The organism is Amycolatopsis sp. NPDC051371 (genome assembly GCF_040682155.1).
Taxonomy (GTDB): Bacteria; Actinomycetota; Actinomycetes; order Mycobacteriales; family Pseudonocardiaceae; genus Amycolatopsis.
Window position 1 is genome coordinate 55314 of sequence record NZ_JBFBAG010000030.1, and the last position, 91011, is coordinate 146324.

At 70.7% G+C, this 91011-nt stretch carries 88 protein-coding genes, 4 tRNA genes and 2 pseudogenes (1 of these 94 cut by a window edge); 57 read left to right on the forward strand and 37 right to left on the reverse strand.

The window, feature by feature from the left end; all coding sequences use genetic code 11:
* Positions 1-89 carry the 3' end of a MarR family transcriptional regulator gene (locus AB0M59_RS32060; RefSeq protein ID WP_364622673.1) on the forward strand. The gene continues 400 nt to the left of window position 1, outside the view, so 89 of the gene's 489 nt are visible here — the last part of the coding sequence; the start codon falls outside the window, past its left edge; it ends in the stop codon at positions 87-89.
* On the opposite strand, the gene AB0M59_RS32065 is transcribed toward AB0M59_RS32060, so the two are convergent.
* Positions 86-727: a TetR family transcriptional regulator gene (locus AB0M59_RS32065; RefSeq protein WP_364622903.1), complete on the reverse strand. Its 642-nt coding sequence runs from the start codon at positions 725-727 to the stop codon at positions 86-88. The genes AB0M59_RS32060 and AB0M59_RS32065 overlap by 4 nt on opposite strands.
* A gap of 161 nt (positions 728-888) precedes the next feature.
* Here AB0M59_RS32065 and AB0M59_RS32070 point away from each other — a divergent pair, with 161 nt between their 5' ends.
* From AB0M59_RS32070 to AB0M59_RS32080, 3 genes are all read left to right on the forward strand, one after another.
* Positions 889-1560 (forward strand): SGNH/GDSL hydrolase family protein, encoded by a 672-nt coding sequence (locus tag AB0M59_RS32070; RefSeq protein ID WP_364622676.1) that lies wholly within the window; start codon positions 889-891, stop codon positions 1558-1560.
* Positions 1561-1977: 417 nt separating this feature from the next.
* Positions 1978-2583 (forward strand): sigma-70 family RNA polymerase sigma factor, encoded by a 606-nt coding sequence (locus tag AB0M59_RS32075; RefSeq protein ID WP_364622679.1) that lies wholly within the window; start codon positions 1978-1980, stop codon positions 2581-2583.
* Positions 2580-3053, forward strand: a complete 474-nt coding sequence (locus tag AB0M59_RS32080) for a carboxypeptidase regulatory-like domain-containing protein (RefSeq protein ID WP_364622681.1) — start codon at positions 2580-2582, stop codon at positions 3051-3053. The genes AB0M59_RS32075 and AB0M59_RS32080 overlap by 4 nt, the downstream gene beginning before the upstream one ends.
* On the opposite strand, the gene AB0M59_RS32085 is transcribed toward AB0M59_RS32080, so the two are convergent.
* Together AB0M59_RS32085 and AB0M59_RS32090 are read right to left on the reverse strand one after the other, a co-directional pair.
* Positions 3050-3814 carry a polysaccharide deacetylase family protein gene (locus AB0M59_RS32085; RefSeq protein WP_364622684.1) on the reverse strand — a complete coding sequence of 255 codons (765 nt, stop codon included), beginning with the start codon at positions 3812-3814 and terminating at the stop codon, positions 3050-3052. The genes AB0M59_RS32080 and AB0M59_RS32085 overlap by 4 nt on opposite strands.
* Before the next feature lie 103 nt (positions 3815-3917).
* Positions 3918-4367 (reverse strand): SRPBCC family protein, encoded by a 450-nt coding sequence (locus AB0M59_RS32090; RefSeq protein ID WP_364622687.1) that lies wholly within the window; start codon positions 4365-4367, stop codon positions 3918-3920.
* Positions 4368-4435: 68 nt separating this feature from the next.
* On the opposite strand from AB0M59_RS32090, the gene AB0M59_RS32095 reads away from it, so the two are divergent.
* A complete protein-coding gene (locus AB0M59_RS32095) occupies positions 4436-6403 on the forward strand; it encodes an FUSC family protein (RefSeq protein WP_364622690.1) in 1968 nt (655 codons plus the stop codon).
* Between the two features lie 23 nt (positions 6404-6426).
* Positions 6427-6639: an antitoxin gene (locus tag AB0M59_RS32100; RefSeq protein ID WP_364622693.1), complete on the forward strand. Its 213-nt coding sequence runs from the start codon at positions 6427-6429 to the stop codon at positions 6637-6639.
* Here AB0M59_RS32100 and AB0M59_RS32105 read toward each other — a convergent pair whose 3' ends face one another.
* Genes AB0M59_RS32105 through AB0M59_RS32115 form a run of 3 tightly spaced genes read right to left on the reverse strand, consistent with a single transcriptional unit; the run spans position 6640 to position 10198 of the window.
* Positions 6640-7617, reverse strand: coding sequence for a prephenate dehydrogenase (locus AB0M59_RS32105; RefSeq protein WP_364622695.1), 978 nt, complete (start codon positions 7615-7617; stop codon positions 6640-6642).
* A 26-nt stretch (positions 7618-7643) separates the two neighbouring features.
* On the reverse strand, positions 7644-9656 hold the full coding sequence (locus tag AB0M59_RS32110) for an NADPH-dependent 2,4-dienoyl-CoA reductase (protein ID WP_364622698.1): 2013 nt from the start codon (positions 9654-9656) through the stop codon (positions 7644-7646).
* Positions 9656-10198: a PadR family transcriptional regulator gene (locus tag AB0M59_RS32115; RefSeq protein WP_364622701.1), complete on the reverse strand. Its 543-nt coding sequence runs from the start codon at positions 10196-10198 to the stop codon at positions 9656-9658. The genes AB0M59_RS32110 and AB0M59_RS32115 overlap by 1 nt, the downstream gene beginning before the upstream one ends.
* A gap of 120 nt (positions 10199-10318) precedes the next feature.
* Between AB0M59_RS32115 and AB0M59_RS32120 the strand changes: the two genes are divergently transcribed.
* Complete coding sequence (locus AB0M59_RS32120) at positions 10319-11257, forward strand: patatin family protein (protein WP_364622703.1); 939 nt, start codon at positions 10319-10321, stop codon at positions 11255-11257.
* Positions 11258-11295: 38 nt separating this feature from the next.
* On the opposite strand, the gene AB0M59_RS32125 is transcribed toward AB0M59_RS32120, so the two are convergent.
* The gene (locus AB0M59_RS32125) at positions 11296-11745 is read right to left on the reverse strand and encodes a MarR family transcriptional regulator (RefSeq protein WP_364622706.1); all 450 of its coding nucleotides are present in this window, start codon (positions 11743-11745) and stop codon (positions 11296-11298) included.
* Positions 11746-11894: 149 nt separating this feature from the next.
* Between AB0M59_RS32125 and AB0M59_RS32130 the strand changes: the two genes are divergently transcribed.
* Entirely contained in the window at positions 11895-12857 is a 963-nt protein-coding gene (locus AB0M59_RS32130) for an alpha/beta hydrolase (protein ID WP_364622709.1), read from the forward strand.
* A 144-nt stretch (positions 12858-13001) separates the two neighbouring features.
* Positions 13002-14207, forward strand: coding sequence for an alpha/beta hydrolase-fold protein (locus AB0M59_RS32135; protein ID WP_364622712.1), 1206 nt, complete (start codon positions 13002-13004; stop codon positions 14205-14207).
* Between the two features lie 54 nt (positions 14208-14261).
* On the opposite strand, the gene AB0M59_RS32140 is transcribed toward AB0M59_RS32135, so the two are convergent.
* Positions 14262-15149: a hypothetical protein gene (locus AB0M59_RS32140; RefSeq protein ID WP_364622715.1), complete on the reverse strand. Its 888-nt coding sequence runs from the start codon at positions 15147-15149 to the stop codon at positions 14262-14264.
* A gap of 190 nt (positions 15150-15339) precedes the next feature.
* Here AB0M59_RS32140 and AB0M59_RS32145 point away from each other — a divergent pair, with 190 nt between their 5' ends.
* Entirely contained in the window at positions 15340-15975 is a 636-nt protein-coding gene (locus AB0M59_RS32145) for a DUF4383 domain-containing protein (protein ID WP_364622718.1), read from the forward strand.
* Positions 15976-15990: 15 nt separating this feature from the next.
* Here AB0M59_RS32145 and AB0M59_RS32150 read toward each other — a convergent pair whose 3' ends face one another.
* Positions 15991-16977: an SCO0930 family lipoprotein gene (locus AB0M59_RS32150; RefSeq protein ID WP_364622720.1), complete on the reverse strand. Its 987-nt coding sequence runs from the start codon at positions 16975-16977 to the stop codon at positions 15991-15993.
* A 369-nt stretch (positions 16978-17346) separates the two neighbouring features.
* Positions 17347-18915 carry a lyase family protein gene (locus tag AB0M59_RS32155; protein WP_364622722.1) on the reverse strand — a complete coding sequence of 523 codons (1569 nt, stop codon included), beginning with the start codon at positions 18913-18915 and terminating at the stop codon, positions 17347-17349.
* A 68-nt stretch (positions 18916-18983) separates the two neighbouring features.
* Between AB0M59_RS32155 and AB0M59_RS32160 the strand changes: the two genes are divergently transcribed.
* Entirely contained in the window at positions 18984-19625 is a 642-nt protein-coding gene (locus tag AB0M59_RS32160) for a TMEM175 family protein (RefSeq protein WP_364622724.1), read from the forward strand.
* 4 nt (positions 19626-19629) lie between these two features.
* On the opposite strand, the gene AB0M59_RS32165 is transcribed toward AB0M59_RS32160, so the two are convergent.
* On the reverse strand, positions 19630-20172 hold the full coding sequence (locus AB0M59_RS32165) for a DinB family protein (protein ID WP_364622726.1): 543 nt from the start codon (positions 20170-20172) through the stop codon (positions 19630-19632).
* Positions 20173-20383: 211 nt separating this feature from the next.
* Between AB0M59_RS32165 and AB0M59_RS32170 the strand changes: the two genes are divergently transcribed.
* Positions 20384-21229: a hypothetical protein gene (locus tag AB0M59_RS32170; RefSeq protein WP_364622729.1), complete on the forward strand. Its 846-nt coding sequence runs from the start codon at positions 20384-20386 to the stop codon at positions 21227-21229.
* Between the two features lie 16 nt (positions 21230-21245).
* Here AB0M59_RS32170 and AB0M59_RS32175 read toward each other — a convergent pair whose 3' ends face one another.
* The gene (locus AB0M59_RS32175) at positions 21246-21572 is read right to left on the reverse strand and encodes a hypothetical protein (RefSeq protein ID WP_364622731.1); all 327 of its coding nucleotides are present in this window, start codon (positions 21570-21572) and stop codon (positions 21246-21248) included.
* Between the two features lie 254 nt (positions 21573-21826).
* Between AB0M59_RS32175 and AB0M59_RS32180 the strand changes: the two genes are divergently transcribed.
* The 3 genes from AB0M59_RS32180 (at position 21827) to AB0M59_RS32190 (ending at position 24850) form a co-directional block, all read left to right on the forward strand.
* A tRNA-Lys gene (locus AB0M59_RS32180) sits at positions 21827-21899 on the forward strand.
* Positions 21900-22259: 360 nt separating this feature from the next.
* Positions 22260-22622: a helix-turn-helix domain-containing protein gene (locus tag AB0M59_RS32185; RefSeq protein ID WP_364622734.1), complete on the forward strand. Its 363-nt coding sequence runs from the start codon at positions 22260-22262 to the stop codon at positions 22620-22622.
* 170 nt (positions 22623-22792) lie between these two features.
* Positions 22793-24850 carry a tetratricopeptide repeat protein gene (locus AB0M59_RS32190; RefSeq protein ID WP_364622737.1) on the forward strand — a complete coding sequence of 686 codons (2058 nt, stop codon included), beginning with the start codon at positions 22793-22795 and terminating at the stop codon, positions 24848-24850.
* 203 nt (positions 24851-25053) lie between these two features.
* Here AB0M59_RS32190 and AB0M59_RS32195 read toward each other — a convergent pair whose 3' ends face one another.
* Entirely contained in the window at positions 25054-26268 is a 1215-nt protein-coding gene (locus tag AB0M59_RS32195) for a hypothetical protein (protein ID WP_364622740.1), read from the reverse strand.
* 280 nt (positions 26269-26548) lie between these two features.
* Here AB0M59_RS32195 and AB0M59_RS32200 point away from each other — a divergent pair, with 280 nt between their 5' ends.
* The 3 genes from AB0M59_RS32200 (at position 26549) to AB0M59_RS32210 (ending at position 31732) form a co-directional block, all read left to right on the forward strand.
* Entirely contained in the window at positions 26549-29491 is a 2943-nt protein-coding gene (locus tag AB0M59_RS32200; RefSeq protein ID WP_364622743.1) for a BTAD domain-containing putative transcriptional regulator, read from the forward strand.
* 353 nt (positions 29492-29844) lie between these two features.
* The gene (locus AB0M59_RS32205; RefSeq protein WP_364622746.1) at positions 29845-30345 is read left to right on the forward strand and encodes a histidine phosphatase family protein; all 501 of its coding nucleotides are present in this window, start codon (positions 29845-29847) and stop codon (positions 30343-30345) included.
* A gap of 88 nt (positions 30346-30433) precedes the next feature.
* Positions 30434-31732 (forward strand): alginate lyase family protein, encoded by a 1299-nt coding sequence (locus AB0M59_RS32210; protein WP_364622749.1) that lies wholly within the window; start codon positions 30434-30436, stop codon positions 31730-31732.
* A 46-nt stretch (positions 31733-31778) separates the two neighbouring features.
* Here the strand turns inward: AB0M59_RS32210 and AB0M59_RS32215 are convergent.
* Positions 31779-32494: pseudogene (locus AB0M59_RS32215) on the reverse strand (trypsin-like serine protease).
* Between the two features lie 258 nt (positions 32495-32752).
* On the opposite strand from AB0M59_RS32215, the gene AB0M59_RS32220 reads away from it, so the two are divergent.
* Positions 32753-34624: a glycosyltransferase family 39 protein gene (locus tag AB0M59_RS32220; protein WP_364622751.1), complete on the forward strand. Its 1872-nt coding sequence runs from the start codon at positions 32753-32755 to the stop codon at positions 34622-34624.
* Here the strand turns inward: AB0M59_RS32220 and AB0M59_RS32225 are convergent.
* Together AB0M59_RS32225 and AB0M59_RS32230 are read right to left on the reverse strand one after the other, a co-directional pair.
* The gene (locus AB0M59_RS32225; RefSeq protein WP_364622906.1) at positions 34614-34985 is read right to left on the reverse strand and encodes a hypothetical protein; all 372 of its coding nucleotides are present in this window, start codon (positions 34983-34985) and stop codon (positions 34614-34616) included. The two genes, AB0M59_RS32220 and AB0M59_RS32225, sit on opposite strands and share 11 nt — an antisense overlap.
* Before the next feature lie 22 nt (positions 34986-35007).
* Positions 35008-35373 (reverse strand): hypothetical protein, encoded by a 366-nt coding sequence (locus AB0M59_RS32230; protein ID WP_364622754.1) that lies wholly within the window; start codon positions 35371-35373, stop codon positions 35008-35010.
* Positions 35374-35821: 448 nt separating this feature from the next.
* Between AB0M59_RS32230 and lanKC the strand changes: the two genes are divergently transcribed.
* From lanKC to AB0M59_RS32250, 4 genes are all read left to right on the forward strand, one after another.
* On the forward strand, positions 35822-38386 hold the full coding sequence (gene lanKC / locus AB0M59_RS32235; protein ID WP_364622757.1) for a class III lanthionine synthetase LanKC: 2565 nt from the start codon (positions 35822-35824) through the stop codon (positions 38384-38386).
* A gap of 37 nt (positions 38387-38423) precedes the next feature.
* Positions 38424-38567, forward strand: a complete 144-nt coding sequence (locus tag AB0M59_RS32240) for a SapB/AmfS family lanthipeptide (protein WP_360664135.1) — start codon at positions 38424-38426, stop codon at positions 38565-38567.
* A 128-nt stretch (positions 38568-38695) separates the two neighbouring features.
* Positions 38696-40363: an ABC transporter ATP-binding protein gene (locus AB0M59_RS32245; protein WP_364622760.1), complete on the forward strand. Its 1668-nt coding sequence runs from the start codon at positions 38696-38698 to the stop codon at positions 40361-40363.
* Positions 40360-42408 (forward strand): ABC transporter ATP-binding protein, encoded by a 2049-nt coding sequence (locus AB0M59_RS32250; RefSeq protein ID WP_364622763.1) that lies wholly within the window; start codon positions 40360-40362, stop codon positions 42406-42408. The genes AB0M59_RS32245 and AB0M59_RS32250 overlap by 4 nt, the downstream gene beginning before the upstream one ends.
* 233 nt (positions 42409-42641) lie before the next feature.
* Here the strand turns inward: AB0M59_RS32250 and AB0M59_RS32255 are convergent, their stop codons facing one another.
* Together AB0M59_RS32255 and AB0M59_RS32260 are read right to left on the reverse strand one after the other, a co-directional pair.
* The gene (locus AB0M59_RS32255; RefSeq protein ID WP_364622766.1) at positions 42642-43055 is read right to left on the reverse strand and encodes a thioesterase family protein; all 414 of its coding nucleotides are present in this window, start codon (positions 43053-43055) and stop codon (positions 42642-42644) included.
* Positions 43049-44329, reverse strand: coding sequence for a hydroxyacid-oxoacid transhydrogenase (locus AB0M59_RS32260; protein ID WP_364622769.1), 1281 nt, complete (start codon positions 44327-44329; stop codon positions 43049-43051). The genes AB0M59_RS32255 and AB0M59_RS32260 overlap by 7 nt, the downstream gene beginning before the upstream one ends.
* A 135-nt stretch (positions 44330-44464) precedes the next feature.
* Between AB0M59_RS32260 and AB0M59_RS32265 the strand changes: the two genes are divergently transcribed.
* The 12 genes from AB0M59_RS32265 to AB0M59_RS32320 all read left to right on the forward strand — a co-directional run bounded on the left by AB0M59_RS32265 (position 44465) and on the right by AB0M59_RS32320 (position 58325).
* Complete coding sequence (locus AB0M59_RS32265; protein WP_284744617.1) at positions 44465-46123, forward strand: thiamine pyrophosphate-dependent enzyme; 1659 nt, start codon at positions 44465-44467, stop codon at positions 46121-46123.
* 168 nt (positions 46124-46291) lie between these two features.
* Positions 46292-46507, forward strand: coding sequence for a hypothetical protein (locus AB0M59_RS32270; protein ID WP_364622772.1), 216 nt, complete (start codon positions 46292-46294; stop codon positions 46505-46507).
* Between the two features lie 203 nt (positions 46508-46710).
* Positions 46711-46914: a cold-shock protein gene (locus AB0M59_RS32275; protein WP_013222289.1), complete on the forward strand. Its 204-nt coding sequence runs from the start codon at positions 46711-46713 to the stop codon at positions 46912-46914.
* A 64-nt stretch (positions 46915-46978) separates the two neighbouring features.
* On the forward strand, positions 46979-47203 hold the full coding sequence (locus AB0M59_RS32280; protein WP_364622775.1) for a heavy-metal-associated domain-containing protein: 225 nt from the start codon (positions 46979-46981) through the stop codon (positions 47201-47203).
* 346 nt (positions 47204-47549) lie between these two features.
* On the forward strand, positions 47550-48584 hold the full coding sequence (locus AB0M59_RS32285) for an NAD(+)/NADH kinase (protein ID WP_364622778.1): 1035 nt from the start codon (positions 47550-47552) through the stop codon (positions 48582-48584).
* On the forward strand, positions 48581-49537 hold the full coding sequence (locus AB0M59_RS32290) for a thiamine pyrophosphate-dependent dehydrogenase E1 component subunit alpha (protein WP_364622781.1): 957 nt from the start codon (positions 48581-48583) through the stop codon (positions 49535-49537). The genes AB0M59_RS32285 and AB0M59_RS32290 overlap by 4 nt, the downstream gene beginning before the upstream one ends.
* 13 nt (positions 49538-49550) lie before the next feature.
* On the forward strand, positions 49551-50546 hold the full coding sequence (locus tag AB0M59_RS32295; RefSeq protein WP_364622783.1) for an alpha-ketoacid dehydrogenase subunit beta: 996 nt from the start codon (positions 49551-49553) through the stop codon (positions 50544-50546).
* 163 nt (positions 50547-50709) lie between these two features.
* Complete coding sequence (locus AB0M59_RS32300) at positions 50710-51972, forward strand: GAF domain-containing protein (protein WP_364622786.1); 1263 nt, start codon at positions 50710-50712, stop codon at positions 51970-51972.
* A 14-nt stretch (positions 51973-51986) separates the two neighbouring features.
* On the forward strand, positions 51987-53123 hold the full coding sequence (locus AB0M59_RS32305) for a histidine kinase (protein ID WP_364622789.1): 1137 nt from the start codon (positions 51987-51989) through the stop codon (positions 53121-53123).
* Positions 53124-53231: 108 nt separating this feature from the next.
* Positions 53232-54653, forward strand: coding sequence for a hypothetical protein (locus tag AB0M59_RS32310; protein ID WP_364622791.1), 1422 nt, complete (start codon positions 53232-53234; stop codon positions 54651-54653).
* Entirely contained in the window at positions 54650-55621 is a 972-nt protein-coding gene (locus AB0M59_RS32315) for a glutamate ABC transporter substrate-binding protein (RefSeq protein WP_364622794.1), read from the forward strand. The genes AB0M59_RS32310 and AB0M59_RS32315 overlap by 4 nt, the downstream gene beginning before the upstream one ends.
* 52 nt (positions 55622-55673) lie before the next feature.
* On the forward strand, positions 55674-58325 hold the full coding sequence (locus tag AB0M59_RS32320) for a tetratricopeptide repeat protein (protein ID WP_364622797.1): 2652 nt from the start codon (positions 55674-55676) through the stop codon (positions 58323-58325).
* A gap of 9 nt (positions 58326-58334) precedes the next feature.
* Here the strand turns inward: AB0M59_RS32320 and AB0M59_RS32325 are convergent, their stop codons facing one another.
* The gene (locus tag AB0M59_RS32325; protein ID WP_364622800.1) at positions 58335-58931 is read right to left on the reverse strand and encodes a PaaI family thioesterase; all 597 of its coding nucleotides are present in this window, start codon (positions 58929-58931) and stop codon (positions 58335-58337) included.
* A gap of 201 nt (positions 58932-59132) precedes the next feature.
* Between AB0M59_RS32325 and AB0M59_RS32330 the strand changes: the two genes are divergently transcribed.
* On the forward strand, positions 59133-60503 hold the full coding sequence (locus AB0M59_RS32330; protein ID WP_364622803.1) for an MFS transporter: 1371 nt from the start codon (positions 59133-59135) through the stop codon (positions 60501-60503).
* A gap of 64 nt (positions 60504-60567) precedes the next feature.
* Here the strand turns inward: AB0M59_RS32330 and AB0M59_RS32335 are convergent, their stop codons facing one another.
* The 5 genes from AB0M59_RS32335 to AB0M59_RS32355 all read right to left on the reverse strand — a co-directional run bounded on the left by AB0M59_RS32335 (position 60568) and on the right by AB0M59_RS32355 (position 63604).
* Positions 60568-60822 (reverse strand): hypothetical protein, encoded by a 255-nt coding sequence (locus AB0M59_RS32335; protein WP_364622805.1) that lies wholly within the window; start codon positions 60820-60822, stop codon positions 60568-60570.
* Between the two features lie 21 nt (positions 60823-60843).
* On the reverse strand, positions 60844-61305 hold the full coding sequence (locus AB0M59_RS32340) for a hypothetical protein (RefSeq protein WP_364622808.1): 462 nt from the start codon (positions 61303-61305) through the stop codon (positions 60844-60846).
* Positions 61306-61310: 5 nt separating this feature from the next.
* Entirely contained in the window at positions 61311-61865 is a 555-nt protein-coding gene (locus tag AB0M59_RS32345; RefSeq protein WP_364622811.1) for a SigE family RNA polymerase sigma factor, read from the reverse strand.
* Positions 61866-61869: 4 nt separating this feature from the next.
* A complete protein-coding gene (locus AB0M59_RS32350; protein ID WP_364622814.1) occupies positions 61870-62163 on the reverse strand; it encodes a hypothetical protein in 294 nt (97 codons plus the stop codon).
* Between the two features lie 199 nt (positions 62164-62362).
* Entirely contained in the window at positions 62363-63604 is a 1242-nt protein-coding gene (locus AB0M59_RS32355; protein ID WP_364622817.1) for an Ig-like domain-containing protein, read from the reverse strand.
* Between the two features lie 427 nt (positions 63605-64031).
* On the opposite strand from AB0M59_RS32355, the gene AB0M59_RS32360 reads away from it, so the two are divergent.
* Complete coding sequence (locus AB0M59_RS32360; protein ID WP_003097368.1) at positions 64032-64235, forward strand: cold-shock protein; 204 nt, start codon at positions 64032-64034, stop codon at positions 64233-64235.
* Between the two features lie 94 nt (positions 64236-64329).
* Here AB0M59_RS32360 and AB0M59_RS32365 read toward each other — a convergent pair whose 3' ends face one another.
* A complete protein-coding gene (locus AB0M59_RS32365; RefSeq protein ID WP_364622820.1) occupies positions 64330-64782 on the reverse strand; it encodes a hypothetical protein in 453 nt (150 codons plus the stop codon).
* A gap of 636 nt (positions 64783-65418) precedes the next feature.
* On the opposite strand from AB0M59_RS32365, the gene AB0M59_RS32370 reads away from it, so the two are divergent.
* From AB0M59_RS32370 to AB0M59_RS32400, 7 genes are all read left to right on the forward strand, one after another.
* Entirely contained in the window at positions 65419-65673 is a 255-nt protein-coding gene (locus AB0M59_RS32370; protein WP_364622823.1) for a hypothetical protein, read from the forward strand.
* A gap of 169 nt (positions 65674-65842) precedes the next feature.
* Positions 65843-66631, forward strand: a complete 789-nt coding sequence (locus AB0M59_RS32375) for a hypothetical protein (RefSeq protein WP_364622826.1) — start codon at positions 65843-65845, stop codon at positions 66629-66631.
* A 99-nt stretch (positions 66632-66730) separates the two neighbouring features.
* Positions 66731-66803, forward strand: a tRNA-Glu gene (locus AB0M59_RS32380).
* 38 nt (positions 66804-66841) lie between these two features.
* A tRNA-Asp gene (locus AB0M59_RS32385) sits at positions 66842-66915 on the forward strand.
* Positions 66916-66946: 31 nt separating this feature from the next.
* Positions 66947-67020: transfer RNA gene (locus tag AB0M59_RS32390), tRNA-Phe, on the forward strand.
* A gap of 70 nt (positions 67021-67090) precedes the next feature.
* Positions 67091-67666: a class I SAM-dependent methyltransferase gene (locus tag AB0M59_RS32395; RefSeq protein WP_364622829.1), complete on the forward strand. Its 576-nt coding sequence runs from the start codon at positions 67091-67093 to the stop codon at positions 67664-67666.
* A gap of 131 nt (positions 67667-67797) precedes the next feature.
* Positions 67798-68124: a YciI family protein gene (locus AB0M59_RS32400; RefSeq protein ID WP_364622832.1), complete on the forward strand. Its 327-nt coding sequence runs from the start codon at positions 67798-67800 to the stop codon at positions 68122-68124.
* 29 nt (positions 68125-68153) lie between these two features.
* Here AB0M59_RS32400 and AB0M59_RS32405 read toward each other — a convergent pair whose 3' ends face one another.
* Together AB0M59_RS32405 and AB0M59_RS32410 are read right to left on the reverse strand one after the other, a co-directional pair.
* Positions 68154-70466 carry an EAL domain-containing protein gene (locus AB0M59_RS32405; RefSeq protein WP_364622835.1) on the reverse strand — a complete coding sequence of 771 codons (2313 nt, stop codon included), beginning with the start codon at positions 70464-70466 and terminating at the stop codon, positions 68154-68156.
* A 40-nt stretch (positions 70467-70506) separates the two neighbouring features.
* Positions 70507-71256 carry a rhomboid-like protein gene (locus tag AB0M59_RS32410; protein WP_364622837.1) on the reverse strand — a complete coding sequence of 250 codons (750 nt, stop codon included), beginning with the start codon at positions 71254-71256 and terminating at the stop codon, positions 70507-70509.
* 170 nt (positions 71257-71426) lie between these two features.
* On the opposite strand from AB0M59_RS32410, the gene AB0M59_RS32415 reads away from it, so the two are divergent.
* Entirely contained in the window at positions 71427-71930 is a 504-nt protein-coding gene (locus AB0M59_RS32415; RefSeq protein WP_364622840.1) for a hypothetical protein, read from the forward strand.
* Here the strand turns inward: AB0M59_RS32415 and AB0M59_RS32420 are convergent, their stop codons facing one another.
* The gene (locus AB0M59_RS32420; protein ID WP_364622843.1) at positions 71931-72377 is read right to left on the reverse strand and encodes a pyridoxamine 5'-phosphate oxidase family protein; all 447 of its coding nucleotides are present in this window, start codon (positions 72375-72377) and stop codon (positions 71931-71933) included.
* 87 nt (positions 72378-72464) lie between these two features.
* Between AB0M59_RS32420 and AB0M59_RS32425 the strand changes: the two genes are divergently transcribed.
* Entirely contained in the window at positions 72465-73040 is a 576-nt protein-coding gene (locus AB0M59_RS32425; protein ID WP_364622846.1) for a TetR/AcrR family transcriptional regulator, read from the forward strand.
* On the opposite strand, the gene AB0M59_RS32430 is transcribed toward AB0M59_RS32425, so the two are convergent.
* Complete coding sequence (locus tag AB0M59_RS32430; protein ID WP_364622849.1) at positions 72991-74322, reverse strand: nucleobase:cation symporter-2 family protein; 1332 nt, start codon at positions 74320-74322, stop codon at positions 72991-72993. The genes AB0M59_RS32425 and AB0M59_RS32430 overlap by 50 nt on opposite strands.
* A gap of 118 nt (positions 74323-74440) precedes the next feature.
* Between AB0M59_RS32430 and AB0M59_RS32435 the strand changes: the two genes are divergently transcribed.
* The 5 genes from AB0M59_RS32435 to AB0M59_RS32455 are packed head-to-tail and all read left to right on the forward strand — an operon-like array spanning position 74441 to position 78714.
* Positions 74441-75580 carry a 5-methyltetrahydropteroyltriglutamate--homocysteine S-methyltransferase gene (locus AB0M59_RS32435; RefSeq protein ID WP_364622852.1) on the forward strand — a complete coding sequence of 380 codons (1140 nt, stop codon included), beginning with the start codon at positions 74441-74443 and terminating at the stop codon, positions 75578-75580.
* A complete protein-coding gene (locus AB0M59_RS32440; RefSeq protein ID WP_364622855.1) occupies positions 75580-75897 on the forward strand; it encodes an NIPSNAP family protein in 318 nt (105 codons plus the stop codon). The genes AB0M59_RS32435 and AB0M59_RS32440 overlap by 1 nt, the downstream gene beginning before the upstream one ends.
* A gap of 1 nt (position 75898) precedes the next feature.
* A complete protein-coding gene (locus AB0M59_RS32445) occupies positions 75899-76690 on the forward strand; it encodes an IclR family transcriptional regulator (RefSeq protein ID WP_364622858.1) in 792 nt (263 codons plus the stop codon).
* A 24-nt stretch (positions 76691-76714) separates the two neighbouring features.
* Positions 76715-77944 carry an FAD-dependent oxidoreductase gene (locus AB0M59_RS32450; RefSeq protein WP_364622861.1) on the forward strand — a complete coding sequence of 410 codons (1230 nt, stop codon included), beginning with the start codon at positions 76715-76717 and terminating at the stop codon, positions 77942-77944.
* Between the two features lie 32 nt (positions 77945-77976).
* Positions 77977-78714: a Clp protease N-terminal domain-containing protein gene (locus tag AB0M59_RS32455; protein ID WP_364622863.1), complete on the forward strand. Its 738-nt coding sequence runs from the start codon at positions 77977-77979 to the stop codon at positions 78712-78714.
* 95 nt (positions 78715-78809) lie between these two features.
* On the opposite strand, the gene gndA is transcribed toward AB0M59_RS32455, so the two are convergent.
* On the reverse strand, positions 78810-80249 hold the full coding sequence (gene gndA / locus AB0M59_RS32460) for an NADP-dependent phosphogluconate dehydrogenase (protein WP_364622865.1): 1440 nt from the start codon (positions 80247-80249) through the stop codon (positions 78810-78812).
* Positions 80250-80334: 85 nt separating this feature from the next.
* A complete protein-coding gene (locus AB0M59_RS32465) occupies positions 80335-81255 on the reverse strand; it encodes an MBL fold metallo-hydrolase (RefSeq protein ID WP_364622868.1) in 921 nt (306 codons plus the stop codon).
* Positions 81256-81490: 235 nt separating this feature from the next.
* Between AB0M59_RS32465 and AB0M59_RS32470 the strand changes: the two genes are divergently transcribed.
* From AB0M59_RS32470 to AB0M59_RS32485, 4 genes are all read left to right on the forward strand, one after another.
* Positions 81491-82354 carry a helix-turn-helix transcriptional regulator gene (locus AB0M59_RS32470; RefSeq protein WP_285482102.1) on the forward strand — a complete coding sequence of 288 codons (864 nt, stop codon included), beginning with the start codon at positions 81491-81493 and terminating at the stop codon, positions 82352-82354.
* 100 nt (positions 82355-82454) lie between these two features.
* Entirely contained in the window at positions 82455-83282 is an 828-nt protein-coding gene (locus AB0M59_RS32475; RefSeq protein WP_364622871.1) for an SAM-dependent methyltransferase, read from the forward strand.
* Positions 83279-84127, forward strand: a complete 849-nt coding sequence (locus AB0M59_RS32480) for an SAM-dependent methyltransferase (RefSeq protein WP_364622874.1) — start codon at positions 83279-83281, stop codon at positions 84125-84127. Before AB0M59_RS32475 ends, AB0M59_RS32480 begins: the two co-directional genes overlap by 4 nt.
* The gene (locus AB0M59_RS32485) at positions 84124-84729 is read left to right on the forward strand and encodes a class I SAM-dependent methyltransferase (RefSeq protein WP_364622877.1); all 606 of its coding nucleotides are present in this window, start codon (positions 84124-84126) and stop codon (positions 84727-84729) included. The genes AB0M59_RS32480 and AB0M59_RS32485 overlap by 4 nt, the downstream gene beginning before the upstream one ends.
* 65 nt (positions 84730-84794) lie before the next feature.
* On the opposite strand, the gene AB0M59_RS32490 is transcribed toward AB0M59_RS32485, so the two are convergent.
* On the reverse strand, positions 84795-85049 hold the full coding sequence (locus tag AB0M59_RS32490) for a hypothetical protein (RefSeq protein ID WP_364622880.1): 255 nt from the start codon (positions 85047-85049) through the stop codon (positions 84795-84797).
* 461 nt (positions 85050-85510) lie between these two features.
* Here AB0M59_RS32490 and AB0M59_RS32495 point away from each other — a divergent pair, with 461 nt between their 5' ends.
* Positions 85511-85765 (forward strand): DUF397 domain-containing protein, encoded by a 255-nt coding sequence (locus AB0M59_RS32495; RefSeq protein WP_364622883.1) that lies wholly within the window; start codon positions 85511-85513, stop codon positions 85763-85765.
* Between the two features lie 131 nt (positions 85766-85896).
* Here the strand turns inward: AB0M59_RS32495 and AB0M59_RS32500 are convergent, their stop codons facing one another.
* The 5 genes from AB0M59_RS32500 to AB0M59_RS32520 form a co-directional block, all read right to left on the reverse strand.
* Complete coding sequence (locus AB0M59_RS32500) at positions 85897-86442, reverse strand: hypothetical protein (RefSeq protein WP_364622886.1); 546 nt, start codon at positions 86440-86442, stop codon at positions 85897-85899.
* The gene (locus tag AB0M59_RS32505; RefSeq protein WP_364622889.1) at positions 86435-87577 is read right to left on the reverse strand and encodes a hypothetical protein; all 1143 of its coding nucleotides are present in this window, start codon (positions 87575-87577) and stop codon (positions 86435-86437) included. The genes AB0M59_RS32500 and AB0M59_RS32505 overlap by 8 nt, the downstream gene beginning before the upstream one ends.
* 22 nt (positions 87578-87599) lie before the next feature.
* Complete coding sequence (locus AB0M59_RS32510) at positions 87600-87992, reverse strand: FixH family protein (protein ID WP_364622891.1); 393 nt, start codon at positions 87990-87992, stop codon at positions 87600-87602.
* Positions 87989-89389, reverse strand: coding sequence for a hypothetical protein (locus AB0M59_RS32515; protein ID WP_364622894.1), 1401 nt, complete (start codon positions 89387-89389; stop codon positions 87989-87991). Before AB0M59_RS32515 ends, AB0M59_RS32510 begins: the two co-directional genes overlap by 4 nt.
* A gap of 95 nt (positions 89390-89484) precedes the next feature.
* Complete coding sequence (locus AB0M59_RS32520; RefSeq protein WP_364622896.1) at positions 89485-90339, reverse strand: alpha/beta hydrolase; 855 nt, start codon at positions 90337-90339, stop codon at positions 89485-89487.
* Between the two features lie 53 nt (positions 90340-90392).
* Here AB0M59_RS32520 and AB0M59_RS32525 point away from each other — a divergent pair.
* Positions 90393-90926 (forward strand): annotated as a pseudogene (locus tag AB0M59_RS32525) (CGNR zinc finger domain-containing protein); the annotation flags it as partial.
* Positions 90927-91011 lie beyond the last annotated feature (85 nt).

The following is a 91011-nucleotide window of genomic DNA, read 5'->3' on the forward strand; positions in this document are numbered from 1 at the left end:
AGATGCGGGACTTCCTGTCCTTCATGATGGAAGAGCTCAACGGCATGTACGAGCGCTGGCACAAGCTCCGCGAGGAGAAGAACGCCTAGAGCCCGGCGAGCAGGGTGTCCGCGAGCCGGCCGGCGAGGTCCGCCGGCTCGCGCTCTTCGAACGTCGCCAGGAACGCCTGCTGGAAGCACGCGCCGAGCAGCAGGGACGCGGCCGCCTCGACGTCGGTGCCTGCCTTGAGCCGGCCCAGTTCCACCTCGGCTCGCAGGTAGTCCTCGACGCCCTTCAGCGGAATGCGCGGTCCGGCGCCACCACCTCGTTCCCGGTGCGAGCGCAGCAGCTCCCGTGAGGAGAACATCGAGATGGCGATCGGGAAGCTGTCGAGGTAGAAGGCCAGGCCGAGCCGCGCGACCCGGACGAGGTTGTCCCGCAGCGGCGCCTGCCCGGGGTCCGCGGTCAGCTCGGCCAGGGTGGCGCCCAGCGCGGGCAGCTCGTCGGAGAGCACGCTGAGGAACAGATCGGTCTTGTCGCGGAAGTGCTCGTAGAGCATCGCTTCCGAGTACCCCGCGGTCCGCGCGATGACCTTGGTCGTCGCGGCGCTGACGACGAGCAGGCGCTTCGCCCCGGCCTCGATCGCGGCTCGGGCGCCGTCGACGCAGACCGTCGTCGGCCCGCGGTCGCGGGAACCGAGCGCCGACACCACGGCGTCGCGCCCCTCGATCGCGGCCGGCAGCTTCAGCCGACGGGCCGCGCACGGGCAAGGTCGCGAGCCGGCTCGACGGGAACGTCCGCACGTTCACCATCCGGCGTGCCGACGTCGCCGCCTTCCTGCTCGACGCCGTGGCGGAGCCCACGCTGATCAGGACGAAGGTTTCGATCGCGCACGGCTAGCTTCGAAGGATGGTGATCCTGGCTCAAGCCTTGTACGTCAAGCGGACGACCCCGCGGCTCCCCGGCGCGTCCGGTCCGACCGAAGGGCTCGTCCCAGGACACGGCGAGCCCTTCCGCCTGGCCGTCCTCGGCGAGTCCACAGTGGACGGCGTCGGCGCACGGGACCACGAGGAAGCTCTCACCGGCTGCCTCGCCCGCGAGCTCGCGCGTGACGGCCGGGCGGTCCGCTGGCAGGCCGTCGGCCGGACCGGCGCCAACGCCCGGACCGTCCGCGCCGAGCTGGTCCCGCTGGTCCGCCCGGCCGACCTGGTCGTGGTCGCCCTCGGCGTCAACGACACCATCGAGCTCCGGACCGCCGCGGCTTACCGCCGTGACCTGCTGGAGCTGGTCGTCGAGCTGCGGCGGCACCTCGGTCCGGTCGACGTCCTGCTGGCCGGCGTGCCGCCGATGTCCCGCTTCCCCGCGCTGCCGCGGCCGCTGCGGGACGTCCTCTCGGCGCGCTCGGCCGCCCTCGACACGGCGGCCGCGGCACTCAAGGCGATCCCCGGCGTCACGCACCTCCCGATGGACCCGCGGCTGCTCGACCCGGCCGCGTTCGCGTCCGATCGCTTCCACCCCGGGCCGGCGGGCTACGCGCGGTGGGCGCAAACGCTTGCGGAAGCACGTTCGGTGATCGCTTAGCAGCACTGCGTCGATCTTCAAAAAAAGTTCGCGATTCCGGTATCTGGCCGCCCCGCCATTGCGTCCTGTGGAGCAGCCAAGCACGAATGGGAACACGGCAGGGGGTGCCGAGTTCGAAATGCGCGGTGGCCGGGAGCCGAGGGGGCTTCCGGACACCGTCGGCCGGGTGCCCTTCGGGGGAGGGGACATCCGGCGGGGCCCGTTGGGGAGCGGGCCCTTGAGGGAGGGGAGTATCGGTCGGCGCGGGTCAGCCCCGCGTCGGCCGGTGCCTCCCCCAGTCGTCATTGACCAGAAGCGCGACCGACGAAGTAAGTGACCTTGATGTATCCGAGATCCACCTGCACGCTCCTTCCCCCCGAAGGACCCGCGATACTGCCGAAGCCGACTCGAAGACTTTTCCGAAGAGGGGCAGATACGGTGACCGACGTGCAAACCACAGAGGTAGACCCGCCTTGGGAGGGCTTGACCGGCGCCGAGCTGCACGCCGCGTGCATGCAGGCCGCCCGGGACGGGGACCGCCGCGCGATGGACCGCCTCGTCGCCGAGCTGACCCCGCTCGTCTGGCACGTCGCCCGGGCCAACGGCCTCGACCGCTCGGTCGCCGAGGACGTCGTCCAGACCGTGTGGCTCGCCCTCTTCAGCCAGCTCGGGAAGCTCAGAGACCCCAAAGCCCTCGCCGCGTGGCTGATCACGACCACCCGGCGCGAGGCCACGCACCCCTTCGGCCGTCGCACGCAGCCCGTGCCGCTGAGCGACGAAGTCGCCGAAGCCATGCCGAGCACCCAGCCGGCACCCGAAGACGAAGCCGTCCGCGCCGACCGCGACCGCCGGGTCTGGCGCGCCTTCGTCCGGCTGCCCCACCGCTGTCAGGACCTGCTCCGGCTGACCGTGCTCGCGGGTCGCGCGGAGTACCAGCTCGTCGCCGAGGCGCTGCGCATGCCCCGCGGCAGCGTCGGCCCGACCAGGGGGCGCTGCCTCGACCAGATGCGCGAACTGCTCGTCAGTGAAGGGGGAAGCCGATGAACGACCTCGGAACGCCGGGCGAGGCCTTTTCCGACGAATTGATCCTGGCCGGCATCGGCCGCTTCCTCGACGAGCTCGACCCGCCGCCGGGCGACCTGGTCCAGCGGGTGCAGTTCGCGCTGGCCCTCGAAGACCTCGACGTCGAGGTCGCCCGCTGGGAGCGGCTGGACAACCTGGCCGGCGTCCGCGGCGGCGGCACCGGCACGATCACCTTCACCGTCAGCGACCTGACCGTGATGATCAACCTGACCAAGATCGGCAAGCTGCACCGCATCGACGGCTGGCTGGTGCCCGCCGGCCAGTACGGCGTCGAGGTGCGGGTCGCCGAGCACGGGACGTCGTCCACGACCGCCGATGAAGGCGGCCGGTTCGTGCTCGACAACGTGCCGCGCGGGACCACGCAGATCCTCGTGCACCTCGGTGACGTGTCGTGCCGCCGGACCGTCGTGACGCCGACGGTCGTGCTTTAACCCAGGAAGTCGGCCAGGGGGACGGGCGTCAGTCCGTCCTTCTTCGCCTGCTCGACGAACGCCGTGTAGTCCTCTTTGAAGGTCTTCCGGAAGTGCATCAGCACGATGTCGCCCGGCTTGAGCTTGTCCCCGGCCTGGAACTGGACGTGCCCGTCGTTGACCGCGGCCGTCCACAGCACCGCGGCGCGCATCCCGCACGCGGCCGCCGCGCGCAGCGTGTTCTGGTCGTAGTTGCCGAACGGCGGCCGGAACAGCGACGGCCGCACGCCGAGCCCGCGCTGGAAGTCGTCCGCGTCGTCGCAGATCTCCTTGCGCTGGAACTCGTACGGCTTGCCCTTGAGGTTCGGGTGGTCGACCGTGTGGTCGCCGAGCGTCGCGCCGGTCGCGTCGAGGATCTGCTTGAAGTAGGCCTCGTGGCCCTTCACGTACTTCTGGTTCAGGAACAGCACCGGGTGGGTGCCGTTCTGCTGCATCAGCTTCAGCGCGTCGGGATCTTTGACCGCGCCGTCGTCCATGGTGAGGAAGACGTACGGCTTGTCGGTGGTGATCCGGCGGACGACCGGGACCTGGCCGTTCGCGATCGCCGGGGCCTTCTGCTGGACCGTGCCGAACGGGTACGGCGCCGACGTCGTCGACCCGGGCCCGCCGCCCGGTGCCGGGTTGGGCTGGCTGGTGCCGAACTCCCGCCGCGCCGGCTCGTTCGCCGAACAGGCCGTCAGTGCCAGTGCGGCCGCGACGACCACCGCTGCGACGCGCTTCATCCCGCGTCCCCCTTCCGCGTAGCGAAGAACTACCCGAACGGGTGACGCGGGGGTGAGGGGTGAAGTTGCGTCGGCTGATCTTGTGTGGCCGGGGCCACCCAGCTCAAAGCCGGGTTTCGGCCGCCTTGACCAGCTTGCCGGAGAAGAGCCGGATCACACGTTCGAGCCCGGCCGCCAGGATCGGGCCGCTGCCCTTGACCGGCTCGGTGAACGATCCGGTCCACCGCAGGTGCGTGCCGCCGCCGTCGGTCGGCGTGAACAGCACCTCGGCGCGGTAGTCCTTGATCGGGTTGGCGCCGAAGAACGTGTAGACGTGCTTGTGGCCGGGCTCGTACTCGAGCGTCTCCTCGCGGATCAGCACCGGCCAGAGGCCGACCTCGCGGACGGCGCCGACGCCGGCCGGGTCATCCGTGCCCTGGCGGCACCAGCGGGCCTGCACGATGAGTGGCTTTCCCCACTTCGCCCAGCTCGGCCCGTCGGCTTCGAGCGCGAACAGCGCCGCCGGCGACGCGCTGCTCGTGCGGTTGACCTCGAAGGAGAACTTGCGGCCCACCGGAACCTCCCACGTTGTTGACAGACTGATAATTAAGCGTTCCGCGCAGCGTAGGTCAAGATGGGGGCGTGAGCACGCCGCGCCCCGACATCGCCGCGCCGCACTGGCTGACCCAGCTCCTGCGCAGCAAGCCGGTCCCGGTGCCGTGGAACATGGTCGCCCGCGCCGTCATCGCGCTGGCCGTGCCGCTCGCGGCCGCGTACGCGGCGGGGGACATCGCCGTCGGCGCGCTGATCTCGACCGGCGCGCTGCCCGCCGTGCTGTCCGAGTCCGCCGGGCCGTACCGCTACCGGGCGCGACGGCTCGGCGGCGCGACGCTGGCGGCGACCGCGGGGTACGTCGTCGGGCTGCTCACCGGCGGCACGCCCGCGCTGTCCGTACCCGCGGTGATCCTGGTCGCGGCGGTGTCCGCGCTGATCAGCGCGGCCGGCAGCAACGCCTCGGTCGCCGGGCTGCAGATGTTCGTGTTCTGCGTCCTCGGCACCGGCCAGCACGCGACCGGCGTGCGCGTCGAGATCCTGCTGGGCTTCTTCTGCCTCGGCGCCGTCTGGAGCCTCTCGGTCGCGCTCGCCAGCTGGACGTTCCGGGCGACCAGCCCCGAACGTTCCGCCGTCGCGCACGTCTACGTCGAGCTGGCCGCGATGCTCTCGGCGACCGACCCAGCCGTCTCGCGCGTCGCCCGCCACCGGCTGACCACGGCCATGAACACCGCGTACGACCAGCTGCTGACCGCGCGCTCGTGGCTGTCCGGCCGCGACGCCGCCTACCGGCACCTGCTCAACCTGCTCTCGGCGACGACCCCCGCGGTCGAGGCGTCGGTGGCGATGGTCAACGCCGGCCGCCGCACGCCCGCCGACGTCATCGACCACTTCGTCGCGTTGTCGGCGACGGTGCTGGCCAGCCAGCCGCTGCCCGAGCCGCCCCCGATGCCGGACGACGACGCCGACCCGGTGCTCGCCGCGTTGTACGCCGGCCTGGTCCGGATCGGCAAGGGCGACGACCGGAAGCGCCGGGAGCCGACGCCCTGGTACCGGCGCCTGCGGGACTGGGTGCGCTCGCTGGCGTCCGGCCCGCTGACGTGGATCGCCGCGCTGCGGCTGACGCTGTGCGTGGCGATCGCCGAGGTCGTCGGCCTGCTCGTGCCGTTCGAGCGGTCCTACTGGATCACCCTGACCGTAGGGATCGTGCTCAAGCCCGACTTCGGCTCGGTGTTCGGCCGCGCGGTGCTGCGCGGGATCGGCACGGTCGTCGGCGTCGGGGTGGGTGCCGTCGTGCTCGGCGTCGGCGGGCACGGCTGGGTGCTGGTCGCGCTCATCGCGATCTTCGCCGGCGGCGTCGCGGTCGGGAAGGTGCGCAACTACGGCATCCTCAGCGCGTTCGTGACGCCGTTGATCATCTTGCAGATGGACCTGGCGAACACCGGCAGCTGGAACGTCGTGGTGGCGCGGCTGGTCGACACCGTGCTGGGCTGCGTGATCGTCCTCGCCTTCGGCTACCTGCTCTGGCCGGGAAGCCGTCGTCCGCAGGTCGGCGGCCGGCTGGCCGACGGGCTGGACGCCGTCGCGAAGTACGTCTCGAGCGCGCTGGTCGAGGCCTCGGAAGGGGACGCACGGCTCGCGCGGTCGCGGGCTCGCCGCGGCGCGTACCGGGCGCTCGCCGACCTGCGGACGGCGTTCCAGCAGGTCGTCGTCGAGCCGTCCGCGAACGGCCGACAGGCGGTGGCGTGGTGGCCGGTCATCGCCGCCCAGGAACGCGTCGCGGACGCCGTCACCGAGGTCGGCGTGACGATCGGACGCGGGGTGGCGCCGCCGGATCCGGGGGACATCGAGCTGATCACCGCCGCGCTGGACGAACTGGCGTCGGCGATCCGCGAGCAGCGCGAGCCGCGGTCGATGCCGCTGCCGGACAGCGCGCAGCTGGCCGGAGTGGTCGACCAGCTGGAGTCGGCGTTCGATGCCGTCCGCGGGCCCGACCTGGTGGAACGCACGCCGTTGCGGCTGGTCCGGCGGTTCCTGCCCTACCACCGGCGCACCTGACGTCCGTGCTGTTCAATTGCGCCATGGGAATCGACTTCGATGCGTTGAAGGGCAAGGCCGAAGAGGCCCTGCGGGAGCACGGCGACAAGATCGAGGGCGGCCTCGACAAGGCGGGTGACTTCGCGAAGTCGAAGTTCGCCGGGCACGACGAGCAGATCGACAGCGGCATCGAGAAGGCGAAGAGCTTCCTCGACAAGTTCGACGACAAGCCGGACACCCCGCCGGCCGCCCAGTAACTACTGGACTTCGCCGGTCGCGATCCCGTCCGCCAGGCCGGTGATCCGGCCGCCGCGTTCGCCGAGCGCGATCAGGCCCTGCCGCGCGTCCGGGGCCGAAAGACTGATCCGGACGCCGGCGCGTTCGACGTCCAGGCTGGCGGCCAGCGCTTGCGCGCCTTCGTACCCCGCGTTGATCGTGGCCGCCAGCCCGCCGGTCGACGCGAGCGAACCGCGCGCGGCGCCGAGCCGGCCGAGGGCTTCGTCGACGATCGGCAGCAGCGCGTCCCGGTTGCCTTCGGTCATGGCGCGCACGAGCTGCGGGTTCGAGCTCGCGACGCGCGTGCCGTCGCGGTAGGACCCGGCGGCCAGCGACATGGCCAGCGGCCCGCCCTCGGCGCCGATCGTGGCGAGGACCGCCGCGAGCAGGTGCGGCAGGTGCGAGATCCGCGCGACGGCTTCGTCGTGCGATTCGGCGGGCAGCGGGACGACGTGCGCCCCGACGTCCAGCACGAACCCCGCGACCTCGGCCCACGCGTCGAGGTCGGTGTCCTCCTCGACGGTGACGACCCAGGCCGCGCCCTGGAACAGCGCGGCGTCCCCGGCCAGCCAGCCCGAGTTCGACGTCCCGGCCATCGGGTGCCCGCCGACGTACCGCGTGTACGGCACGCGGCGGCGGACGGCGTCCAGGACCGGCGCTTTCACGCTGGTCACATCGGTGAGCAGGCAGTGCGACGCGTGCTGGGAGACCAGGCGCAGCAGGTCTTCGACGGCCGGCAGCGGCACGGCCAGCACGACCATCGCTTCCTCGGCGGCGGCCCGGTGCAGCGCGGCTTCGACGTCCGTCGTGACGTCGTAACCCGCTCTGCTGGCCGCGTCGGCGTCCACTTCGGAAACCGCGGCGCCGAACGCCGTGCGGCCGCTGGCGGCCGCCGCGCGCAGCAGCGAACCGCCGATCAGCCCGAGCCCGATCACGCATACGTCTCGCACGAGGTTCATCCTGCCAGTGCCGGACGCTTCCCGGGCTACAGCGCGGCCGCGAGCCGCGTTCCCTGGTCGATCGCCCGTTTCGCGTCGAGTTCGGCGGCGACGTCGGCCCCGCCGATCAGGTGGACCGGGAGCCCCGCGGCACGCAGCTCGTCGGCGAGATCCCGCACGGGTTCCTGACCGGCGCAGACGACGACCGTGTCGACTTCCAGGAGCCGCGGCGCGCCGTCCACGGTGAGGTGCAGGCCGGCGTCGTCGATCCGCTCGTACGTCACGCCGGTGATCTGCTCGACGCGCTTCGCCTTGAGCGCGGCCCGGTGCACCCAGCCCGACGTCTTGCCGAGCCCGGAACCGATCCCGGACTTCTTGCGCTGCAGCAGGTACACCTGCCGCGGCGACGGCTCGGGCTTCGGCTTCCCGAGCCCGCCCGCCGCCTGCTCCGGGTCGGTGACACCCCACTCGGCCATCCACGCGTCGAGGTCGAGCGCGGGTGAATCGGTGTGCGTGAGGAATTCGCTGACGTCGACGCCGATCCCGCCCGCCCCGATCACGGCGACCCGCTCGCCGACCGGCTTCCCGTGCCGCACGACGTCGACGTAGGAGAGCACCTTGGGGTGGTCGATCCCGGGCAGCGACGGTACGCGCGGCGCGACGCCGGTGGCCAGCACGACTTCGTCGAAGCCGGTGAGGTCCTCGGCGGTCACGCGGGTGCCGAGGTGCAGCTTCACACCGGTCACCTCGACGCGCCGCTGGTAGTAGCGGATGGTCTCGGCGAACTCCTCCTTGCCGGGGATCTTCCGCGCGATGCCGAACTGGCCGCCGATCTCGTCGTCGGCTTCGAACAGTTCGACGCTGTGGCCGCGTTCGGCCAGCGCGGTCGCGGTCGACAGGCCGGCGGGCCCGGCGCCGACGACGGCGACGTGCTTCGACCGCCTGGTGGGTGTCAGCGTCAGCGTGGTTTCGTGGCCGGCGCGCGGGTTGACCATGCAGGACACGAGCTTGCGCTTGAAGGCGTGGTCGAGGCAGGCCTGGTTGCACGCGATGCACGTGTTGATCTCGTCCTCGCGGCCGGTTTCGGCCTTGCGGATCCACTCGGGGTCGGCGAGGAACGGCCGGGCCATCGACACGAGATCGGCGTCACCGCTGCTCAGCGCTTCCTCGGCGACTTGCGGCATGTTGATCCGGTTCGAGGTGACCACCGGGATGCCGACGTGCGGCTTGAGCTTCCCGGTCACCCAGGTGAACGCGGCGCGCGGCACCGACGTCACGATCGTCGGCACGCGGGCCTCGTGCCAGCCGATGCCGGTGTTGATGATCGTCGCGCCGGCGGCTTCGACGTCCTTCGCGAGCGCGACGACGTCCTCCCAGCGCTGGCCGCCCGGCACGAGGTCGAGCATCGAAAGCCGGTAGATGATGATGAAGTCGTCGCCGGCCTTTTCCCTGGTGCGCTTGACGATCTCGACGGCGAACCGGCGGCGCTTTTCGGGTGTGCCGCCCCAGGCGTCGGTGCGCTTGTTGGTGCGCTCGGCCAGGAACTGGTTGATCAGGTAGCCCTCGGAGCCCATGATCTCGACGCCGTCGTAGCCCGCTTCGCGCGCGAGAGCGGCGCAGTCGGCGAAGGCGTCGATCTGCTTGCGGACGCCGTAGCCGGTCAGCGCGCGCGGCCGGAACGGGTTGATCGGCGCCTTGATGCTCGACGCGGACACGCTCAGCGGGTGGTAGGCGTACCGGCCCGCGTGCAGGACCTGCAGCGCGATCTTGCCGCCGGCTTCGTGGACGGGCGCGTTGAGCTGCCGGTGTTCCTTGGCCTCGGCGGACGTCGTCAGCTTGGAGGCGAGCGGCAGCAGCCAGCCGGTCTTGTTCGGCGCGAAGCCGCCGGTGACGATCAGCCCGACGCCGCCGCGGGCACGTTCGGCGTAGTACTCGGCGAGCTCGGGGAAGTGCGCGGCCTTGTCTTCGAGGCCGGTATGCATCGAGCCCATGAGGACGCGGTTGCGCAGCGTCGTGAAGCCGAGGTCGAGCGGCGACAGCAAATTCGGGTACGGGGTCATCAGGCGTCCTTCTCGTGGTGGAGGGCGGTAAAGACTTCGTCGAACCACTCGACCTGGCCTTCCTCGACGCGGATGCCGCCGCGCAGGACCAGGTACTGGTGCAGGTGCCAGCCTTGGAGGGCCGAGGGCGAGGGGAAGTCGCGCTTCTCGATCTGGCGGTAGACGTCGAGGCGTTCGGCGTGGGCCGAGCGGTGCCGGACGATCTCTTCGGCCACCTTCGACGGGTCTCCGAAGCTCGCGCCGCGGATCTTCACGGCCAGTTCGACCGGCCCGGCGCCTGGGTCGGGCTCGGCGAGCCAGCGGACCAGTTCGGTGCGCCCGCCGTCGCTTACCGTGTAGACCTTCTTGTCCGGCCGGCCCGACTGCGCGACGACGTCGACGGCGACCCAACCGGCCTCTTCCATCCGCTTCAGCACGCGGTAGATCTGCTGGTGGGTGGCGCTCCAGAACAATCCGATCGACTTCTCGAACCGGCGCGTGAGCTCGTAGCCCGAGCCGGCGCGCTCGGACAGCGAGACGAGGATCGCGTGCTCCAGTGCCATGTGCATCAGGATGCATATGCAACTAGGTGCAGTGCAACGAGGCACGCATCACTTCACCCCCCTGGGTGGGATACAGCGTTGTTCACAAAACGGGTCGACGAATCGATCGAAAAGACCAGGATGGGAGGAGTGCACCCGGTACTCGAACTGATCTCCGAACGGATGGCGGCGGGCAGTGTCCCGGGAGAGCGCACCGACGGCAGGCGCCTCGCGCTCGCCATCGAAGGCGGCAGCAGCCGCGGCACGTACTCGAGCGGCATGGCCCTGGCACTCGACGAACTCGGCGTCGTCCCGGCGTTCGACGCGGTCTACGGCTCCTCGGCCGGCGCGCTCAACGGTGCCTGGCTGCTCAGCGGGTGCTCGTCGACCGGCGTGCGGACCTGGTGGAACCCGGTCGTCATGCGCCGGATCATCAACCCGCTGCACACCCTGCGCGGCCGCGCGGTGATCGACCTCGAATACCTCGTCCACCAGGTCTATTCGGTGCTGGAGCCGATGGACTTCACGGCGATCCTGGCCAACCCGGTGACGTTCCATCCGCTGGCCACCGACGCCGACACGGGGGAGTCGACCGACCTGCACCCCTTTCTCGACGACGTCGACGCGGTCAAGGTCGCGCTGGCGGCGACGTCCTGCATGCCAGTGCTGGCCGGCCCGCCGATCCCGATGGCCGGCCGCCGGTTCGTCGACGCGGGGGTCGCGGAGCCGATCCCGTACCGCACGGCGCTGGCCCAGGACGCGACCGACGTCCTCGTGCTGCGCACCCGCCGCGCGGACGAGCTGCCGCTGCCGCCGCCGAGGGCGTACGACGTCGTGGTCCCGCGGTTCCTGCGCAGGCAGGCCCCGGGCGCGATTCCCGCGTGGCGTGACACCTTCCGCCGCGACGTCGAGGACGAGGAGATCCTGGCGTCCGACCCGCGGATCCTGAGCATCCGCCCGCCCGCCGGCTCGCCGGACGTGGCGGTGCTGGAGCGCGACCCCGAGGTGCTGCGCAAGGCCGTGGAGCTCGGCAAGGACGCGGTCCTCGACGTGCTGGAAGGGTTACGCGAAGCTTCTTAGCCGAGCGAGACGGCGAACCGGGCTCGCGATGCCGCGGATCACGCCGGGGCCAGCGCCTCCCGGTAGGCGTTCACCGACTCGGTCAGGCGGTCCAGCTCGGCACGCATCCGGGCGACCCCGGCTTCGTCCAGGCTCATCGCCGCGCCGATCACGTCGGGAATGCCCTGCGCCTTTTCGCGCAACGCCTGCCCGGTCTCGCTCAGGCTGACGCGGACCGACCGCTCGTCGTCGGCCTGCCGGTTCCGAACCACCAAGCCTGCGGTCTGCAGTCGTTTGAGCAGCGGCGAAAGCGTGCCCGAATCGAGGTTCAGCTCGGCGCCGAGCTCCTTCACCAGCCGATGGTCCTGCTCCCAGAGCGCCAGCATGACCAGGTACTGGGGGTAGGTCAGGTCGAGGTCTTCCAGGACGACCCGGTACAGCGACGTCACCGCGCGCGACGCCGAGTACAGCCCGAAGCAGAGCTGGTCGTCCAGCCGCAGCGATGCCATGGCGCCTCCTCTCTCGTAACTCTCCATGGTCCCCGACATCGCGCTGCGCGGCAACTTAAGTGCCTCGCATCTCATTGGACTCAAATTAGTTGTGCACAACTCAGTTGAGAGCTACTTTGGTGAAACCAGCTCGAACCGAGGAGGACGACATGACCGCCAACCCGCACAACCTCGCCCTGGAACCGGCCGCACAGGCGTTCGCCGAGGCCACCGACCAGCCGCCGTACCTGTTCCAGCTGCCGCCGGAGGAAGGGCGCAAGGCCGTCGACGGCGTCCAGGACGGCGAGGTCGCCATGGCCGACGCTTCGGTCGAGCTGCTGAACGTCCCGGGCGGGCCGACCGGCGAGGTCGAGACCCGGATCGTGCGCCCGGCCGGTGTCGAGGGCCCGCTGCCGGTGATCGTCTACATCCACGGCGCCGGCTGGGTCTTCGGCGACTTCCACACCCACCAGCGACTGGTGCGCGAACTGGCCGCCGGCGTCGGCGCGGCCGTCGTGTTCCCCGAGTACGACCGCTCGCCGGAGGCGCGTTACCCGGTCGCCATCGAGCAGAGCTACGCCGTGGCGAAGTGGGTCGCCGAGCACGGCGCCGAGAAGGGCCTGGACACCTCGCGCATCGCGATCGCGGGCGACTCCGTCGGCGGGAACATGACGGCGGCGCTGACCCTGCTCGCGAAGCAGCGCGGCGACGTCACCTTCCGCCAGCAGGTGCTCTTCTACCCGGTGACCGACGCGAACTTCGACACCGAGTCGTACACGAAGTTCGCCGAGGGCTACTTCCTCGGCCGCGAGGGCATGAAGTGGTTCTGGGACCAGTACACGACGGACCCCGCGCAGCGAGCGGAGATCACCGCGTCCCCGCTGCGCGCGTCCCTCGACGAGCTGGCCGGGCTGCCGCCGGCGCTGGTGATCACCGGCGAGGCGGACGTGCTCCGCGACGAAGGTGAGGCGTACGCGGCGAAGCTGCGTCAGGCCGGCGTGCCCGTCACGGCCGTGCGCTACCAGGGGATCATCCACGACTTCGTGATGGTCAACGCGCTCCGCGAGACCCACGCCGCCGAGGCCGCGATCACCCAGGCCATCACCGTGCTGACGCGGGCTTTGGCGGAATAACTGAGAAAACGCTGAGTCCGCACCACGTTGCGGCTCTATGACGCAACTCACAGGGCCGCAACGTGCATGCCTGCTCAAACGTGATATATACGCGACTCCCGATCGATCCGGGCGCGCATTTCTGCCCGCCCGGAAGGACCGAACATGCACGTGAGCAGCATCCGGCTGGATTCGCCGGTCAACATGATCGTGGTGGTCGTGCTGACGGTGCTCGCGATCATCGCGGTCCCGTTCTTCTGGGACCGCTGGAAGCGCAAGCGGCTGTGGCGCAGCGCCACGGTGCTGCTCGCGGTCGTGTTCCTGGTGGTCACGACCGGCATGGCGGGCAACATGATCGGCGGGTTCTTCCCGACGGTCGGCTCGCTGCTCGGCACGGGCGTGTACGCCGGCCAGGGCACCGACGCGGAGGCGGCGCCGAACGGCGAGGACCTCGAGAAGCTGCGCGACACGGGGGTGGCGCACGCGCGCGAGGGCAAGGGGACGGTCGTCCACATGAAGGTGACGGGCCGGCGCACCAAGCTGACCCGTGACGTCACGGTCTACCTGCCCCCGCAGTACTTCGACGCGGCGTACAAGGAACTGCGGTTCCCGGCGATCGAGTGGATCCCGAACTACCCGTCCGGCCCCGAGGTGTTCGCCATCTACGGCATGCCGCAGCAGCTCGACACGGCGATCGCGAAGCGCGCCCTGCCGCCGACCGTGGTGATCGTCCCCGACCCGACGGGCGTCCCGAAGGTCGGCCACGACACCGAATGCGTCGACGAGGTCAACGGAACGGCGAACGACACGTACCTGACGGCCGACCTGCGCGATTGGGCCCAGCAGAAGCTCGGCATCTCGCCGAACCGCCGGGCGTGGACGATGGCGGGCTGGTCGTCCGGCGGCTACTGCGCGATGAACCTGGTGACGCGCCACCCCCAGTGGTACGGCCAGGCGGTCAGCGTGAGCGGCTACGACAAGGCCCAGATCGACGCGGAGACGGAAGACCTGTTCCACGGCCGCCAGGACATCAACGACGCGAACAACGTCCGCGTGAACGTGCGGCTGCACCCGTCGCCGGTCGACATCCTGGCGGTCTCGGGGGAGAAGGAAAGCTACGAGAGCTTCGCGATCGACCAGATCCGCGCGGCGGCGCGGCCCCCGCTGCAGTTCTCGTCGTGGCGGATCCCGGACGCGGGACACAACATGAACACGTTCAAGTCGCAGATCCCGGACCTGCTGTCGTGGATCGGGGCCCACTCACTGGCCCCGGCTCCCGCCGGACGACAGGTCGAGACCAGTGGTGGGGTGCTGCCGTGGCCGCTGCCGCGGTCCGGAGCGCACGGCGCGTTGGCGGACACGGATCAGTAGGCACGGCGCGGTAAACGGTCGCGCGCCGCTCTTGCCCGGGCCGTTCCGCCGCGCTCAGCCCAGCAAGGCCGCGACCACCGCCGTCACCCGCTTCGAGGCGGTCGCGTAGTCGACCGAAGCCGGGTGCTCGCTCAGCACCGCCACGACGTACCGGCCGTCTTCGCCGACCAGGCCCGAGGTGTGCAGCATCCGCGTCGGCCGGCAGCAGGACCAGCCCTGCTTCACCGCCCACGGCCGGTCGCCGGCGGCGTCCGGGATGCCGAAGTACTGGCGGAAACCGTCCGAACCCCGTTCGGTCGCGGCCCGCAGCGCGGCGAGGATCGCGCCGGGCGCGTGCGCCACCACGTACTGGTAGATCCGCACGACGTCCTTCGCCGTGATCCGCGTGTCACCCCAGCGTCCCGGGTCCGCGGGCGGCCGGGTGCCGGTCAAGCCGATCTTCTTGGCCCAGCCCGTCACGATCGCCGGCCCGCCGTAAGTCGACCAGAACTGGCTCGCGAGGTCGTCGTCGCTGCGGGACAACATCTTCTGCACTTGCTGGGTGGGGCCGCCCCGCTCGAGCACGGCCAAGGCGATCAGCAGCTTCACGAGCGACGCCGAGGTGTACGCGCGATCCGCGTGCACCGACACGGTCGTCTTCCCGGCCTGCCGGTCGAACACGACGACGCTGACATCGCCCCCAGCCACCAGCCGGTCCAGCTCGGCGGCGTCCGCCTTGACTTCCCCCTGGGACTCGGGCTTCGCCGACGGTTTGGAGGACGGGGACGGCGTCGGCGTCGAGCTGAGGCTGGGCGTATCGGGTGATTCAGACATCGTTGTCACCGCTTCTGTGACAGCGATCTCCCGTGGTGCCTCAGCCACCCCGTGACCGATCGTGACGGCCACCGCGCCGATCGCCCCCACGCACAGTCCCACCAGGAAGATGCCGCTCAGCTTGCGCATGATCCGGATTGCCTGGAGCGAGGCCTGGCGTTCCCCGGATCGGGTGACTTTGTGGGATAGCTCTCGGATCGGCCCGGATCCGGGAACGCGCCGCCGGCCTGCGGGCAAGCACTGTCGTTTCGCGCCCTGTGTTCGCGGGGTACCTGTGTGCGGTGACGGTCGTCACCACACGCTGGGAAGGACTGGAGTCATGACTCACGCGAAAGGCGCACGCATCCGGGTTCGGGGCCTGCAGCCGGCGCAGGTGCTGGCCGGACTGGCCGGGATCGCGTTCCTCATCGTCGGCATCATCGGATTCGCCCGGACCGGCGTGGGGAACTTCGCCGGCCACCACGACGCCGGGTTGTGGCGGTTCTCGGGCAACCCGCTCATGAGCTTGGTCCGCGTCGTGACCGGCGTCGTCGGCCTGCTGCTGGCCTTCGGCTCGGGCCGCGCCCGCACGTTCGGCTGGCTGCTCTTCATCTTCTACGGCGCCCTCTTCGTGTGGGGCCTGATGATCGACGGTCTCATTTCGTCCAACCCGTTCGCCAACGCCGGCAACCCGCTGGACATGGGCCGCGCCGACACCTGGCTGCACCTCGGCGTCGCCGCGCTCGGTCTGCTGATCGCCGTGCTGCCCGCCCGCCGCACCATCCACGTCCCCGAGGACGAGGTGGCCGACGAGCCGACCGTCGTCGAGCAGCGCACCGACCGCGTCACGGACACCGACCGCACGGACACCATCCCGGCCGAGGAGCCGCGTCGCCGCTCGTTCCTGCGTCGCCACCACGACGAGCGAGGCCCGGAGGCCGCTCGTGAAGAGCGTCCGCCGGGCCTCGCCCACTAAGAAGATCTGGGTGGCTCAGTAGGTGGTGCCACCCGCGCCGGAGTTGCTGCTCCCAGCGCCACTGTCAGCCGGAGCCTGGTTGGCGGTGGAGCTGGGGGTGGTGCCGACCTTGCAGCCGTTGGGCTCGATGACGAACCAGGTGCCGTTGACGCCCATGCCGTTCGCGTCGCCCGGCTTCAGGTCCTTCGAGAAGGTGTAGACGGGCCAGCCGCCGATGGTGACCTGCTCGGTGCCGTCGGAACGCTTGATGCTGCCGAGGAGCTTCGAGTCGATGCCCTGCAGCTCGACCTTGCCGTTGGAGAGAACCGGCGGCCAGGTCTTGGCGCAGTCGCCGTTGCAGGCGGAAGTCTTGGCCTTCTTGGTGTCCTTCTGGAACAGGTAGAGGGTCATGCCGTTCTGGTCGACGATCGCCTCGCCGAGGCCGTCGATGTTGCTGGCGCTCAGCTTGACGACGCCGGCCTCACTCGCGGCCTGCCCGGCCTTGCCACCCTTGGCGTTGGAGGCGTACCAGGCGCCACCGACGCCCTGGCCGGTCGCGTCGCCGGCCTTGGTGTCCTTGGCGTAGCGGTAGAGCGCCCACCCGCCGACGGTGATCTGCTCGGTGCCGTCGGAGCGCGTCACCTTCCCGACGAGGTTCTTGTCGACCCCTTGAACCTGCACGTCCCCGGTGGCCAGCATCGGCGGCCAGGCCTTGGCGCAGTCACCGTCGCAATTGGACTTCGGCGGCTTGGCCGTGTCCTTGTCGAACCGGTAGAGGGTCATGCCGTTCTGGTCGGTGAGCACCTGCCCGACACTGGCGACGTCCGCGACGACCAGTTTCGACTCGTTCGACGCGGGGGCGGCGTTGCCGACCTGCCCGTTGGCGATCTGGCCGCCACCCGTGCCACCCGCCGCCGCAGGGGCGATGACCGGCTGAGCAGTTTCGGCACCCGAGCAAGCGGTGAGCACTGCCAGCCCGGCTGCCGCAGCGGCGACGGAGACGGCGATGCGCGTGCGAAGCATGGAAGTTCTCCTTGTGTCCGTTGGGATTCCCGCCGCTCGGTGCGGCTGCCTGATACCCACTACACGGACACCCGCCGGAGGCGGTTCAAAGAATTTTCCGGCGCAGCTCACGCCTGGTCAGGAGGGTGCGGTGGCTGGGTGGTTGCTTCGGTGGCTGGTCGGGGTCGCCGTGGGCAGGGCTGTACTTACCGCTTCGCGCAGCCGCGGTCCGGGGCTGAGCAGGCTGAGGGGTCGTCCTAGCCGCCACGGCTTGCCGGGGCTGCAGCCTGCCGAGGCCCGCAGGCCAGACCGCTGCGGCATGGACCCGTTTGGTTGCCACGCGCCCGCGCCGGCCAGGGGGTCCTGCCGCAGCCGGACTGCCCATGGCCGTTACTCCGAAGCGCCGCCCGGCCGCGGCTCGCCGAGGGCGCGGTCGACCAGCGTCGCCGCAGCGCCGGTGTACGCGGACGGGTCGAGGAGAGCGTCCAGCGCCGCCGGCGTGAGGACCTCGGTGATCGCGGGCAGCTCGTCCAGCACCTCCCGCAACGGCCGGTCTTCCCGCACCGCCCGCTGGGACGCCTCCCCGAGCAGCTCCTTGGCCTTCGCCTTGCCGAGCAACGGCGCGAGCACGGCCGAGAGCCGCTCGGACACGATCAGCCCGTGCGTCGACGCCACGTTCGCCTTCATCCGCCCGGGCTGCGCGGTGAGCCCGCGCGCCAGCTCGGCAGCTGTGTGGGCGGCGCCGCCGGTCAGCCGGAGGCATTCGCGGATCAGCTGCCACTCGGCGTGCCAGACCCCGGCCGAACGCTCGTCTTCGGTCAGCATCGACTGCGTGACGCCCGCGGCCAGCACCGGCATCTGCAGCGCGGCCGAACGGATCAGCGTCGCGAGCACCGGGTTCCGCTTGTGCGGCATCGCCGTCGAGCCGCCCCGTCCCTCGGCGGCCGGCTCGACGACCTCGCCGACCTCGGTCCGGGTGAGCGTCGCGACGTCGACGGCCAGCTTTCCCAGCGCGCCCGCGGTGAAAGCGAGCGCGTTCGCGAGGTCCACGACGGGCGTCCGCAGCGAGTGCCACGGCAGCACCGGCGCGGTCAGGCCGGTCTCCTCGGCGAACGCGGCGGTCAGGCGTTCCGCGTAGTCGTCGAGGGCACCGCGACCACCGCCGGAGTGTCCGGCCACCGAGGACGCATCGGCGAGATCCTGGCCCCCGCCCCCGCCCCCGCCCCCGCCCCCGCCCCCGCCCCCGCCCTCCCGCTCGCCGGCACCCTCCTGCCCGCTCGCGCCGGTCTGCCCGGTGCGCCCCGCTGCCTGGGCGTCGTCGGCCAGGCGTGCGTACTCGAGGTACGCCGCCAGCGTTCCGGCCGCGCCGCCCAGCGAGACCGGCAGCCCGCCGTCCAGCACGCGCCGGACCCGGACGGCCGCGTCCAGCACCAGCTGCCGCCAGCCCGCGGCCTTGAGCCCGAACGTCGTCGGCACCGCGTGCGCCGTCAGCGTCCGGCCGGGCATCGTCGTGTCCCGGTGCTCGCGCGCCAGCTCGGCCAGCGCCTCGGCCGTCGCGTCGAGGTCGGCGGCGAGTGGCCGCAGCGTCCGGTCCGCGACCAGCATCATCGCCGTGTCGAAGATGTCCTGGCTGGTCGAACCGCGGTGCACGTACTCGGCAGCCTCTGGCGCGATCGCGCCGACAGCCGACGTCAGCGCCTTGACCAGCCCGACGACCGGGTTCGCCGTCGCCCGCGACCCACGCGCCAGCTCGACGACGTCGATCCGCACGCTGCTCGCGGCCTCGGTGATCGCGTCCGCGGCTTCGGCCGGTACCGTCCCCAGCCGCGCCTGCGCTCTGGCGAGCGCCGCCTCGGCGTCGAGCATGGCGCGCAACCAGGCCTCGTCGCCGGTCGACGCTTCGGCCGGCGTACCGGCCCGGACCGGGGACAGGAGTCCGGAATCGGGGTCGACGGTCATGGCGTCAGCATCGCACGCGGCCCGCCTCGGCTGCGTTCCCTCAGCCGGGTCTGGCAGGCTCACCCGCCATGAGTTGCGCCACGTCCGATCGGGACACCGCCGGCCCCGAGGCCCGGAGCCTCGCCGCCGAGCGCCTCACCTTCTTCTCGGACGCCGTCGTCGCCATCGCGATCACCCTGCTCGCGCTCGAGCTGCCGCTGCCGGAGGGCGCCACCAACGCCGAACTGCTGCGCTCACTCGGGCATCATCAATCCGAATACATCTCCTTCCTGATCAGCTTCGTCGTCATCGCCGTGCACTGGCGCGCCCACCACCGCCTGTTCCACTACGTCACCACCGTGCGCGGCGGGCTCCTACAGCTCACCTTCGGCTGGCTGCTGACGATGGTGCTCATGCCCTTCGCCACGAAGGTGATCGCCGATGACGGCGGGTTCGAGTTCCGCTTCGTCCTGTACGCACTCGTGCAGGTCGTCGCATTGGCCCTGTACCTCGTGATGACCAGGCAGATCCAGCGGCACGACCTCCACCGCGCGGACACCCCGCCGGAGCTCTTCGGCGAGTTCTACCGCGGCCTCGGCACGATGATCGCTGCCTTCGCCGTCTCGATCCCGGTCGCTTTCGTCACGCACTGGGCCTACGCGTGCTGGCTCGTCATTCCGTTCGTGGGCAACCTCCTCTTCCGGCTTCGCCGACCGGCGGCGCGAGCCTGAGCCGTCACTCGCCGGTGGCGCCGTCGATCCGTTCACGGACCAGGTCGGCCTGGCCGATGTGGCGCGCGTACTCGCCGATCATCCGCAGCATCAGCCAGCGCAGCGTGAACGGTTCGCCGGTACTTATCCGCGTTCCCGTCTGCTCCAGCGAGCTCGCCGAGACGATCTCCCGGGAACGCGCGCATTCGCTGTGCCACAACGAAAACGCCTCGCCGACGTCACCGTCCAGCGCGGTGAAGTCCTGTTCCGGGTCGTCGTCGGAGTAGTACAGGTTCGGAACGTCCTCGCCCGCGAACTGGATCCGGAACCACCAGCGTTCGACGCCGGTGAGGTGCCGCAGCAGGCCGTGCAGCGTCAACGTCGACGGCGGTACCGAGCGCTCGGACAGCCGGGCCGGGTCCAGGCCTTCGCATTTCAGCTCGAAGGTGCGCCGGAAGTAGTCGAGGCTCTCGGTCAGCGCTTGGCGCTCGTCCGCGACCGGCGTCGGGTCGATCCGGGTGCCGGTCAGGCGGCTCGGGGCGGCCACCGGGGTGGTGTGTTCGGTCATGTGCGGAGCGTGCCACAGGGGTCCGACAATTTCGGTTCGCGAGGGCGGCCGGTGACCGGGCAACGGTGCGAAACCCCAGTTCAGACACGGTTTTGCGAAGCCGGTAACGAAAGCCGGGGTGCGGCGATCTGATCTTCGTCAGCTGCTGCGATCACCCGTCCCCACCTGGTTGGAGCGGCACCCCCTCGTCCGGAATCAGGAGATCACGACCATGGAGCGAACCGGTCGAAGAACCGCCGTGCTGGCCGCGCTGACCGCAGCGGCCCTCTTCGCGGCCCCCGCCGTCGCGTCCGCCGCGCCCGCGCCCAGCACGATCGCCGTCAGCGACACGTCGCTGCACGCCGGCGACACGTTCACGGTCACCGAGCAGCTGTACAACCCGACGGACTTCACCGTTACCGGCGCGAAGGCGGCGGTCTACGCCAAGGAAAAGTCGATCACCGAGCTGGTGGACCTGGTCTCCTGCGCCGGAACGCTCGGCTGCGACCAGTACCTCAGCAGCTACCGCGGCGGCGTCGGAGACCTCGGCGCGGGCGAGAGCCGCACCGTGACCTTCACCCTCCGCGTGAAGCAAGACGTCGCCGGCGGCCAGTTCACGCTGCAGCACCAGTTCGCCGGCGACAACTACGCGTTCGCCGTCGAAGACGGCCCCGCCATCACGATCACGGCGGCCCCCAAGGCCGACGTCAAGGTCGCGCTGACCGCCACCTCGCGCGTCGGCCTGGTCGCCCGCGTCGACTACGTGATCACGGTGTCGAACAGCGGCCCGGCCACCGCGACCGGAGTCCGCGTGACGGCCAACGCCGGCTCGGGCCGCTCGGTCACGTCGGCGACCGGCTGCACCCGCTCGGGCGCGAACGTGAGCTGCGCGATCGGCACCCTGGCGCCGGGCGCCTCGGCCACGGCGAAGTTCACGTCGGAAGGCGGCGTCTTCGCATGGGGCGCGTTCACGGCGACGGCCCAGCGGGCGGCCAGCGCTCCGGCCGACCCGGTCGCGGCGAACGACACGGCGTCGAAGAAGTGCACGGCCTACACCGGGCTGTTCGTGACCTGCTGACGACTGTCTGTCCACATCAGAGCAAGTACGGCGCCGAGCGTGCTCGGCGCCGTACTGCGTCCGCGGTCTCCCCGATGGTCTGGTCCGTGGTGTCGATGACGTTCTTCTCGAGTTCGCCGAGGCCGGCGAACGCCCCGTGCATCCCGGTGATGGGCTCGACCTCGGTGAGTTCCCGGCCTTCACGCGCGGTCCCGCGAGCGAGGGTGACCTCGAGACTCGGCCGCAGCACGACGTAGAAGAGGTCCAGACCGTCCCGCTTCGCGGCGTCGCGGAAGGGCTGTAGTGCCCAGGGCCCGATGACGCCGTCGTTCTGCCGCGCGGCCTCGGGCAGGTACGGCGGCACGAACCCGGTCCGGATCCAGACGTAGAAGCTGTCGGTGTGCAGGTGCGCGGTCGGCCGAGGCGCGCGTTCGGTGACCAGCTGCGCGACGGTGGACTTCCCGGCACCGGGCGGCCCCGGTGAGGATCAGCAGCGAACCCGGCATGCAGGCATCATGCGGGCCGGGGTCCACCGAGAACCAGTCTTGACCTTCACGGCGGCCTCAGCCGGACCCGGTGTGCAGGTGGGTGACAGGGCCCTGGCTAAACTTGGGGCGCGGGCCGTTAGCTCAATTGGTAGAGCTGCGGACTTTTAATCCGTAGGTTCTGGGTTCGAGCCCCAGGCGGCCCACTTAAAAGCCCAGGTCAGCGGCCTGGTGGTCGAGATCGGCTCCAGCGTCGCCCGGGAGCCCTCAGCAGGGTCGGGGCGGCCGAGCGCGGTCCTGAACCGAGGCGTGACCACTGGCCGGTTCGACCACCACCACAGCCCGCCCAAGCGGCGGGCACGCACGTGGAATCCCACCCCGACCTTCGCGGGTCATGCGGGTGCACAGCGAAATTCGCGATCACCATCCACCCCATCCAGATTCCGATTTCGTACAGTTTTTCCGGCAATTCACCGGAACGCGTCGTAACCAAAGCTGTCGTCAACACGATGAGACACAGAGACTGTTGCGATCCGCTTCACCGACCAGGATGCGACGGGGGCATCATGGACGAAAGGACACCGCGCTACCGAACGTTCGCCGATCTCACCCGCGATCAACAGGACGACCTGCTCGCCGAGGTCTACGCACGCGGTGCTTCGCTCGCCGAACTGGCTCGTCTGAGCGGTCTCAGCTACTCCTGGCTGCGTCGGCGGCTGCTCAACGCGGGGGTCGAGCTGCGGTCACGGCCGGCGCCGCGGGAATCTCCGGTACCGGCGGAAATTCTCGTCGAAGAGTACCGGGCCGGGGCGAGCATCCTCACCTTGGCCGAGAAACACGGGCTGTACTACAAGCGTGTCCGGGAACTGTTGCTGCGCGAAGGTGTCGAGCTGCGACCGTCGACCCGCGCCAAGTCTGAAGACGGCTGAAATGTGCACCGGGTCACAAAACGGACGGTATTGAATTTCGCCGTTTCGATACTGTGCGCAAAGTCGGCGTGCACGTGCACGCGCGTTCGAGTGGAAAAGCAGGTGAACCGCCGTCGAGTGCACGGTCTGGCGGTAGAACGGAGAGTTCGAGACCTACGGGGAGATCTCGGATGGACGACACACAGGGGCGGACGCCGCCGGTTCAGATCCCGGCTCCGGTGGAGGGCTTCGTCAGCCGGGAGGCCGTGCTGGACCTGCTGGATCGGACGTGGCGGCGCCGGGTGGACCGGCCGCCCATCGTGGTGCTGAGCGGCATCGGCGGGGTCGGCAAGACGACAGTCGCCGTCCGCTGGCTGAGTGATCGCCGCGACCGGTTTCCCGGTGGCCTCCTCTACGCCCGCCTGTCCGAACCCGGCGGTGACCCGGTGCCCATCAGCGAGATCCTGTTCGGCTTTCTCGTCGCGATCGGCGTCCCCGCGGACACGATTCCGCCGCAATCCGGACAGCGTTCGGCCGTCTTCCGGGCGGCCGTCGAGGGCCGGTTCGTCGGCATCCTGCTCGATGACGCCGTCTCCGCCGGGCAGGTGCGTGCGCTGCTGCCCGCGACCGCGTCGGCGATGGTCGTGGTGACGAGCCGGCGGCAGCTCGGCGGTCTCGCGATGGACGGCGCGGAACTGCTCGACCTCGCTCCGCTGACTCCTGACGCCTCACGCCGGTTGCTCGGCGAGGCGGCCGGACCCGAGCGGGTCGCCGCGGAGCCGGACGCGGCCGGGACGATCGTCGAGATCTGCGGTGGCCTGCCGCTCGCACTCGGGATCATCGGCGCCCGGTTGCGTGCGCGTCCGTTGCGGAGCCTGGCCAGGGAAGCGAGCGCCTATGCGCGTCACCTCGGCGCGGGCTCCGCCGCACCCGACGACGTGCGTGAGGTGCAGGCGGTCTTCGACACGTCGTACGCCGCACTGCCCGACGGAGCCGCCCGGGTGTACCGCGCCTGCGGCTTGCATCCCGGCCCGGACGTTTCGCTCGACGCGCTCGCCGACGTTCTCGGCGAGCCCTCCGCCCACGTCGAAGACGCCGTCGACACGCTCGTGTCGGCGAACCTCCTCGCCGACGCCGCGAATGACCGCGTGGCCCAGCACGACCTGCTGCGCCGCGATGCGCGCCTGCGTGCCGAGCGGGAACTCGAATCCGCCGACCAGGCCGCCGTGGTCCGCGGGTTCACCCGGTGGTACCTCGCTCGCGCCCAAGCCGCGGACGATCTGATCCACCCACAGCGTCCCCGGCTCGGCGTCACCCCACCCGGCAGGCACCGAAAAGCGTTCCCGGACCGCGCCGCCGCGGTGGCGTGGTGGCGGCGTGACCTCCGGTCGATCCACGCGGTGGTCACCGAGGCCGACCGGCGGCACTGGGACGAAGAACTTTGGCAGTTCTGCGAAGCGTCGTGGGGTTTCTTCCTGCACCACCGTGACTACGAGCCTTGGGTGGCGATGCACACCGCCGGGGTGGCCGCGGCCCAGCGGTGCGGCGTCCCGCTGGTGGAGGCGAGACTGCGTTCGCAGCTCGGTTTCGCGTACGCGAAATTGCGCCGGTTCGACGAAGCCGTCACGCAGAATTCGATCGCGTTGCGCCTCGGCGAGCAGCAGGCGCACGGCCCCACCCGGGCGACAGCCCTCTCCCAGCTCGGGCGCGCCGCCCGCGGCCAGGGCGACTTCTTCGCCGCGCTCGGCTACTACCGGCGGGCCGCCCAGCTGCAGGAGGACCTCGGCATCCCCCGTGGAGTCGCGTTGTGCCGGCGCCGGTGCGGCGAGGTCTTGGCGAAGCTCGGCCACGACGAGGAGGCGATCACCGAGCTGACCGCGGCGGCGAAGGCCATGGCCGAGCTGGGGGATCCGATCCAGCACGTCAGAGCCGCCACGGCCGCCGCAAGGCTGCGTTCGAGGCAAGGCCGGCACGACGAAGCCCGGCTGGTCCTCGTGGACGCGTTACGGGTCGTGCGTGATCTCGACTCTCCTTACTACACGGCCGAAGTACTGGCGGTCCTCGGGCAGGTCGAGCTGGAAGCCGGACACGGCGACGACGGCCGCCGCCACCGCGCCGAGGCGCGCGAGCTCTACGCCCGCCTCGGAGACCCACGCGACGGCGAAATCGCCGAACCCGCCGCGGCCCCGGATGACCCAGGCGCAGCCGCCGGGAAACGCGACGATCGCGGCCCCGGCTCCGGCAGCTGACGACAACGCCCGTGACGCCGCCAGGCCCGCCGCCGCGCCATCCCCGGCGTCCCGGCACAGCACCAGGTCGCCGGCCTCCCACCAGCCGCGCGGCGCGCCTTCCGCGACGACCAGCACGTCGGCGTCGCGGCCCGGCCCGGAAAGACGCACCTGCCAGACGCCGGGCGCCCGCTGCTGCACGACCGTGAGCGTGCTCCGGCCGGTCACGCGATGTCCCGAAGCGGGTTCGGTGACGGCAAGAACCGGGCGCCCGCCGCACCGTCCGGCTCGGGCAACGCGAGGAGTTCGTACATCGCGCGCCGGAGGACGGCCGCGGCCTGTCCGGGCCGGGACGTGATCGCCGCCCGTACCATCCGGGCGAGACGGTCACTCGCTCGCGAAGCGGTTTCCTCCTGCGCCGCCAAGTCCACGTCGTACCGCAGTGCAGGAGCGTTGCGACGCACCAGGTCCGCGACGCTGCCGGGGCGGATCGCCGAGCCGCCGTCCGCCGCGACGGTGACCGGGCGGCCGAGTGCCGCCGCGTAGGCGGTGGTCGAGCCGTAGTCGCCGATCACCCAGTCGGAGGCCACCATGGTCGCCTGCCAGCCCTGGTCGGGCGGGATGAGCAGCAGGCCTTCGCGAAGGCAGTCGGCGAACCACGCGGTGACCTGGCGCCGTCCGTGGACGGTCCAGACGTTCGGGTGCAGCACGGCCGCGACGGCGTAGCGGCCGGCCGGCAACGCGGTCCGCAACGCGTGGCAGAGCCGCGGAAGCCGGCCGAACACCGAGTCGGCCGACCAGGTCGAGCTCACGGTGACCAACCGGTGCCCGGGCTTGAGGCCCAGCCGGTGCCGGTAGGTCTCCCGCAACGCGACGCTCTCCAGCATCTCGTCCAGGCAGATGTCCCCGACCACCAGCGCGCGCGGCAGCGCCTCGGGACAGGTCCGCCGCAGCGCGACGACTTCCGCGTCCGTCGCCAGCCCGAGGACGGCCGGCAGGATCCGCCCGCGGTGGGTGAGCAGTTCCCGGTCGAGCCCGGTCGCCGGGAGCGTCGCCGCGCCGGCCTTGCGGCTGAACCGCCGTGACTTGACCGTCCCCGCCCCGTGCGCGAGCAGCAGGATCGGGCCGTGTAATTCGTCGAGGTGCCGGTGGCTGGCGGCGAGCACCAGGTCGAAGCGGTGGTGCACGGCCTGGTGCCAGGGCAGTACCAGGCCGTGCTGGGCCCGGACGAAGTCCTCGACGCCGTGCCAGCCGTCGCCGGTGTGCGGCACGGTGAACACCGTCTGCACGCGGTGATCCGCCTCCAACAGCGGCAGCACGTCGAGCAACCGGGTGCCCGCGGTCATGGTGGGCACGACCACCACCGCGTTCCGGCATCCGGATCTGGTGACCCGCCGATCGGCGTCCAGGCCGATCGGTCCACGAATCCACTTGTCCATGTTCGCGCACCCTCCCGTATTCGTCGCGACCATGCGGCCAGCGTGCAACGGCCGTTCGACAAGGCGCTTGCGCACGTTGGACAAAAAACTGACAACCGATCGACAGGTCGTTTCCGGTGCTCGTCGTTACCCGGTTGTCATAGCGTTTCCGCTCGGTGGATGCAAAACTCGTCAGGAGGAGCGGGCGACCGTGCCACCTCTGCGGGGGAGGGGACGCAGAATGGAGATCACGTTCGGAATTCTCGGGCAGACAACTATGCGTGTGCACGGGAATCTGAGCGTGCGGTGGACCCACCGGCGCGAACGCAACGTCGTCGCGGCGCTGCTGACCCAGCCGGGGCGGTGGATGTCGATCGACACCCTGGTGAACTGGGCCTGGAACGAAGAAGAAGTACGGCCGCGCGCACCGAGAGGCGCGCTCTACAAGTGCGTCGCCCGGATCCGTCAAGCGCTCGACCAAGCCGGGGCGTCCGCGAAGATCGTCGCGATCAGCGGCGGGTACCAGCTCGAAATCGATCCCGAATTGATCGATTTTCACGCATTTCGCGTGGCGATGCGGCGTGCTCACGCGTTGAGCGATCAGGACGAGCACCGGGAAGCGTGCGAGGCGGCACGCGCCGCGCTGGCGTTGTGGCGCGACGAACCGCTCGCCGGTATCACATCGGAACCGGCGCGGAATTGGCGGAAGTCCGTCACCGCGAATCACTGGATCCCGGCCAACACGTTCCTGCTTTCGGAATTGCTCACCGTCGGGCGGCCGGACGAGGCACTGCTCCTGCTCGACGAGTTGAGCCGCGAGTGCGCCAACGAACTCTGGTTCGCCAAGCTGCGTTTGCAGGCGCTGACCGCCGTCGGCCGTTACGCGGCACGCAACGAGTACTACCTCGACGTGTACCGGTACTTCCGCAAGAGCGGGGACGACCAAGCCGCCGAAGACCTCCGTGCGCTCCAGGACCACCTGCGTGCGCCGGAACCCCTTCCCGCGGACCCGCGCCCGGCGGAGCGGCCCTACGCGCCACCGGCGCCGCTGCGCGAACTGCCGCGCGACGTGGCCGGTTTCACCGGTCGCGCGGACATCCTCGCGGACCTCGACGCCGCGTTGACGCCGCCCGGCGAAGCCTTCGTTCCGACCGTCGTGGCGGTGACGGGCCCGCCGGGCGTCGGCAAGACCAGCACGGTCGTGCATTGGGCCAGTAAGGCGGCATCGCGCTTTCCCGGTGGGGTGATGCTGATCGACCTGCACGGAGTCGGCTCCGCGCCACGGGTCGAACCCGCCGACGTGGTCGGTGTGCTGCTGTCCGCGGTGAACTACCCCGTCGACCAGATCGTCGGCGCGGCCGGGCGGGCCGCGCGGTTGCGCAGTCTCCTGAGCGATCGGCCGATGCTGGTCGTCCTGGACAACGCCGAGGACACCGCGCACATCGAACCCCTGGTCGGCGTCCTGTCCGACTGCGCCGTGATCGTCACCGCGCGCCGGCGGCTCAAAGCCCTGGTCCGGCGCCACCAGTGCCCGACGCTCACCCTCGACCCGCTTTCCGGCGAGATGTCGGCCGAGTTGCTCCGCCGGCGGCTGGGTGACCGTTCGGTGCGGGAACCGGAGGCGATCGCGAGCCTCGCGGCGCTGTGCAACGGGCTGCCGCTGGCCTTGACCATCGTCGCCGAACGGGCCGCCAGCCGGGCGGGCAGCCGGTTGCAGACCATCGTCGAGCAGCTTCGTGACCCGGCCACGTTGCTGACGATCAGCGACGACGGCGACGGCGAAGAGACGAACCTGTACTTGGCGTTCTCCTGGTCCTACCACTGCCTCGAACCTTCCGCGCAGCAGGTTTTCCGGGTGTTCGGCCTGCATCCGGGGCCGGAGGCCGGCGTCGAGGTGCTGGCTTCGGCGGCCGGTGTGCCGGTGGCCGAGGGCCGGCGGGCACTGGACCTGCTCGTCGCGGCCCATCTCGTCCAGCAGCCGGGCGACGGTGACCGGTACCGCATCCACGACTTGTTCCACCACTTCGCCCGTGCGCTGAACACGCCGGGCACGCCGGTCGACGGGCCGCGCCGGCGGCTGGTCGCCTACTACCTGCACACCGCCCACAACGCACACCGGATCGTGCACCCGCGCGGCTCGGGACCGAAGATGCCGCCCGTCGAACCGGGGTGCCGGCCGGACCGGTTCACCGATCCATTGGCCGCGATGCGCTGGTGCCTGCGCGAGCGGGCGAACCTCACCGCGATGGTCCGCTACGCGGCCGACCACGGACTCCACGAGTTCGCCTGGCGGTTCCCGCACGTCACCGGGGGGATCCTGAACCGGTTCGGGTACTTCGACGACATCATCGCCGGCCTGACCGTCGCCGTCCGCTCCGCCGCCGCGTCGGGAAACGACCTCGCTCGCATGGCCTGCCTCAACGACCTCGGCTACATCCACCTGCTCGCCGGGCACGACGCGGTCGCGGACACCCACCTGCGGCAGGCTCTCGACCTCGCCACGGCGCGGGATGTCCCGCTCGCCGTGCTCACCGTGAAGCTCAACATGGCGCACCGGCACCGGCACGCGGGGCGGCTCGGTCAAGCCGCGGCGTTGTACGAAGAATGCGCGGCCGCCGCGCGCGAAATCGGAGACGAGGAGCGGCAGGCGAAAGCCGCGCACAATTTGGCCAAGACCCTGGCCGAGCTCGACCAGCCGCATCGCGCGCTCGAACAGCTGCGGCTGGCTCTGCTACTGCGGCGCGGAATGGACGACGCGCCGGCACTGGTCGAAACGCACACCGAACTCGTCGGCGTCCATACCCACCTCGGTCAGTTCGATGCGGCGCACGAGCACTGCCGTGAGGCGATTCCGCTGCTGGAAAAGGTGCGTGATCTGTCGGCGGTCATGCGGCTGCACACCGCACGGGCCGACCTGGCGCTCGCCGAAGGCCGCCTCGACGACGCCTGGCAGTTCGCCAGGGAAGCGGTGGTCTTCGCCGAGCGGTCGCACGCCGCTACCGGAGAAGCCCGGGCGCTGACCGCTCTTGGAGCGGTCCTGGCGCGGCGCGGTGAGCAGGGACCGGCGCGGATCGCCTGGGAGCGGGCCGCCGGGTTGTACCGTGACCGGGAACGCCACCGTCGCGCCGAGCGGGTCGAACGGCACCTGGCCGAGCTCGGGGTCGCACCCGACGTCCCGGACGCCCGGATGAGTGATGAGGACACGGTTTCCCTGCCTTCGCCGCCCCGGCCTCACTCTTCATAGCCCATTGAAGAGTTGACCACAGAACGTTCGTCCACTCTCACTATGTGTGTTTGCGGGCGGTCCACCTCTTCGAATGCTTTACGGACACAACTGTAGGTAACTGGACGTCGACAAAAGGCTTGCGCCTGGGCGTCTTCCTGCTCTAATGTCCGCCCTAACGCGTGGACGACACTCGGGATTTCTCTTTGAGTTGCGTCCCGATTTATTTTTGCTGCTTGGAGTTCGAAAGGAATTGGATGTTTTACTGGCTTTGGTTCTGGTGTTAGCGCGCTCGAGGCGCCCGGCCTGGCCGGGCGCCTCGAGGTTTCGGTTACGGTGACCGAAGCATCGACCCCAGGCCACAGGCGGTGAACATGGAAGCGACCCGGCGGCTCATCGTCCTCCGGCACGCCAAGTCGGACTGGTCGGACAACCTGCCCGACCACGAACGTCCGCTGGCTCCTCGCGGAATCCGGGACGCACCCAACCTCGGCCGTTGGCTCGGCGACAACGGCTACGTCCCCGATCACGTCGTCTGCTCCACCGCCCGCCGCACCAGGGAAACCTGGGCTCTGGTGAGCGAAGCGCTCCCGATGAAGCCGCCGGTCGAGTACGACGAAGACCTCTACGGTGCCGGTCCCGAGGAGTTCCTGGAAGCCGCGCGGTGGATCCCCGGCGACGTCACCACCCTCGCCCTCGTCGGGCACGAGCCCGGGGTCAGCGAACTGACGCTGCACCTCGCCGGCCACGGGGAGGACACCCGGCTGGTCCAGGCCAAGTTCCCCACCGGCGCCGCGGCCGTGCTCGTCACCGCCGACAGTTGGGCGGACCTCGCCGCCGCGCGACTCGACGCCTTCTTCCGGCCGCGGGACTGAACTCAGCAGGCATTGCTCAACTGATGTTCACATGCGTACCCTCCATTCACTCACAGGGTTGACGTTCATATTCGTGAATGGAGCGGACATGATCTTCCGCCACACCGTTGTGGCCGCGCTAGCCGCGGTCGGGCTCCTTGCCGGCTCTGTAGCCGCGCCCGCTGAGGCAGCGGAAGCGGCGAATGGCTGCACCGTCCCGGTCATCGGGCCGATCTGTGCGCCGCAAACCGCTGTTCTCGACGGCAGCCGGCTGCTGCGGACCAAGTTCGCCGCACTCGTCGGAGAGAAGACCTCCAAGACCGCCCTCGGCAACTTGCTCAAGCAGGCCAAGACCGACCTCACGACCGGCCCCTGGAGCGTCACCACCAAGAAGCAGGTCCCGCCCAGTGGGGACAAGCACGACTACCTCAGCCTCGCGCCCTACTGGTGGCCCACCACCGAACCGACCGCCGAGAACCCCTGGGGCTGCCCGTTCGTGCAGAAGGACGGCCAGCGCAACCCGATCGTCGACGAGATCACCGACCACGCCTACCGCGGCGACGCCTTCGCCGCGATCTACCGGCTCGCCCTCGCCTGGTACTACACCGGCGACAAGCGATACGCCCAGCGCGCGGCCCTGGACCTGCGCACGTGGTTCCTCGACGCGGCCACGAAGATGAACCCGAACATGAACTACGCGCAGGGCATCCCGTGCAAGGTGGACGGCCGCGGCATCGGCATCATCGAGTTCTCCTACACGTTGAGCCAGGTCGTCGACGCCACCGCGATCCTCGCCACCGGCGCACCCGGCTGGACGAAGACCGACCAGGCCGGCATGACCGGCTGGTACACGCAGTTCCTGGACTGGTTGCGCACCAGCAAGAACGGCACCGACGAGGCCAAGGCGCAGAACAACCACGGCAGCTTCTACGACATGCTGGCCGCCGCACTCGCCCTCGGTACCGGGCAGCGTGACCTGGCGAAGACCATCGCGCAGGACGCCGGGCCGAACCGCATCGCGCCGCAGATCAACGCCGACGGCTACCAGCCGGCGGAAGCGAGCCGGACGCGCAGCTGGCACTACTCCAACTTCAACCTCGTCGCGCTGACGCGGCTCGCGCAGATCGGCAAGCACGTCGGCGTCGACCTGTGGCACTACACCGCACCCAGCGGCGCGACGCTCTTCAAGGCCGTCGACTTCCTGATCCCGGGTGCGACGACGGGACAGTGGCCTTACCCCGAGCTGGACTTCCGGCAGTACGCCGCGCTGGACGTGCTGCACGCGGCGGCCGACGCGGGTGACAAAGCGGCGCGGACGGCGTTGCCGCGCGTGCCCGTCGAACCGGGTGGTGACCTCTACCCGGTCCGGCCCGCCGCGGAACAGCTCGACGACATTTCGACGTCCTGACGGCAAAGGGCCCGGCCGGAAACGGCCGGGCCCTTTCCCCAACGGATCAGACTCCCGCGACCTGGGAAATCCAGCTGCGATAACGCGTGATGTTCGTGTACGCCGTGTTGTTCGACCGGTCACTGGTCGACGCGACGCCGACCTGGCGGCCGGATGCGAACATCGGGCCGCCCGAGTCGCCGCCGGCGGTGATGCCGTGACGCGGTTCGCGCACACCGCGACGCCGCCGGTGTAGTCGCTGCAGCCGATCGAGTTCACTCGCACCGTCGCGACCTTCAGGTACCGCGACTGGCAGTTGATCTCGGAGCCGCATTGGCTGGTCGCGCCCCAGCCGTAGACCGAGACGTTCTGGCCGACCGCGACGTCACCGACACTGCCGAGCGGCGAGTAGGTGGCGCTCACCGAGGTCGTGAGCCGGACGATCGCCAGGTCGGCGCTGCCGTTGTAGCGGGTGATCGTCGACCCGGTGGCCATCGTCCCGCCGCTGGACTGGTCGAGGCTGCCGATGCGGAACGTGTACGTCCCGGAGCTGCTGACGCAGTGCTTCGCGGTCAGGATGTACTGCGGCGCGATGATCGTCGCGGTGCAGTTCTGCTGGCCGTTCACGAACAGCCGGGCCGCCCAAGGGCCGCTCGAGGCGGTGCTGCCACCGATGATCGACGGCTGGGCCTGCGGGGTGCTCTGGGCCGCCGCGGGACCGCCGAGGCCGACCACGGCCAGCGCGGTACTCGCGGCCAGCAGGACGAACTTGCCGAATTTCACGCTCACTCCTTTTCGTGCGGAGAACCCGCACGGGAAAGCCGGTGGGGACCGAACGAGAAGAGTGTCCGAGTTTCGGGGGAATGTCCGGAACCGACGAAAGTCCGGTCGCATCCGTATTTATTTCGCCGAATGGACTACGTGCAGTTCCCGTACTGTTCCGCGCTCAACCCACGGGTGGAGGCCACTTCAATCCGGAGCTTGAGGACGCCGGCGTCGCGCCGTCCTAGCGTTCCCCGAGGGGGAACCGGAGGGGGAGAGATGGCGGCGAAGTCCGAGCGGATCGCGTTGGGGACGGTGCTGGGGATCGCGGCGGTGCTGTGGGGGTGGGCGCTGGGCAACCGGCCGTTGCAGCCGTATTACGCCGCCGCGGTGCACTCGATGTCCCACGACGTCGCAGCGTTCTTCTTCGCGGGCTTCGACCCGGCGGGGGTCGTCACGGTCGACAAACCGCCGCTGGCGTTCTGGACCCAGACGCTCGGCGTGGCCGTGTTCGGCTTCCACACCTGGGCGATCGCGCTGGTCCAGGTCGTCGAAGGCGTCGCCGCCGTGTTCGTGCTGCACCGGGTGGTGCGCCGCTGGGCCGGCCCCCGGACCGCCCTGCTCGCCGCGGCGCTGTTCGCGCTGACGCCGATCACCGCGGCGATCAACCGCGACAACCTGCCGGACACCCTCCTGGTGCTCCTGCTGCTGCTCGCCGCCTACTGCGTGACCCGCGCGATCGAGGACGCGCGGTGGCTGGTGTGGGCCGGCGTGTTCGTCGGACTGGGCTTCCTGACGAAGATGCTCGCCGCCTGGATCGTGCTACCCGGCCTGGCGCTGGCGTACTTCATCGCGGCGCCCGGCTCGCGCGGCCGGCGTCTCGCCTGGGTCGGCTTGGCCAGCGGGGTGACGCTTGTCGTGTCGTTGGCCTGGCCCGTCGTCGTCACCCTGTGGCCGGGCGCGAAGCCGTTCGTCGGCAGCACCACGGACGGTTCGGTCTGGCAGCTGGCCTTCGGCTACAACGGCGTGACGCGGCTGGTCGGCGGGTCGACCGGGATCGGCGGCGGTTACGGCGCCACGGTCGGCGCGGCGCTCGGTGGCGGCGCGGGTCCGCTGCGGTTGTTCGACGCCGAGGTCGGCGGGCAGATCGCGTGGCTGCTGCCGCTCGCGCTGGTGTCCCTGGTCGTCGCCGCTTGTCGCGCTCGGGGGGCCGAGCCGCGCACGAAGGCGGGCTGGGCATTGTGGGGCGGCTGGCTCGTCGCCGGCGCCGCGGTCTTCTCGTTCACCGGCGGCATCTTCCACGCGTACTACACCGCCGAGCTCGCCCCGGCGATCGCGGCACTTTCCGCGGCCGGCCTGGCCACGGCTTGGCGGTGGCAGCGCTCGCCGGGACCGGCCCGCTTCGTGCTGCCGGGCGCGGTGACGGGGACGGCGCTGCTCGCGTACGTCCTCCTCGACCGGACGCCGGAGTGGCTGCCGTGGCTGCGGTACACCGTGCTCGCGCTGGCGGTGCTCGCCGTCGTCGCGGCGCTCCTGCGGGCTCCGCGCGCCGTGGTCGTCATCGGGCTGGCCGCCGTCGTGGCCGGTCCCGCCGCCTTCGTCGTCGACACCGCGGTGCGGCCGGTCAGCGTGCTGGAGACCGCCGATCCCGGTGCCGGGCCGCCGTCGACGGACGCGGTGCGCACCGTGGTCGGCATCAACACCGGCCAGGGCGCCGAGGCCGGGTACGTCCGGTTCATCGATGACGCGTACCGGCTCAGCCCGGGTCAGCGTGAGGTGCTCACGTATGCGCAGACCCAGGCGGCGGGGACCGTCCTCGCCGTCGAGGGCGGCACGTACGGCGCGGATCCGTTCCTGCTGAACACCGACGCGCGCGTGGCGCCGCTCGGTGGCTACATCGGCTTCGACCCGGCGCCGTCCGCGGCCGACCTGCCGCAGTGGGTGTCGGCCGGGAAACTGCGGTTCGTGCTGTTGCCGCAGGTGTTCCTCGAGATCGGCCGCGGCACGTCGAAGTCCGTGGTGGGGGACGCGGGCGAGCTGACCCGGCGCATCGGGTGGGAGGCGAAGCACTGCCGTCCGGTGCCGCCCGCGCGGATCGGCCCGGACGCCGCCGGTGCCGGGGTGCTGTTCGACTGCGGCGTCAGGCGGTGACCTTCGCGGGGGCGGTGCGGCGGAGCCAGTACAGGCCGATGACCGGCAGCACCAGCGGGATGAACAGGTAGCCCTCGCCGTAGACCGACCAGACGGTCGGGTGCCGGAACGCGGCCGCGTCGACCAGGCTCAGCGTGCCGATGGTCAGCACGCCCAGCAGCTCGATCGAGCAGGCCGTCAGTGCCACGCGCCACCAGCCGTCACCGCGGCGGGCCAGCGCGATCGTCGCGACGATGTACACGACCGCGGCGAACGCCGAGAGCAGGTAGGCGAGCGGTGCTTCGTGGAACTTCGTGCTGATCTGGACGCCGGCCCGCGACGTCGCGGCCAGCGCGAAGATCGCGTACACGGCGACGAGCACGCGTCCGGGGCCGGAGGCCGTCCTAGGCTGTTGCTCCACTCCACACCTCGTTCAGTCGCAGCACCATCACCGGGATGGCTATGCAGGCGATGCCGAGCACCGCCGTGCTCGACCGGCTCCGCTCGGCCAGTGCCCAGGCGGCGCCGACGGGCAGCACGACCAGGGAGCCGATCAGGTAGGCCAGGTAGGTCGCCAGGCTGCCCGGCCGGTAGCCGCCGGCGAGCAGCACGATCCCGATCACCAGCTGGACGACCAGCAGCACCTCGACGACCGCGATCCCGATCAGGAGCGGGTTGTCCGGCAGCCGGTTGCGGGCCGACTGGACGAAGCTCCAGAGCGCGACGAGCGTGGCCGCCGCAGCGACCGTCACGGCGAATCCGAAGATCACCCGTTCCTCCTTCCGGTCCGCCGGCCGCCAACGTACTCCGTAGTACCGGTGGGTCCGTCCGCCGAGGTGCCGCGGGCGTGGCGTGGACCACCCAGGCCGCTCCACAGTGGACTGGCTCGATCAACCAGGTGTGCTCCCACCGGGTGAATTGATCACGAGAAGGTCTTGATGGCATTCTGCCAATTCGGTGGTTTATTCCGTGTTATCCTGGTGTGGACCTGCGGGAATGGTGGAAAAGCTTCGTGTTACACCCCGACAGGGTGGTTGGCAATCGGCCAAGAATTACTGTGGGTTCGACTACCGACTGGTAAGTGCCCTTTTTGCCTACCTCGGATAGCCCAGTTGAACCCCCGGGTTGGCGGATAGGCGTGGGGCCGTCCGGCATGGGGGAATATTCCTCGTCCCCGGAGCCGAGGTGCCCGGGGGAACACACGGAGGGGTATCTTCGATGGACCTGCGCTACGAAGCATTTTGCTTCGCCGACCCGTTGTTCTACGACGAACAACAGGAAATCGGCGCGCCGGTCGACGATTTTGCCCAGGCGCTGCCGATGCCGGCCACCGGCTGGGTCACCGCCGACCGCGGGGTCTGGCGGGCGCTGAGCCCCGAAGGTCGTCAACTTCCCGGCCAGGGTTGGAAAATCCACGTTTCCGCTGGCCTGGACAATGCGCGGCGCGTGCTCGTGCAGGTGCACGAGTACTGTATCGAGCGCCGGATCGCCTACAAGCACCTCCGCTCGCTGATGATCCTGCTCGCCCGGAATTCGAAATACGCCCCCCGTGACGGCAGCGCCAAGCTCATCACCATTTACCCGGCTGACGAAGACGAGCTGGGGCGTGTTCTCGAAGATCTGGCGGTCCGGCTCGAAGGCGAGCACGGTGCCTATATCTTGAGCGACCTGAGATACGGCGCCGGACCACTCTACGTCCGTTACGGCGGATTCGCCGAACAGTGGGTCGAACACGACGGCAACCGCGTCCTGGCGATCCGCAAGCCGGATGGCCGGCTCGTGCCCGACAAGCGGGAACCGACGTTCTCCGTCCCCGACTGGGTGAAGATTCCGGCCTGTCTGCAGAGCAGCATCGCCGCGCGCAAGGCCGGCGACCCGAGCCAGTTCCCCTATCAGGTCACGAGCTCGCTGCACTTCTCCAACGGCGGCGGCGTCTACCTGGCCGACCCCAAAGCGGGCGGTGACCAGGTCGTGCTCAAGGAGGCCCGGCCCCACGCCGGCCTGGACCGCGCCCAGATCGACGCCGTCGCCCGGCTGCGCCGCGAGCACGAGGTGCTCGACGCGCTGGCCGGCATCCCCGGCGTGCCCCGTGCCTTCGAGCACTTCACCGTCTGGGAACACCACTACCTCGCCATGGAGTACATGCCCGGCACGTCGCTCGGCAACTGGCTGGCCCGCAACTACCCGCTGACCAGGCGTGACACGACCGAAGCCGACCTCACCGCCTACGCCGCCCGCGCCCTGGCCGTGCTCGCGAAGGTCGAGGAGACGATCGAGGAGATCCACGCTCGCGGTTTCGTCTTCGGGGACCTGCACGCGCTGAACATCCTGATCGACGAGGACGACGAGAGCCGGGTCTCGCTGATCGACTTCGAGATGGCGGCGACCATCGAGTCCGGCGAACGCCCCGCGCTCGGCGCGCCGGGTTTCCGCGCACCGGCCGACCGGACCGGCTTCGAGATCGACGAGCACGCCCTCGCGGCGCTGCGGCTGTGGATCTTCCTGCCGCTGTCCGCGTTGCTGGAGCTCGCGCCGGCGAAGCTGCGCGGCATCGCCGACTTCGTCGAGCGCCGGTTCGCCCTGCCCGAGGGCTACGCCGACTCCGCAGTCGCGGTGCTGGCTTCGCGTGAGAAGACCGCGGAGCCGGCACCGGTTCACACGGAACTCGACCAGGAGAAGCCGGACTGGCCGCTGGTCCGCAAGCAGATCGCCGAGGCGATCCTGGCCAGCGCGACTCCCGAGCGCCAGGACCGGCTGTTCCCGGGCGACATCGAGCAGTTCCGGGTCGGCGGCGCCTGTTTCGGTGTCGGTGCCGCGGGCGTGCTGCACGCCCTCGACGTCGCCGGCGCCGGCCGGTTCCCCGAGCACGAGCGCTGGCTGATCGACTCGGTCCGCCGTGACCCGCCGACCCGGCCCGGGTTCTACGACGGCACTTACGGCATCGCGTACGTGCTGGAGAACCTCGGCCACCACGACGAGGCGAGCCGGCTGCTGGCATCGTCGGCGCGCCTCGTCGAGCAGACCACCGACCACGCGCTCGAGGGCGGACTGGCCGGCATCGGACTGACGCAGCTGCACTTCGCCGCGGCCCGGCAGGACAACGAGTTCGGCCGGCAGGCACTCTCCACCGCCGTCCGGCTGGCCGAGGCGCTCGAAACCGCCGCGCCGCCCGGGAAGTTCGCCCGCGCGGGCCTGCTGTCCGGCTGGTCCGGTCCGGCGCTGCTGTTCATCCGGCTCTTCGAAAGCACCGGCGAGCCCGCGTGGCTGGCGTTCGCCGACCAGGCGTTGTGCCGTGACCTCGAAGAATGCGTGCTCGCCGACGACGCGTCACTGCAGGTCCGCGACGGTGCCACGCGCACCCTCCCGTACGCCGCCATCGGCAGCGCGGGAATCCTCGTGGTCGCCGAGCAGCTGGCCCGGCACCGCCCGGACGCTGTCGCCTGCGAAAGCCTGCCCGAGCTGCGTCAATCGTGCCGCGGCGAGTTCGTGATCCACCCCGGCCTGCTCTACGGCCGGCTCGGGCTCGCGGTCGCCCTCGGCATGGGCGCCGAACCCGACCAGCGCGTCCGCGACGCGATCGACCTGCACCTGGCCCGGCTGGCCTGGTACGCGGTCCCGTTCCGCGGCGGCCTCGCCTTCCCCGGCAACCAGCTGCTGCGGTTGTCGATGGACGTCAACACCGGCGGCGCGGGGATCCTCCTCGCGCTCGCCGCCCTCCTGGACGGCAAGGAGGTGCTGCCCTTCCTGGGCAGCACGCCGTCCCCACACACCTCCGGTCGCTGACGACCGGCGGGCACGAAAAACCGAGGAAAGGAACACCATGGAACTCGTTCTGGAGCTGCAGGCCCTGGAGACCCCCGAGGTGCTCAACGGTGGGCACGGCGGCGGGGGCGGCGCGCCGTCGAACCTGAGCCTGCTGGCCTCCTGCACCAACAGCACGATCTCGCTGCTGACCTGCCACTGACCTGGCAGTCCGCCGGCAAGTAGTGCCTAGGTGAACGGTGCGGGAGCGGCACAGGCCAAGTGCGCCGCTCCCGCACGTTCATTGTGGCCCCGGTACCGCCCCGGCGGTACCTCGTCCGAAGGAGTGAGATGCGCGGCTCCGCCGATCGGCTGCTGGTCCGGGTAGCCGGCCTCGACCGATCGCGACTCGCCGCCGTAATCGTCACCGCCCTGGTCGCCACCGCGGCGGGGCTGCTCCTTCCCGGCGCGCTCGCGGCCGCGGTCGACGCCGTGGTCGCGGGCCGCCCGAGCCGGCCCGAAGTCTCGTGGCTGTTGCTCGTCGGCGGCGCGGAGATCGCGGCCGACGTCGTCGGCGGGATCCTGACCACCCGCGTGACGGCGACCGCGTCCGCGTGGTTGCGCCGCACGCTCTCCGACAAGCTCTTCGCGCTCGGCGCCCGTTCACGCTTTGCCGAGGGCGACGCGATCAGCAGGCTCACCGGCGACTGCGTCGGTGCCGGCGGCATCGTGACGATCGTCGTCCAGTGCGGCTCGATGCTGGTCATCTCCTCCGGCGCAGTGGTGCTGCTCGCCCTGCTCGACTGGCGGCTGGCGCTCGTCTTCCTCGGCAGCATCCCGTTCGCGCTGCTGCTCGCTCGCAGTCACCTCAAGCACACCGCCGACGACGTCCTCGCCTACCAGCAGGTTTCCGGCGAACTCGCAGCCCGGATGGTCGACGCCGTCGCCGGCCTCCGCACGATCGCGGCGTCCGGCACAGCCGACCGCGAAGCCGAGCGCGTGCTGCGGCCCCTGCCGAAGCTGGGCATGGCCGGGCTCGGCATCTGGCGCACGCAGGCCCGCATGGTCTGGCGCGCCGGACTCCTGACACCAGCGGTCGAGCTGAGCGTGCTGGCCGCGGCCGGCTTCGGCGTGCTCGCCGGCCGGCTCAGCGTCGGCGACGTCGTCGCGACGCTCGGCTACGTGACCCTCGCGCTCGGCCTGGTCACCCAGATCCCGTTGCTCACCGCGCTGTCCCGGGCACGCGGCTGCGCCGAACGGCTCGTCGAGGTCCTCGACGAGCCCGAACCCGTGTCCGGCAAGCTCCCGCTCCTGCCCGGCGACGGCACCGTCGACCTCCGTCACATCGGCGTCACGGGCGCGCTGGCGGAAATCGACCTGCGCATCGACGGCGGCACCTACCTCGCGGTCGTCGGCCGGTCGGGCGCGGGCAAGTCCGCGCTGGCCGGCGTGCTCGGCGGCCTGATCACGCCTGACGAAGGCCAGGTCCTGCTCGACGGTCGTCCGCTCGAGCGCCTCCGTCGTGAGGAGCTGCGCGCGGTCGTCGGCTACGCCTTCGAACGGCCCGCGCTGCTCGGCGCCACGGTCGCTGACGCGGTCGGCTACGGCACGTGGGCCGGCGAGTCCGCCGTCCGCAACGCGTGCCGGACCGCGCAGGTCGACGAGGTCGTCGTCCGCCTGCCCGATGGCTACCGCACGCCTTTGGCCGAGACGCCGCTCTCGGGCGGCGAGGCCCAGCGGCTCGGTCTGGCCCGCGCGATCGTGCACAACCCGCGCGTCCTGATCTTCGACGACGCCACGGCCAGCCTCGACACGGTCACCGAGGCCGCGGTCGAGCGCGCCTTGGCCGGGGCGTTGCCTGGCCGTACCCGCGTCGTCGTGACCCATCGCGCGGGCACCGCCGCCCGCGCCGACCTGGTGGTCTGGCTCGAGGAGGGCCGGATCCGCGCGGTGGCCCCCCACGCCGCCCTCTGGCAGGAGCCGGGCTACCGGGGTGTCTTCACGGAGGACGACGAGTGAGCCTGCGCCGGTTGTACTGGTCCGCTCTCGCCGGGCAGTGGCGTGGCGGTGTGGTGTTGCTCGTCTGTTCGCTGCTCGAAGGCGTACCTGCTTTCTTCTCGGGACGGCTCGTCGAGCTGTCCGTGGATCGTGGCTTCTCGGTCGGCGACCCGGCGGCCGGCCTCGGCTGGCTGACGTTGTTCGGGCTCGCCGCCGTGCTCGGCGCGTTCGGCTCGCGGATGGTGTGGCACCAGCTCGGCAAGGTGGTCGAGCCGCTGCGCGACGCACTGGTGACCGCGGTCGTCCGTGGCGTGCTGCACGACGAGTCCCCGCCGCGCAACCAGCCGGACTCCAGCGGCGTCGCCCGGATCACCCAGCACGTCGAGGTGGTCCGCGACGCGACCGCCGGTCTGCTGGTGCAGGCCCGCGGCATGCTGGTGACGACGGCGTCCGCGCTCGCCGGCCTCGTGACGGTCGCCGGCGCGCTGGTGATTCCGGTCGCGGTGCCGGTGGTCGTCTCGTTGGTCGTCTTCGTCTGCCTCCTTCCTTCTCTCGCCCGTCGCCAGCGCGCGCTGGCCCTGGCCGACGAGCACACGGCCGCGACGGCGGGTGCATCGCTGGCCGGGATGCGCGACATCGTGGCCTGCGGTGCCGAGCCGATCGCCGCGCTCGCGATGTACGACGCGGTCGACGAGCAGGCGACGGCCGCGATCCGTGTGGCGCGGTCGAGTGCCCTCCGGGCCCTGGTGATCTCGCTCGGCGGGTTCGTCCCGTTGCTGCTCGCGCTGGCGTTGGCGCCGGGCCTGGTGGCACGTGGCGAACTGACCGCCGGTGCGGCGCTCGGCGCGCTGGTCTACCTGGCCACGACGATGCAACCGGCCCTGCGTGGCCTGGCGGCCACGGCCGGCACCGTCGTCCTGCGCCTGCTGGTCGCGCTCCGCAGGCTGGCGGAGACGGCCGAGCTACCCGTCGTGCCCGACGGCACGGCGACCCCGCGCGGCAGCGACGTCCAGGTCCGCGGCCTGACGTTCGGCTGGGGCGCGACGGCCGAGCCCGTGGTCCGTGGGCTGGACCTGGGCCTGCGACCGGGGGAGCACCTCGCCGTCGTCGGGCCGAGTGGCATCGGCAAGTCGACATTGGCCGGCTTGCTGACCGGGATGTTGACGCCGCAGGAAGGCCGCGTGCTGCTGGGCGGCGTCCCGGTCCGGGACGTGCCCGCGGCGCTCCGCCACGAGCTCGTGGCGCTGATCCCGCAGGAGGCGTACGTCTTCGCGGGAACAGTGCGGGACAACGTCGGCCTCTTCGCGTCGTCAGCTTCGGACGATGCGCTGTCGGCCGCCGTGGACGCGGTGGGCGCGGGCGCGCTGCTTCGACGCCTTGGCGGTCTAGACGCCGAAATCGGTCACGGCGGCGAAGGTATCTCCGCGGGCGAAGCGCAGTTGCTCGCGCTGGCCAGGGTGTATGCCAGCTCGGCTGAATTCGTGATCCTCGATGAAGCTACCTCCCATCTCGACCCGGTGTCGGAGGCCCGCGCGGAGCGGGCCTTCGCCGCGCGGGGTGGTGTCCTGGTGGTGATCGCGCACCGGCTTTCCTCGGCGTTGCGCGCGGATCGCGTCCTCGTCATGGACGGCCGCGAGACCGCACTGGGCCGCCACACCGACCTGTTGGCCAGGTCGGCGCGGTACGCCGAACTCATGCAGGCCTGGGCGACACCGGTGGCTGGGGAACCAGCCACCGGTGCCGAGCCGACCGCGGGTGCAGGCAGCCAACCGGCCGGTACCGGGGGCTTGCCGCCTGCGAGCAGTGGCGCGACCGTTGGCGGGGCGCCTGCCGGCAACGGGTGCGCGACCACTGCGAATCCGTCAGTGGGCACAGGGTCTGCGGTCGTCTCCGGGGCGCCTGCCGGCGACGGAGCCGCAGCTACTGCTGATCCATCTGTGGACGTGGGGACCGCCGCCGGCATGCCTGCGGGCAACGGAGCCACGAGCGGGCCGCCTTCTCACAACGGTGCCACCGGATCGACGCCTAGGCCGCCATCCGTGTCGCGAGCCGCTCGAGTGAGCTGACTGCCCGTCCACTGTGGACGTATCTCATCGGGCTTCCAGATTATCGCCATCGAGCGGTCGGGAAACCCCTCGTCGCGAATCTGTGGACAACTCGCCGATCTTTTCCACGCCTGTGGACAACTTGCGCCGTCCGACCGGTTCTGTCGGTGCCGTCGTGCATGATCGGAAGCGCGGGAAGAACCCGGCCCGGAACCGGCACCGTCAGAGAGGAGGTGAACCGCAGGCGGTCGACGTCATCCGGGTCGCAGTGCTTCCAGCGCCTCACGCAGTTTGCCGGCGAGTGGTGTCGGCCGGCGGGACTCGCGGTCCACGAAGACGTGCACGAAGTGCCCTTCGGCGACCAGGGACTCGTCGGCGGCGTACATGCCGATCTCGTAGCGCACGCTGGACTTCCCGAGGTGTGCCACGCGCAAGCCCACCCGCAACGCTCCAGGAAAGGAAACCGATGAGTGATAGCCGCAGTGCGACTCGACGCACAGCCCGATCTCCTCCCCGGCTTCGATGTCGAGGCCGCCCTGCTCGATCAGCCACGTGTTGATCACGGTGTCCATCAGCGAGTAGTGCACCACGTTGTTGACGTGCCCGTAGACGTCGTTGTCCTTCCAGCGCAACGGAATCGTCTGCCAGTGCGGGTAGCCGTTCACCACAGTGAAACCGACTCGCGCAGGATGCCGGCAAGGTCCTCTTCGGACGCCTCGCGCGGTGCGGTGGCCAGCAACCGCTGCTGCTTCAGCGTTCCCTCGACCAGCGAGTCCACATCGGACTCCGCGTAACCGACGGCACCGATGCCGTCCGGGATGCCGATCCGCCGCATCAGGTCGATCAGCACCGCGGGCAGGTGGTCGGCGAAGTCGCCGGGCCACTCGAAGTCGGGCGCCAGCAGGCGCGCGACGCGCAGGTGGCGGTCCGGCGCCGCGTCGAAGGTGAAGCGGAACGCCGCGGGCGCGGTCAGCGACACGGCCATGCCGTGCGGCACCATGGGTTCTTCGCCCGGGTAGCCGTCCGGGTGGAAATCCCGGACCTGGCCGGCGATCGGGTACGCGTTGGCGTGCGGGATGTGGACGCCGGCGTTGCCGAACCCGAGCCCGGCGAACGTCGCGGCCAGGGCCATGGCTTCGCGCGCCTTGAGGTCGTCGCCGTCGCGCACGGCGGCCGGGAGGGCCCACGACAGGAGCCGCAGCGACTGCTCGGCGAACATGTCGGCCAGCGGGTTCGAGCCGCAGTACGGCACGCGCTGCTCCGGGCGCTTGCGTTCGAACTCGGTGTACGGCTTCGCGGTGTAGCTCTCCGCGGCGTGGCAGAGGATGTCCATGCCGCTGGCAGCGGTCACGCCGGCCGGCTGGCTGACGGTGAGCCGGGGGTCGACGACGGCGAGGGTCGGGCGCAGCCGCAGGTGGCTGATCCCGCTCTTGACGCGCAGGGACAGCACGTCGAGCACGCAGACCGTGGTGCTCTCCGAACCGGTGCCGGTGGTTGTGGGAACGGCGACCAGCGGCTTCAGCGGGCGGTCCGGCGCGCGGCCGCCGCCGACCGGTGCGTTGACGTAGTCCATGAGCTCACCGTCGTTGCTGGTGAGCAGGTTCGCCGCCTTGGCGGTGTCGATGGCCGACCCGCCGCCGACGGCGACGAAGGCGTCGTACGGACCGGTTCCGCGGGCGAAGTCAACCGTCTTCTGCATGCTGACATCGGTGGGTTCGACGTGTACACCGTCGAAGATCTCGGCTTCGATGCCGTAGCCCGCGATCCCGTCGGCGATGCGGCGCGGCCAGCCGGTCGCGGCGACCTGCGGATCCGTGACGACGAGCACGCGGTGCACGCCGTACTGGGTGAGGTCGTAGCCGATCTCGTCGCTGGCGCCGGTGCCGTACTTCAACGCCGGTGCACCGTAAGTAAAAACGGTTTCATGTTCGGTCGCGGTCAAGACTACGGCCCTCGCTCCCTTGATCGGCTACCAGTCGGTCAAAGCGGACATTCAGCCCATCCTTACCGGGTTTCGGCGAAGATCACTTGACTGCACTGAACGGTGCCCGCCTAAGCTCTCCTCATTAGATACCAACTGGGAGCGACCGTCGCCCAGACGGCCGTGCGGATCCTGACCGAGGCGCGGGTCCGCCGCGTGTACGCGGTGGTCGGCGAGTCTTTCCTGGAACTGCTCGACGCCCTGCAACGGGAGCGGGAGATCACGCTGGTCTCGGCGCGCCACGACGCGGGCGCGGCGTTCATGGCGGAGGCAGAGGGCAAGCTGACCGAACGGCCCGCCGTGCTGCTCGCCAGCCGGGGGCCGAGCGCGGCGAGCCTGGCGATCGGCGTCCAGACGGCGTACCAGGACGAAACCCCGATGGTCGTGCTGCTGGAGACGCCGGCGACCGAGCCGGTGCCGTCGTCGTCCGGGGAGCTGCCCACGTCGGACCTGACGGCGATGTTCGAGTCGATCGCCAAGTCGACGTTGCGGGTGACCGACCCGGACAGCCTGCCCAGCCTGCTCGCGCACGCGCTGACCACGTCGCAGGAGGGACGGCCGGGGCCGGTCGTGCTCGGCGTGCCCTGCGACGTCTGGGGGATGCCCTACGACGCGGCGAAGCCGATGGCGCGGGTCCGGCCGCCGGCTTCCGGCACGCTGGGCCGTTCGGCGGACGCCGTCGCGCAACTGGTGGACGAGGCGAAGTACCCCGTGGTCATCGTCGGCGGCCGGGCGCGGTCCGCGCGCGACGAGCTGATCGCGGTCGCCGACGAGCTCGCGCTGCCCGTCTACAACGCCTTCCGGCGGCAGGACGCCTTCCCGGAGAACCACGCCCGCTACGCCGGCCACCTCGGGCTCGGCATCCCGGCGCGGCAGCTGGACGCCTTGGAACGGGCCGATCTGGTCCTCGCCCTCGGCACCCAGCTCGACGAGGTCACCACCCAGGCTTACCGCTACCCGACGGCCCAGCAGACGCTGATCCTGGTCGGCACCGGCATCGACGTCAGCTCGCGGCGGCGCGGACTGACCTTCCGCGTCGACTCCGAGGTCGAGCCGTTCCTGAGGGAGCTGCGCGAGGTGGCGTCGCCGCGGACGCGGCGGGCTTCGGCGGCGAACGCGGCCGTCCACACCTTCATGACCCCGCCCGACACGAGCGGCAACACCCGGGTGCACCCGGTCGACGTCGTCCGCGCGCTGCGGAAGCTGGCGCCCGAGGACACCATCGTGACCAGCGACGCCGGCAACTTCGCGCAGTTCATGCACCGGTACTGGTGCTTCACCGCGCCGCGCAGCCAGCTCGGCCCGAGCAACGCCGCGATGGGCTACGCCGTGCCGGCCGCGGTGGCGGCGAAGCTGGCCGAGCCGCGGCGCACCGTCGTGGCCATGGTCGGCGACGCGGGGACGCTGATGACCGGTCAGGAGATCGAAACGGCCGTGCGGTACCGGGCGCCGGTGATGGTCGTCGTCTTCCAGAACGGCGTGCACGGCGCGCTCGCCATGCACCAGGCCCGCACGCACGGCAGGCTGTCCGGGGTGTCCATCCCGCTGACGGATTTCGCCTCGTGGGCGCGTGGACTCGGCGCGGCCGGGTACACGGTGGACGATCGTGAGGAGCTCGAGCCCATCATCGCCAGCGCGCTGGTGCGGCAGCGCCCGTGCGTCATCGACGTGCGGACCGACCCGGACGTGGTGACCCCCGACGTGCGGCTTTCGGCCCTGCTCGGGCAAGCGCGTCCGCAACCGCCCGCCCAGTAAGGGTTTGCTCGGTTTCGCTTCGGAAAACGCCGGGAAGTTGTGTGGTAGCACGGCGGCGGCTCAGGTAATCTGGCGTTGTTCCGGTGGTGGTTCGCGCTGAACCTTCCCGGCCGGGTCCCGGCGGGAAACAACCGGTTTCTGTCGGTGCCGCATGGCACCATCACGGTCATGACCCGCGAGAAGCGGGCAGGGAACGAGGGGAGTTTCGACGTGACCGATCACCAGCACGCATCCGAACCAGCGCGGAAGTCCTCCGGCGTCGTACCGGTGCTGTTCAGCGCCAGCGCCGAGGCCCACGACGACGCCGTGGTCGCCGCCGAGCGCGACACCACCTGGCGGTCGCCCTTCAGCGGGGAGGGGCTGCGCCCGGCGAGTGGTGAATAGCTCACCCTGTTCGGTGACGACGGCTTGTCCGCCCTACTCAAGGTGTGCTTTACTGTCGTTGGTCTAGATTTTTGTGTTCGTGTTGAGTCACGCTCGCAGAATCAGCGGGCGTAGTGTCTCCTCGCCGAGGAAGCAAACCGCTCGGGTGTTGACCCGGGGCGCCGAAGTGGCTTCCTGTTTTGTGGTTGCATATGGAGATTTTGATGACTCAGGGCACTGTGAAGTGGTTCAACTCCGAGAAGGGGTTCGGCTTCATCACCCCCGACAACGGTGGCGGCGACGTCTTCGTTCACTACAGCGAGATCCAGGGTAACGGCTTCAAGAGCCTGGAAGAGAACGCTCGCGTCGAGTTCGAGATCGGCCAGGGCCAGAAGGGCCCGCAGGCCACGTCGGTCACCGTGATCTGACTTTGATCTTGGGGAAGGGCCGTCACCCGTTCGGGGTGGCGGCCCTTTTCGTATGCTGCACACCATGATCGAGCACGGGTACACCGTCTCCGGGATGAGCTGCGGACACTGCGCGCAGTCGGTCACCGAAGAACTCACCGGTCTGCGGGGAGTGACCGAAGTGGAGGTCGACGTCGCGACCGGCCGGGTGGTCGTTCGCGCCGACAGCCCGTTGGCCGAGGTAGACGTGCGCGCCGCGGTCGAGGAGGCCGGCTTCTCCTACGAGGGCACGGCGAGCCTGGTCTCGTAGCTCCTTCGTCGACGGTCGACCTCGGTTTGTTTCCGCCTTGGACAGTCCACTGGAGATCCAGCGTCAGTGTGATCTCCGGCTCAGTCGAGCGGTCGTCCGCGGCACCTGCACCGCAGGGTGAGCGGAGCGCGGCCGCGCCGGCGACATCGGCGCGCAGGTGCACAGGCAGGGGCGATGGCGCGACACGGCGCGCGGTGAGCAGCCGTGACCGGGTCATGCGTCGGCCTGGCTCGCGGCACCGTTGAGCGAGCCGCAGCCCCCTGTGCACACTGCAACGCCCTGCAACCCTTCCCTTTCAGCCCGCGACGGAGTCTTCTGTTCTCCGGTGCGCTGACAGGAGGTCAGGTTGGGCGAGACGGTGGCGGGGATCGTCGCGAATCCCGCTTCGGGGCGGGACATCCGCCGGCTGGTCGCACAGGCTTCGGTGTTCCCCACCGCGGAAAAGGCGAACATGGTCCAGCGGTTGCTGGCCGCCTTCGCGGTGACCGGCCTTGACCGGGCCCTGGTCTCCACCGATCTCGGGGGCATCTCCGCCGCGGTTCTCAAGGCTCTCGGACGAGGCGGGAGCTGGCCCACGGTCGACTTCTGCGACGACGATCCCCTCACCGGCACCGCCGCCGATACGACCAATGCCGTGCGCCGGATGGTCGAAGCCGGGGCCGGGGTCATCGTCGTGCTCGGCGGGGACGGCACCGCCCGCGTCGCCGCCGCGGCCTGCGAAGACGTTCCGATCCTCGCCCTCTCCACCGGGACCAACAACGCGTTCCCGCAGATGCGGGAGGCGACCGTCGCCGGGCTGGCGGCCGGGCTGATCGCCTCCGGGCAGGTCGATCCCGATCTCGTCACGCATCGCGTCAGCGTTCTCGAAGTCGTCACGAAGGCGCGTCGTGAGATCGCGCTCGTGGATGTCTGCGTCTCGTCGAGCCGGCACATCGGGGCGAGGGTGCTGTGGGATCCCGCCTCGCTCACTGAGCTCTACTGCACCTTCGCCGAACCCGACGGCATCGGTTTGTCCAGCGTGCCCGGACAGTTGTGTCCCAGCCCTCGGTCGAGCCCGGACGGTGTCGCGCTGCAGCTCGGGCCCGTCGACGAAACGCCGTACGTCGTGCACGCGCCCATCGCGCCCGGGCTCGTGCGGCCCGTCGGGGTGCGCGGGTGGGGTGTGCTCACACCCGGGATGCGCGTCGAGCTCGCCGCGTCGGGCGGTGTCATCGCGCTGGACGGCGAGCGCGAACTCGAACTGAAGACCGGCGAAAGCGCCTTCGTCGAGCTCAAGCCGGATGGTCCGTGGGTCGTGGACGTCCGGGCGGCGATGGCGGAAGCGGCACGGAAAGGGCTGTTGCGCACCGAAACCGAACAAGGGAAGGAGCGTCGAAGATGACGGACACCCTGCGGGAGGCGTATCGCGTGATGCGCACGATCCGAGCGTTCGAAGAGCGGGTGCACGACGAGTTCGCGACCGGCGAAATCCCCGGGTTCCTGCACCTCTACGCCGGTGAGGAAGCCTCCGCCGCCGGTGTCTGTGCCCATCTCGACGACCGCGACGCCGTCGCCAGCACCCGCCGCGGTCACGGCCACTGCATCGCCAAGGGTGTCGACGTCAAGGCCATGATGGCCGAGATCTACGGTCGCAAGACAGGATCCTGTCACGGCAAGGGCGGCTCGATGCACATCGCCGACCTCTCGAAGGGCATGCTCGGCGCGAACGGCATCATCGGCGGCGGCCCGCCGCTCATCTGCGGCACCGCCCTCGCCGCGAAACAGCAGAACACCGGCGGCGTCGGCGTCGCCTTCTTCGGCGACGGCGCCGGCAACCGGGGGACGACCCTGGAAGCGCTGAACCTCGCGGCGGTCTGGGACCTCCCCGCCCTCTTCATCGCCGAGAACAACGGCTACGCCGAAGCGACGTCGAGCACCTGGTCCGTCGCCTCGGACAACATCGCCGACCGCGCCGCCGGGTTCGGCGTGCCGGGCGTGATCGTCGACGGATTCGACTTCTTCGCCGTCCACGAAGCCGCGGGGGAGGCCGTCGAACGCGCTCGCGACGGCGGTGGCCCGACGCTCATCGAGATCAAGTTCACTCGCCACTACGGGCATTTCGCAGGCGACCGGCAGACCTACCGGGCCGGCGAAACCGCCGACACCCGCGAGAACATCGACTGCCTCACCCGGTTCCGGGAACGCGTCACCGACAGCGGTGAGCTGCCCGGACAGGTCTTCGACGACATCGACGCCGAGATCGCGAAGCTCATCGAGGACGCCGTCTCCGAGGCCAAGGCCGCGCCGAAACCCACGAAGGAAGACCTCGAGACCGACGTCTACGTGTCGTACTGAGGAGGGCCCGGTCATGGCCAGGACGATCAGCTACCGCGAGGCGATCAGCGAGGCGCTCACCCAGGAGATGGAGCGCGACGAGTTGGTCATCGTCATGGGTGAGGACGACGCGGGCGGCGGCGACGCCTGGGGCGAAGTCCGCGGCGGCACGAAAGACCTGGTTCACAAGTTCCCCGGCCGCGTGCTCGACACGCCGACCTCCGAGTCCGCCTTCGTCGGCGCGGCGATCGGCGCCGCGACCCGTGGGCAACGGCCGGTCGCGGAACTGACGTTCATCGACTCCATGGGCGTCTGCTTCGACCAGATCTTCAACCAGGCGGCCAAGTTCCGGTACATGTTCGGCGGCCACGCGCGGACGCCGGTGGTGATCCGGACGAGGTACGGCGCCGGGCTGCGGGCCGCCGCGCAGCATTCGCAGTGCCTGTACCCGATCTTCACGCACATCCCGGGACTAAAGGTCGTCGTGCCGTCGAGCCCGTACGAGGCGAAAGGCCTGCTCATCCAGGCCATCCGCGACGACGACCCGGTGATCTTCTGCGAGCACAAGGCCCTCTACGACGCCAGCGGCGACGTCCCGGAGGAGAGCTACACGATCCCGTTCGGCGAGGCCAACGTCGTGCGCGACGGCGGTGACGTCACGATCGTCGCGATCGGCCGCATGGTCGCCGTCGCCGAGGAAGCGGCGAGGGAGCTGGCGAGCACCGGCATCGAAGCCGAGGTCATCGACCCGCGCACCACCAGCCCGCTCGACACCGGCACGATCCTCGGAAGCGTCGAAAACACCGGACGCCTGGTCGTCGTCGACGAGGCCTCGCCGCGCTGCAACCTCGCCACGGACATCTCCGCGCTCGTCGCGAAGGACGCCTTCGGTTCGCTGCGGGCCCCGATCGAGATGGTGACGCCGCCGCACACGCCCGTCCCGTTCTCCGACGCGCTCGAGGACCTCTACATCCCGGACGCGCAGAAGGTCCTCAACGCGGCGAAGGCGGTCGTGGAGTACCGGCGGTGATCCGGCCGGCCCGGCTACTGTCCACAGTGGACGAACCGGGCGCCTGGTGCACCTGGAAGCTCCGAACCCCGTGATCGCCGCGCTCACGGCCTGAGATCGTCGCCACCTTCCGATCAGCGGACCGAAAAGGCAGACTGAGGAGGCGGAGCGCAAGGAGCGGCGGTTGGGGCAGCGAGACCTCGAGGCAGCGTTGCCTGCCGGGGTGGACCCCCGGCGGCACGCGCGTGCCCTCGCGCGGGTGCACGAAGCGGCCCTGACCGGCAAGGACCTGCCCAGTCGGCCACGGCCGGTCATCGACGCGTCCTGGCAGCGGATGCGCCGCCTCGGCATGGATCCCGACAGCCGGTCCGCCGCGCCCGTCCTGACCGTCGGAGAGCTGGAAGCGCGCCGCCGCACGAGCGGGGTGGCCGAGGCGCTGCCGACGCTGCGCGGCGGCCTGATCAGCCTCGCCGAGCAGGCCGCGCACATCATGGTGATCGCCGACGCGGGTGGCCACGTGCTCTGGCGCGACGGCAGCGCCGCGGTCCGCCGCCGCGCCGATCGGCTCGGGTTCGTCGAAGGCGTCGACTGGCAGGAGGAAGCCGTCGGCACCAACGCGATCGGCACCGCGCTGGTCACCCGTCGCCCTGTCCAGATGTACGCCGCCGAGCACTACGTCCGCTCGCACCACTCCTGGACGTGCGCCGCCGCGCCGCTGCACGACCCGCGCGACGGCAGGCTGCTCGGCGTCGTCGACCTCTCCGGCCCGGCCTCGACCGTCCACGCGACGACGTTGGCGCTGGTCGACGCCGTGACGCGGCTCGCGGAGTCCCAGCTGCGCACCACCCACCTCACCGAGCTGGAACGGCTGCGGGGCTTCGCCGTCCCGGTGCTCGCGAAGGTCGGCGGCCAGGCCGTCGTCGCCGACGAACACGGCTGGGTCGCCGCGGCCGCCGGGCTCGCGCCGGTCGACCGGATCGCGCTGCCCGCGAACCTCGCCCCGGGCGGGGTCTGGCTGCCGGCGTACGGCCACTGCGCGGTCGAGCCCGTGCCCGGCGGCTGGCTGATCCGCCCGGCCGAGAACGACGCCGCGCCGCCGACCCGCGTCGTCCTCGACGTCCGGTCGCCGCGCGAACCCGAGCTGACCGTGGCCGGCGCGGCCGGGACCTGGACGCACCGGCTCAGCCCGCGCCACGCCGAGATGCTGTACGTGCTGGCCAGCCACCCCGCCGGCCGCTCGGCGTCCGAGCTGTCGTCCGACCTGTTCGGCGACGCGGGCCGCACGGTCACCGTCCGCGCCGAGATGTCCCGGCTGCGGCGCCACTTCGGCGGCATCCTCGGCGCGAAGCCGTACCGCTTCGCCGACGACGTCGAAGTGCTGGTCCGGCGCCCGCCGAGCCCCGAAGAGGTGCTGCCGCACTCGCTCGCCCCCGCCATCCGCGGCTGATCTCGGCGGGGAAGATGGGGGACGTGCCGAAACGCCCCCTGCTGCCGGACACCATCGCGCCGAGCTGGCTCGTGGTGCAGGTCCTCGGCACCCTGTTCGTCGCGGGGACGCTGGTGACCGCGCGCGAGCCGGACCCGCGGATCTGGACGGCCTACGGCGTCGCGAGCGCCTGCTGGCTCGGCTTCGTCGTGCTCGCGTCCCGGCGGCCGAAGACGGCGGCCGCCCTGCTCGCCGTGGCCAGCGCGCTGCCGGCGGCGCTCGTCGGCCGGGCCGGGGACTCCTCGGCGATCCTCCTGTCCGTCATCGCGCTCGGCCGGCTCGCGGCGCTGACCACGGTGAGCGTCGGCGTGATCCTCGGGATCGGCCTGCTCGACATCGCGCTCGCGGTCACAGCGCACCTGGTCGCCGGGCATTCGGCAGGCGCCGCGCTGGCCGACGCCGCCGTGATGCTGCTGCTCGTCCTGGTCGGGCTCAACCGCCGCCAGTACGAGGTCCAGGCCAACCAGGCGGAGGCGCTGCTCGAACAGACGCGGCTCGCGCAGGCCGAACACGCGCGCGCCGCCGCCCTCGACGAACGCACGCGTATCGCCCGCGAGATCCACGACGTCCTGGCGCATTCCCTGGGCGCGCTGGGGGTCCAGCTCGAGCTCGCCGAGGCGCTGCTCACCGAGCGGTCCGATGTGGACGGTGCACTGCGGTCGGTCCGGCGGTCGCGGCGCCTGGCCGCCGACGGGCTGGCCGAAGCGCGCAACGCCGTCGCCGCGCTACGCCGGGACGTCCCGCCGCTGGCCGAGGCGCTCGCCGCGCTGGCCGCCGAGCACGCCGGCAACCACGGCGTCGACGTCGGCTTCGACGCGAACGGCGAGGCCCGGCCGCTGCCGTCCGCGGCGGTCGTCGCGCTGGTGAGCGTCGCGCGGGAAGCCCTGACGAACGCGGGCAAGCACGCGCCCGGCGAGGACGTCCGGATGCGGCTGGGGTACACGCCGGCGGAAGTCCGGCTCGAGGTCCGCAACACGCTCGGCGAATTCACTCGGACGAGTGAAGGTTTCGGCTTGGCCGGCATGCGCGAGCGCCTGGCCCTCGCCGGTGGCACGCTGGAATCGGGCCAAGACGACGGCTACTGGTGCGTACACGCCGAAATCCGGAGCTGACCGGTCGGTGCCGAGATCACGTGCTGGTGACAGCGGGCGGTGCCCGTGCCCGCGCGGCTGGTGACTCGGCTACCTTCTGCGGGTACGGCTTTCGGGGAGGAATCGGGGATGACCAGCACTGCGACGGCCCCGGGTCCCACGGCGCCCGCGCCGGGACCCCCACCGCCGTCGCCACCGGACGGCCGCGACCGCGGCGGAAGCCGCAGTGGCCTCCTCGGCCTGCTGGACCTGCCGGGCCAGGGGGTGCGCGCGATCATCCAATCCGCCGCGACCACCCCGGGCCGGCTCACCGTGATCGCCGTCGGACTGGTGCTGCTGGCCCTCGTCGCCGGCCTGGTCGCGACGCTGTCGGTGCAGGACCGCGACGACACGATCAGCGGCGTCATCGACCACCGCGAGCCGCTCGCCGCCGCGGCGCAGCAGGTCTACAAGTCGCTCTCGGACGCCGACGCCACCGCGGCGAGCGCGTTCCTCTCCATCGGCACCGAGCCGCCCGAGCTCCGCTCGCGCTACGAGCGTGACATCGCCGAGGCCGGTGCCGCGCTCGCGAAGGCCGCTTCCGACTCCTCCGACGTCGCGGACGCGGCCGGTCCGGTCGACGTCCTCAACCAGTCGCTGCCGGTCTACTCCGGGCTCGTCGAAACGGCCCGTGCGAACAACCGCCTCGGCTACCCGGTCGGCGCCTCCTACCTCCGCGAAGCGTCCGAGCTGATGCGCGCGAAGATCCTGCCCGCCGCGCAGGACCTCTACCGCGTCGACACTGAGCGGCTGATCGAGGAGCAGGACAGCGCCACCGGGTTCCCGTGGCTCGCCACGATCCTCGTGGTCGCGTTGCTCGCCGCGCTGATCGCGGCCCAGGTCTACCTGACGCGGCGCACCAACCGGCTGCTCAACGTCGGGCTCGTCGTCGCGACGGCCGCCGTCGTGGTGTCGCTGCTGTGGGGCGCGGTCGCGCTGGTCGTGCAGGGCAGCCTGGTCGGCAGCGGGCAGGACGACGGTTCGCACCGCGTCGACGTCCTCGTCCGCGCGCGGATCGCCGCGCTGCAGGCCCGTGCCGACGAGACGCTGACGCTGGTCGCCCGCGGCGACGGCGCGGCGTACGAGAAGGACTTCGGCACCAACGCGGCCCAGCTGGTCGGCCCGGACGGCCAGGGCGGCCTGCTCGCGGAAGCCCGCGGCCTGATCCAGGACGGCGACGGCGCCGCGAAGGTCGCCGACGCGACGAAGGCCGCGAACGACTGGATGAAGGCGCACAAGCAGGTGCGCGACCAGGACAACGCCGGCGCGTACCAGGAAGCCGTCGACGCCGCGGTCCTCGAAGACAAGACCGACGGCTCGGCACCGGCCTTTCGGCACCTCGACGACAGCCTCCAGGCGGCGATCGACGTCGGCAGGCAGGAGTTCCTCGACGACACCCACGGTGGCGAGGCCGCGCTGACGCTGCTCGCGCCCGGCTTGGCCGTGCTGGCCGTCGTCGCCGCGGCGGGTGTCAGCATGGGGATCCGGGAGCGACTGAGGGAGTACCGGTGAGCAGGCGGGGGAACACGGTCCGGGCGGGCGCGCTGGCGGTCGTCGCACTGCTGCTGGCGGCCTGCGGCAGCCCCGGGCAGCCGGTCGACCCGGCCCCGGTGAGCAACGCGGCCTGGCCGCAGCCCGCGCACGTCGGCGGCCCCGACTCGACCGCCGGCGGCGCCACCGACACCAGCTGCAACCCCCTGGTCAGCCTCGCGCCGAACGGGACCGGCACCCCCGACGGCTCGACCATGGCGAAGATCAAGGAACGCGGCAAGCTGATCGCCGGCGTCGACCAGACGACCTACCTGTTCGGGTTCCGCAACCCCACGACGGGCAACCTCGAGGGCTTCGACATCGACATGGTCAACGAGATCGCCCGGTCGATCTTCGGCTCGCCGGAGGGACGCGTGCAGTTCCGCGCGATCCCGTCGTTGCAGCGTGAAGACGTCCTGATGCAGCACCAGGTCGACATCGTGGTCCGGACCTACAGCATCACCTGCAAGCGCCGGGAGTCGGTGCAGTTCTCGTCGGTGTACTACGTGGCCGGGCAACGGATCCTGGTCACGAAGGAGTCGAAGGTGGCCAAGCTGGCCGACCTGAGCGGCAAGCGGGTGTGCGCGGCGAAGAAGTCGACCTCGCTGGCCAAGATCGCCACGGACCCGGCCAAGCTGGTGCCGGTCTCGGTGGACAACTGGTCGGACTGCCTGGTGATGCTCCAGCAGGGGCAGGTCGACGCCGTCTCGACCGACGACACGATCCTCGCCGGGATGGCCGCGCAGGATCCGACGTTGAAGGTGGTCGGCGACCCGTTCACCGAGGAGAACTACGGCATCGGCGTGCCGAAGGACAACGAGGACATGGTCAGGTACGTCAACGCCGTGCTGGACAAGATCCGCGGCAGCGACGCGTGGCAGAACAGCTACCGCCGCTGGGTGGAGCCTTCGCTGGGGCCGGCTTCGCCGCCGTCGCCGCAGTACCGGTGAGCTCGTCGCGACTAAGATCGGTCTCCGCACGCCGGGGATCTGGGAGGTAGCAGTGTCGGAGGAGCCGCGCCGTCCTCGGCACGCCGCGCCGGACGAGGAGCCGCAGGTGGCGACGCCGAGCTGGCAGCCGCCGCCACCGGTGCGGTGGGAGACGCCGGAGCCGTCGATCTCGGGCCGCCTCGACGACGGTGAGCCGCCCCGCGGCGAGGAGACCGTCTTCCACGCGCCCGTCCGCCGCCCGCCGACGCCGCCGCGCGGCCAGCCGTCGGCCGTGCGCGGGACGATCCCGGGTGCCGAGGATCCGACCCGCCCGCCGGGCAGCATGAACCCCGTCGTGCCGCCGGTCCAGGCGACCCACGCGGTGCAGCCCGCGACGCAGGCGATCCGCCCCGACCCGAACGCGCCGCAGCCGACGAGCGTGCTCGCCGCGCCGGCGCCGGAGACCCAGAGCATCATGCCGCCGGCGCCGCGGCCGGACACCGGCCCGGGCGCCCCGCTGCCGGACCCGGGCACCGAAAGCGTCCTGCCCGAACGCACCAGCGAAGGCCGGCACACCGGCACGGGAACCGGCAGCGGCTCGGGCTCCGGCTCGTTCCCGGGGACGGGCCGGCGGACGTCGTCCCGGACGTCCCGCTCGCGCCGCGGCCGGCTCGGTGCCGGGCTCGTCGAGGTCCCGGCGGTCCCCTCGCGTGATCCGGCGTCGGCGGTGCTGACGAACCCGATGGTGTCGGAGGAGAAGCGGTTCTGCAGCAGCTGCAGCGCGAAGGTCGGCCGCGGCAAGGACGGCAAACCCGGTTCGCCGGAAGGAAAGTGCGAGAACTGCGGGACGGCGTTCTCGTTCGTGCCGAAGCTGCAGCCGAACGAGCTCGTCGGCGGCCAGTACGAAGTGCTGGGCGCGCTCGCCTACGGCGGCCTGGGCTGGATCTACCTGGCGCAGGACCACAACGTCAGCGACCGCTGGGTCGTCCTCAAAGGACTGATCGACACCGGTGACCAGACGGCGATGGCGGCCGCGGCCAACGAGCAGCGGTTCCTCGCCGAGGTCGAGCATCCGAACATCGTCAAGATCCACAACTTCGTGCAGCACCCGGACGCCCACAGCGGGACGACCGTCGGCTACATCGTCATGGAGTACGTCGGCGGCCAGTCGCTGCGGCAGCTCGCGCTCGCGCACCACCGCGAGAGCCGCCGCCCGGAACCGCTGCCGATCGGCCAGGTCATCGCGTACGGGCTGGAGATCCTGCCCGCGCTCGGGTACCTGCACAGCCAGAACCTGCTCTACTGCGACCTCAAGCCGGACAACGTGATCCAGACCAACGAGCAGCTGAAGCTGATCGACCTGGGCGCGGTCCGGCGGATGGACGACTACGAGAGCCCGCTGTTCTTCACCACCGGCTACAGCGCGCCGGAGCTGGCGAAGCAGGGCGCGTCGATCGCGTCGGACCTGTTCACCGTCGGGCGCACGCTCGCGGTGCTGAGCTTCGAGTTCACCGGCTACACCAGCAAGTTCAAGACGACGCTGCCCGGCCCGGACGCCGTCCCGCTGTTCGCGCTCTTCGGTTCGTACTACCGGTTCCTGCGACGCGCGACGCACGCCGACCCGGACCGGCGGTTCCTCTCCGCCGAGGAGATGGGCGACCAGCTGACCGGCGTGCTGCGCGAGATCATGGCGCTCGGCACCGGCAAGCCGCGGCCCGGCGCGTCGACGGTGTTCGGCCCGGAGAGCCGCACGTTCGGCGTGCAGCTGGTGGTGCCGGAGACCGGCCGGAGCGTGCCGCTGCCCGGCGCGGACGAGGTCGTCGCCGGCCTGCCGATCCCGCAGGTCGACACGGACGACCCGGCGGCGGGCGTGCTCGCCACGACGACCGCGCTCGACCCGCGCGGCGCCATCGAGGCGCTGGCCGGCGCGCCGCGCGAGTCGATCGAGGTGCGGCTGCGGATCGTGCGCGCCCGGATCGAGCTGGGCGAGCTGGCCGAGGCGCAGCGGCAGCTGCAGGCCGGGCAGTACCTGGCGATCAAGAACGGCTTCCCGCACGACTGGCGGATCGACTGGCACCGCGGCCTGATCGAACTGGCGGGCGGGCGGTCACGGGTCGCGCAGGTCGCGTTCGAGTCCGTGTACGACGACCTGCCGGGCGAGATCGCGCCGAAGCTCGCGCTGGGGATCAGCGCCGAGGGCGTCGGCGACTACTTCGCCGCCGCGCGGTTCTACGAGCTGGTCTGGCGGACCGACCGCACGTACGTCAGCGCGGCGTTCGGCCTCGCGCGGGTGTACCTCGCGCAGGGCGCGCGCAACAGCGCCGTGGAGGTGCTGGAGACGGTCCCGCCGTCGTCGACGCACTACGTCGACGCGCAGGTCGCGGCGATCAAGATCAAGACCACGGCGACCAAGGCGAACGGCCGCGAGACGCCGGTGACCGAGCACGACCTGCTGGACGCGTCGTCCCGGTTGGAGCGGCTCCGGCTGGACCTCGAGCGCCAGACGCGGCTGTCCGCGGGGGTGCTCGAAGCCGCGCACGACTGGCTCAGGCAGGGCAAACCCACGCCGGGCGCGCGGGTGCTGGGGTGTTCGCTGGACGAGCGGGAGCTGCGGCTCGGGCTCGAGCGGTGCTACCGCGCGCTGGCGCGGCTGGCGAGCACGGTCGACGAGCGCGTGAAGCTCGTGGACCGGGCTAACGCCATCCGCCCCCGGACGCTGACCTGAGCGACCACGTCAGGGGTTGATCTCCCAGTCGCGCTCTTCGCGCTGGCGCTGCTGGTTCTTCTCGTGCTGCGCCGCCAGCTTCTCCAGCGCTTCGGAGTCGCCGTGGGTGCTGAAGTGCTCGAAGCCCACGACGATGAACAGCGCCCGCGCGCTCACCGCGATCGGGCCGTCCTCCGCGTCGAGGCGGCCGTCGGCGCTGACGTAGATCTTGCGGCCCGCGATGCCGTCCAGCCGGGCCGCGATGAACAGCGTCGAGCCGACCGGGACCGGACGGCGGAAGTCCGTCTCGAGCTTGCCCGTCACCGCCGGGCGGCGCATCAGGTTGCCGACCGTCGACCCGAGGGCCTCGTCGAACGCGCAGGCGAGCAGGCCGCCGTGGGCGAGGCCGGGGGCGCCCTGGTGCGCCGCGGTCACGGTGAACCGCGAGTGGATGACCTGGCCCTCGCCGACCGTCGAGCGCAGGTGCAGCCCGGCGTCGGCCTCGTCGCCGCAGCCGAAGCACTCGCTGAAGTGGACGCCGAGCTCGGTGCCCGGCGCCGGCGCCTTCGGGTGCGGGACGGCCGGCTCGACCTGCACCGGCGGCCAGGGTTGAGAAACACGACTCATGCGCTGACGTTAACTCGCGGGTAGCCGCCCGGCGCGTCCGACCCGTGCCGTAAGCAGGCAACGTATACCTCTCAGTAGCCGGAAAGTTCCCCACCGTAGAAGATCTCCGGCTCAGGCTGCCGACCCCGGCCGACCGGGCAAGACTGAGCGGATGAGCTCGAACGGCCCAATGGGCACTGCACGGAGGAGGTTGTCGCCGGCATGAGCGAACCAGCAGCAACGACGGGCAAACCCCAGGCGGACGAGAGAACCGTCAAACGCGCCGTGTGGGCGTCCGCGATGGGCAACGCGACCGAGTGGTACGACTACGGCGTCTTCACCTCGGGTGCGATCGCCGTCAGCATCGGCTCGGAGTTCTTCCCCGGCGAGGGCAACGCCGTGCTCAAGTCACTGGCGCTGCTCGCGGTCGGGTTCATCGTGCGGCCGTTCGGCGGGGCGTTCTTCGGGCCGCTCGGCGACAAGATCGGCCGCAAGAGGGTCCTGGCCATCACGATCCTGCTGATGTCCGGCTGCACCTTCCTGGTCGGCGTCCTGCCGACGTACTCCGGCGGCTACAGCATGGGCATCGCGGCCCCGATCGCGATCCTGCTGCTGCGGATCATCCAGGGCTTCTCCACCGGTGGTGAATACGGCGGAGCGGCGACGTTCATCGCCGAGTACTCGCCGACGAAGCGCCGAGGGTTCTTCGGCAGCTTCCTCGAGCTCGGCACGCTGGCCGGCTACGTGCTCGGCAACCTCGTGGTGCTCTCCGTGACGCTCTCCCTGTCGGCCGACCAGGTCGACGCCTGGGGCTGGCGGATCCCGTTCTTCGTCGCACTGCCGCTGGGCCTGGTCGGGCTCTACCTGCGGAACAAGCTCGAGGACACCCCCGAGTTCCGCCGGATGGAGGCCGCGGGCGGCAAGCCGCACAAGGCGCCGCTCAAGGAGATCTTCACCCGCAACTGGCGGATGATCCTCAACCTGATCGGCATCGTGCTGCTGCTGAACGTCGCGGACTACCTGCTGCTGACGACGATGCCGACGTACTTCACGGAAACGCTGAAGATCAACGACAACACGTCGACGCTGATCATCATCGCGGTCGAGGTCCTCCAGATGGCGATCATCGTCCCGCTCGGCGCGCTGTCCGACCGGATCGGCCGGAAACCCCTGCTGCTCACCGCGGCCATCGGGTTCCTGGTGCTGAGCTGGCCGTCCCTGAAGCTGATGCAGTCCGGCAGCATCCTGTGGCTCTTCGTCGGGTTCCTGATCGTGGCGATCCTGCTGGTGCTCATGCTCGCCGTGATCGGCTCGACGTTCCCGGCGATGTTCCCGACCCGCGTCCGATACGGCTCGTTCGCGATCGGCTACAACATCTCGACGTCGCTGTTCGGCGGTACCTGCGGTGTCATCGTGACGGCGTTGATCCAGAGCACCGGAAATCCGGACTGGCCGGCGTACTACCTGATGGCCGCGGCGGTGATCGCGATCCTGCCCATCATCAAGATCCCGGAGACGTCGCAGGTCCCGATGGACCAGATCGACACCGAGGACAGCGGCGGCAAGCTGACCTCCGCGTCCGCTCAGCGCTGAGCGGCCACCGGAAACACGTGTGCCCCGTCCGGATCACCGGGCGGGGCACACGTGCGCTACAGGGTCAGTTGGCTTCGCTCCGAGGAGTGAAGCGCTTGCGAGACCAAGCGGCGAGCGCGCCCGCTACTACAACAGCGATTCCGGTTTCGACGACGAGTGCGACGAACACCATGTGCTTCCTCCTCGGGTTCTCGGGCCGGCGGCGGAGCGTCCGGCTGAGCAGTTGTCCGGCGTCCGAACGGAACACCACAAGGCATATCGCCACGGGACGCCCGGGTATTTCGTCGGAAACCCACATCGAGGCGGTGATCTGCGCCACGTCGCTGACCTGCGGAAACGTCTAGCGGGTCGTGGTCGCCGTGGGCGCTTCCGGGATCGTGCCGGTCGGGTTCGCCGACGGTGGTGACGTCCGCTCCACCTTCCGGCCCGTGGCCGGGGTCGGCATCGTCGTCTTCGACGCGCGTGGCTGGGTCCGGCCCGGCTCGGCCGCGGGCGGTGCGATCGAGGTCGCCGGGACCTCGGTGGGCGGCGGCGTGCTGGGGGCGGTGGTGCCGATCGTGGACAGCCCCGGGTCGGCGGGTTGCACGGGGTCCGGCGGGCCGGCGCGGTGACCGGCCAGGAAACCGGCCACCGCGAGGATCACCGCCGTCGCCGTCGAGGTGCCGGCGACGGCCCAGCGCTTGCGTCGTCGCCGGACCCGGCCGCCGCGCTCGATGAGGTCGGTGGCTTCGAGGCGCATCGGCGGCTGCGGGCCGCCGGCCGCGCCGGTCAGGAACGCGCGGACGTCGTCTTCGGGGTCCATGTTCGTCACCTCCCCTCGTTGGTGGCGCTGAAGCTCAGCGCGCCGTGGTGCGGGCCGAGCCGGTTGCGCAGCGTCGCGAGGCCCCGGGAGGCCTGGCTCTTCACCGTGCCGGTGCTGCAGCCGAGCGCCTGAGCCGTCTCCTCGACGCTCAGGTCCTCGAAGTACCGCAGCACCAGCACCGCACGCTGCTTGGGCGCCAGTACGGCCAGCGCCTGCCGGACCAGCATGTCCTGCTCGCTCCCGGCTTTCTCCGCCGGGAGCTCCGGTGGTGCGTCGGTGAGCCGCTCCCGTTTCCACCTGCTGCGCCGGTGCTCGGCGAGGAACGTGCGCAGCACGACCTTCCGGGCGTAGGCGTCCAAGGCGTCGTGGCGCGACAGCCTCGGCCAGGCGAGGTACAGCTTGAGCAGCGCGGCCTGCGTGAGGTCCTCGGCCTGGTGCCAGTCGCCGCAGAGCAGGAAGGCCGTGGACCGCAGGCTGTGCGCGCGCTCGCCGAAGTACCGGGCGAACTCGCCGTCCCACGGCGAGCCCGGCCCGGTCGACGGACGGGAGCGGGAGATCACCGAGTTACCGGGTCGCCCCGATGGCCGGCAGGTGCAGGTCACCGGTCGGGCCGGCGGGCACGGCGCGGGGAACGCGCACCGCGCTGGGAGCCTTCGTCGCCTCGCGCGGCGGCGCGGGCACGGCGGTCGGCGCCTTGGTTGCCCGGCTGGTGGCCGGCATCGCGGACGGCGGCTCGGTGGGCCGGGTGGTCGCGGTCGGTGCCGGCGGTTGCGCCTCCGAAGCCAGCGCGATGCCACCGGTCAGGGCACCACCGGCGAGCACGAGAGCGCCGAGGGAAAGGGCGATACGGATACGCAAGACAGCTCCTCTTCTCGCGGGCGCGGCCGTCGATCGCCGCGCCTCTGCCCTTAGTCATGCGGTGGGTGATCACCGGGGTTGCATCGAATTTCCCGCTGATCCCCAAGACGTTCGCCGAGGAGTTCGGTGGCCCGCGAAACGCGAACGGCCGGGAAGCCCGCGAGGGACTTCCCGGCCGCCCGGTGTTCCGTGAAAGGTCTCAGCCGGCCAGCGCCGACAGCTTCTGCCAGCCCGCCCAGTCGTACGTCCAGTCGCTGTAGTCGCCGTCCTTGGCGCTCAACGTCTGCGTGCTGCCGGTGATCTCGACGGGGTCACCCGTGAGCACACCGTCGTAGTACTCCTTGGCCCGCGCCGGTGAAAGGTTCAGGCAGCCGTGCGAGATGTTCTTCTTGCCCTGCGCCCAGACCGACGCCGCCAGGCCGTGGATGAACTCGCCGTTGTTGGAGATCCGGACCGCCCACGGCACCACGACGTTCTCGTAGTGGTACTTCGGGTTGCTCATCGCGTACGAGGCCTGCTTGCCCATCACGACGTGCACGCCGCTGTGGGTCACGCGGCCCGGGTCGGAGTCGAGGCCGTAGCTCACCGGGTAGTCGGCGATCTGCTGGCCGTCGCGGATGACCTGCATCGTGTGCTGCGTGGTGTTGCCCTTGACGATCTGCGAGCGGCCGATGGTGAAGCTGGCCGACACGTCCTGCTTGCCGTACACGCCTTCGCCGATCTTGACGCCGTAGATCTTGGCGTTGACCTTCACCGTGGTGCCCGGCTTGTAGTACTCCTTGGGCCGCCAGTGCGCCGAGGTGTCGCCGTCCGTCCAGCCCCACGAGCCCTCGGTCTTCGGCGTGGTCTCCACTGAAAGCGCCTTCTCGACCGAAGCCTTGTCGGTGACGCGGCTCGGGAAGGACAGCGCGATCGGCATCGCGATGCCGTACGTCTGCCCGTCGCCCACGTTCAGGCTGGCCGACATCTGGCGCTTCGGCTTCACCGTGGTGAAAGCGCCGCCGATCGGCACGTTCTTGCCGTCGGCGCCCTGCGCCTGGCCGGACCAGGTGTAGGTCTTGCCGTAGCCGAGCTGCTCGGTGGTGTTCCAGCTCTTCTTGTCCGCCGACGTCTGGCCCTGGACCTGCTTGCCGTCCGGGTTGGTCAGCGTGACCGAGACGATCGTGCCGCTGTCGACCTTGACCTCGACCGGTTCGCCGGGCGGCACGTCCTGCGCGCCGCCGGCCGGCGTCACCGTCAGCTTCGCCGGCTGCGCGGTGGGCGCGGGCGACTGCGTCGGGCCCCCGCCCGACGTCCCGCTCGCCGACACCGTCGGTTCACTGCTGCACGCCCCCAGCGTGAGCACGGCGACCAAGCCCAGTGCCACAGCCGCGCCCCGGCGCCGCGTGGAAGTCCTCACCGTCAACCCATTCCCCTTTGCCCCTTTAGTGCTTCCCCTCATCGAGACGTCCCGCGGACCTGCGACGTTGAGCAAGAGTGGCGTGACGAAGGTCACAGCTGCCTGCCGACGCTGGTTCACAGAGGGGGCACGGGTGACTCCGAGCCGTATCCGGTGATCACGGTGTCGCCGCGCCGCGCAAGACTAACCGGTGGGTCCGACAGAACGCGGTGGGAGCCCTACGACGTTCCGGTGACCTTGGCCCGGACAGGCGGTTTTCGCCTCGATCACGGGGTTCAACTTTGGCCAGATCCCGGTAGTCTGCTCTCAGGCCGTCGTTTTGCGTGTTCGTGGCTTCACACTCGCGGAACTTCTGACGCGAGCCATGGAGCCGACACGCTCTTGACTCGTCTCGTTGGAACCGCCCGGGACGGTCGGGGTGCCGCTTCGGTGGCATTCGAAGCGGATCTGTGTAACGAGGAGTACAGCGGTGGCGCAAGGCACTGTGAAGTGGTTCAACGCGGAGAAGGGCTTCGGCTTCATCGCGCAGGACGGCGGCGAAGGCGACGTTTTCGTTCACTACTCGGAGATCGAGGGCCGCGGCTTCCGCACCCTCGAGGAGAACCAGCGAGTGGAGTTCGAGGTCGGCCAGGGACAGAAGGGCCCGCAGGCCCAGAAGGTCCGCGCGATCTGAGAGACAGGCCCTTTAGCGTTGTCTTAAGGCCTGAGCGAAGGGCCCCCGGCGAGCACGTCGGGGGCCCTTTCTCGTGAGAACGAGAAGGACCGGTTCAGCGTCGCCCGACAGCCGGCGCGTCGAAGGCGTCGGCGGGGAAGTGGAACTCATCGGTGAGATCGGTCAGCTCGCCGAAATCGCCGAGGTCCCCGGCCTGCTGCCGCTGGTCCTGCAGCGACGAGGCCTGACCTTCCCAGTTGAGCCGCTCGAGGATCCATTCCTGAGCGAGCGCCTGGGGCGAAATCTCGCGATCGGCAGCGATGTCCTTCAGCTGCTGGTTGGCGATGAGGCTCATCCGAAGCTGAATGACCTGAGCCTCACCGAACCGCTTACCGGTCCCGGTGCTCTCGTTGTCGGCGTCCGGGGCCAGGGCGGCAAGGTAGGAGGTGAGTTCCTTGTCCTCGACAACGCCATCATCCGCAGGCTTCGCGGCACCACGATGGCGTCCGGAGGACGCGGCTTTGAGGTTCGTCCGGCTGCTCAAGCGGCCAAGGGAGGGAAGAGGCACGCCAGCCACGATAACGGTTAGGTCTCACCCCGCAAACCACTGTGAGCCACGACACGCCAAACGGTCGCCCCGATCAGCCCAGCGGTTACCCATTCAGCCCAACCCCCAACAACACAAAGCAACCCCCCACTAACCCAACGAGTCGATCAACAGGCACGGACTAAGCCGTGGCAGCCGCCAGGGCGCCCAGCGCCCGAAGCGAAAACCGGCACCGGCTGGAAGCCGCACCAGAGGCACCGTGGGGGGTCCGGGGGGCTCGGCCCCCCGGGCGATGACCCGAAATGAAGTGGGCAAGCGAAGGGCGAAGCCCGAGCGCCCAAGAAATGGAGGACCCCCGCGCCAGGGGGAGGAACGCGGGGGTCGGAGGGGATCTCCACAGGCGCTGACCGGGGGTGTGTCAGCACTTCGATTGTTGCACGAGTTCCTCCTCCGGGCGAGTGGAGAGCGGGAAATTTCCGCGTGCGGTGTCACTTCCGGCCCAGGTGACCGTCGTTCGGGTGGTCCCCTTCTCTCTCCGTGCCGATTGCTCTGCGTTGAGCGGAGCGTGGCCTCAGGTTCACTCTCCGGGGGGCTGTGTGTGGCGGCTGGTGCTGGCTAGCCTCGCGGCCAAGCTGTTGTGAGCCGTATGGAGGGGCTATGAGCGGGTCTGTTGAAGTGCGGCAGTTCCTCCTTCGGTACGAAGGTGCCGATGGGGGGAGTGCTCCGTTCGCCGGGGGGTTGCCGGCGCAGCGGAGCGGGGCCGCGGATACGCAGCGGGTGTCGGATGATCAGGTCCGGCGGGCTCGGCTGGCGGTGGCGAACGGTGCGCTGGGGGTCGAGGACTGCGTGCAGCTGCTGGAGATGCTGGGTCTGGACTTGGACGAGGGCGGGCAGGCGCCGGTTCAGCGCTGAGCGGGTGTGGGCCGCTGGGTCCGGTGGGCGGGGGTGGGTGCCGCCGGGCCTGTCCGGTGATGTTCATGCTGGTTGTCGCCATTTTCGGTGAGTGATTCGCGAGGTCGTCCGGCTTTCTTGACGCAGGTTTCGTAACAGTGTTACGTTTGCCGGGTCGAAAGGGGCGATCATGACGGCGATCGAAATTGAGGCTGGCCCGGCGAACCGGATTCGCCCGGTGGTCCAGGTGCTGGGCGGCAGGTTCATGACGTCGCCGGAGCTGGCGGCGGTCGAAGCGGAGGTGGGGTTGCCGCCGCGTTCGCTGTACGTGCGGGGGCGCTCGGCGGTGCTCGGTGACGTCCCGCCGAAGGTGGCCGCGGAGCTGTTCGGGATCTTCCCGCACTGGCTGTTCGACTTCGTCCTGCCGACGGCGACGGCGGCCTTGGACGCACCCGCGTCCGTCCGCGCCTACGCGGAGTCATCGGCGCGGTGGTCGCGCGTCAACCTTTCGGCCGTATCGGAGCCCGGCCGTCTGGCGGAGCTGCTGTTCCGCGTCGTCGACACCGCGGACGCGAGCGGGCTGGCGCTGTTCGCCGGCTGGAAGAACGCCGCGCGTCCCACTGAGGACGTCGAACGGCTCGGGTTCGCGCTGATGGTGTTCCGCGAGCTGCGCGGCGGCCTGCACTTCGCGGCGCTGCGGGCGCTGGGGCTGTCGGTGCCGGAGGCGGTGATCGCGGACCCGGAGGGCGGCCGCGAGCGGCTGCTGCGCACGGCGTGGCCGGCGGAGGCGGCCGACGAGCTCGTGGCGGCGGCTTCGCGGAAGCCGGATCTGCACGCGCGGTGGCAGCGAGCGGAGTCCTTGACGGACGATCGGATCGACGAGCTGCTGGCGTCGGCGCTGACGTCGCCGGAGCTGGCAGAGCTCGAAAACTGCCTGGCCGAACTGTTTGCGCAGGTCGTGGCCGCGCCGGGGGCTTAAGGGAACCCCCGTGCAAAGCGGTGGTGGCGTGCCCTATGCTTGTAATCGCTCCCGGGGGGACCTGAGAGCGCGGTCGGTCGGTCACCCGAAACCGACCGGGCTCCCATCGTCCAGCGGCCTAGGACTCCGCCCTTTCAAGGCGGCAACGCGGGTTCGAATCCCGTTGGGAGTACGCAGTACAGTAGGAAAGCAAGACAGTAGTACACGCAAGGCCCTGTGGCGCAGTTGGTTAGCGCGTCGCCCTGTCACGGCGAAGGTCGCGGGTTCGAGTCCCGTCAGGGTCGCAAGATCGTTCGGCTCCAGGCCGGCGTTCCCGGCCAGGTAGCTCAGTTGGTACGAGCGTCCGCCTGAAAAGCGGAAGGTCGCCGGTTCGACCCCGGCCCTGGCCACCGCTCACGAGAACCGCCCCGAAGTTTCGGGGCGGTTTTTTCGTCGGTGGGCCCGGGCAAGATCTCCTGCGTGACCCCGAACCCCTGGGACGCGGAAGCGGCGACCTTCGACGACGAGCCCGACCACGGCCTCAAGGCCCCTGACGTACGTGCGGCCTGGGCGAGGCTCCTCCTCCCGCTGATGCCGGCCGCGAAAACGAAAGTCATCGACCTCGGGTGCGGGACCGGCAGCCTCGCCGTCCTCCTCGCCGAAGCCGGCCATGACGTCTGCGGGATCGACCTGTCGAGCCGCATGCTCGACGTAGCAAGGAAGAAAGCCGGCGGCCTGGACATCGACTTCCGGCACGGCGACGCCGCCGACCCGCCCACCGGCGAGACCTACGACGTCGTCCTCGTGCGGCACGTCCTCTGGGCCATGCCCGATCCGGACGCGGCCCTGGCGAAGTGGGTTCGGCTGCTCAATCCGCACGGACGGCTCATCCTCATCGAGGGACGGTGGTTCACCGGCGCCGGACTCACCGCGGACGAATGCCGGACGCTCGTCGGAGCGCACCGGCGCGAGGCGGAAGTCCGCAAGCTCGAAGATCCCGCCTTGTGGGGCAAGGAAATCGACGACGAGCGGTACCTCCTCCTCAGCCGGCACTAGGCCGAACGAGTGAACCGCGCCGGTGCGTGTCCGGACCGGACGACCGGCGCCGACCACCCGGCGAAAGGCAGCCCACCCGGGGCCGCCGCCCACACCGGGGAGCCGACGTGCGATACCTCCTTACCCTCCACATGAACCCGACCCTCTGGGCCACCCTCACCGACGACCAGAAGAACGGCGTCTACGAAGGCCACGGCACCTTCATCGAGCTCATCACCGGCACCGGTGAGATGGTCGAGACCAAGGCGCTCGCCGAGCCGTCCGAAACCAAGACCGTCCGCGTCGAGGGCGGCGAGACCCAGGTCCAGAAGAGCGCCTTCGTCGAGTCGGAAGCTTTCCTCTGCGGCTACTACGTCGTCGACGTCGAAACCGAAGAACGCGCCGTCGAGCTCGCCGCGATGATCCCCGATGCCCGGTACACCGCCGTCGAGGTGCGGAAGATCGTCCACGAAGGCTGACCTCGAGCGGCTCGCCGAACCGAAAAGGGCTACTGACCGAACAGCTCGGCCGCCGCGACCGGGCGGCCGAGGTGGTAGCCCTGGGCCTGGTCGCAGTCGAGCGAGCGGAGCAGGTCCAGCTGCTCCGCGGTCTCGACGCCTTCGGCGATCACCGTCAGGTCGACGGCGTGGGCCATCGCGATGATGCTCGTGACGATCGCCACCGCGTCGCGGGACTCGGCGATGCCGGTGATGAACGAGCGGTCGATCTTGAGCGTGTCCAGCGTCAGCCGGCGCAGCTGCGCGAGCGACGAATACCCGGTGCCGAAGTCGTCGATCGCCAGCAGGACACCCAGTGACCGCAGGGAAGCCAGCACTTCGGCGGCCGCTTCCTGGTCGCGCATCAACGCGCTTTCGGTGACCTCCAGGCAGAGCGCGCCGGCCGGCAGCCCGGTGTTGGCCAGCGCGTCCTGCACCGCGGGCACCAGGTGCGGGTCGTCGAGCTGGCGGGTCGACAGGTTGACCTTCAGCGTGAGGTCCAGACCTTGGTCACGGCGTCGCGCGGCCAGCTCGCGCGTCGTCGCGCGGAGCATCTCCTTGCCGATGACGTTGATCAGGTCGCTCTCTTCGGCGAGCGGGATGAACTCCACGGGCGGGATCGCGCCGTGGCGGGGGTGCGTCCAGCGCAGCAGCGCCTCGACCGCGACCATCTCTCCGGTCCGCAGGTCGACGACCGGCTGGTAGGCGGGCCAGAGCTGGCCGTCGTGCACCGCGTCGCGCAGGTCCTGCTCCATCCGCAGCCGCCGCTGCATCCGCTCGCGCAGGCCGACGTCGAAGAAGTGGTGGCGGCCCCGGCCGAGCGTCTTGGCCTGGTACATCGCGACATCCGCGTCGCGCAGCAGGTCCTCGGCGCTGCGGCGGTCGGCGCTGCCGACGAGCACGACACCGATGCTGGCGTCGAGGTGCAGCTGCCGGCCGAGCACGCCGATCGGCTCGGCCAGCGCGGCCCGCAGGTGCTCGGCCAGCGCCCGGACCTCGCCGGGTTCGGTGACTTCGCCGGTGACGACGACGAACTCGTCGCCGCCGAGCCGCCCGACCAGGTCGTCCCGGCCGGAGCAGCGGCGCAGGCGCTCGCCGACGATCCGCAGCACCTGGTCGCCGACCGAATGCCCGAGCGAATCGTTGATGACCTTGAACTTGTCCAGATCGAGGAACAGCACGGTGACCGCGCCCCGGCCGGTGCCGTCGAGCCGCCCGAGCACCAGCGTCCGGTTGGCCAGCCGGGTGAGCGGGTCGTGGGTCGCGTCGTGCGCGAGCTGCGCGCTGATCGCGCGGGTCTCGGTGATGTCGGTGAACGACGTGACGACGGCCAGCGCCGCCGGGTCGTCGGGGTTGAGCAGCCGCGAGGTCAGCGACACCCAGACGTCGCGGCCGTCGGGCCGGCGCAGGCGCACGACCAGGCCGTTGTGCGTGACGCCGGTCCGCCGCGTCCGCACCGACGGCGTCTCGTCCGGCGGGATCCAGTGCCCGGACTCGGTGAACAGCACCAGCGTGTGGCACGGGACGCCGATCAGCTCGGCTTCGGCGACGCCGAGGATCCGGCACGCCGCCGGGTTCGCCGCTTCGATGAGCCCGCCCGGGCCCATCACCAGCACGCCTTCGTCGAGGGACGCGACGACCGTGCGGTAGTTCTGCTCGGCCCGCCGCCGCGCGGTTTCGTCCGCGCAGACGAGCACGTACCCGTCGTTCATCTCAGCTGCCGAAACGCGGACCGCCAGGGGAGCGCGGTCCCGCCGCCGGTGCACCGCCTCGGTGACCCCGCCGCCGCGCAGGTCCAGCGGCGCGCCGACCAGCTCGCTCGCCCGCCGTCCGACGGCTTCGGCTGCGGTCCAGCCGTACACCGCTTCGGCGGCCGGGTTCCAGCTGGTCACGACGCCTTCGCCGGTGGTCGCGATCAATGCGTCGCTGACGTGCGACACCAGCGCGGCCTGATAGCGGAGGGCGTCCGCGGCCGCCTTCTTCGCCGTGATGTCCCGCATTACGACCTGGTAGGCGAGCCGTCCGGCGAGTCGCACCGAAACCGTCTCGACGGCGAACTTGCTGCCGTCCAGCCGGGACATCAGGGCTTCGACCGGCTCGCTGGCCTGACCGGGCTCGGTCAGCAGCGCGAGCTTCTCCACCAGCGCGGCGCGCGAGTCCTCGGTGACGAAGTCGGTGAACCGGCGGCCGACGACCTCGGCCGCGGACCGCGCGGCGAACGTCTCGAGGGCCGCGCGGTTGGCATAGGTCAGGACGCCGTGCTCGTGGACGCAGATCGCGTCCGGACTCAGCTCGACCAGTTCGGCGAGGGAGCCTGCCTCCATGAGCGTCGTCCCCCTGGCAGTCGGCGTGTGGCTCGGTCGATTACACCACCGACTCCGGCCCCTGCCTACCCGCCGGAATCCGGGTCCGGCCTGCGGCTGCGCCGCGCAGCCGCGGTCCCCAGAACAGCAGCCCGAAGTGCGCGGCGACCGCGTGGCCGAGCAGCGTGACGACCGAGTCGAGGCTCGCCGGGTCATCGCTGAGCCAGATCACCGCGATGAACGCCTCCATGGCGGCCAGCGCGACCAGCCGGGACCGGCCGCGCAGCAGGAAGACGAGCGCGCCGGCGGTGGTGAAGAAGCCGTAGCTGACGCCGATGTCGAGCCAGTGCCCGGCCGAGTTCGGCAGGACGTGGGCGCTGATCAGGGCCATCACCGGCAGTTCGGTGACGAGCGTGGCCAGCACGTGGCCGGAGAAGAACACGGTCGCCGCGCGGCGGGCGCCGAACCGGCGTTCCAGCGGTGCGACGGCGATCGCGAAGATCACGACGTAAACGAGCCAGCCTTCGTCGGACAGCCAGATCGCGCTGGTCAGCAGCGAGGTCAGCGGCCGCCGCCACAGGTTGTGGGCGTCGGTGCTGGACAGCTGGAGCAGCCGGTCGCTCAACGCCGGGTCGGCGAACTTGAGCAGCAGTGTCGTGCCGAGCAGGAGGACCAGGTAGCCGAAGGTGAACGGCGTCGACTTCGGGTTCGGGACGACCTTGGCGAACGTCGCCAGGCTGCGGCGCGACACGGCGATCCGGGGGACCGGCCGGTCGGCTTTCAGCAGCATGGTTCGAGCTTCGCCCGTCATGCTGGGAGTCTCCCGAACCGCAGCTGTGAATCCGCTGTGGAATGTCACCCACCGTCAACCGGGACGTTACGTGACGAATTTTTGCCGAAAACTCACCCTTTTGGGGGTCTTGTGCGGTAAAAATACGATCACGACACCGGCCGAAAGGCCTCTCGGGAAGGTCTGTCGGGGTGAACGACGAGGTATCGGTCGCCGAGCTGCTCGTGCGCGAGGGCTGGGGCGACCGTTCGGGACCGGGGCAGTCGCGCTGGCGCGTGCTCGCGGTGATGCTCGCCGTCGTCATCGGCTGCGGAGCCGCCGCCGTCCTGGTCGGCCTCAGCGGCAAAGGCACCGAGAACGCCTCCCCGGTCGACCAGATCCAGGTCATCCCCTTCCCCGGGCGCACCACCGGGCTCGGCGGCGCCGACCAGGCCACCGACTCCCCGCCGGAGGGCGGCACCGGCGGCGGCGACGTCGTCCCCGGCGTCGGCGTGCCCCGCGAGACCGTCACCGAGGTCCCGGGCACCGACCCGACCACCGAGAGCAGCACGGATTCCCCGACGCCGACCACCACGTCGACCAGCGGCGAACCGGGCAGCTCGGTCACCCCGACCACGACCCCGCCTCGTGGTCACGCACCCGCATCGACGCCGACGCCGACCAAGTCGATCTGCGTGCTCGTCATCTGTTTCTGATCAGGCGAGCTTCTCCGCGAGGTCACTGAAGTCCGACGTGTTCCAGCGCTCCGGGCGCATCACGATCGCGATGTTGTTCCCGTGGGCGTCGTCGGTCGCGTCGGTGTAGGCCTCGCTGATGCCCGGGGGCAGGTAGCGGGCCGCCATCTCGTGCCGCTGCGCCTTCGTCATCGGCCACGACTCCACGACCGGGCCCTCGACCGAGACGTACTTGTAGACGCCGTCCTGCTGCTGGACGCACAGCGCGAAGCGGCCGGCCGCCTCGATCAGCCGGGTCTTGCGCAGGCCGGGTGAGGTCATCACGACGATGTCGCCGCCCGGCTCGTAGCGGTACCAGATCGGCGTGGTCAGCGGCGCGCGTCCGGGCTCGGCCGCCACGCTGAGGACGCCGACCTGCGGCTGGGCGAGGAACGCTTCGCGCTCTTCTTTGGTCATTTTCCGGGCCATCACCGTCTCCTTAAAGCCATCTTGATTGCTTTAAAGCTAGCGGTACCTCGACAACAAAAGCAAGCACGTTTGCTTTAAGCTGAGGCCATGACCCGACCCGGCGGCCGCAGCGCCCGTGTGCGTGACGCGGTGCACGACGCCGTCGTCGAGCTGCTCGCCGCCGGGGAGATCGACGCCGCGATCCCGAAGATCGCCGAGCGCGCGGGCGTGAACCCGACGAGCATCTACCGGCGCTGGGGCAGCCGCGACCACCTGCTGCTGGACGCCGCCGTGACGCGCCTGCGCGCGACGTCGCCGATCCCGGACACGGGCTCGCTGCACGGTGACCTGCTCGGCTGGGCCGAGGGTGTCGAACGCGCGATGCGCGACCGCCGCGGCCAGATCCTGCTCCGCGCGCTCGTCGCGACCATGGCCCCGGACCAGGAGCCGGTCGAGTACCTCAAGGCTCGCGGGGACGACCTGCAGGCCGCGCTCGACAAGGCCGCGGCGCGCGGCGAGCCCGTGCCGACGGTCGACGAGGTGCTGGACTTCGTCCTGGCCCCGCTCTACCTGCGGGTGCTGTTCCGGCGCCCGGTCGAGCCGGGCACCGCGGCCCGGCTCGTCGGACGGCTGCTCACGGCGCTTCCAGCAGATCCGGCTCCGCCTGCCGGCCGAGGTGGTTGAACAGCAGGTTCAGCGCGAACGCCAGCACCGACGCCACCGTGATCGAGCTGCCGCAGATCGTCTGCAGCCAGGCCGGGAAGTGCTGGAAGATCTTCGGCGCGAACGCCGGCAGCAGACCCACGCCGAGCGCGACCGCGACGATGAACGTGTTGTGGTTGCCCGAAAACTCGACCTTCTTGAGGTTTTGCGCGCCGACCGCGGCGACCATCGCGAACATGACGACCGCGACCCCGCCGACCACCGGCTGCGGGATCGCCGCGATGAACGCGCCGATCTTCGGCACCAGGCCCATCAGCACCAGGATCCCGCCGGTCACCGCGACCACCCAGCGGCTGCGCACGCCGGTCATCCGCACCAGCCCGACGTTCTGCGCGAACGCCGTGTCGGGAAAGGAGTTCATCACGCCGCCGAGCACGGCCGAGAAGCCGTCGGTGGCCAGGCCGCGCGCGAGGTCGGAGTCGGTCGGCGGGCGTCCGGTGATCTCGCCGACGGCGATCATGTCGGCGGTCGACTCGGTGAACGTCACGAGCATGACCACGCACATCGACAGGATCGCGGCGACCGGGAACGTCGGCGCGCCGAAGTGGAACGGTGACGCCAGCCCGAACCAGCCGGCCGAGTCGACGCCGTCCCAGTGCACGAGCCCCATCGGGATCGCCACCACCAGGCCGATCGCCAGCGCGAGCAGTGGCCCGATCTGGTTGGCGAACCCGCGCAGCACCCGCGTGAACAGCACGAGCAGCGCGAGCACGCCGAACGCGAGCAGGAGGTGCGAGAGGGCCGCGTAATCCGGGGCTTCCGGGTCGTTGCCCGCGATCAGCCCCGCGCCCGGGCCGAGCAGCGAGACGCCGATGACGAGCAGCAGCGTCCCGGTGACCAGCGGCGGGAAGAACCGGATCAGCCGCGCAAAGGGTCTGGCGATGAGCAGCCCGAAAACGCCGGATGCCATCATCGCGCCGTAGACCGCGGGCAGGCCGTACTGGGACGCGATCAGGATCATCGGGTTGACGACGCTGAACGTCGCGCCCGCGACCACCGGCAGCCGGATGCCGAGGATCTTCCCGATGCCGACCGCCTGGATCAGCGTGGCGATGCCCGCGACGAGCAGGTCGGCGTTGACCAGCAGCCCGACCGTCGCCGGGTCGAGCTTGAGCGCGCTGCCGACGATCAGCGGCACCGCGACCGCGCCGGCGTACATGATCGACATGTGCTGCAGGCCGAGCAGCACCAGGCGCCCGGCGGGCAGGCCCTGATCGACCGGGTGAACGTCGGGTTTCGTCATGAGCAAGCCCCTTCCCGGCACGCAGCCAACGCTCCGCGCGTGACGGTAGCAAGTCCCGGGCGTCATGATCTTGTTTCAGGGGGCGGCGCGACGGCCGCGGATGTGTGACCATCGGTGCATGAATTCGGGCGGTATTTCCCAGGTGGGCCCGCCGTTTCGCGCCGATCACGTCGGGAGCCTCCTGCGGCCCCCGGTGCTGCGTGACGCGCGACGGCGGCGTGAAAGCGGCGAGATCGGCGTGGAGCAGCTCCGCGCGGTCGAGGACGACGCGATCCGCGACGTCATCAAGATGCAGCGTGTGGCCGGGCTGAGCTCGGCGACCGACGGCGAGTTCCGGCGCGCCTCGTGGCACATGGACTTCATCTACGCGCTCGGCGGCATCTCCAAGAGCGACGAGCGGCTGCACGTCAAGTTCCACAACCTGGCGGGCGACCTCGAGTTCAGCCCGCCGGGCCTGCAGGTCGACGGCAAGGTGCGGCTCGACGAGCCGATCTTCGCCGACCACTTCCGGTTCCTGAAGTCCCATGTGGACGAAGGCGTGACGCCGAAGCTGACCATCCCGTCGCCGAGCATGGTCTACTACCGCGGCGGCCGGGCGGCGGTCAGCGAGACCGTTTACCCGGACCTCGAGGAGTTCTTCGCCGATCTGAGCGCGGCGTATGCGGCGCAGGTCTCCGCGGTGCACGAGCTCGGCTGCCGGTACCTGCAGCTGGACGACACCAGCCTGGCGTACCTCAACGACCCGGCGCAGCGGGAGCTCGTCGCGCGGATGGGCGGCGACCCGGACACCCAGCACGTGCGCAACATCGCGACGATGAACGCGGCGCTGGCCGGCCGGCCCGAGGACCTCAGGGTGACTACCCACCTGTGCCGCGGCAACTTCCGGTCGTCGTGGGTCGCGTCCGGGAGCTACGAGTTCGTCGCGGAAGCACTGTTCGGTGAGCTGGCCGTCGACGGGTTCTTCCTGGAGTTCGACGACGAACGCTCCGGCGGCTTCGAGCCGCTGCGGTTCGTGCCGAAGGACAAGAAGGTCGTCCTCGGCCTGGTCACGACGAAACGGCCGGAGCTGGAGGATCCCGACGTCCTCGTGCGGCGGATCGAGGAGGCTTCGCGCTACGTCGACGTCGACCAGCTCTGCCTTTCGCCGCAGTGCGGGTTCTCCTCGACCGAGGAGGGCAACGACCTCACACCGGACGACCAGCTGCGGAAGCTGGAGCTGATCGTGGCGACGGCTGACCGCGTCTGGGGCGGCCGGTAATGATCACGTGCGTCGTCGACTACGTCATCGATCCCGCGAAGCTCGCCGACTTCGAACGCTTCGCCGCCGCGTGGATGCGGTTGGTGCAGCGCGAAGGCGGGATCCACCACGGCTACTTCCTGCCGTCGGAGGGCGCGAGCGACGAAGCCCGGGCGTTGTTCAGCTTCGAGAGCTTCGCCGCGTACGAGCGCTACCGGACGTTGTTCGGCGTCGACCCGGACTTCATCGAGGCCGACAAGATCCGGGAGGAGAGCGGGTGCGTGGTGCGGTACCGGCGGTCGTTCATGCGCCCGCTCCTGCCGGACGACGACCTCTGACGTGCGGCACAGCGCGCGGCGGCCGCCTTCGGTCGTGGATCGCGTCCTGGATCTACTGGGCGCCTTCACGGCCGAGCGGCCGCGGCTGACGCTGTCCGAGCTCAGCCGCCGCGTCGGGCTGCCGCTGTCGACCACGCACCGGCTGGCCGGCGAGCTGACCCGGCGCGGCGCGCTCATGCGCGACGAAGCGGGCGTCTACCGCGTCGGGCTGTGGTTGTGGGAAGTCGCTTCGCTCGCTCCGCACGGCGCGGAGCTGCGGGAGAGCGCGATGCCGTTCCTGGAGGACCTTTACGAGGCCACGCACCAGAACGTGCAGCTCGCGGTGCTCGACGGGCCGGAGGTCGTCTACGTCGAGCGCATCTCGGGCCGCGGCGCGGTCAACGTCCTGACGCGCGTCGGCGGCCGGCTGCCCGCGCACGCGACCGGCGTCGGCCAGGTCCTGCTCGCGCACGCGCCGGCCGAGGTCCAGGAGGAAGTCCTCGACGGCCCGCTCAAGACGTTCACGCCGAAGACGATCGGCTCCGCCGGGCAGCTGCGGCGCGTGCTGGCCGACGTCCGCCGCGAGGGCTACGCGATCAGCGACGGCCAGATCGAGCTCGTCTCCCTGTCGGTGGCGGCCCCGGTCCACGACTCGACGGACGAGGTGGTGGCGGCGATTTCGGTGGTCGTCCCGGCCGAAGGGACGGACCCGCGGACGCTCGTCCCGGCGGTCCGGGCCGCGGCGCGGGGCATCTCGCGGGTGCTGGGGGCACCGCGGGCGCTGCGGTCGCCTGGCGGTTCCTCGACGGCTTAAGCCTCTTGTGATCGGATGGCGGGCATGGGTGCGAAGAACACAGTGGTCGTCGTCGGGGCGGGTCAGAGCGGGTTCCAGGCCGTGGCGTCGCTGCGGGATCGCGGCTTCGCCGGCCGGGTCGTGCTGGTCGGGGACGAGCCGGGGGTGCCGTACCAGCGGCCGCCGCTGTCGAAGGCCTACCTGGCCGGGACCGCCGGACTGGAGCAGCTGCACCTGCGCGGTGAGGACTTCTTCGTCGACAAGGACATCGAACTGGTCGCCGGCCGGGTCGCTTCGCTCGATCGCGAGGCTTCGCTGGTCCGTCTCGAAGACGGCACCGAACTGGCGTACGACCACCTCGTCCTGGCCACCGGCTCGCGCAACCGGACGCTGCCCGTGCCCGGCGCGGACCTGCCGGGTGTGTTGATGCTGCGCACCCGCGACGACGCCGACCGGCTGCGTGCTTCGCTCACCGCGGCCGGAAACGTCGTCGTGGTCGGCGGGGGGTTCATCGGGCTGGAGTTCGCCTCGCACGCCGGCCGCCCGGTGACGATCGTCGAGGCCCAGGACCGGCTCCTCAACCGCGTCGCGACGCCGGAGATCTCCGCCTACTTCGCCGCGCTGCACCGCGAAGCCGGGCACACCGTGCTGCTCGGCCAGGGCGTCTCGGCGCTGCACGGGGACACGCGGGTGCGCGAGGTCGAGCTGTCCGACGGCCGCCGGCTGCCCGCCGACCTGGTCGTCGTCGCCGTCGGCGTCGTGCCGGAGACGACACTCGCCGCGGGGGCCGGGCTTTCGGTGGACAACGGCGTGGTCGTCGACGCACACCTGCGGACCGCCGACGAAAAGATCTTCGCGATCGGCGACTGCGCGAACTTCCCGTGCGTGCAGGCCGGCGCCGCGACCCGGCTTGAGTCCGTGCAGAACGCCGTCGACCAGGCCCGGTGCGTGGCCGCGGCGATCACCGGCGCGCCCGAGCCGTACGCGAGCCTGCCGTGGTTCTGGACCGACCAGTCCGGCGCGAAGCTGCAGATCGCCGGGATCCTGTCGGGCGCCGACCGGACGGTGGTCGCCGGTGACCAGGCGGCGGGCAAGTTCTCGGTGCTGTCCTTCCGCGACGACGTCCTCATCGCGGTCGAGTCGGTGAACCGGCCGGCGGACCACATCGCCGCGAGGCGCCTGTTCACCGCGGACCCGCACCCGCGGTACGCGGATTTGGAAGTGAGCGAGTTCAACCTGAAGGAGCATCTGAAGTCTGCGTCAACTCGCGGTTGACGATGCGCCTGCGTCAACCTACAGTTGACGGCATGGACCTTCCTGCCAACGTCAAACTCGACGACCTCATCAGCGCGATCAAGAGCAACAACGACAAGGACGCCCTCGCCCAGCTGTCCGACGCCGTCTACGTGGGCGAGCACCTCGGCGAAGTGGCCGACCACCTCATCGGCCACTTCGTCGACCAGGCCCGGCGCTCCGGGGCGTCGTGGACCGAGATCGGCAAGAGCATGGGCGTCACCAAGCAGGCCGCCCAGAAGCGGTTCGTGACCAAGGTGGACCCGGGCGGGGACCCGTCCGGATCGATCGAACGCGTCTACGGCCGCTACACCGACCGGGCGCGGCACGTCGTGGTCGAGGCGCAGAAGGCGGCCGTCGACCACGCCAGCCCGGAGATCGACACCGTGCACATCGTGCTGGGCCTGCTCACCGAACCCGCCGCGCTCGCCGCCGGGGCGATCCTCGCCCAGGGCGTGCAGCTCGACGCCGTTCGCGAAGCCGCCGAAGCGCGGCTGCCCGAGGCGGTGGACCCGGCCCCCAGCGTGGTGCCCTTCTCCGGAGCCGCCAAGAAGGCGCTCGAGCTGACCATGCGGGAGGGACTGCGGCTCGGGCACAACTACATCGGCACCGAGCACATGCTCCTGGCGCTGCTGGAACAGCGCGAAGGAACCGGGTTCGAGGTGCTCGACGGCCTCGGCGTCAAGAAGGACAAGGCCGAGGCGAAGATCCAGGAGGTGCTGGCGGAGATCCTCGCCGCCCGCGGCCAGTGAGACCGCTCTTGGCTGCCGCGCTCCTCGCGTTGCTCCTGGTGACGCTGCTCTGATCGGGATGAACCAGGGGTTTTCCCGATCAGAGCAGCACCGGCTCAGGCGGAGGCTTCCGGGCGGCCGTCGGCAGCCCAGGACGTGTGGAACGAGCCGTCGCGGTCAACGCGGCGGTACGTGTGCGCCCCGAAGAAGTCACGCTGACCTTGGACCAGCGCCGCCGGCAGCCGGTCCGCGCGGAGGCCGTCGTAGTACGCCAGCGCCGTCGAGAAGCCCGGCGTCGGGATGCCCAGCTGGACCGCCGTCGAGATCACCGAGCGCCACGAGTCCTGCGCGTCCTCGACCGCCTTGCGGAAGCCGCCCGACGTCAGCAACGTCGGCAGGCCCGGCTCCTCGGCGTACGCCGAGGTGATGTCGTTGAGGAACTTCGCGCGGATGATGCAGCCGCCGCGCCAGATCGAGGCGACCTTGCCGAGGTCGATGTCCCAGCCGTACTCGGTCGCGCCGGCCTGGATCTGGTTGAAGCCCTGCGCGTACGCGACGACCTTCGACGCGTACAGCGCCTGCTCGACGTCGTCCGCGAAGCGCTCCAGCGAAGAACCCGTCAGCGGCGACCGCGAAGGACCGCCGAGCCCGCGGGCCGCCGCGCGCAGCGAAGTCGAGCCGGACAGCGAACGCGCGAAGACGGCTTCGGCGATGCCCGAGATCGGGACGCCCAGGTCGAGACCGATCTGCACGGTCCAGCGGCCGGTGCCCTTCTGCTCGGCGGCGTCCGCGACGACGTCGACGAACGGCTTGCCGGACGCCTTGTCGACGTGCGCCAGCACTTCGGCCGTGATTTCGATCAGGTACGAGTCGAGCCGCCCGGTGTTCCAGGTCCGGAAGACGTCGGCGATCTCGGCGGGGGAGTAGCCGCCCGCGCCGCGCAGCAGGTCGAACGACTCCGCGATCAGCTGCATGTCGGCGTACTCGATGCCGTTGTGCACCATCTTGACGAAGTGGCCGGCGCCGTCCGCGCCGATGTGCGTGCAGCACGGCTCGCCGTCGACCTTCGCCGAGATGTCCTCGAACAGCGGGCCGAGGGACTCGTACGACTCCTTCGAGCCGCCGGGCATGATGCTCGGCCCGTGCAGCGCGCCTTCCTCGCCGCCGGAGACGCCGCTGCCGACGAAGTGCAGCCCGCGCTCGCGCAGCGCCTTCTCACGGCGGCGCGTGTCGGCGAAGTGCGCGTTGCCGGCGTCGATGATGACGTCGCCCTCTTCGAGCAGCGGCGCGAACTCGTCGATGACGGCGTCGGTCGGGCCGCCCGCCTTGACCATGATCACGACCTGCCGCGGCCGCTCCAGCGCGTTGACGAACTCCTGCGCCGAGTACGCCGGGATGAAGTCGCCCTCGTCGCCGAACTGCTCCACCAGCGCGCGGGTCCGCTCCTCGGACCGGTTGTGCAGGGCCACCGTGTGGCCGTGCCGCGCGAGGTTGCGCGCCAGGTTGCGGCCCATGACCGCCAGGCCGGTGACCCCGATGCTCGCCTTCTTGCTCATCCGCATCCTCTCGAAGACTCTCTCGATTCAGACAGTAGTCCGATCGAGGCCTCAAGGAAGGGCACGGAGGAGCAGCTCACCTAGTTCAGGAGAAGCAGCGGATCGGGCCGCGGTTGATCGCGACCATGTCCGTCACCGCCGCGACCAGGTCGATCTGCGCACCCCACTCGGCGCCGTCCAGCTCGGCGTACGCGCGATGCAGGTTGCCGGGCAGCCGCTCCTGCTCGCTCAGCGCGGCGAACTCGCCGAGGTCCGTCTCCTTCGCGGCCTCCAGCGGCGAGAGCCCAAGAGCCTTCCCGCGCTCGGCCGTCTCCTGGACGAACTTCAGGTAGCGGTCGACGCTCTCGACCACCGAGAGGTCGCAAGGGCCGCCATGGCCGGGCAGGATCACCTCCGGCTCGAGTTCGCGGATCACGTCGAGCCCGGCGCGCCAGCCGGCCACCGAGCCCATCAGCGCGAACGGGCTGCCGCCGTTGAACACCAGGTCACCGGCGTAGAGCACGCGCTGCTCCGGCAGCCAGACCAGGACGTCGTTGGTGGTGTGGGCCGCGTGGCCGGGGTGGATCAGCTCGAGGGTGACGTCGCCGGCGTGCACGGTCAGCCGGTCGTCGAACACGACCTCCGGCGGCCGCGACCGCAGCTCGCCCCAGTCGCTGCCGACGAAGATGCCCTCGAACGTCTGGATGCCCTCGGCGACCATCAGCTCGCGCGTCTTGCGGTGCCCGATGATCGTCGCGGCCCCGACCAGGTAGTTGCCGTTGGTGTGGTCGCCGTGGTGGTGGGTGTTCACCAGGGTCGTCACCGGGCTGCCCGTGGCGGCTTCGACGGTCTCGAGCAGCGCGCGCGTGCGGCGCTCGGTCGAGCACGTGTCGATCAGCACGGTGTGGTCGCCGGCGTCGACGAACCCGCAGTTGTTGATGTACCAGGAGCCGTCCGGCTGGACGTAGCCGTGGACCCGGTCGGTCAGGCGGGTGACGGTGGCGGCGGCGGGCGAGCGATCGGTCACCGGCTCACTATGCCCGAGGCCGGGCTCCGCCGGTTGGCGGAATAATTCGGAATTTCGCTGGTCCAGGAGAGTGATAGCGCAGGTGACTGGCATTCTGCGGCGTTTCCTGGAACGCTGCGCGATGTCATCATCGAGATCCGCAAGGTCAAGCACTAGCCTGGGTGGGTTCGATAGTTCGCGCGCGACGGCGGCCGATGGCCGTCGTCGCTTGGTAGTGGTCCGGGAGAGCAGGGCGATGGCCAGCACCGTCACCTCGCGCCGGAAGCAGCTCGGAAACGAGCTCCGGCATGCCCGCACCGCGGCGCGGATGACACAGCAGCAGGTCGCCGAGGTCCTCGGCTGCACCCAGGGCAAGGTCAACAAGATCGAGTCCGGTGCCGTCGGGGTGAAGCTCGGGGATGTGCGATCGATGCTGAACGCGTTCGGGATCAACGGCGAAGAGGCCGACACGCTGATGAACCTGGCGCGGGCCGCCGCCGGGCAGCGCGGCCACTGGTCGGGCTACCGCTCCGTGGTGCCCCACTGGTTCCGCACGTTCACCGACCTGGAGCCCGCGGCCGCGGAGATCCTCACCTGGCACGGCGAGCGCATCCCGGGGCCGTTGCAGTCCGAGCACTACATGCTCAAGCAGTTCACCGAGTTCGGCGCGACGGACGTGACGTCCCTGGTGCGCAACCGGCTCGACCGCAAGGCCGTGTTCGAGCAGCAGCAGCCGCCGTACTACCGGTTCATCATCAGCGAGGGCGCGCTGCGCCGGGCACCCGGTGGGTACGCGCCCGCGGTGATGCTGGACCAGGTCGAGCACCTGCTCTCGCTCGAACGCCACCCGCGGGTCTACGTCCACGTGCTGCCGTTCGGGGCCCGGCTGGCCGCGGTGCCCAACGACTTCACGATCATGCGCTTCCCGGACCGCACCCGGGACTTCGTCTACATCGAGCACTCCGCCGGCGGGCTGTACCTCGACGACGTCAAGGACTTCAACATCTTCGTCGACTCGTGGGACAGGCTGCGTGGAGCGGCGCTGGAGCGGCAGGAGACCCGGCAGTTCCTCAAGGAGCTCGCGGAGGGTTACCGCGGCCAGATGCAGCAGCTCCAATAGGGCGAACGGCCGCGCGAAGGGTCCCGAGCGGTGAACAACTGTCGGTAGAGTGGCTCTGTTGTGCGCTAATCCACCGGCTGTGCCGCCCGAAGGGGACATCGTGGACCCCGACTTCCTCCCCGACGCCGTCGACCTCGACCGGCCGAACGTGGCGAGGATCTACGACTGGGCGCTCGGCGGCACCGCGAACTGGGCGATCGACCGGCAGTACGGCGAGCTGGCCGTGAAAGCGTTTCCGCTGGCGAAGGCCCTGGCGCGCGGCAACCGCGACTTCCTCGGCCGGGCGGTCCGCTACTGCGTCGCCCTGGGCATCACGCAGTTCCTCGACCTCGGGTCCGGCATCCCGACCGCCGGCAACGTCCACGAGGTGGCCGACGAGTGCGCCGACGACAGCCGCTGCGTCTACGTCGACAACGAGCCGGTGGCCGTCGCGCACGGGCGGATCCTGCTCGACGAAGAGGGCGATCCGGAGCGGCACGCCGTGCTGCACGCCGACCTGCGGGACGCCGTGGAGGTCTGGGAGGCCGCGCTGGCCACCGGGGTGCTCGACCCCGAGCGGCCGATCTGCCTGCTCAGCGTGGCCGTGCTGCACTTCCTGCCGGACGTCACCGGCGTGCGCGAAGCCATCCGCGACTACCGGACGCTGCTGGCGCCGGGGTCGGCGTACGTCCTCTCGCACGCGACCGAGTCCGGCGTCGAGGGCGACGAGCTGGCGCAGATCCGGCGGCTCGTGAAGCTGTCCGAGCGGTCGAGCTCGCCCGCGGTTTCCCGGTCGCTCGACGAGATCGCCGCGTTCTTCGGTAACTTCGACGTCGTCGACCCCGGCATCGTGCCTGTGGGAGAGTGGCGCCCCGAGCCCGGCGCCGCCCCGGTCCCCCTCGCGAGCGTGGTCGGCGGTGTCGGCCGCAAGCCTGGAGGACGGAAATGACGACGCAGGACCCCGAGGCCCCCGAAGGCGTCGACCTCGACCGGCCGAACGCGGCCCGGATCTACGACTGGTTCCTCGGCGGCGACGCCAACTGGGCCATCGACCGCCAGTTCGGCGAGCAGGCGGTCAAGACGTTCCCGATGATCAAGACGGTCGCCCGCGTCGGCCGCGACTTCCTCGGCCGCGGCGTCCGGTACCTGGCGCGCAACGGCATCGACCAGTTCCTCGACCTCGGGTCGGGCGTGCCGACGGTCGGGAACGTCCACGAGGTCGCGGGCGAGGTGAACCCGAACGCGCGGTGCGTGTACGTCGACAACGAGCCCGTCGCGGTGGCGCACTCCCAGGTCCTGCTGGAGAAGGAGGGCGTCGCGGACCGGCACGCGGTGCTGCAGGGCGACCTGCGCGACCCGGCCGACATCTGGAAGCGCGCGCTCGACACCGGCGTCCTCGACCCGAACCGGCCGATCGGCCTGATCATCGTCGGTGTCCTGTACTTCCTCGGCAAGGACGAGCCGGTGGCCCAGACCATCCAGAAGTACCTGTCGCTGCTGCCGTCGGGCTCGTACTTCCTGTCCTCGCACCTGACCACCGAAGGCCTCGACGCGCTGGCCGACTCCGACAGCCGGGCGTCGATCGTGGAGCAGTACAACAGGTCCAGCACCCCGCTGTACCTGCGCAGCAAGGCGGAGTTCACGTCGTTCTTCGACGGCTTGGAGCTCGTGGAGCCGGGCATCGTCTACCTGCCGGAGTGGCACCCGGAGGAGATCGAGTCCCGGGCGACGAAGAAGCTCGCGAACGACCCGGCGTTCAGCGGCCACATCTGCGGCCTCGGCCGCAAACCGTGACAGCGGCTTACGACGCGGTCGCCGACCGGTACGCGGAGTTCGTCCGCGACATCTGGGACGGCGACCCGCTGGACCGGGCCGCGTGGGCCGCGTTCGCGGATTTCGCGCGCGGCCGCGGCCCGGTCGCCGACCTCGGGTGCGGACCCGGCCACCTGACGGCTCATCTGTCGGGGCTGGGACTCGACGCGTTCGGCGTCGACGTGTCGCCCGCGATGGTTTCGCTGGCGCGGGCGGCCGAGCCGTCGTTGCGGTTCGAGGTGGGTTCCATGGCGGCGCTGGACCTGCCTGACGAGTCGCTCGCGGGGATCCTGTCGTGGTACTCGATGATCCACACGCCGCCGGCGGAGGTGCCGGGGTACTTCGCCGAATTCACCCGGACGTTGGCGCCGGGCGGTCACGTTCTGTTGGGGTTCTTCGAGTCCGGCGACGGCCCGGTGTCGGAGTTCGACCACAAGGTGACGACGGCGTACCGGTGGCCCCTGGACGAACTGATGGCGCTGGCGGCCGCGGCGGGTCTCGTCGAGGTGGGACGGATGTTCCGCGAGCCCGTGGACGGCGAACGTCCGTTCCGCCAAGGACGGCTGCTGCTGCGGAAACCGTAGCCACGAACAGCGAGAGCCCCGGTCCCATCAGGGAACCGGGGCTCTTTTCGTGGTGGGACAGCAGTTCAGGCGCGTGAACCGATCCGCCCGCGCAGCAGCGGGGTCAGGTCGATCGACGCCTCCAGCGGCCGGGTCGTCCGGATGCCGTCGGAGTACCGCTGCAGCGGGAGATCCTGGTCCGTCGCCCACGTCGTGGTCTTGCGCAGGGGCGCCTGGATCAGGCTGAAACCGAAGCGGTTCCTCAGTTCGTTGCCGATTCCGCGGCGGCCACGGGGCTCTTCGTCCTCGCGGCGGAAGAGCGAGTTCAGCCGGACGGCCATCGTCTACACCCCCAGCTCTCGTCGCGGCGGCCGTACGACGGCCAGTCCGGGACAGAGTTCGGTCGCGGTGCGGGAAAACGCTTCCCCGCCTGTGGTTCGGACCAGCTCGGTCGCACCGCGGGCGGGCCTGCCCACGACGAGCACGCTCGGTGGCGCGCTGTCCTTGACGATCACGCTGATCCTCCCCCATGAGGTCCTGCTGTGGTGGTTGGTCGGTCGTCAGCCAGAGGTCTGCGGCATCCGCGGACCGCCCGTCGCAGAGAGGCAGTCATTCACCGACACCAGCGCCCCGGCCGATGCGATTAATCCTACTCCTGGAATAATCTTCATGTCGAGGCCGGACCTAGTTGATCACCCGCTTGGCCGTGCGGCGTACTCCATTGAGACACTGAGTAGCCGGACGCGGGTACTTTTGACCTGGTCGCGGCCGCGCCCCCCATCGATCCACGGAGGTACGACCCATGGCGGATTATCCGTCGTTCGCGGATTACGATCCGAACACGGCCGTGTCCCTGTTCCAAGAGGCTGCCTGGGAGAAGTCGTTCGCCAGCGAGCCCAACGGTGGGAGCTGCGTCGAGGTCAACCTCGGTCGCGAAGGCCTGATCGGGGTCCGCGACACCAAGCTCGCGAGCAGCCCCGTCTTCGTGTTCGACACCGCCGAATGGGAAGCGTTCCTGGTCGCCGTGAAGGCCGGGCAGTTCGACCTGCCCGCCTGAACCATCCCCCGTGGCGGTGATCGTGATCACCCACCTGTGTCCAAGAATCGCGAAGGCCCCCTTCCCGTCTCTGGTGAAGGAGGCCTTCGCGACGACGCGGATACGCCCGAGCGCTGATTGTGAGCGGAATCTCACCCGATCGCCGGAAGCTCACCTCCGCGCAACCGGCCCCGGGTCCGGCGCCAGGCCACCACGACCAGCACCACGAGCCCGATCAACGGCAACGTGCTGATGGCCCAGCTCAAGCCCATCGGCGGCCCCGGCTGCTCGAGCACCGGCAGCGCTTTCAGGTCGCCGGTGCCGGACCCGGCCGGGCCGTTGACCGTGAAGCGGAACGTCCACTCACCCGGCCGTGGCATCGAACGGACGTCGAGCCCCCACACGTCGAGCTTGCGCGGGTGGCGGACCAGCGGCTGCGTGCGGTTTTTGCCGCCCTCCGGGTTGATCATCGTGAGCGTGCCGGACTTGTCCTCGATCCCGCCGTCGGGGATGAACGTGAAGTCCAGCGACTGCATGGCTTTCAGCGGCCAGGTGCTGAACCCGATCGTCATCCCGTACGGCCCGGCCTGCACGTGCTCGGTGTGCACGATGTTGACCGGCTCGTAGGCGTTGGCCGGCGCCGCGGTGGCGAACAGCAGCCCAGCGACGGCCGCCATGGCCAGAAGTGCCTTACGCATCAGCGGTTTCCCCCTTCTTCGCGGGCGCCAGCAGGCAGAGCATCCCGCCGAACCGCCACCCGGCGAACCCGCCGAGCAGCCCGAGCAGGCCGCTGAGCACGGCCGTCGTCGTCAGGTACCAGGCCGGCGGCAGGTGCGCGCCGGTGTAGAGCAGGACGCGCTGGACCGGCAGGCTCAGCCCGATCAGCAGCCCGGCGATGCCGCCCGCGAGCACGGACACGCGGCCCGCGGACCACCCCCGGCGTCGGCCGGCGAAGTACGCCAGCTCCATCAGCGCGGCCACCGGCAGCAGCGCCATCGGCGTCAGCGACGGCATTTCCGGCACGCCGGAGATCGCGTCGCGCATCGGCAGGCCGACGAGGTCCGCGTAGGCCTGGGCCGCCCACGGCGAGAACCACCAGAAGACCGCCTGCACGGCCGCGACCATCGCCGCGGTGCCGACCGCCCCGCCCGGACGGCGCAGGAACCCGGCGCCGACCGCGACGAGCAGCACCGCCATCATCGAGCAGCCGATCGAGACGGCGTCGGCGTAGTCGTCCGGCACCTGCTGCAGCCCGAGCGCGAGCACCGGCCCGAACGTGAGCAGCACGGTCAGCGAGGCCAACGTGCCGAGCCGGCCCCAGCGGTGCTCCCGCGCCGCGGCGAACACCGCGGTCGTGCCGATCAGCGACACCGTGATCGACAGCAGCAACCCGATGTGCGGCGGCGAGTCGATGACCGCGTCGAAGCCGTAGAGCCCGTGCCACCACTGGTCCCACAGGCCGTACAGCAGGAACGTCGCCGCCCCCACCCCGGAGACGAGGTAGCCCAGTGGCGCCGCGAACGTCCGGCCGAACACGTTGACGACGCGCCCGCCGATCCGCGGGTCGACCGGACGGCCCGCGCGGCGCGCCGCCGTCGTCAGCAGCACGACGGCGAGACTCGCCAGGCCGACGACCGCGCTGCCCGCGTACAGGAACAGGTGCGGCAGCGTGAAGAACGTGTCCGGCCCGACGTCGCTGTGCCACTGGATGTCCCAGGTCAGCCCGACCAGTGACAGCAGTGACCCCCCGAGCACGACGTTCGCGGGCAGCAAGCCCGTTCGCGCCTGTTTCGCCACCGACGTGGTGCGCACGCCGGATGCGGTGAGATCCATTTCCCCCGACCTTTCTACTTGTCTACTTGACGAGCAACGGAAAAACGACTTGGGCGGGCCCACCGGGCCCGTGCACGGACACGGAGATCTCCCACTGCCCGGACATCGGCAGCCCGACGCCGGTGACGCGGAACCGGCCCGGCCCGTCCGGCACGGCGAGCACCGGCGCGAACGCGTGCCCCATCTGCGCCATCACCGGCTCGACCGAGACGCTGTCGGGCGCCGGCCCGGTGACGGCCACGGCGAACGTGTTGCCGCCGATGCGCGGCGGGTCCGCGGAGAACTGGACCGTGTACGGCCCGGAAACCGCTTGCTGCGTGGTGGCTTTCGCGGCGCCGGCGGGCCAGAGCAGCCAGGCGGCGCCGGCCGCGACCACCAGCACGACGACGGCGATCAGCACCGTGGGGCGTTTCATCGGCCTGCTCCTGTCGTCGGGATGTCGACCACGGCGGGGATGGTGAGCACGCGGTAGCCGCGTTCCGCCTGCAGCCAGATCCGGTACCGGCCGGACGCGGCGAAGGTGTAGGTGAAGCTGACGTCCGGGCCGTACGCGGCGACGGTCTCGTCGGGGCGGTCCAGCTGCCCCGCGACCGGCGGGATCATCGCGTGGACGTGCGCCCACGTGGGGGCCTTCGCGGCGGCGGCTCCGACGTCCGGGCCGGTGATCGGGCCCGCGACGATGAGGTGGCCGAGCATGCCCAGCCACGGCTGGAGGTCCTGCGTCCGGAAGTGCGCGGTGACGGTGGTCGGCGTGCCGGGGGTGATCGTGAGGTCGACCGGGGTGCCGTCGATCGTCCGCGGCCCGGCGCCGGACGGTTCGGGCGCGGGGGCGGCGGTCCCCGTCAGGTCCACAGTGGACCTGACGAGCTGGACCCCGCCGCCGCGCCGGACGAGCTCCGCGGCGACGCTGTACGTGCCCGTTTCCGGAGCGGCGACGCCGACGCGGTAGTCGCCGGGGCCGACCCGCACCGGGTGCAGGTGGCTCATCCGGCCGGACGGCGAAACCAGTACCAGGTGCACGAGCGCGTTGTCGTGGATCAGCAGGTCGTCGACCGGGCGGCCGGTGGCGCCGTCGGTGAGGCCCAGCCGCAGGCCGCCGGGTTCCGCGTGCGCCGCGAGGTTCACCGGCGGCCGGGAGTAGTCCACAGTGGACAGCTGCGCGTTGGCGTACGGGTCGGTGACGTTGTCGTACGTCGGATCGAGCTGGCTGCCGGGCGCGGGCGGCGGGGGAGTGCTCGCCGACAGCAGCGCTCCCGTGACGGCGACGGCGAGCGCGGCGACCACGCCCCCGGCCGGGATCAACGCGAAGGCAGTTCGCTTCGCCCGCATCCCCACGACGAGCGCGAGCAGCAGGAAGACACCCGCGGCGACGAACCCGCCGTAGGTCGCCTTCTCCCACGGCGGAACCACCCGCGCGGGAACGAGGAACGGGATGGTCGCGGTGGTCCCGCTGCCGTCGTTCAACGACAGCTCCCACGGGCCCGGCTTGTCGACCTGGAGATTTCCCGCGTACACGCCGGGTTCGGCGCCGAGCACGACGTCTCCCCGCGAAGTCACGACGCCGTCGGCGGCGACGGCCAGGTGCAGCGTGCCGGGCGCGGTGCCCTGGTGCGTCACGACGTCGACTCGCAGCGGCGACGGCGTGACGTCGACCCGGCGGATGATCATGGTCAGCTCGCGCGCGCCGAGTGTCTGCGCGACCTGGATGTCGGTGCCGGACGGCGCTCCGTCGGCGTGCGCGGTCCCGCCGGCCAGTGCGATCCCCAGCACGGCCAGCAGCATCAGCAGCGCGGCTTTTGTTTTGGTCCCCATCGTGGTTCGAACCTAGCGACGGCGGACCGTGGCGGGCGTCACGGCGGGGAGGGAACTCCGGTCCCCAGTGCGGGGGACCGGAGCCCCCGGGGGTCTCAGGGGTGCAGGAACTTCCGCAGGTGGGAGACGACTTCCGCGGGCTGTTCCTCGGGCAGGAAGTGGCCGCATTCGGCCAGGGCTTCACCCGTGGCGTCGTTCGCGTACTCCCGCCAGATCTCCAGCGTCGGCAGGGTGCCGAGCAGGCCGTTCGCACCCCAGAGCGCCAGAAGGGGCTGCGTGATGCGCTTTCCGGCGGCGTAGTCGGCGTCGTCGAGCTCGGCGTCGTCCGGGAAAGAGGCGCGGTAATCGTCGAAACCGGCGCGGAGTGCGCCGGGCTGGGAGAAGGCGCGGACGTACTCGGCGACGGCGTCCGGGTCGAGGCTGTGGCGCTGGTAGGTCCAGCGCTCGTAGAAGTAGCCGAGATAGGCCGCGATGTTCTGGCCGGCGAGGAGCTCCGGGAGGTCGGGCTGGAGGTGGAAGAGCCAGTGCCAGTAGGCCTGCGCGACGCCGGTGTCGAGGCGTTGCCACATGGCGCGGGTCGGGGCGATGTCGAGGACGGCGAGCCGGCCGACCTGGTCCGGGCGGTCGAGGGCCCAGCGGTGGGCGACGCGGCCGCCGCGATCGTGCCCGGCGACGTCGACCTTCGCGAAGCCCAGGTGCTCGGCGAGGGCGGCGACGTCGGCGGCCATCGTGCGCTTGTCGTAGCCGGCCCGGGGCTTGTCGGTGCGGCCGTAGCCGCGCAGGTCGGGGGCGATGACGGTGTGCGTCTCGGCGAGCGGTTCGAGGACCTGGTGCCAGCAGTGCGACGTCTGCGGCCAGCCGTGGAGGAGGAACAGCGGCGGTCCTTCGCCGGCGCGCAGGTAGTGCATCCGGATCCCGTTGACCGTGGCCATGCTCTCTAACCTGTTCATACGGTTAGAAGATAGCGGCACTTCTAACTGTTCGCAACGGTTAGGATGCGGACATGGAGTGGGCTTTCGACGGCGGACGGCCGTGCCTCGACCTGGTCAACACCCTGCGTTCCCGGTACGCCGAGGGCGTCGAGCTGCTGACCGGGCCCGACGCGCTGGCGGAATGGCTTTCCCTGGCGGGCTTCACGACGGGCCCGGTGCCGGTGACGGCCGGGAACGTGCTGGCGGCGAAGGCGTTGCGGGAGGCGATCGACCGGGTGCTGCTCGCGGACGGCCTGCCGGACGAGATGGACATCGACCTGGTCAACAACGCGGCGGCCGCGGCGCCGGCGCCCCCGCCGCGCCTGGTCGCGGCCGACGGCCGTCTCCGCCGCGAGGTCCCGGCGCCGAAGGACCCGGTGGCGGTGGCGTTCGCGGCACTGGCGGCGGACGCGATCGACCTGGCGGCGAGCGACGCGGAGGTCCGCATCTGCGCGGCGGACGACTGCGGGGTCCGGTTCTGCGACGCCTCGCCGCGGCGCAACCGGCAGTGGTGCTCGATGGCCAGGTGCGGCAACCGCGCCAAGGCCCGCGCCCACTATGCGCGGGGCTGTGCCGACCCGGGTGTATTCGGTGTCGCTGGGCGGGTTCGACACGCACGCCGACGAGCGCGGCACCCAGCAGCGCCTGCTG

Coding starts and splice junctions, on each gene's coding strand:
- AB0M59_RS32070 (WP_364622676.1), top strand. CDS start 889: ATGGTGATCCTGGCTCAAGCCTTGTACGTCAAGCGGACGACCCCGCGG.
- AB0M59_RS32080 (WP_364622681.1), top strand. CDS start 2,580: ATGAACGACCTCGGAACGCCGGGCGAGGCCTTTTCCGACGAATTGATC.
- AB0M59_RS32085 (WP_364622684.1), bottom strand. CDS start 3,814: ATGAAGCGCGTCGCAGCGGTGGTCGTCGCGGCCGCACTGGCACTGACG.
- AB0M59_RS32100 (WP_364622693.1), top strand. CDS start 6,427: ATGGGAATCGACTTCGATGCGTTGAAGGGCAAGGCCGAAGAGGCCCTG.
- AB0M59_RS32105 (WP_364622695.1), bottom strand. CDS start 7,617: ATGAACCTCGTGCGAGACGTATGCGTGATCGGGCTCGGGCTGATCGGC.
- AB0M59_RS32110 (WP_364622698.1), bottom strand. CDS start 9,656: ATGACCCCGTACCCGAATTTGCTGTCGCCGCTCGACCTCGGCTTCACG.
- AB0M59_RS32115 (WP_364622701.1), bottom strand. CDS start 10,198: ATGGCACTGGAGCACGCGATCCTCGTCTCGCTGTCCGAGCGCGCCGGC.
- AB0M59_RS32120 (WP_364622703.1), top strand. CDS start 10,319: ATGGGAGGAGTGCACCCGGTACTCGAACTGATCTCCGAACGGATGGCG.
- AB0M59_RS32125 (WP_364622706.1), bottom strand. CDS start 11,745: ATGGCATCGCTGCGGCTGGACGACCAGCTCTGCTTCGGGCTGTACTCG.
- AB0M59_RS32130 (WP_364622709.1), top strand. CDS start 11,895: ATGACCGCCAACCCGCACAACCTCGCCCTGGAACCGGCCGCACAGGCG.
- AB0M59_RS32135 (WP_364622712.1), top strand. CDS start 13,002: ATGCACGTGAGCAGCATCCGGCTGGATTCGCCGGTCAACATGATCGTG.
- AB0M59_RS32140 (WP_364622715.1), bottom strand. CDS start 15,149: ATGCGCAAGCTGAGCGGCATCTTCCTGGTGGGACTGTGCGTGGGGGCG.
- AB0M59_RS32145 (WP_364622718.1), top strand. CDS start 15,340: ATGACTCACGCGAAAGGCGCACGCATCCGGGTTCGGGGCCTGCAGCCG.
- AB0M59_RS32150 (WP_364622720.1), bottom strand. CDS start 16,977: ATGCTTCGCACGCGCATCGCCGTCTCCGTCGCCGCTGCGGCAGCCGGG.
- AB0M59_RS32155 (WP_364622722.1), bottom strand. CDS start 18,915: ATGACCGTCGACCCCGATTCCGGACTCCTGTCCCCGGTCCGGGCCGGT.
- AB0M59_RS32160 (WP_364622724.1), top strand. CDS start 18,984: ATGAGTTGCGCCACGTCCGATCGGGACACCGCCGGCCCCGAGGCCCGG.
- AB0M59_RS32165 (WP_364622726.1), bottom strand. CDS start 20,172: ATGACCGAACACACCACCCCGGTGGCCGCCCCGAGCCGCCTGACCGGC.
- AB0M59_RS32170 (WP_364622729.1), top strand. CDS start 20,384: ATGGAGCGAACCGGTCGAAGAACCGCCGTGCTGGCCGCGCTGACCGCA.
- AB0M59_RS32185 (WP_364622734.1), top strand. CDS start 22,260: ATGGACGAAAGGACACCGCGCTACCGAACGTTCGCCGATCTCACCCGC.
- AB0M59_RS32190 (WP_364622737.1), top strand. CDS start 22,793: ATGGACGACACACAGGGGCGGACGCCGCCGGTTCAGATCCCGGCTCCG.
- AB0M59_RS32195 (WP_364622740.1), bottom strand. CDS start 26,268: ATGGACAAGTGGATTCGTGGACCGATCGGCCTGGACGCCGATCGGCGG.
- AB0M59_RS32205 (WP_364622746.1), top strand. CDS start 29,845: ATGGAAGCGACCCGGCGGCTCATCGTCCTCCGGCACGCCAAGTCGGAC.
- AB0M59_RS32210 (WP_364622749.1), top strand. CDS start 30,434: ATGATCTTCCGCCACACCGTTGTGGCCGCGCTAGCCGCGGTCGGGCTC.
- AB0M59_RS32220 (WP_364622751.1), top strand. CDS start 32,753: ATGGCGGCGAAGTCCGAGCGGATCGCGTTGGGGACGGTGCTGGGGATC.
- lanKC (WP_364622757.1), top strand. CDS start 35,822: ATGGACCTGCGCTACGAAGCATTTTGCTTCGCCGACCCGTTGTTCTAC.
- AB0M59_RS32240 (WP_360664135.1), top strand. CDS start 38,424: ATGGAACTCGTTCTGGAGCTGCAGGCCCTGGAGACCCCCGAGGTGCTC.
- AB0M59_RS32245 (WP_364622760.1), top strand. CDS start 38,696: ATGCGCGGCTCCGCCGATCGGCTGCTGGTCCGGGTAGCCGGCCTCGAC.
- AB0M59_RS32270 (WP_364622772.1), top strand. CDS start 46,292: ATGACCCGCGAGAAGCGGGCAGGGAACGAGGGGAGTTTCGACGTGACC.
- AB0M59_RS32275 (WP_013222289.1), top strand. CDS start 46,711: ATGACTCAGGGCACTGTGAAGTGGTTCAACTCCGAGAAGGGGTTCGGC.
- AB0M59_RS32280 (WP_364622775.1), top strand. CDS start 46,979: ATGATCGAGCACGGGTACACCGTCTCCGGGATGAGCTGCGGACACTGC.
- AB0M59_RS32290 (WP_364622781.1), top strand. CDS start 48,581: ATGACGGACACCCTGCGGGAGGCGTATCGCGTGATGCGCACGATCCGA.
- AB0M59_RS32295 (WP_364622783.1), top strand. CDS start 49,551: ATGGCCAGGACGATCAGCTACCGCGAGGCGATCAGCGAGGCGCTCACC.
- AB0M59_RS32305 (WP_364622789.1), top strand. CDS start 51,987: ATGGGGGACGTGCCGAAACGCCCCCTGCTGCCGGACACCATCGCGCCG.
- AB0M59_RS32310 (WP_364622791.1), top strand. CDS start 53,232: ATGACCAGCACTGCGACGGCCCCGGGTCCCACGGCGCCCGCGCCGGGA.
- AB0M59_RS32325 (WP_364622800.1), bottom strand. CDS start 58,931: ATGAGTCGTGTTTCTCAACCCTGGCCGCCGGTGCAGGTCGAGCCGGCC.
- AB0M59_RS32330 (WP_364622803.1), top strand. CDS start 59,133: ATGAGCGAACCAGCAGCAACGACGGGCAAACCCCAGGCGGACGAGAGA.
- AB0M59_RS32340 (WP_364622808.1), bottom strand. CDS start 61,305: ATGGACCCCGAAGACGACGTCCGCGCGTTCCTGACCGGCGCGGCCGGC.
- AB0M59_RS32355 (WP_364622817.1), bottom strand. CDS start 63,604: ATGAGGGGAAGCACTAAAGGGGCAAAGGGGAATGGGTTGACGGTGAGG.
- AB0M59_RS32370 (WP_364622823.1), top strand. CDS start 65,419: ATGAGCGGGTCTGTTGAAGTGCGGCAGTTCCTCCTTCGGTACGAAGGT.
- AB0M59_RS32375 (WP_364622826.1), top strand. CDS start 65,843: ATGACGGCGATCGAAATTGAGGCTGGCCCGGCGAACCGGATTCGCCCG.
- AB0M59_RS32400 (WP_364622832.1), top strand. CDS start 67,798: ATGAACCCGACCCTCTGGGCCACCCTCACCGACGACCAGAAGAACGGC.
- AB0M59_RS32405 (WP_364622835.1), bottom strand. CDS start 70,466: ATGGAGGCAGGCTCCCTCGCCGAACTGGTCGAGCTGAGTCCGGACGCG.
- AB0M59_RS32410 (WP_364622837.1), bottom strand. CDS start 71,256: ATGACGGGCGAAGCTCGAACCATGCTGCTGAAAGCCGACCGGCCGGTC.
- AB0M59_RS32420 (WP_364622843.1), bottom strand. CDS start 72,377: ATGGCCCGGAAAATGACCAAAGAAGAGCGCGAAGCGTTCCTCGCCCAG.
- AB0M59_RS32425 (WP_364622846.1), top strand. CDS start 72,465: ATGACCCGACCCGGCGGCCGCAGCGCCCGTGTGCGTGACGCGGTGCAC.
- AB0M59_RS32430 (WP_364622849.1), bottom strand. CDS start 74,322: ATGACGAAACCCGACGTTCACCCGGTCGATCAGGGCCTGCCCGCCGGG.
- AB0M59_RS32435 (WP_364622852.1), top strand. CDS start 74,441: ATGAATTCGGGCGGTATTTCCCAGGTGGGCCCGCCGTTTCGCGCCGAT.
- AB0M59_RS32440 (WP_364622855.1), top strand. CDS start 75,580: ATGATCACGTGCGTCGTCGACTACGTCATCGATCCCGCGAAGCTCGCC.
- AB0M59_RS32450 (WP_364622861.1), top strand. CDS start 76,715: ATGGGTGCGAAGAACACAGTGGTCGTCGTCGGGGCGGGTCAGAGCGGG.
- AB0M59_RS32455 (WP_364622863.1), top strand. CDS start 77,977: ATGGACCTTCCTGCCAACGTCAAACTCGACGACCTCATCAGCGCGATC.
- gndA (WP_364622865.1), bottom strand. CDS start 80,249: ATGAGCAAGAAGGCGAGCATCGGGGTCACCGGCCTGGCGGTCATGGGC.
- AB0M59_RS32470 (WP_285482102.1), top strand. CDS start 81,491: ATGGCCAGCACCGTCACCTCGCGCCGGAAGCAGCTCGGAAACGAGCTC.
- AB0M59_RS32480 (WP_364622874.1), top strand. CDS start 83,279: ATGACGACGCAGGACCCCGAGGCCCCCGAAGGCGTCGACCTCGACCGG.
- AB0M59_RS32490 (WP_364622880.1), bottom strand. CDS start 85,049: ATGGCCGTCCGGCTGAACTCGCTCTTCCGCCGCGAGGACGAAGAGCCC.
- AB0M59_RS32495 (WP_364622883.1), top strand. CDS start 85,511: ATGGCGGATTATCCGTCGTTCGCGGATTACGATCCGAACACGGCCGTG.
- AB0M59_RS32500 (WP_364622886.1), bottom strand. CDS start 86,442: ATGCGTAAGGCACTTCTGGCCATGGCGGCCGTCGCTGGGCTGCTGTTC.
- AB0M59_RS32505 (WP_364622889.1), bottom strand. CDS start 87,577: ATGGATCTCACCGCATCCGGCGTGCGCACCACGTCGGTGGCGAAACAG.
- AB0M59_RS32510 (WP_364622891.1), bottom strand. CDS start 87,992: ATGAAACGCCCCACGGTGCTGATCGCCGTCGTCGTGCTGGTGGTCGCG.
- AB0M59_RS32515 (WP_364622894.1), bottom strand. CDS start 89,389: ATGGGGACCAAAACAAAAGCCGCGCTGCTGATGCTGCTGGCCGTGCTG.
- AB0M59_RS32520 (WP_364622896.1), bottom strand. CDS start 90,339: ATGAACAGGTTAGAGAGCATGGCCACGGTCAACGGGATCCGGATGCAC.